This is a genomic window from Verrucosispora sp. WMMA2044, from assembly GCF_027497155.1.
In the GTDB taxonomy this organism is placed as follows: domain Bacteria; phylum Actinomycetota; class Actinomycetes; order Mycobacteriales; family Micromonosporaceae; genus Micromonospora; species Micromonospora palythoicola.
The window spans coordinates 1,145,114-1,260,456 of record NZ_CP114913.1; the positions used below are offsets into that span (position 1 = coordinate 1,145,114).

General features: G+C 73.1%; 107 protein-coding genes and 1 pseudogene (1 of these 108 cut by a window edge). 78 read left to right on the top strand and 30 right to left on the bottom strand.

Annotated features, from left to right (window positions below; translation table 11 throughout):
• A protein-coding gene (locus O3597_RS05285) for a long-chain fatty acid--CoA ligase (protein WP_281604481.1) crosses the window boundary here: on the bottom strand, positions 1–531 show its beginning. It extends 1,269 nt beyond the left edge of the window; only the first 531 of its 1,800 coding nucleotides appear in the window; the start codon lies at positions 529–531; the stop codon falls past the left edge of the window.
• A 145-nt stretch (positions 532–676) separates the two neighbouring features.
• On the opposite strand from O3597_RS05285, the gene O3597_RS05290 reads away from it, so the two are divergent.
• The 6 genes from O3597_RS05290 to O3597_RS05315 all read left to right on the top strand — a co-directional run bounded on the left by O3597_RS05290 (position 677) and on the right by O3597_RS05315 (position 5,935).
• Positions 677–1,132 (top strand): SRPBCC family protein, encoded by a 456-nt coding sequence (locus tag O3597_RS05290; RefSeq protein ID WP_164449230.1) that lies wholly within the window; start codon positions 677–679, stop codon positions 1,130–1,132.
• A 40-nt stretch (positions 1,133–1,172) separates the two neighbouring features.
• On the top strand, positions 1,173–1,877 hold the full coding sequence (locus O3597_RS05295) for a hypothetical protein (protein WP_235945047.1): 705 nt from the start codon (positions 1,173–1,175) through the stop codon (positions 1,875–1,877).
• Positions 1,878–1,946: 69 nt separating this feature from the next.
• The gene (locus tag O3597_RS05300) at positions 1,947–2,894 is read left to right on the top strand and encodes an ROK family glucokinase (protein WP_281604482.1); all 948 of its coding nucleotides are present in this window, start codon (positions 1,947–1,949) and stop codon (positions 2,892–2,894) included.
• A 23-nt stretch (positions 2,895–2,917) separates the two neighbouring features.
• Positions 2,918–3,622, top strand: coding sequence for an endonuclease/exonuclease/phosphatase family protein (locus tag O3597_RS05305; protein ID WP_164449355.1), 705 nt, complete (start codon positions 2,918–2,920; stop codon positions 3,620–3,622).
• A gap of 91 nt (positions 3,623–3,713) precedes the next feature.
• Positions 3,714–5,120 (top strand): NAD(P)-binding domain-containing protein, encoded by a 1,407-nt coding sequence (locus O3597_RS05310; protein WP_164449229.1) that lies wholly within the window; start codon positions 3,714–3,716, stop codon positions 5,118–5,120.
• On the top strand, positions 5,117–5,935 hold the full coding sequence (locus O3597_RS05315; RefSeq protein WP_281603404.1) for an alpha/beta fold hydrolase: 819 nt from the start codon (positions 5,117–5,119) through the stop codon (positions 5,933–5,935). Before O3597_RS05310 ends, O3597_RS05315 begins: the two co-directional genes overlap by 4 nt.
• Positions 5,936–5,966: 31 nt before the next feature.
• Here O3597_RS05315 and O3597_RS05320 read toward each other — a convergent pair whose 3' ends face one another.
• Complete coding sequence (locus O3597_RS05320) at positions 5,967–7,379, bottom strand: trehalose-6-phosphate synthase (RefSeq protein WP_164449228.1); 1,413 nt, start codon at positions 7,377–7,379, stop codon at positions 5,967–5,969.
• 175 nt (positions 7,380–7,554) lie between these two features.
• Positions 7,555–8,400: a DUF308 domain-containing protein gene (locus O3597_RS05325; protein WP_164449227.1), complete on the bottom strand. Its 846-nt coding sequence runs from the start codon at positions 8,398–8,400 to the stop codon at positions 7,555–7,557.
• Between the two features lie 284 nt (positions 8,401–8,684).
• Between O3597_RS05325 and O3597_RS05330 the strand changes: the two genes are divergently transcribed.
• Positions 8,685–9,395, top strand: a complete 711-nt coding sequence (locus tag O3597_RS05330) for a lysophospholipid acyltransferase family protein (RefSeq protein ID WP_164449226.1) — start codon at positions 8,685–8,687, stop codon at positions 9,393–9,395.
• A 37-nt stretch (positions 9,396–9,432) separates the two neighbouring features.
• On the opposite strand, the gene O3597_RS05335 is transcribed toward O3597_RS05330, so the two are convergent.
• Complete coding sequence (locus O3597_RS05335) at positions 9,433–13,050, bottom strand: adenylate/guanylate cyclase domain-containing protein (protein ID WP_348650356.1); 3,618 nt, start codon at positions 13,048–13,050, stop codon at positions 9,433–9,435.
• A gap of 113 nt (positions 13,051–13,163) precedes the next feature.
• Between O3597_RS05335 and O3597_RS05340 the strand changes: the two genes are divergently transcribed.
• Positions 13,164–13,373: a hypothetical protein gene (locus O3597_RS05340; RefSeq protein WP_164449225.1), complete on the top strand. Its 210-nt coding sequence runs from the start codon at positions 13,164–13,166 to the stop codon at positions 13,371–13,373.
• A gap of 80 nt (positions 13,374–13,453) precedes the next feature.
• On the opposite strand, the gene O3597_RS05345 is transcribed toward O3597_RS05340, so the two are convergent.
• A complete protein-coding gene (locus tag O3597_RS05345) occupies positions 13,454–14,146 on the bottom strand; it encodes a Crp/Fnr family transcriptional regulator (RefSeq protein WP_164449224.1) in 693 nt (230 codons plus the stop codon).
• 263 nt (positions 14,147–14,409) lie between these two features.
• On the opposite strand from O3597_RS05345, the gene O3597_RS05350 reads away from it, so the two are divergent.
• The 7 genes from O3597_RS05350 (at position 14,410) to O3597_RS05380 (ending at position 19,266) form a co-directional block, all read left to right on the top strand.
• Positions 14,410–14,907: a polyadenylate-specific 3'-exoribonuclease AS gene (locus O3597_RS05350; protein WP_164449223.1), complete on the top strand. Its 498-nt coding sequence runs from the start codon at positions 14,410–14,412 to the stop codon at positions 14,905–14,907.
• Between the two features lie 107 nt (positions 14,908–15,014).
• Positions 15,015–15,509: a pyridoxamine 5'-phosphate oxidase family protein gene (locus O3597_RS05355; protein WP_164449222.1), complete on the top strand. Its 495-nt coding sequence runs from the start codon at positions 15,015–15,017 to the stop codon at positions 15,507–15,509.
• 156 nt (positions 15,510–15,665) lie between these two features.
• Positions 15,666–16,694 (top strand): 6-phosphofructokinase, encoded by a 1,029-nt coding sequence (locus O3597_RS05360; protein WP_093401195.1) that lies wholly within the window; start codon positions 15,666–15,668, stop codon positions 16,692–16,694.
• Between the two features lie 70 nt (positions 16,695–16,764).
• Positions 16,765–17,583: a pyrroline-5-carboxylate reductase gene (gene proC, locus O3597_RS05365; protein WP_164449221.1), complete on the top strand. Its 819-nt coding sequence runs from the start codon at positions 16,765–16,767 to the stop codon at positions 17,581–17,583.
• Between the two features lie 65 nt (positions 17,584–17,648).
• On the top strand, positions 17,649–18,029 hold the full coding sequence (locus O3597_RS05370) for a DUF2203 domain-containing protein (protein WP_166459029.1): 381 nt from the start codon (positions 17,649–17,651) through the stop codon (positions 18,027–18,029).
• A gap of 191 nt (positions 18,030–18,220) precedes the next feature.
• The gene (locus tag O3597_RS05375; RefSeq protein WP_281603405.1) at positions 18,221–18,700 is read left to right on the top strand and encodes a GNAT family N-acetyltransferase; all 480 of its coding nucleotides are present in this window, start codon (positions 18,221–18,223) and stop codon (positions 18,698–18,700) included.
• The gene (locus O3597_RS05380; RefSeq protein ID WP_164449219.1) at positions 18,700–19,266 is read left to right on the top strand and encodes a GNAT family protein; all 567 of its coding nucleotides are present in this window, start codon (positions 18,700–18,702) and stop codon (positions 19,264–19,266) included. Before O3597_RS05375 ends, O3597_RS05380 begins: the two co-directional genes overlap by 1 nt.
• A 244-nt stretch (positions 19,267–19,510) precedes the next feature.
• Here O3597_RS05380 and O3597_RS05385 read toward each other — a convergent pair whose 3' ends face one another.
• On the bottom strand, positions 19,511–19,999 hold the full coding sequence (locus O3597_RS05385) for a glutathione peroxidase (RefSeq protein WP_164449218.1): 489 nt from the start codon (positions 19,997–19,999) through the stop codon (positions 19,511–19,513).
• Between the two features lie 202 nt (positions 20,000–20,201).
• Between O3597_RS05385 and O3597_RS05390 the strand changes: the two genes are divergently transcribed.
• The 4 genes from O3597_RS05390 to O3597_RS05405 all read left to right on the top strand — a co-directional run bounded on the left by O3597_RS05390 (position 20,202) and on the right by O3597_RS05405 (position 25,029).
• A complete protein-coding gene (locus O3597_RS05390; protein WP_281603406.1) occupies positions 20,202–21,830 on the top strand; it encodes a glycosyl hydrolase family 18 protein in 1,629 nt (542 codons plus the stop codon).
• A gap of 155 nt (positions 21,831–21,985) precedes the next feature.
• Positions 21,986–22,468: a hypothetical protein gene (locus O3597_RS05395; RefSeq protein ID WP_281603407.1), complete on the top strand. Its 483-nt coding sequence runs from the start codon at positions 21,986–21,988 to the stop codon at positions 22,466–22,468.
• 87 nt (positions 22,469–22,555) lie between these two features.
• Positions 22,556–23,962, top strand: coding sequence for a 3-deoxy-7-phosphoheptulonate synthase class II (locus O3597_RS05400; RefSeq protein ID WP_164449216.1), 1,407 nt, complete (start codon positions 22,556–22,558; stop codon positions 23,960–23,962).
• A 38-nt stretch (positions 23,963–24,000) separates the two neighbouring features.
• Positions 24,001–25,029 carry a GntG family PLP-dependent aldolase gene (locus O3597_RS05405; RefSeq protein WP_281603408.1) on the top strand — a complete coding sequence of 343 codons (1,029 nt, stop codon included), beginning with the start codon at positions 24,001–24,003 and terminating at the stop codon, positions 25,027–25,029.
• A 109-nt stretch (positions 25,030–25,138) separates the two neighbouring features.
• Here O3597_RS05405 and O3597_RS05410 read toward each other — a convergent pair whose 3' ends face one another.
• Positions 25,139–26,017 carry a deoxyribonuclease IV gene (locus O3597_RS05410; protein WP_281603409.1) on the bottom strand — a complete coding sequence of 293 codons (879 nt, stop codon included), beginning with the start codon at positions 26,015–26,017 and terminating at the stop codon, positions 25,139–25,141.
• Positions 26,017–28,005 (bottom strand): Stk1 family PASTA domain-containing Ser/Thr kinase, encoded by a 1,989-nt coding sequence (pknB, locus tag O3597_RS05415; protein WP_164449213.1) that lies wholly within the window; start codon positions 28,003–28,005, stop codon positions 26,017–26,019. Before pknB ends, O3597_RS05410 begins: the two co-directional genes overlap by 1 nt.
• A gap of 166 nt (positions 28,006–28,171) precedes the next feature.
• On the opposite strand from pknB, the gene O3597_RS05420 reads away from it, so the two are divergent.
• Positions 28,172–28,555: an Rv2175c family DNA-binding protein gene (locus O3597_RS05420; RefSeq protein ID WP_164449212.1), complete on the top strand. Its 384-nt coding sequence runs from the start codon at positions 28,172–28,174 to the stop codon at positions 28,553–28,555.
• Positions 28,556–28,638: 83 nt separating this feature from the next.
• On the opposite strand, the gene O3597_RS05425 is transcribed toward O3597_RS05420, so the two are convergent.
• Positions 28,639–29,721 (bottom strand): polyprenyl synthetase family protein, encoded by a 1,083-nt coding sequence (locus O3597_RS05425; protein ID WP_164449211.1) that lies wholly within the window; start codon positions 29,719–29,721, stop codon positions 28,639–28,641.
• 621 nt (positions 29,722–30,342) lie between these two features.
• Between O3597_RS05425 and metF the strand changes: the two genes are divergently transcribed.
• On the top strand, positions 30,343–31,260 hold the full coding sequence (metF, locus tag O3597_RS05430) for a methylenetetrahydrofolate reductase [NAD(P)H] (RefSeq protein WP_281603410.1): 918 nt from the start codon (positions 30,343–30,345) through the stop codon (positions 31,258–31,260).
• Between the two features lie 43 nt (positions 31,261–31,303).
• Entirely contained in the window at positions 31,304–31,993 is a 690-nt protein-coding gene (locus tag O3597_RS05435) for a CDP-alcohol phosphatidyltransferase family protein (RefSeq protein ID WP_164449209.1), read from the top strand.
• Position 31,994: 1 nt separating this feature from the next.
• Here O3597_RS05435 and crtI read toward each other — a convergent pair whose 3' ends face one another.
• From crtI to O3597_RS05465, 6 genes are all read right to left on the bottom strand, one after another.
• Positions 31,995–33,482, bottom strand: a complete 1,488-nt coding sequence (gene crtI, locus O3597_RS05440; protein ID WP_281603411.1) for a phytoene desaturase family protein — start codon at positions 33,480–33,482, stop codon at positions 31,995–31,997.
• 18 nt (positions 33,483–33,500) lie between these two features.
• Positions 33,501–34,628: a glycosyltransferase family A protein gene (locus O3597_RS05445; RefSeq protein ID WP_281603412.1), complete on the bottom strand. Its 1,128-nt coding sequence runs from the start codon at positions 34,626–34,628 to the stop codon at positions 33,501–33,503.
• Positions 34,625–35,464: a carotenoid biosynthesis protein gene (locus O3597_RS05450; protein WP_281603413.1), complete on the bottom strand. Its 840-nt coding sequence runs from the start codon at positions 35,462–35,464 to the stop codon at positions 34,625–34,627. Before O3597_RS05450 ends, O3597_RS05445 begins: the two co-directional genes overlap by 4 nt.
• A complete protein-coding gene (locus O3597_RS05455) occupies positions 35,461–36,054 on the bottom strand; it encodes a GNAT family N-acetyltransferase (RefSeq protein WP_164449206.1) in 594 nt (197 codons plus the stop codon). Before O3597_RS05455 ends, O3597_RS05450 begins: the two co-directional genes overlap by 4 nt.
• A complete protein-coding gene (locus tag O3597_RS05460) occupies positions 36,051–36,794 on the bottom strand; it encodes a monooxygenase (protein WP_281603414.1) in 744 nt (247 codons plus the stop codon). Before O3597_RS05460 ends, O3597_RS05455 begins: the two co-directional genes overlap by 4 nt.
• Positions 36,795–36,870: 76 nt before the next feature.
• Entirely contained in the window at positions 36,871–37,359 is a 489-nt protein-coding gene (locus O3597_RS05465; protein WP_164449205.1) for a YbaK/EbsC family protein, read from the bottom strand.
• A gap of 447 nt (positions 37,360–37,806) precedes the next feature.
• Here O3597_RS05465 and O3597_RS05470 point away from each other — a divergent pair, with 447 nt between their 5' ends.
• From O3597_RS05470 to O3597_RS05505, 8 genes are all read left to right on the top strand, one after another.
• Positions 37,807–38,256, top strand: a complete 450-nt coding sequence (locus O3597_RS05470) for an SAV_6107 family HEPN domain-containing protein (RefSeq protein WP_164449204.1) — start codon at positions 37,807–37,809, stop codon at positions 38,254–38,256.
• A 129-nt stretch (positions 38,257–38,385) separates the two neighbouring features.
• Positions 38,386–39,111, top strand: a complete 726-nt coding sequence (locus O3597_RS05475) for a hypothetical protein (RefSeq protein ID WP_281603415.1) — start codon at positions 38,386–38,388, stop codon at positions 39,109–39,111.
• Positions 39,104–40,900 carry a DNA polymerase Y family protein gene (locus O3597_RS05480; protein ID WP_281603416.1) on the top strand — a complete coding sequence of 599 codons (1,797 nt, stop codon included), beginning with the start codon at positions 39,104–39,106 and terminating at the stop codon, positions 40,898–40,900. The genes O3597_RS05475 and O3597_RS05480 overlap by 8 nt, the downstream gene beginning before the upstream one ends.
• Before the next feature lie 99 nt (positions 40,901–40,999).
• Positions 41,000–44,386, top strand: a complete 3,387-nt coding sequence (locus O3597_RS05485; protein ID WP_281603417.1) for an error-prone DNA polymerase — start codon at positions 41,000–41,002, stop codon at positions 44,384–44,386.
• Positions 44,387–44,421: 35 nt separating this feature from the next.
• Positions 44,422–45,186, top strand: a complete 765-nt coding sequence (locus O3597_RS05490) for a methyltransferase domain-containing protein (RefSeq protein ID WP_281604484.1) — start codon at positions 44,422–44,424, stop codon at positions 45,184–45,186.
• Entirely contained in the window at positions 45,183–46,355 is a 1,173-nt protein-coding gene (locus O3597_RS05495) for a nucleotide pyrophosphatase/phosphodiesterase family protein (RefSeq protein ID WP_164449203.1), read from the top strand. Before O3597_RS05490 ends, O3597_RS05495 begins: the two co-directional genes overlap by 4 nt.
• A gap of 38 nt (positions 46,356–46,393) precedes the next feature.
• Complete coding sequence (locus O3597_RS05500) at positions 46,394–47,653, top strand: DNA polymerase IV (RefSeq protein WP_281603418.1); 1,260 nt, start codon at positions 46,394–46,396, stop codon at positions 47,651–47,653.
• A 115-nt stretch (positions 47,654–47,768) separates the two neighbouring features.
• Positions 47,769–48,164, top strand: a complete 396-nt coding sequence (locus O3597_RS05505; protein ID WP_203996867.1) for a DUF3040 domain-containing protein — start codon at positions 47,769–47,771, stop codon at positions 48,162–48,164.
• A 179-nt stretch (positions 48,165–48,343) separates the two neighbouring features.
• On the opposite strand, the gene O3597_RS05510 is transcribed toward O3597_RS05505, so the two are convergent.
• The 3 genes from O3597_RS05510 to O3597_RS05520 are packed head-to-tail and all read right to left on the bottom strand — an operon-like array spanning position 48,344 to position 53,184.
• Positions 48,344–50,815 (bottom strand): DUF3488 and transglutaminase-like domain-containing protein, encoded by a 2,472-nt coding sequence (locus O3597_RS05510; protein ID WP_281603419.1) that lies wholly within the window; start codon positions 50,813–50,815, stop codon positions 48,344–48,346.
• 16 nt (positions 50,816–50,831) lie between these two features.
• Complete coding sequence (locus O3597_RS05515; protein ID WP_164449199.1) at positions 50,832–52,130, bottom strand: DUF58 domain-containing protein; 1,299 nt, start codon at positions 52,128–52,130, stop codon at positions 50,832–50,834.
• 1 nt (position 52,131) lies between these two features.
• Entirely contained in the window at positions 52,132–53,184 is a 1,053-nt protein-coding gene (locus O3597_RS05520) for a MoxR family ATPase (protein ID WP_164449198.1), read from the bottom strand.
• A 255-nt stretch (positions 53,185–53,439) separates the two neighbouring features.
• On the opposite strand from O3597_RS05520, the gene mbhE reads away from it, so the two are divergent.
• The 7 genes from mbhE to leuS all read left to right on the top strand — a co-directional run bounded on the left by mbhE (position 53,440) and on the right by leuS (position 62,137).
• Positions 53,440–56,193, top strand: a complete 2,754-nt coding sequence (mbhE, locus tag O3597_RS05525) for a hydrogen gas-evolving membrane-bound hydrogenase subunit E (RefSeq protein WP_281603420.1) — start codon at positions 53,440–53,442, stop codon at positions 56,191–56,193.
• Positions 56,190–56,588 (top strand): sodium:proton antiporter, encoded by a 399-nt coding sequence (locus tag O3597_RS05530; protein ID WP_281603421.1) that lies wholly within the window; start codon positions 56,190–56,192, stop codon positions 56,586–56,588. Before mbhE ends, O3597_RS05530 begins: the two co-directional genes overlap by 4 nt.
• The gene (locus tag O3597_RS05535) at positions 56,585–58,048 is read left to right on the top strand and encodes a proton-conducting transporter membrane subunit (protein WP_281603422.1); all 1,464 of its coding nucleotides are present in this window, start codon (positions 56,585–56,587) and stop codon (positions 58,046–58,048) included. The genes O3597_RS05530 and O3597_RS05535 overlap by 4 nt, the downstream gene beginning before the upstream one ends.
• Entirely contained in the window at positions 58,045–58,461 is a 417-nt protein-coding gene (locus O3597_RS05540) for a Na+/H+ antiporter subunit E (RefSeq protein WP_281603423.1), read from the top strand. The genes O3597_RS05535 and O3597_RS05540 overlap by 4 nt, the downstream gene beginning before the upstream one ends.
• Positions 58,462–58,463: 2 nt before the next feature.
• Positions 58,464–58,721, top strand: coding sequence for a monovalent cation/H+ antiporter complex subunit F (locus O3597_RS05545; protein WP_164449352.1), 258 nt, complete (start codon positions 58,464–58,466; stop codon positions 58,719–58,721).
• Positions 58,718–59,080, top strand: coding sequence for a monovalent cation/H(+) antiporter subunit G (gene mnhG, locus O3597_RS05550; protein ID WP_164449194.1), 363 nt, complete (start codon positions 58,718–58,720; stop codon positions 59,078–59,080). Before O3597_RS05545 ends, mnhG begins: the two co-directional genes overlap by 4 nt.
• A gap of 231 nt (positions 59,081–59,311) precedes the next feature.
• Positions 59,312–62,137, top strand: coding sequence for a leucine--tRNA ligase (gene leuS / locus O3597_RS05555; protein WP_281603424.1), 2,826 nt, complete (start codon positions 59,312–59,314; stop codon positions 62,135–62,137).
• A 174-nt stretch (positions 62,138–62,311) separates the two neighbouring features.
• Here the strand turns inward: leuS and O3597_RS05560 are convergent, their stop codons facing one another.
• The 3 genes from O3597_RS05560 to O3597_RS05570 are packed head-to-tail and all read right to left on the bottom strand — an operon-like array spanning position 62,312 to position 65,050.
• Entirely contained in the window at positions 62,312–63,097 is a 786-nt protein-coding gene (locus tag O3597_RS05560) for a VTT domain-containing protein (RefSeq protein ID WP_348650331.1), read from the bottom strand.
• Complete coding sequence (locus O3597_RS05565; protein WP_164449191.1) at positions 63,094–63,813, bottom strand: glutamine amidotransferase; 720 nt, start codon at positions 63,811–63,813, stop codon at positions 63,094–63,096. Before O3597_RS05565 ends, O3597_RS05560 begins: the two co-directional genes overlap by 4 nt.
• Positions 63,803–65,050, bottom strand: a complete 1,248-nt coding sequence (locus O3597_RS05570; protein WP_164449351.1) for a MurT ligase domain-containing protein — start codon at positions 65,048–65,050, stop codon at positions 63,803–63,805. Before O3597_RS05570 ends, O3597_RS05565 begins: the two co-directional genes overlap by 11 nt.
• A 355-nt stretch (positions 65,051–65,405) precedes the next feature.
• Here O3597_RS05570 and mraZ point away from each other — a divergent pair, with 355 nt between their 5' ends.
• The 24 genes from mraZ (at position 65,406) to O3597_RS05690 (ending at position 90,503) form a co-directional block, all read left to right on the top strand.
• The gene (gene mraZ / locus O3597_RS05575; protein ID WP_137781340.1) at positions 65,406–65,837 is read left to right on the top strand and encodes a division/cell wall cluster transcriptional repressor MraZ; all 432 of its coding nucleotides are present in this window, start codon (positions 65,406–65,408) and stop codon (positions 65,835–65,837) included.
• Between the two features lie 209 nt (positions 65,838–66,046).
• Positions 66,047–67,153, top strand: coding sequence for a 16S rRNA (cytosine(1402)-N(4))-methyltransferase RsmH (gene rsmH / locus O3597_RS05580; protein WP_164449350.1), 1,107 nt, complete (start codon positions 66,047–66,049; stop codon positions 67,151–67,153).
• A complete protein-coding gene (locus O3597_RS05585; RefSeq protein ID WP_281603425.1) occupies positions 67,150–67,755 on the top strand; it encodes a septum formation initiator family protein in 606 nt (201 codons plus the stop codon). The genes rsmH and O3597_RS05585 overlap by 4 nt, the downstream gene beginning before the upstream one ends.
• 3 nt (positions 67,756–67,758) lie before the next feature.
• Positions 67,759–69,993, top strand: a complete 2,235-nt coding sequence (locus O3597_RS05590) for a penicillin-binding protein 2 (RefSeq protein ID WP_281603426.1) — start codon at positions 67,759–67,761, stop codon at positions 69,991–69,993.
• A gap of 22 nt (positions 69,994–70,015) precedes the next feature.
• Positions 70,016–71,596: a UDP-N-acetylmuramoyl-L-alanyl-D-glutamate--2,6-diaminopimelate ligase gene (locus tag O3597_RS05595; protein WP_281603427.1), complete on the top strand. Its 1,581-nt coding sequence runs from the start codon at positions 70,016–70,018 to the stop codon at positions 71,594–71,596.
• Positions 71,593–73,020: a UDP-N-acetylmuramoyl-tripeptide--D-alanyl-D-alanine ligase gene (gene murF, locus O3597_RS05600; RefSeq protein ID WP_281603428.1), complete on the top strand. Its 1,428-nt coding sequence runs from the start codon at positions 71,593–71,595 to the stop codon at positions 73,018–73,020. The genes O3597_RS05595 and murF overlap by 4 nt, the downstream gene beginning before the upstream one ends.
• Positions 73,017–74,150, top strand: a complete 1,134-nt coding sequence (gene mraY, locus O3597_RS05605; RefSeq protein WP_099844714.1) for a phospho-N-acetylmuramoyl-pentapeptide-transferase — start codon at positions 73,017–73,019, stop codon at positions 74,148–74,150. Before murF ends, mraY begins: the two co-directional genes overlap by 4 nt.
• A 383-nt stretch (positions 74,151–74,533) precedes the next feature.
• Positions 74,534–75,943: a putative peptidoglycan glycosyltransferase FtsW gene (locus tag O3597_RS05610; RefSeq protein WP_281604485.1), complete on the top strand. Its 1,410-nt coding sequence runs from the start codon at positions 74,534–74,536 to the stop codon at positions 75,941–75,943.
• Positions 75,943–77,049, top strand: a complete 1,107-nt coding sequence (murG, locus tag O3597_RS05615) for an undecaprenyldiphospho-muramoylpentapeptide beta-N-acetylglucosaminyltransferase (protein WP_093401146.1) — start codon at positions 75,943–75,945, stop codon at positions 77,047–77,049. Before O3597_RS05610 ends, murG begins: the two co-directional genes overlap by 1 nt.
• Positions 77,046–78,578, top strand: coding sequence for a UDP-N-acetylmuramate--L-alanine ligase (gene murC / locus O3597_RS05620; protein WP_281603429.1), 1,533 nt, complete (start codon positions 77,046–77,048; stop codon positions 78,576–78,578). The genes murG and murC overlap by 4 nt, the downstream gene beginning before the upstream one ends.
• 32 nt (positions 78,579–78,610) lie before the next feature.
• Positions 78,611–79,390, top strand: a complete 780-nt coding sequence (locus O3597_RS05625) for an FtsQ-type POTRA domain-containing protein (RefSeq protein ID WP_281604486.1) — start codon at positions 78,611–78,613, stop codon at positions 79,388–79,390.
• A 239-nt stretch (positions 79,391–79,629) separates the two neighbouring features.
• The gene (ftsZ, locus tag O3597_RS05630) at positions 79,630–80,745 is read left to right on the top strand and encodes a cell division protein FtsZ (RefSeq protein ID WP_164449185.1); all 1,116 of its coding nucleotides are present in this window, start codon (positions 79,630–79,632) and stop codon (positions 80,743–80,745) included.
• A gap of 9 nt (positions 80,746–80,754) precedes the next feature.
• Positions 80,755–81,504 carry a YggS family pyridoxal phosphate-dependent enzyme gene (locus tag O3597_RS05635; RefSeq protein WP_164449184.1) on the top strand — a complete coding sequence of 250 codons (750 nt, stop codon included), beginning with the start codon at positions 80,755–80,757 and terminating at the stop codon, positions 81,502–81,504.
• A gap of 193 nt (positions 81,505–81,697) precedes the next feature.
• Positions 81,698–82,384, top strand: coding sequence for a cell division protein SepF (gene sepF, locus O3597_RS05640; RefSeq protein WP_164449183.1), 687 nt, complete (start codon positions 81,698–81,700; stop codon positions 82,382–82,384).
• A 29-nt stretch (positions 82,385–82,413) separates the two neighbouring features.
• Positions 82,414–82,719, top strand: a complete 306-nt coding sequence (locus O3597_RS05645) for a YggT family protein (RefSeq protein WP_093401140.1) — start codon at positions 82,414–82,416, stop codon at positions 82,717–82,719.
• Between the two features lie 44 nt (positions 82,720–82,763).
• Positions 82,764–83,567 carry a DivIVA domain-containing protein gene (locus tag O3597_RS05650; protein ID WP_099844722.1) on the top strand — a complete coding sequence of 268 codons (804 nt, stop codon included), beginning with the start codon at positions 82,764–82,766 and terminating at the stop codon, positions 83,565–83,567.
• A gap of 74 nt (positions 83,568–83,641) precedes the next feature.
• On the top strand, positions 83,642–84,214 hold the full coding sequence (locus O3597_RS05655) for a hypothetical protein (protein ID WP_164449182.1): 573 nt from the start codon (positions 83,642–83,644) through the stop codon (positions 84,212–84,214).
• A gap of 10 nt (positions 84,215–84,224) precedes the next feature.
• A complete protein-coding gene (locus tag O3597_RS05660; protein ID WP_281603430.1) occupies positions 84,225–84,530 on the top strand; it encodes a DUF167 domain-containing protein in 306 nt (101 codons plus the stop codon).
• Positions 84,531–84,761: 231 nt separating this feature from the next.
• The gene (locus O3597_RS05665; RefSeq protein ID WP_164449180.1) at positions 84,762–85,181 is read left to right on the top strand and encodes a TraR/DksA C4-type zinc finger protein; all 420 of its coding nucleotides are present in this window, start codon (positions 84,762–84,764) and stop codon (positions 85,179–85,181) included.
• 67 nt (positions 85,182–85,248) lie between these two features.
• The gene (gene lspA, locus O3597_RS05670; protein WP_281603431.1) at positions 85,249–85,929 is read left to right on the top strand and encodes a signal peptidase II; all 681 of its coding nucleotides are present in this window, start codon (positions 85,249–85,251) and stop codon (positions 85,927–85,929) included.
• On the top strand, positions 85,926–86,870 hold the full coding sequence (locus O3597_RS05675; protein ID WP_164449178.1) for an RluA family pseudouridine synthase: 945 nt from the start codon (positions 85,926–85,928) through the stop codon (positions 86,868–86,870). Before lspA ends, O3597_RS05675 begins: the two co-directional genes overlap by 4 nt.
• Before the next feature lie 41 nt (positions 86,871–86,911).
• On the top strand, positions 86,912–87,973 hold the full coding sequence (locus O3597_RS05680) for a hypothetical protein (RefSeq protein ID WP_281603432.1): 1,062 nt from the start codon (positions 86,912–86,914) through the stop codon (positions 87,971–87,973).
• A gap of 96 nt (positions 87,974–88,069) precedes the next feature.
• Positions 88,070–89,485 (top strand): AAA family ATPase, encoded by a 1,416-nt coding sequence (locus O3597_RS05685; protein WP_281603433.1) that lies wholly within the window; start codon positions 88,070–88,072, stop codon positions 89,483–89,485.
• An 82-nt stretch (positions 89,486–89,567) separates the two neighbouring features.
• Positions 89,568–90,503: a DUF2567 domain-containing protein gene (locus O3597_RS05690; protein WP_348650332.1), complete on the top strand. Its 936-nt coding sequence runs from the start codon at positions 89,568–89,570 to the stop codon at positions 90,501–90,503.
• On the opposite strand, the gene O3597_RS05695 is transcribed toward O3597_RS05690, so the two are convergent.
• A complete protein-coding gene (locus O3597_RS05695; RefSeq protein ID WP_281603434.1) occupies positions 90,415–91,110 on the bottom strand; it encodes an LON peptidase substrate-binding domain-containing protein in 696 nt (231 codons plus the stop codon). The two genes, O3597_RS05690 and O3597_RS05695, sit on opposite strands and share 89 nt — an antisense overlap.
• 107 nt (positions 91,111–91,217) lie before the next feature.
• On the opposite strand from O3597_RS05695, the gene hisD reads away from it, so the two are divergent.
• The 9 genes from hisD to hisF all read left to right on the top strand — a co-directional run bounded on the left by hisD (position 91,218) and on the right by hisF (position 98,193).
• Positions 91,218–92,588 carry a histidinol dehydrogenase gene (hisD, locus tag O3597_RS05700; protein WP_281603435.1) on the top strand — a complete coding sequence of 457 codons (1,371 nt, stop codon included), beginning with the start codon at positions 91,218–91,220 and terminating at the stop codon, positions 92,586–92,588.
• Positions 92,585–93,706 (top strand): histidinol-phosphate transaminase, encoded by a 1,122-nt coding sequence (locus tag O3597_RS05705; protein ID WP_164449175.1) that lies wholly within the window; start codon positions 92,585–92,587, stop codon positions 93,704–93,706. Before hisD ends, O3597_RS05705 begins: the two co-directional genes overlap by 4 nt.
• A complete protein-coding gene (gene hisB, locus O3597_RS05710; protein WP_269737461.1) occupies positions 93,703–94,314 on the top strand; it encodes an imidazoleglycerol-phosphate dehydratase HisB in 612 nt (203 codons plus the stop codon). The genes O3597_RS05705 and hisB overlap by 4 nt, the downstream gene beginning before the upstream one ends.
• Before the next feature lie 25 nt (positions 94,315–94,339).
• Positions 94,340–94,522: a hypothetical protein gene (locus O3597_RS05715; RefSeq protein ID WP_093401546.1), complete on the top strand. Its 183-nt coding sequence runs from the start codon at positions 94,340–94,342 to the stop codon at positions 94,520–94,522.
• Positions 94,519–95,190, top strand: coding sequence for an imidazole glycerol phosphate synthase subunit HisH (hisH, locus tag O3597_RS05720; protein WP_281603436.1), 672 nt, complete (start codon positions 94,519–94,521; stop codon positions 95,188–95,190). The genes O3597_RS05715 and hisH overlap by 4 nt, the downstream gene beginning before the upstream one ends.
• A gap of 30 nt (positions 95,191–95,220) precedes the next feature.
• Positions 95,221–95,541: a hypothetical protein gene (locus tag O3597_RS05725; RefSeq protein WP_164449172.1), complete on the top strand. Its 321-nt coding sequence runs from the start codon at positions 95,221–95,223 to the stop codon at positions 95,539–95,541.
• A 22-nt stretch (positions 95,542–95,563) separates the two neighbouring features.
• Positions 95,564–96,289, top strand: a complete 726-nt coding sequence (gene priA / locus O3597_RS05730) for a bifunctional 1-(5-phosphoribosyl)-5-((5-phosphoribosylamino)methylideneamino)imidazole-4-carboxamide isomerase/phosphoribosylanthranilate isomerase PriA (RefSeq protein WP_164449171.1) — start codon at positions 95,564–95,566, stop codon at positions 96,287–96,289.
• Positions 96,290–96,359: 70 nt separating this feature from the next.
• Positions 96,360–97,358, top strand: a complete 999-nt coding sequence (locus O3597_RS05735) for an NADP-dependent oxidoreductase (protein WP_281603437.1) — start codon at positions 96,360–96,362, stop codon at positions 97,356–97,358.
• Positions 97,359–97,425: 67 nt separating this feature from the next.
• Positions 97,426–98,193, top strand: a complete 768-nt coding sequence (hisF, locus tag O3597_RS05740) for an imidazole glycerol phosphate synthase subunit HisF (protein ID WP_164449169.1) — start codon at positions 97,426–97,428, stop codon at positions 98,191–98,193.
• 47 nt (positions 98,194–98,240) lie between these two features.
• Here the strand turns inward: hisF and O3597_RS05745 are convergent, their stop codons facing one another.
• Together O3597_RS05745 and O3597_RS05750 are read right to left on the bottom strand one after the other, a co-directional pair.
• Entirely contained in the window at positions 98,241–98,702 is a 462-nt protein-coding gene (locus tag O3597_RS05745) for a hypothetical protein (RefSeq protein WP_281603438.1), read from the bottom strand.
• Between the two features lie 143 nt (positions 98,703–98,845).
• Positions 98,846–99,499 carry a hypothetical protein gene (locus O3597_RS05750; protein WP_164449167.1) on the bottom strand — a complete coding sequence of 218 codons (654 nt, stop codon included), beginning with the start codon at positions 99,497–99,499 and terminating at the stop codon, positions 98,846–98,848.
• 58 nt (positions 99,500–99,557) lie between these two features.
• Here O3597_RS05750 and O3597_RS05755 point away from each other — a divergent pair, with 58 nt between their 5' ends.
• Positions 99,558–101,015, top strand: a complete 1,458-nt coding sequence (locus O3597_RS05755; RefSeq protein ID WP_216592994.1) for a PLP-dependent aminotransferase family protein — start codon at positions 99,558–99,560, stop codon at positions 101,013–101,015.
• 85 nt (positions 101,016–101,100) lie between these two features.
• Here the strand turns inward: O3597_RS05755 and O3597_RS05760 are convergent, their stop codons facing one another.
• The 3 genes from O3597_RS05760 to O3597_RS05770 all read right to left on the bottom strand — a co-directional run bounded on the left by O3597_RS05760 (position 101,101) and on the right by O3597_RS05770 (position 104,753).
• Positions 101,101–102,921 (bottom strand): long-chain fatty acid--CoA ligase, encoded by a 1,821-nt coding sequence (locus tag O3597_RS05760; RefSeq protein ID WP_281603439.1) that lies wholly within the window; start codon positions 102,919–102,921, stop codon positions 101,101–101,103.
• A 140-nt stretch (positions 102,922–103,061) separates the two neighbouring features.
• Entirely contained in the window at positions 103,062–104,000 is a 939-nt protein-coding gene (locus tag O3597_RS05765; RefSeq protein ID WP_164449165.1) for a terpene synthase, read from the bottom strand.
• A gap of 123 nt (positions 104,001–104,123) precedes the next feature.
• Positions 104,124–104,753, bottom strand: coding sequence for a TIGR03085 family metal-binding protein (locus O3597_RS05770; RefSeq protein WP_281603440.1), 630 nt, complete (start codon positions 104,751–104,753; stop codon positions 104,124–104,126).
• A gap of 161 nt (positions 104,754–104,914) precedes the next feature.
• Here O3597_RS05770 and O3597_RS05775 point away from each other — a divergent pair, with 161 nt between their 5' ends.
• The 3 genes from O3597_RS05775 to O3597_RS05785 all read left to right on the top strand — a co-directional run bounded on the left by O3597_RS05775 (position 104,915) and on the right by O3597_RS05785 (position 109,419).
• Positions 104,915–106,786 (top strand): ABC transporter ATP-binding protein, encoded by a 1,872-nt coding sequence (locus O3597_RS05775; protein ID WP_164449164.1) that lies wholly within the window; start codon positions 104,915–104,917, stop codon positions 106,784–106,786.
• Positions 106,787–106,844: 58 nt separating this feature from the next.
• Complete coding sequence (locus tag O3597_RS05780; RefSeq protein ID WP_281604487.1) at positions 106,845–108,629, top strand: ABC transporter ATP-binding protein; 1,785 nt, start codon at positions 106,845–106,847, stop codon at positions 108,627–108,629.
• Between the two features lie 64 nt (positions 108,630–108,693).
• The gene (locus O3597_RS05785) at positions 108,694–109,419 is read left to right on the top strand and encodes a DUF2470 domain-containing protein (RefSeq protein WP_164449163.1); all 726 of its coding nucleotides are present in this window, start codon (positions 108,694–108,696) and stop codon (positions 109,417–109,419) included.
• A gap of 1 nt (position 109,420) precedes the next feature.
• Here the strand turns inward: O3597_RS05785 and O3597_RS05790 are convergent, their stop codons facing one another.
• The 3 genes from O3597_RS05790 to O3597_RS05800 form a co-directional block, all read right to left on the bottom strand.
• Positions 109,421–110,044, bottom strand: coding sequence for a TetR family transcriptional regulator (locus tag O3597_RS05790; protein WP_164449162.1), 624 nt, complete (start codon positions 110,042–110,044; stop codon positions 109,421–109,423).
• Positions 110,045–110,117: 73 nt separating this feature from the next.
• Positions 110,118–110,873 (bottom strand): ABC transporter permease, encoded by a 756-nt coding sequence (locus O3597_RS05795; RefSeq protein ID WP_281603441.1) that lies wholly within the window; start codon positions 110,871–110,873, stop codon positions 110,118–110,120.
• Entirely contained in the window at positions 110,870–111,604 is a 735-nt protein-coding gene (locus O3597_RS05800; RefSeq protein ID WP_164449160.1) for an ABC transporter ATP-binding protein, read from the bottom strand. The genes O3597_RS05795 and O3597_RS05800 overlap by 4 nt, the downstream gene beginning before the upstream one ends.
• A gap of 123 nt (positions 111,605–111,727) precedes the next feature.
• Between O3597_RS05800 and O3597_RS05805 the strand changes: the two genes are divergently transcribed.
• From O3597_RS05805 to O3597_RS05820, 4 genes and pseudogenes are all read left to right on the top strand, one after another.
• Entirely contained in the window at positions 111,728–112,120 is a 393-nt protein-coding gene (locus O3597_RS05805; protein ID WP_281603442.1) for a MerR family transcriptional regulator, read from the top strand.
• A gap of 493 nt (positions 112,121–112,613) precedes the next feature.
• Positions 112,614–112,937: pseudogene (locus O3597_RS05810) on the top strand (phosphoribosyl-AMP cyclohydrolase); the annotation flags it as partial.
• A gap of 180 nt (positions 112,938–113,117) precedes the next feature.
• Entirely contained in the window at positions 113,118–113,546 is a 429-nt protein-coding gene (gene hisI, locus O3597_RS05815; protein ID WP_281604488.1) for a phosphoribosyl-AMP cyclohydrolase, read from the top strand.
• Between the two features lie 156 nt (positions 113,547–113,702).
• Entirely contained in the window at positions 113,703–115,265 is a 1,563-nt protein-coding gene (locus O3597_RS05820; protein ID WP_164449157.1) for an anthranilate synthase component I, read from the top strand.
• Positions 115,266–115,343 lie beyond the last annotated feature (78 nt).

The window sequence follows — 115,343 nt, forward strand, 5'->3', positions numbered from 1 at the left end:
ACGCAGGCCCGCGCGGCGGCGCTCGATCTCGGTCGGCTCCACCTCGGCGCCGGCGGCCATCAGGTCGTCCACCCCACCCAGGTCGATCTGCCACACATGGGACAGGGCGGGCAACTGGTCACGGACGCCGGCCACCAGCGTGGCGTGTGCGGTGGTCTCCACCACCACGGCCACCGCGCCGGAGTCGCCCAGGATCCAGGCGGCCTGCTCGGCGCTGGAGGTCTCGTAGATCGGCACGGTGACCGCACCGGCCGCCCAGATGGCGTAGTCGACGAGCGTCCACTCGTACCGGGTGCGGCTCATCAGCGCGACCCGGTCGCCCGGCCGCACCCCGGCGGCGACCAGCCCGCGGGCGACCGCGGCCACCTCGTCGCGGAACTGCCGGCAGGTCACGTCGGTCCACGCGCCCGCGGCGTCGCGGCGGACGAACTGCACCGCGTCGGGCGCGGCCTCGGCGTTGTCCCAGACCGGATCGGTGAGGTTGGCCGAATCGCCGACGGTGACGATCGGCGGGACGGTGAACTCGCGCACCTGCACTCCCTCGTGCTCACGGGACCGGGTCGGGGCGCCACCTGCGCGGGTGGCCTCGTCGAAACCTACCCGCCCGGTGGGCCGGGAGCACACCGCAGGTGGGCGGCGCGGCACGCGGGCGGTCACCGGACGGTAGCCTCCCACCATGGCGGACTCCTCCACCCAGTCGATCATCATCGGCGCGTCACCGGACCGGGTGGCCGCGGTCATCTGCGACTTCCCGAGCTACCCCGAGTGGACCGAGGCGGTCCGCGAGGCGGAGGTGATCGAGGAGTACGAGGACGGTTACGCCAGCCAGGTCCGTTTCGTCCTCGACGCCACGGTGATGGCCGACGAGTACGTGCTGGCGTACGCCTACGCGGAGGACCTGTCCCGCGTCGAGTGGCACCTGGTGGCCCCGTCGAAGATGCAGAAGGCGCAGCGGGGCGCGTACGACTTGGAGGCCAACGCCGATGGGAGCACCACCGTGACCTACACCCTGGAGGTGGAGCTCGCGGTCGGGATGCTCGGCATGTTCCGTCGCAAGGCCGAGAAAATGATCATGGACGCCGCGTTGAAGCAGCTCAAGCGCCGGGTAGAAGCATCCGGTGCGGCGCAGTGACGCGTCCGGCGACCCGGTCGCCGCGGTAGAGGAGCCCAGCATGGGTGCGACAGATCCGGGCACGGCCCGGCAAGAGGCGGAGCGGCTGGTCGCCACGCTGCTGGCCACCGTGCGGATGGCCGCCGCCAACCCGGCGGCGGTGCCGTTGGGCCCGCTCGGCGGGATCGTGACCGGTGTCCTCGGTCACAACGACGTCCCGGGCGCCGCGTCCGGTGGCACCGGGGGTGGTTTCGCCACCGGCGCGCCCGAATGCTGCGTCTGCCCGGTGTGTCGGGGCATCGCCGCGTTGCGCGATCCGAGCCCCGAATTCGCCGAACGACTGGCCACCGGTGCCGGGGATCTGGCCGCTGGCCTGGCCAGTTTCCTGCGCGCCTTCGGCTCGGCCGGTTCGACCGCCGAACCGGCGTCCGGCTCCGCCGCCGAGGACACCGCCACCGCCGCCGCCGACCCGTACGGCGACCACGTGTGGCGCGAGGCCACCCGGACCGGGCATGATTCTCAGCCGGCACCGGAGCGGGACGTCTGGTCCGCCGCGACCCGGGTGGAGGACGTCGCCGTCCCGACCGCCGTGCCCGTCGACGCCGCCGGGCCGGTCGCACCGGCCGGACGCCGGACGTCGACCGAGCGTCGCGTGGTGCCCGCCTCCCGGGTACCCGACGGCGAACCCGCACCGGGTGACGAGCCCGCACCGGACGGCCGTACCGTGCCCGGCGGGCGGCAGGACGCACCAGGCGACGGGGCCTGACCACGGACGACCCGCACCACCGGCGAGGGCAGGTGTGCGCGGGTGGCACAGCAGAGGGGAGTGGCAGCGGTGACGCTGACCATCGGAGTCGACGTCGGTGGCACCAAGGTGGCCGGCGGTGTCGTCGACGACACCGGCACGGTCCTCGTGCAGGCCCGACGGGACACCCCCGCCGACGACGTCGGCAAGACCCGCGACGTCATCATCGAGCTGGTCGCCGAACTGGCCGCCGGCCACGACATCCAGGCGGTCGGCATCGGCGCGGCCGGTTGGATCGACTCCAGCCGTTCCACCGTGCTCTTCGCCCCGAACCTGGCCTGGCGCGACGAGCCGCTGCGGGCGTACGTGAGCGCGGCGGTCGGGCTGCCGGTCATCGTCGAGAACGACGGCAACGTGGCGGCCTGGGCGGAGTTCCGCTACGGCGCCGCCCGCCACGCCGACGACTCGATGGTCATGTTCACCATCGGCACCGGCGTGGGCGGCGGCATCGTGCTCGGCGGTGATCTGGTCCGGGGTGCCCACGGCATCGCCGCCGAACTGGGCCACATGCTCACCGTTCCCGACGGCCACCAGTGCGGGTGCGGCCGGCTCGGCTGCATCGAGCAGTACGCCAGCGGCAGCGCCCTGGTCCGGTTCGCCCGGGCCGCCGCCCGGCAGGAGCCACACCGGGCCGCGGCCCTGCTGGAGCTGGCCGACGGGGAGGCCGAGGCGATCACCGGCCCGATGGTCACCGCCGCCGCCAAGGGCGGCGACCCCGTCTCGGCCGAGGCGTTCGCGCAGGTCGGCCGCTGGCTCGGCACCAGCCTGGCGGACATGGCGCAGATCCTCGACCCGCAGATCCTGGTCGTCGGCGGTGGCGTCATCGACGCCGGTGACCTGTTGATGGGCCCCACCCGTCGCTCGTTCACCGAAGCACTGGCGCAACGCAGCCGGCTGCCGGTGGCCGAGATCCGGCCAGCCGAGCTCGGCAACTCCGCCGGCGTCATCGGCGCCGCCGACCTGGCCCGCCGGATCTAGCGGTGTCCTCGACACCGCACCCGGTGACCGAGCACGGGGTGCCGCTGCGCGTGCTGTCGTACAACGTCCACGGCCAGCGCGACGACACCGCCGCGCTGGCCGCGGTGGTGCGCGGGGCGGCGCCGGACGTGGTCATCGTCCAGGAGGGACCGCGCCGGTTCCGGTGGCGGGAGAAGTCGGCCGCGCTGGCCGAGTCGTTCGGTCTGGTGGTCGCCGCCGGCGGGTTGCCGTCGCTGGGCAACCTGCTGTTGACCAGCCTCCGGGTACGCGTGACCGACACCCGCTGCCGGCGCTTCCCGCTCACCCCCGGCCGGCACCTGCGCGGCGCCGCGTACGCCGACTGTCGGGTGGGCACCTCGGCCCGGTTCACGGTGGCCGGGTCGCACCTGTCCACCGACCCGGCGGAGCGTCCCGGCCAGGCCGAGTTGTTCAAGCGGGACCTGGTCGCCGCACCTCATCCGGTGATCGCCGCCGCCGATCTCAACGAGGAGCCGGGCGGGCCGGCGTGGCGCGCCGTCGCCGACGGGTTGACCGACGCGGCGGTGGCGGCCGACCGGGCCGACCGGCTCACCTACTCGTGCGCGGATCCGCGCCGGCGCATCGACGCGCTGTTCGTCGACGCGCGGATCACCGTGGTCGACTACGACGTGGTGGACACCCCGCTGACCCGGCGGGCCAGCGACCACTTCCCGGTCCTGGTCGACCTGCTGCTGCCCGCCACCGCCTGACATCGGCCGTTCGCCGGGCTGGACATCCCGCTCCGTTGTGGGGAGGATTTCGCGCGACCCGGCACTCGTGCCGAGACGAAGGAGACCCCCGGTGCCCACCTCCACCGAGCCCGGCCGGCCAGATCCGGAGACGACCACGCTCGCCCGCGGCCCCGACGGCCGTCCGGTCTCCGACCGGGGCGACACCGTCTGCGTCATCGGTGCCGGTGCCAGCGGCCTGACCGCCGTGAAGAACCTCGCCGAACACGGTTTCGGGGTCGACTGCTACGAACGTGAGACCGGCGTCGGCGGCGCCTGGAACTGGCGGCACGACCGCAGCCCGGTGTACGCCAGCACCCACCTGATCTCGTCGCGGCCGTTCACCCAGTTCCCCGACTTCCCGATGCCCGACCACTGGCCGGACTACCCGCACCACGGTCAGTTGCTGTCCTACTTCGAGCGCTACGCCGACCACTTCGACCTGCGCCGGCACATCTGGTTCGGCACCGAGGTGGTGCGGGTCGAGCCGGTCGGCGACGACCGGTGGGACGTCACCACCCGCAGCACCGGCGGCTACGGTCCCGAGCGCACCTCCCGGTACGGCGCCGTGGTGATCGCCAACGGGCACAACTGGTCGCCGAAGCTGCCCCGCTACGAGGGGTTGGAGCAGTTCCGTGGCGAGGTCATGCACGCCTCGTCGTACAAGGACTCGGCGCAGTTGCGGGGCAAGCGGGTGCTGGTGGTGGGGGCCGGCAACACCGGCTGCGACATCGCCGTGGAGGCCGCCCAGCAGGCGTCACGGTGTTGGCACTCCACCCGTCGCGGCTACTGGTACGCCCCGAAGTACGTCTTCGGTCGCCCTGCCGACCAGGTCAACGACCTGCTGCTGGCGCTGCGGGTGCCGCTGCGGGTCCGGCAGTGGCTCTACCACCGGACGCTGCGACTGACCGTCGGCGACCTGACCCGCTTCGGCCTGCCGAAGCCGGACCACCGGGTGTACGAGACGCACCCGATCGCCAACAGCCTGCTCGTGTACCACGTGGGCCACGGCGCGATCACCCCGGTACCGGACATCGCGCGCTTCCACCCGCACTCGGTGGAGCTTGCCGACGGCCGGCAGATCGACCCGGAACTTGTCGTCTTCGCCACCGGCTACCTGCCCCGCTTCGAGTTCCTCGACGGCAAGCTGCTCGGCGACGACGAGGGGGTGGGCCGACCCCGGCTGTGGCTCAACGCCCTCGTACCGGACCATCCCACGCTCGCGGTGACCGGGCTGCTCCAGCCCGACTCGGGCATCTTCACCCTGGCCCACTGGCAGGCCGTGCTCTTCGCCCGGTTGCTGCGGTTGCGCGCCAGCCGTCCGGAGCGGGCCGCCGCCTTCGCGGCCCGGGTACGTGCCGGGGCGGGCGAACGCTACTCGGGACAGGTGAAGGATTCGACCCGGCACTGGTTCGAGGTCGGGCACGCCGACTACCTGCGCGCGCTGGAGCGCGCCCTACGCGAGCTGGAGAGCAAGTGACCGAGCGGGTGATGCGCGGCTGGGAGTGGGCGCGGCCGGTGCGCCCGGTCCGGCGTGAGGTGCTCAGCGCCGTCCCGGAGTTGGAGGAGGGACGACCACCGCTGCTGTTCGTGCCGGGCTTCGGCCATGGTGCCTGGGCGTACGCGGAGAACTGGCTCGGACATGTCGCCGCCCGCGGCTTCAGCGCTCACGCGATGAGCCTGCGCGGGCACGGCGGCAGCGCCCCGGCACCGGAGGCGACCCTGCGGGCGTACGCCCACGACGTGGTCCAGGTGGCGGCCGGCCTGCCGCGACGGGCGGTGCTGGTGGGGCACGGCGCCGGGGCCCTGGTGGTCGCGCACGCCATGGCCCGCTACCCGGCGAAGGCGGCGGTGCTGGTGGCGCCGGTCTTCGGCGGTTGGGCGACGCTCGGTACCGCGTTGCGCCGCAACCCGTTCGGCACCCTGCCGGCGGTCTTCGGCGCCGGGCTGCGGCTCAACCGCAGGCAGCTGTTCAGCGCAGAACTGCCCGAGGCCGACGCTCGGCGGCACGCCGCGCGGCTGGGGCGGGCGGCCCGGCGGGCCCAGTGGCAGCTGTTGACCGGCGCCGATCCGGAGCCGGCGGTGGGCGATCCGCCGGTGCTGGTACTGGGTAGCCCGGACGACCGGGTGGTGCCGGCCGCGGCGCTGACCCGTGCCGCGCGGCGGTACGGTTCGGCTCCGCTGCTCTTTCCCGGAATGGGGCACGACCTGATGCTCGACGCCCGGTGGCGGGAGCCCATCGACGCGATCCTCGACTGGCTGATCAAGGAACCGGGCCGCGACGACCTCGGCTGAGCTCGTCGCGGGCGTGACCCGACGGCCGGTATCAGCCGCCGAGGTGGGCGAGCATCGAACCACTCTGATCCAGCGTGGACAGATAGGAGCGGGCCCAGGCCCGGATGTCGTGTTCGTGCAGGTACGCGCGCATGGACCGCATCCGTTCCCGTACGTCGGCGGGGTCGGCCCGCACCGCCGCGAGCAGGCCCTGCTTGAGCCCCTCCAGGTCGTGCGGATTGACCAGGTACGCCTGCGGCAGCTCGGCGGCGGCCCCGGCGAACTCGCTGAGCAGCAGCGCGCCGGTGTCGTCGACCCGGGCGGCGACGTACTCCTTGGCGACCAGGTTCATGCCGTCGCGCAGCGGGGTCACCGCCATCACGTCGGCGACCCGGTAGAGCGCGGCCAGCTCGGCGCGGTCGAACGGCTGGGTGAGGTAGTGGATGGCGGGCTCACCGACCCGGCCGAACTCCCCGTTGATCCGCCCGACCTCCCGCTCCACCCGGTCCCGCAGGATCTGGTACTGGCTGACCCGCTCCCGGCTGGGCACCGCCACCTGCACCAGCACCGTGTCGCGGACCTTGACGTGCCCGCCGGCCAGCAGCTCGCTGTACGCCTTGAGTCGCTGCTCGATGCCCTTGGTGTAGTCCATCCGGTCGACGCTGAGGATCACCTGCTCGGGGCTGCCCAGGTCGTGGCGCAGTCGGCGAGCCCGGTCGGCCACGTCCGGGCGGTCGGCCAGCGCGGCCATCTCGACGGTGTCGATCGACACCGGGAACGCGCCGATGCGCACCACCCGGTCGTCGATCCCGATCCGTCGGTCGGTGGCCGGCAACCCCAGCACCTTCGTCACCAGCTGGGCGAAGTTGTGCGCCGCCTGGGCGCGCTGGAAGCCGACCAGGTCGGCGCCGAGCATCCCGCGCAGCAGCTCGGCCCGGCGGGGCAGCTGCATGAACAGCTCCGGCGGCGGGAAGGGCACGTGCAGGAAGAAGCCGATGCGCAGGTCGGGTCGCAGCGTGCGGAGCAGCCCCGGCACCAGTTGCAGGTGGTAGTCCTGCACCCAGACCACCGCGCCGGGCTCGGCGACCTGCGCGGTGGCCTCGGCGAACCGCTGGTTGACCCGAAGGTAGGCGTCCCACCAGCGCCGGTGGTGTTGCGGCTGCTCGACCGCGTCGTGGTAGATCGGCCAGAGGGTCGCGTTGGCGAAGCCCTCGTAGTGGTCGCGCAGGTCGTCGCCGCTGAGCGGCACGGAGTGCATCCGTACCCCGTCGATGTCGGGCAGGTCGGGCGCGGGACCGGTCCCGCCGGCCCAGCCGACCCAGGTCGCGGGGGTGTGGCGTAGCAGCGGGTGCAGCGCGCTGACCAGCCCACCGGGGCTGCGCCGCCACTCGCAGGCACCGTCGGGTGCCACGCTGTCGTCGATGGGTAGGCGGTTGGCCACCACCACGAGGGAACTCTGTCGCATCTCGGGCATTCCGATCAGCAGGGGAGTGACCGCCACGAGGGAGGAACAACCGGGCAGTCGGCGGGTGACGTGACGTACTGCGGTATTCCTACTGACAGTAAGTTACACCACTGTTACGCGCCTCGGCACGGGCGGCCGCCGTCCCGGTATCCGGACCGCTACCCTGCGCGCCGGCTCAGACGACGGCGCCGTCGTCCGGGTCACGGTCGTCGGCGTCACCGGGCCGCAGCCGCCACACCAGCGTGACGAAGCCGGCGAGAATGCCGGTGAAGCCGAGCAGGGTGACGATGCCCTGGTCGGCGGGGAGCAGATCGGGGAAGAGGAACAGCACGAAGCCGAGCAGCACGGCGAGGATGCCGGCCAGCGCGAACTTCGACACGCGGGGTAGCGGAGGTGGCGGCGGCGGCACGTACCGCTCGTCGTCGTCCGGGTCGTCGGGCAGTTCGGCGCCGAGGGTGTCCAGGCCGTCCAGCAGCGACGGGCCCTCACCGTCGCGGGGCCCACGCCCGACCGAGACTCCGGAGATGTCGGCGGCGTACGGCAGCCGGCGTACGTCGGTGGCGGTCGGGCCGGGCTCCTCGGTGCCCGGCCGGGTGGCGGTGGCCGTGCCACCCCGCCCGGCGGGGTCGTCCACGTTCTCGGCGGCCGGCCACGGGTGGTCACCGGTGTCCGGCGGGGTGTGGAAGCCGGCGACGATGCGTTCCCACTCGGCGTCGATGTCCGGCTCGCCGCCGACGCGGGCGTCGCCGGTCTCGTCGGCGAGCTGGCTCAGGTAGTCCCGGGCGGTGCTCAGGTGCGAGCGATCCACGTAGAGCCGGTCCACCGGCCGGGACGGCACGGTGGTGGTGCGGGTGACCGGGTTCAGGTCGGCCGACGGTTGCAGGTAGGCGGCGATCCCGCCGGCGGCCAGCACGTCGAGCAGGTGCTCGCCGACGCGCGGATCGACATCACCGGCGATGGCGTACTCGCTCGCGTCGAGACCGTTGTCCCGCCGTCCCCGGCGGGCCCCACCCGCTGACACCGACCATCCTCCTCATCGCGCCACCGGCGCGCCCCGCGGCCCCTCGGCGCGCCCCCGCACGCCCCGTGCCCTGAATCGTGACACGTCGAGGGTGGGTTCGGGGAGTGCCTTGTGGCGCGGCGTACGGCCGGACGCCGGCCAGGACGTCGGTCCGACACCGAACGTGACGGGCGGTTTCGAACCGAGCGTCCGTTGCCGCGGCCGGCCGGCGGTTCGTAGGCTCGTGCCACGATCACCCGGTCCGGCGCGGTCCGCGGTGACCACCACCTGCCGAAAGGACGCCGGTGCTCTACTGGCTGCTGAAGTACGTGCTGCTCGGCCCGCTGCTGCGGCTCATCTTCCGGCCGCGGGTGGAGGGTCTGCACCACGTACCGGCGACCGGTCCGGTCATCCTGGCCAGCAACCATCTCTCCTTCTCGGACTCGATCTTCACGCCGCTGATCGTGCCCCGGAAGGTCACCTTCGTGGCCAAGGCGGAGTACTTCACCGGCAAGGGAGTCAAGGGCTGGCTGACCAAGATGTTCTTCACCGGCACCGGCACCATCCCGGTGGACCGCTCCGGTGGCCGGGCCGCCCGCGCCGCGCTGGACACCCAGCTGACGGTGCTGCGCTCCGGTGGCATCGCCGGCATCTACCCGGAGGGCACCCGCTCGCCCGACGGTCGGCTCTACCGGGGCAAGACCGGGGTGGCCCGGCTGGCGCTGGAGAGCGGTGCGCCGGTGGTGCCGGTGGCGATGCTCAACCTGGACGAGATCCAGCCGCCGGGCCAGCTCATCCCAAACCTGGCCCGGGTCCGGATCCGTTTCGGACCGCCGCTGGACTTCTCCCGTTACGCCGGGCTGGCCGGTGACCGGTTCGTCGAGCGGGCGGTCACCGACGAGATCATGTACGAGTTGATGGAGCTCTCCGGCCGGGAGTACGTCGACGTCTACGCCCAGCAGCTCAAGGCCCAGCCCACCCCGACGACCGCGCCGGCCACCCCGGTCGCGGCCTGAGCCACCCGGCGGGTGGCCGGCGCGGCCCGCGCGCCGGTCAGGAGGCGAGGGTCCGGGCGGTGCCGGTGGGTGGATGGGCCAGGGCGAGCAGGCCCGGAGCGGCGTTGCGGTGTGCGAAGGCGCGCAACTCGGTCAGGGGCGCGCCGGCCGTCGCGTGGTCGCCGGCGGCCGCCAGTTCGCGTACCGCGAAGGTCAGCGCCAGCATCCGGTCGGTGACGTCGGGAATCCCGGCGTAGATCTCGGCGGCGGCGAGGTGCAGCTCGGCGGCGTGCCGGTGGTTGTCGTCGAACCCGGCCAGCGCCCCGGTCACGGTCCGCAGCGCCGCCTCCGACCAGGGCGTACGGTGGCCGACCCGGTCGAGCATGGCGCGTACCCGGGCGGCGGGCTTGCGTCCAGCCAGGCTGGCCGCCCAGCCGGCCGCCGCGATCCATTCGCCACTGGCCAGCGCCGGCACCGCCGTCCACGACCCGGCCAGCTCGTCGACGAGCGCGGCGGCCTCGTCGAGGCGACCCTGTACCGCCCGGCACAACGCGCCCATCGCGAGCATCGTCCAGTGCAGCCGGTGGAAGCCACTGCGCCGCGCGGTGTCCAGCGCGGCGGCCACGTCGTCGCGCGGCGGCACCCCGTCCGGCGACCCGTCGGCGGGCGGGCCCGGCGGCACCGGCTGGCCGCGCAGCACCAGCAGGCACGACCGCAGGCCGCGTACCTGCATGTCCCAGCCGCCGGTCGGGGTGTTCATGCAGGCGTCGGCGGCGGTGAGCAGCCGATCGAAGTCCCCCTCGAACCAGGCCCGCGTCGCCTCGCTCGAGTAGCTGGTGGTCAGGGTCTGCCCGCTGGCGGTGCGGGCCGGGGCGGCGGCCAGCAACGCGTCGGAGCGTACCCAGTCGCCCTCCTCGCAGACGGCGTAGGCGAGGTTCTGGGTGGCCCGGGGCAACGCGAGCAGCAGACCGGTCCGGCTGGACTCCACGATCGCGTACAGCTCGTCGAGCCCGGCCCGGTCGCCGGCCTGGTACCGGGCGGTGGCCGCGGTGATCCGGGCGTTGGTGCGGATCTCGGTCAGCCCGAGCCGTTCGCCGATCGCCGCGGCCGTGTCGGCCGCCGCCACCGCCGGATCACGTTCGTAGTTGAGCATGTGCAGCCGCCCCAGCTCGGCGAAGGCGTCGGCCTTCTGCGCGCTGTCCGGCAGCGGGTCGAACAGGCGTACCGCCCGGTCCAGGCAGGCCAGTGCCGCCGGGCGGTCGGCGCGCAGCCACGCCGCCTGGCCGAGCAGCGTCCAGGCCCGCGCCGCGCACGCCTCGTCGCCGTACGCGAGCAGCCGCTCGGCGAGCGCCTGCACCTGCTCCGGTCCACCGCCGGAGAGGAAGGCGTTGCCGTCGCGGTGGAACGCGATCTCGGTGCTCAACAGCTCCAGCTGCAGCCGGCCCACCGGATCGGAGTCGTCGGCCAGGCCGAGCGCCCGGGCCGCGTGGCCGGCGGCGGCGTCCAGCCCGTGCAGCGCGTACGCCCGGCGTGCCGCCCGGTGCAGCGCGGCCCGGGCCGGCGCGGCGTAGCGGTTGGTCTCCATGCCGAGCGAGCGGGCGATCTCGTGCGCCGCCCAGCGGTGGTGCGCCAGCACCTCGGCCAGGTCGGTGTCCCGACTCTGCGACAGGGTGTCCAACCAGTCGGCGGTGCGATCGTGCCGGGCCACCCGCTCGGTCCGGGGCAGCCGCTGGTAGCACACGTCCCGGACCAGGACGTGTCGGAAGCGGTACTCCGGCTGGCCGGCCATCGTGGAGGTGGTCTGCTCGTGGACGAAGTCCCGCTGCTCCAGCCGACGCAGGGCACGCTCGACGGACTCGACCGGCTGACCGACGGCGGCGGCCACCGCGCCCGGCCAGAACTGCACCCCGACCACCGCGGCGGCCAGCAGCACCGCCCGGTCCTTGGCGTCGAGCAGGTCGACCCGGTTGGCGATGACCGCGTGCACACTCTCCGGCATCGGCAGGTCCAGGTGCTTCTCCAGCGACCAGCCACGGCCGGACTGCCGCAGCGCCCCCTGCTCGATCAGCATCCGGACGTACTCGTGGGCGTAGAGCGGATTGCCGCCGGCCACCTCGACCAGCGGGGTCAGCAGGTCGGCGGAGAACGCGGCCTGGCCGAACATGTGCGCGTACAGCGCGGCGATGCCGGTGTCCCGCAACGGTGGCAGGGCGATGGTGACCGAACCGGTGATGGTCCCCGCCCAGCTCGGATCCCGGTCGACAAGTTCCGGGCGGGCGGTGCACAGCAGCAGCAGCGGCACGTCCCGGGCCGCCGCGCCGAGCAACTCCACGAAGCGCAGCATCGGGTCGTCGGCCCAGTGCAGATCCTCGAAGACCAGCACGGTGGGGCGACGGGCCGCCAGGGCCAGCAGGAACCGCCGCCACGCCGATTCCGCCTCCTCGGCCGGCAGCGGGTTACCGGCCAGCCCGACCAGCGGACGCAGCGCGTCGGTGACCCGGCCCCGCTCGGCGACGCCGACCAGCTCGCCGACGGCGGCGGTGAGTCGTTGCGCGGCGCTGGCCGCCGGATCGGTGTCGAGGATGCCCGCCTCGGCCTTGACGATGTCGGCGAGCGCGGCGAACGTGACGTTCTCGCCGAACGGTGGACACCTGCCGATGCGCCAGGTCAGCGGCTCGTCCACCAGCCGACCGGTGTGCCGGTGCAACTCGCGGACCAGCCGGCTCTTGCCGATGCCGGCTCGACCGAAGACGGTCACCACCTGGGGTCGGCGGTCGCGCAGGCTGCGGTGCAGGGCGTTGACCAGCATGCCCAGCTCGTGCTCCCGGTCGATCAGGGGGGTGGTGTCCGGTTCCCGATCGGTGGGCTGCTGACGTACCGCGGACCGGGCCAGCCACACCTCGGTCGGTGCCGACCGGCCGCGCAGGATGACCGGGGGTTGCTCGTCGTACCGGATGGTGTCCCGGGTCAGCGCGTGCGTGGCGCCGTCGACGAGCACCCCGCCCGACGGTGCCGCCGACTGCAGCCGGGAGGCGGTGTTGACCACGTCGCCGGCGACGATCGCCTGGCCACCGTCGCGGGCGGCGGCCACGTCGACGAGCGCCTCACCGGTCGCCACCCCGACCCGGAAGCGCAACCCGTCGGTGCCGGTCGGGGTGAAGCGGGTCAGCACCCGCTGCAACTCCAACCCGGCCCGCACACACCGCAACGCGTCGGTCTCGGTGGCCACCGGCGCACCGAACAGCGCCATCACCGCGTCGCCGATGTACTTCTCCACCACTCCGCCGTACTGGCCGACCACCCGGCGGGCGGCGGAGAAGAAGCCGGTCTGCATGCCCCGGACCAGCTCCGGGTCGGCCCGCTCGACGTACGGGGTGAAGTCGATCAGATCGACGAAGAGCACGCTGACCCGGCGGCGATCCTCCTGGTTCAGGGCGCCCGGTAGGTCGGTGCCGGCTCGGGGTGCGCCGCAGGAGGTGCAGAAGGCCACGTCCGGCGCGAGCGGGCGCAGGCAGTGCGGGCAGACGGCACCGAGTTCCGCGCCGCAGCCACCGCAGAAGCGGTCGCCCTCGGCGGCGGTACGTCCACAGCGGTCACACTGCGCGGCGATGACACCCTCCAGTGGCAGGCCCCCGACGCCCCGGGGCGCAGCATCGAGTATCGCCGCCGGAGGCAGTGTCGGGTACCGGGCTGTTGGCTTGTGGACACTCAGCCGGGCAGCTCACCACGCTTCGGAACGGCTAGATTCAGGCAGCCGATTCGTTGACCGCTGATCAGGGGGACAGCTCCATGGTGTACGTGATGCTGATGAGTGACTGGACCGACGGGAACGGGGTCGCCCACTCCGCCGGAGACTCGGTGGACGTGGACGCCGCCACCCTCGCGCAGCTCCAGGCGCAGGGGATCGTCGGCGAGGTGCCCGGCGGTGGCAAGGACGGTACGGACTGGGTCGGACCGGGTGACACCGAATGGGTCGGGCCGGGCAGCACCAAGCCCTGACCACAACGAGTGCGGGCGGGGCCGGGACGATCGTCCCGGCTCCGCCTCGGTCTTCGCCGCGCTCGGTGCCGGGCCGCCGCTCAGCGCTCGTTCATGCCGGCGCGGCGGCGCAGCGCGGGCACGTCGGTGACCACGATCCGCCGGCCCTCGGTGCGCAGCCAACCCCGGCTGGCGAACGAACCGATCGCCTGGTTGACGCTCTGCCGGGACCCGCCGGCCATCTCGGCGAGCTGGCTCTGGTTCAGCTCGATGGTGATCATCGGGGCCTGGCTCTCGCCGGCGAGCCGGACCAGCGTCTTGGCCACCCGGCCGGGCAGATCGAGGAAGACGTGGTCGGCGTTCTGCTCGGTCAACCGGCGGATCAACGCACCGAGGGACCGCATCACCGCGTCGAGGATGCGCGCGTTCGAGTGCACCAGCTCCATGAAGGCCGGCCGGGACAGCGCCAGCGCGGCGGTGTCCTCGATCGCCTCGGCCGAGGTCGAGCGGGTCGAGGCGTCCAGCAGGGAGACCTCGCCCAGCACGTCCGGCGGTCGCATCACGGTCAGGATCGCCCGCTCGCCGGTGGGCGCGGTCCGGAACACGGCCACCGCGCCCCGCCGCAGGATGATCAGCGACTCGCCCGGGTCGTTCTCCACGAACAGCAGCTGCCCCTTGCGGTAGGTGCGGGGTACCGCCGCGGCGACCACCCGCTGGCGCACCTCCGGCTCGAGCCCGGCGAACATGTCAACGCCGGTGAGCGCGTCGCCCGGCTCCGGCAGGCGCATCTCCACGGCCCCACCCCTCCCCGGTCAAGGACCCCAACTCGCTCACCGGGTGAGCCTGAAGGCCCTGACGAGGTGATCCGACACCCGTTCGGCGTCCGGCAGCGGTAACACATCAGATCATGACGGTCCGGTCGCGTGCTGTACACCCCTCAAATCACTTCCGTGACCGGTTCGAGCTGGGGCATGACCTCGGTGCGGGCGATGGAAGCGCTCCCGGTGTCGCCGACCCGATGGACGGGCCGCGGTGACCGTCGGCGAGGATGGTCCCGATGGCCTACCGCTACTTCTACGACTGCGAGTTCATCGAGGACGGCCGGACCGTCGAGCTTGTCTCGATCGGCGTCGTCGACGAGCACGGCCGCGAGTTCTACGCGGTCTCCACCGAGTTCGACGCGTCCCGCGCGGTGCCCTGGGTTCGTCGCAACGTCCTGGACAAGCTGCCCTCCCCGGCCGACCGGGCGTGGCGGTCCCGCGAACGCATCCGCGACGACCTGTACGAGTTCCTGGTCGAGCCGATCCGGGACCGGCCCGGCGAGGAGGTGGAACTGTGGGCCTGGTACGCGGCGTACGACCACGTGGCGTTGGCGCAGTTGTGGGGCGCGATGCCGGCGCTGCCCCGGGAGATCCCCCGGTACACCAAGGAGTTGCGGCAGTTGTGGGACGACCGGGGGCGGCCTCCGCTGCCGAACGCCGCGGCGGCCCGACACGACGCGCTGGTCGACGCCCGGCACAACCTGGCCCGGTGGCGGGCGATGACCGGTTCGTGAGATCCGGTCATTCGGTGGTTTGACCCGGGCCGTCCCGGGCACCGGGTTCGCCGAAGGGGCCGAGGCGAGGGAGTTGCCGGCGTGGGCAGGCGCAGGGGAGTACCGACGTGAGCGGCGGGGTGATCGGCGGCGGGCAGGCCCGGGCCCGGATCACCGAGCTGATCCGGGCCGCGCGGATCGGCATCATGACCACGATCTCCCTCGACGGGCGGCTGGTGGGCCGGCCGATGGTCCTGCAACGGGCGGAGTTCGACGGGCAGTTGTGGTTCTTCGCGTACGCCGGCTCGGCGACCGTCCGCCAGGTGCGGGTGAACCCGGAGGTCGAGCTGGGCCTGTACGACCCGCGGGCGCAGGTCTGGGCCTCGATCACCGGCAGTGCCCGGGACGACCACGACCAGGCCCGCGCCGAACGACTGTGGCACCCCGGACTGGCCCCCTGGTTCCCGGACGGTCCGGCCACCGCCGGTCTCACGCTGGTCGGCGTGCACCCCACGGCCGCACGGTGCTGGGACGCCAGCGGTGAGCAGGTCGAGCTGATCGGCCCGGTGGGTGCCGCGCCGACCGGTGGGTCGCCGGCCGATCGCCGGGAGGACGGCTACTGACCGGTAGTGGGGCGCGGTGTGCGGCGTACCGGGCGGCGACTACAGTTCGTAGGGACGGCCCGCCCCGGGCCGGCAACGGTGCCGAGGTCCGCGCTGACACATATCCTGGGGCTTGATCGGGCTTGACCAGATGCTCCCCAGGAGGATGAGCAGATCATGCGTATCGGCGTGCTCACCGGCGGCGGCGACTGCCCGGGTCTCAACGCGGTCATCCGGGCGGTGGTCCGTAAGGGCGTCGCCAGCTACGGCCACGAGTTCGTGGGTTTCCAGGACGGTTGGAAGGGCCCACTGGAGGGGCTGTCCCGTCCGCTCGGCATCGCGGAGGTCCGCGGCATCCTGCCCCGTGGCGGCACGATCCTCGGCTCCTCCCGGACCAACCCCTTCAAGATCGAGAACGGCGTCGAGCGGATCAAGGACAACCTGGCCGCGCAGGGCGTCGACGCGCTCATCGCCATCGGCGGTGAGGACACCCTCGGCGTCGCCACCAAGCTCCACGAGCTGGGCGTCAACGTCATCGGCGTGCCGAAGACCATCGACAATGACCTCGGCGCGACCGACTACACGTTCGGGTTCGACACCGCCGTCAACATCGCCATGGAGGCGATCGACCGCCTGCACACCACCGCCGAGAGCCACCACCGCACCCTGGTGGTCGAGGTGATGGGCCGGCACGCCGGCTGGATCGCCCTGCACGCCGGCCTGGCCGGCGGCGCCAACGTGATCCTGCTCCCCGAGCGGAACTTCGACGTCGAGCAGGTCGCCGGCTACGTCGAGAAGCGCTTCCAGCACCAGTACGCCCCGATCGTCGTGGTCGCCGAGGGCGCCCAGCCGCTGGAGGGCCAGATGGTCCTGCAGAACCAGGAGCTGGACGCGTTCGGGCACGTGCGGCTCGGTGGCATCGGCCAGTGGCTGGCCGAGCAGCTGGAAGCCAAGACCGGCAAGGAGGCCCGCACCGTCGTGCTCGGCCACATCCAGCGCGGCGGCACCCCCACCGCGTTCGACCGGGTGCTCGCCACCCGGCTGGGCCTGCAGGCCATCGACGCCGCCCACGAGGGCGACTGGGGCAAGATGGTCGCGATGCAGAGCACGAACATCGTCCGCGTCCCGCTCGCCGACGCCACCGCCGAGTTGAAGACCGTGCCGCTGGAGCGGTACGCCGAGGCCGAGGTCTTCTTCGGTAGCTGATCGTCGCTCCGGCGTCGCGGTCCGGGCCTCGGGCCCGCCGCGACGCCGGCCCACGAAGGGGGTACGCCAGGTGTCAGCCGAGGTGCACACCGTCGCGGTGATCGGTGCGGGCAAGATCGGTGAGCTGGTGCTCTCCGGGCTGCTGCGGTCCGGCTGGCCGGCGGACCGGCTGCTGGCCACCGCCCGCCGCCCGGCCCGCGCCGAGGAACTGGCCGCCCGCTACGGCGTACGGGTGGTGGACAACCTCACCGCCGTGGACGAGGCCGAGGTGCTGGCCGTCGCGGTGAAACCGCAGGACGCCGCCGCGCTGCTGGACGAGATCGGCCCCAAGGTGCCAGCCGGCAAGCTGCTGGTCTCGCTCTGCGCCGGCCTGCCGAGCAGCTTCTTCAGCCGCCGGTTGCCCGAGGGCACCCCCGTGGTACGGGTGATGACCAACACCCCGGCGCTGGTGGACCAGGCGATGACCGCGATCTCGGCCGGCGCGCACGCCACCGGTGAGCACCTGGCGCTGGCCGAGGAGATGTTCAAGCCACTGGGCGCCACGATCCGGGTACCCGAGACCCAGCAGGACGCGGTGACCGCCCTGTCCGGTTCCGGCCCGGCCTACTTCTACCTGCTGGTCGAGGCGATGACCGACGCCGGCATCCTGCTCGGCCTGCCCCGCCAGGTGGCGCACGACCTGATCGTGCAGACCGCGATCGGCTCGGCGGTGATGCTGCGCGACTCCGGCGAGCACCCGGTCAAGCTGCGCGAGGCGGTCACCTCACCCGCCGGCACCACCATCTCGGCGATCCGCGAACTGGAGAACCACGGTGTCCGCGCCGCCCTGCTGGCCGCCCTGGAAGCCGCCCGCGACCGCGCCCGCGAACTGGCCACCCAAGCCGACTGACCAACCCTCTCTGGCGTTGATCATCAGGTTGGCGGCAGTAGTTGCGCTGGACTGCCGCCAACCTCATGATCAACCGGGTGGCGCATACTGGCGCGGTGTTCACTCTCGCCCAGGCCCGGCACCTGGTGGCAACCCTGCATCCCCGGATCGAGGAACTGATCCGGGTCCGGGCAGATCTGGCCGAGTTGCAGGCCGACCTGGCCGGCCACGGGCTCAGCGCGCTCGGTGGTCGGGCAGAGGTCAAGGGCCTGGAGGCCCGGCTGTACGCGGTCCTCGACGAGATCCAGCAGCACGGCATCGAGGTCAAGAGCGTGGCACCGGTGCTGCTCGACTTCCCGGGCGAGCGCGAGGGGCGACAGGTGCTCTGGTGCTGGCTGGAGGGGGACACCGACGTGCGCTGGTACCACCGCGCCGACTGCGGCTTCGCCGGCCGCCGCCCGATCTGACCCTGCCGTCGGCCGGTACCCGCAGCACTTGCCGTCGTGCCGACCCGATCGCTGCCGGGTACCTTCCACTCCGCCATGCGGGCCTGGCCCTCCTCGTCGACGATCCTCAGGCGTGCGGAGCCTCGGCCGGTAGCGGGCGGCAGGGGAGACGCCGGTCGGGGCCGAGACGCGAGGGCGGCTAGTCTCTGCCGGTGAGTGGAGTGCGGCGGGCGAGTGTGGACGACGCCCGGGAACTGGTCCGGCTGCGGGCGGTCATGTTGGGTGCGCTGGACGGCGCGCCGCCGGAGCCCGGCGAATGGCAGCACACCGCCCTGCGTACGCTCCGGCGGCAGCTGCCGGATCCGGAGGCCGACCTCGCCGCCTACGTGGTCGACGCGCCGGGCCGACCCGGGACGCTTGCCGCCTGTGCGGTCGGGGTGGTCGACCTGCGGCTCGGCGGGCCGGCGGATCCGAGCGGCCGGTCCGGGTACGTCTTCAACGTGGCGACCGATCCGGCGTACCGTCGTCGGGGTTTCTCGCGGGTCTGCCTGGGCGCGCTACTCGACTGGTTCGCCGAGCGCGGCGTACGCACGGTGGAGCTGAAGGCCAGCCCGGAGGGCGAGCCGCTCTACCGGGAGCTGGGCTTCCGTCCCACGTCGATGGCCGCGATGCGGCGGGACGGAGGAGTCTGATGTTCGCCACAGCGTTGGGTGAGGACGCCGAACTGCGGCCGCTGAACCCGTGGCACGCCGAGGAGTTCCTGGGCAATCTGGACCGGGCCCGGGAGCACATCGCGCCGTGGGTGTCGCCGTCCTTCGTGGCCACCGACCTCGACGGGGCGCGGCACGTGCTTCAGCGTTACGCCGACCGCTGGGCCCGCGACGACGGCGGCATCTGGGGTATCTGGTCGGGCGGCACCCTGGTCGGCGGGGTGCTGCTGGTGTCGCTCAACGCGGCGTCCGGGGTGTGCGAGGCGGGCTGCTGGCTGGAACCGGCCGCCGAGGGGCGAGGGCTGGTGACCCGGGCGGTGGAACGGCTCATCGACTGGGTGCTCGTCGAGCGCGGGCTGCACCGCGTCGAGTGGCGTACCAACGCCGGCAACGTGCGCAGCATCGCGGTGGCCCGTCGGTTGGGCATGCGCCGCGACGGTGTCCTGCGGGAGACGTTGCCGGGACCGCGGGGCCGCGTCGACCTGGAGATCTGGTCGGTGCTGGCACCCGAGTGGCGGGCCCGGCGCGCCGGCACCGGGTCGCACTGAGTCGAACGGCAGCTCGCCGGCAGGTGCCGGACCGCGGCCGGGCCAGCCGGCGTCCGCGAGCGCGGCGCGCAGCACGCCCACCGTCGCCATGCTGACCCCTCCACCGCGTTGACCCATCCCGAACCTACTCCGCCCCGCACTCTCCCCGCCCTCTTCGTCGATCATGCAGTTCGGGTCGGTCCATAAGGGTGCGAAAGCCCCGAAAGAACGACCACAACTGCATGATCGACGAGGCGGCAGCTGGTTACGCGGGGAGGTTCTTGTCGATGGTGGTGCGGAGGGTGGGGTCGTCGGGGGTGACGGTGGGGGCGAAGCGGGCGGCGACGGAGCCGTCGGGCGCGACGAGGAACTTCTCGAAGTTCCAGCGGACGTCACCGGCGTGCCCGTCGGCGTCGGCGGTGTCCACCAGGGCCGCGTACAGGGGGTGACGGTCGGGGCCGTTGACGTCGACCTTCTCCGTGATCGGGAACGTCACCCCGTAGTTGACCTGGCAGAACTCGCTGATCTCCGCCGCGTTGCCCGGTTCCTGGCCGGCGAACTGGTTGCACGGCACGCCGAGCACGGTCAGCCCGCGGTCGGCGTACTCGTCCTGCAGGGCCTGAAGGCCCGCGTACTGCGGGGTGAGGCCGCAGCGGGAGGCGACGTTGACGATCAGCAGGGCGCGTCCACGGTACTGGGCGAGGTCGGCCGGGCCGCCGGCGAGTGCGCCGATCGGAATGTCGAAGACGGTCATGCCCGGAGGCTACCGCCGCGCCGGTGCTCGCGGGCGCGGCGGGTGGGGTGAGGTTACCGAGTGGTATCCGACCCTCGGCCGGCGGTGACGTCGATCTGGCCGTCCGGGGCAATCGATACATGGACATCTTGACGAAGTGGTGGCGTGTGAGTAGCGTCTCCTCATCCTTTTGGAAAGTTTCCTAACTGTTTGGAGACGCCACATGAAGAGATCGCTTCGCCGGGCCCTCTGGGTCGGCGCCGTGGTCGCGGTGACCGTCGCCACGGTCCCGATGGCCTCGGCGTTCGGCGCCGGAAGCGTGACCACCTCGTTCACCCGGGTGTCGGAATGGGGAACGGGGCACGAAACGCGGGTCACCATCACCAACGGGTCGAACGCCAGCGTCAGCACCTGGCGTATCGAGTTCGAGCTGCCCTCGGGCACCAGCATCAGCAGCTCCTGGGACGCCGACGTCACCCGCAACGGCAACCGCTATGTGGCGGTCAAGAAGAGCTGGGCCGGTGCGCTGGCCCCGGGCGCCTCCTTCAGCTGGGGTTACAACGGCACCGGCGCGTACCGGGCGCCGCTGAACTGCACGATCAACGGCGCGTCGTGCGGCGGCGGCAGCACGCCGCCGACCACCACCGCACCGCCCACCACGACCCCACCCACGACCACGCCGCCGACGACCGCCCCGCCGACCACCCCGCCCCCGACCACCACGCCGCCGAACCCGGGCGCGCAGAAGGTGGTCGGCTACTTCGCCCAGTGGGGCGTCTACGCCCGCAACTACCACGTGCGGAACATCCACACCAGCGGCTCGGCGTCGAAGCTGACCCACATCCTGTACGCCTTCGGCAACACCACCGGCGGCCGGTGCACCATCGGCGACAGCTACGCCGACTACGAGAAGGCGTACACCGCCGCGGACAGCGTGGACGGCGTCGCCGACACCTGGGACCAGCCGCTGCGCGGCAGCTTCAACCAGCTGCGCAAGCTCAAGAAGATGTACCCGCACCTCAAGGTGATCTGGTCGTTCGGTGGCTGGACCTGGTCCGGCGGCTTCACCCAGGCCGCGCAGAACCCGACCGCCTTCGCCGAGAGCTGCTACAACCTGGTCGAGGACCCGCGCTGGGCGGACGTCTTCGACGGCATCGACATCGACTGGGAGTACCCCAACGCCTGCGGTCTGACCTGTGACGCCAGCGGCCCGAACGCGTTCAAGAACGTGGCGAGCGCACTGCGTGCCCGGTTCGGCTCGAACAACCTGGTCACCGCCGCGATCACCGCCGACGGCAGCAACGGCGGCAAGATCGACGCGACCGACTACGCCGGTGCCGCCACCCACCTCAACTGGATCATGCCGATGACGTACGACTACTTCGGCGCCTTCGCCCCGCAGGGCCCCACCGCTCCGCACTCGCCGCTGTACTCGTACTCCGGCATTCCGCAGCAGGGCTTCTGGTCCGACGCGGCGATCCAGAAGCTCAAGAGCAAGGGCATCCCGGCCAACAAGCTGCTGCTCGGCATCGGCTTCTACGGCCGGGGCTGGACCGGGGTCACCCAGTCCACGCCGGGCGGCACCGCGACCGGGCCGGCGCCGGGCACCTACGAGCAGGGCATCGAGGACTACAAGGTGCTCAAGAACACCTGCCCGGCCACCGGCACCGTCGGCGGCACGGCATACGCCAAGTGCGGCAGCAACTGGTGGAGCTACGACACCCCGTCGACCATCGGCGGCAAGATGACGTACGCCAGGAACCAGGGCCTCGGTGGCGCCTTCTTCTGGGAGCTCTCCGGTGACACCACCAACGGTGAGCTGATCAGCGCCATCAAGGGCGGCCTCGGCTGAGCCGACGGTCGACGCACCACCCACACGACGGGGAGGGGCCCCGCACCGGCCCCTCCCCGTCCGGCGTGTCCGGGGTCGATCCCGATGCCCGGACGGCGGTGTGACAGACTCGCCGCTCGACCGTGTCTCGATGTCCGCCATCGAGGGAGGTGACGATGCGGGCCACGTACCGACGTGCTGCGGGCACCGCCGCGCTGCTGGCCAGCCTGCCGTTCGCACTGGTCGGCTGTGGTTTCGTCGGCGGTGAGCCCGAGGCGGAGCAACCCGGACGGGCGCCGGCCGAGGAGGCCATGCTGAAGTCCCGCGAGCGGGTCCAGGCGTACCTGGACGCGATGGCGGCCAAGGACGTGGCGGCCGGTCGTAGTCAGCTCTGCGCGGTGCTGCACGAGGCGTTCGATGGCGCCGCCACCGAGCCGAACGGCGACTTCGCCGACCACTTCGAGGTGTCGAAGTCCGAGATCACCGACATCCGGCCCGGCCCGTCCGGGCAGGAGGTCAGCACCGCGGTCACGGTGACCGTCGGCAAGAAGAAGGCCACCCGTCCGCTGCTGTTCACCGTCACCCGCGACGGGCTCGACTGGTGCATCTCGGACGAACGGCCCGGCGGGCACAGTCCCGCCCCGGCACCCACGCCCTGACCTGCGCCACCGTCGAGGGTCGTCCATCTGCCGGAACCCGGCCCCTCGCCGGTCGCCCACCCGGCTGGTCGCCGTACGCTGAATACCATGCGCCATGAGTGGCATCAGTTGAGTCATCCCGCCGTGGGCAGCCCGGTGCTGCAGACCAGCCGCCCGACCATCGACTCCGCCGAGGACGAGGCTTTCGGCCTGGACCGCTGGCGGGAGCTGCCGCGCGCCCAGACCCCACCCTGGCCGGACGCGGCCCAGGTCGCCGAGGTCTGCAAGGTGCTCGACACCGTGCCGTCGGTGGTCGCCCCGTACGAGGTCGATCAGTTGCGCCAGCGCCTGGCGCTGGTCTGTGAGGGCAAGGCGTTCCTGCTCCAGGGCGGTGACTGCGCGGAGACGTTCGCGGACAACACCGAGAGCCACCTGCTGGCCAACGCCCGCACCCTGTTGCAGATGGCGATCGTGCTGACCTACGGCGCGTCGTTGCCGGTGGTGAAGGTGGCCCGGGTGGCCGGGCAGTACACCAAGCCCCGGTCGCTGCCGACCGACGCGCGGGGCCTGCCGGCCTACCGCGGCGACATGATCAACTCGCTGGAGACCACGCCGGAGGCGCGGGTCGCCGACCCGCAGCGCATGATCAGGGCGTACGCGAACTCGGCCGCCGCCATGAACATGTTGCGGGCCTACCTGGCCGGCGGGCTGGCCGACCTGCACGCGGTGCACGACTGGAACAAGGGTTTCGTGCGCAACTCCCCGGCCGGTGAGCGGTACGAGGCGATCGCCCGGGAGATCGACCGGGCCCTGGCGTTCATCCGCGCCTGCGGGATGACCGACGACGAGGCGTTGCGTACGGTCACCCTGTACTGCTCGCACGAGGCGCTCGCGCTGGAGTACGACCGGGCGTTGACCCGGGTCTCCGGTGGCCGGCCGTACGGGCTCTCCGGGCACTTCCTGTGGATCGGTGAGCGCACCCGGCAGATCGACGGCGCGCACATCGACTTCATCTCCCGCATCGCCAACCCGATCGGGGTCAAGCTCGGCCCGACCACCACTCCGGACGAGGCGATCGAGCTCTGCGAGAAACTGAACCCGGACAACGTCCCCGGCCGGCTCACCCTGATCAGCCGGATGGGCAACCACAAGGTCCGGGACGCGCTGCCGCCGATCGTGGCCAAGGTGAGCGCCGCCGGCGCCAAGGTGGTGTGGCAGTGCGACCCGATGCACGGCAACACCCACGAGTCGTCGAACGGCTACAAGACGCGCCACTTCGACCGGATCGTCGACGAGGTGCTCGGCTACTTCGAGGTGCACCGTGGCCTGGACACCCACCCGGGCGGTCTGCACGTCGAGCTGACCGGCGAGGACGTCACCGAGTGCCTCGGCGGTGCCCAGGGCATCGCCGACCTCGACCTGCCCGACCGCTACGAGACCGCCTGCGACCCCCGCCTGAACACCCAACAGTCACTGGAGCTGGCCTTCCTCGTCGCGGAGATGCTCCGTGGCTGAGCTTGCGAGCCCCGCAGTCGGCGGCCGGAGGGACGACAGTGGCTGATCTGATCGATCTGCGGTCGGACACGGTGACCCGGCCCACCGCCGCGATGCGGCAGGCGATGGCCGGTGCCGAGGTGGGTGACGACGTCTACGGCGAGGACCGGACGGTCAACGCCCTGGAGGCCGAGGTCGCCGCGATGTTCGGGCACGAGGCGGCGTTGTTCTGCCCGAGCGGGTCGATGGCCAACCAGATCGCCCTGCAACTGCTGGTGTCGCCCGGCGCGGAGCTGCTCTGCGACGCCGACGCGCACGTGGTCACGTACGAGATGGGAGCCGCCGCCGCGTACGGTGGCGTCACCTCGCGGACCTGGCCGCCGGTGGGCGCCGAGCTCGACGCGGATGTGGTGGCCGCCATGGTGCGTCCGGACGGCTACTGGGCGGTGCCCACCCGGGCGATCGCGGTGGAGCAGACCCACAACCGCGGCGGCGGCGGGGTGATTCCCCTGGACACGCTGCGTGAGCTGCGTCGGATCGCCGACGCCGGGCAGCTGGCGCTGCACTGCGACGGTGCTCGGATCTGGCACGCCCACGTCGCCGACGGGGTGCCCCTGGCCAGCTACGGCGCGTTGTTCGACACCCTGTCGGTCTGCCTGTCCAAGGGGCTCGGCGCGCCGGTGGGTTCACTTGTCGTCGGCTCCGCCGACCGGATCGGGCGGGGCCGGGTGATCCGCAAGCGGATGGGCGGTGGGATGCGCCAGGCCGGCATCCTGGCCGCCGCCGGCCGGTACGCGCTGGCCCACCACATCGACCGGCTGGCGGACGACCACGCGAAGGCGGCTCGGCTGGCGGAGGCGATCGCCCCGTTCGGGGTGCTGGCCACCACGGTACGCACCAACATCGTTCCGCTGGACCTGACGAAGGCCCCGCTGGACGCGCCCACGCTGGCCGCCGCCGCCCGCGCCGAGGGCGTACTGATCTCGGTGCTCGGTCCCCGCACTGCCCGCCTGGTCACCCACCTGGACGTCACCGACACCCAGATCGACCAGGCCGCCACCACCCTCACCCACATCCTCCGCCGCTAACCCCGCCTCCCGCCCCTACCCGCCACCTCCGTTGATCATGAGGTTAGCGGCGATCTCGATCTCCGCTAGTGCCGCCAACCTCATGATCAACGGGGCGCGGGGGTGGGCATCAGGGGGAGGGGAGGAGGCGGCGGAGGGTGGTTATGTCGGTGGCGTGGCCCTCGTGGCGTTCGGTGGGGGTCTCGACGACGATCGGGACGCCGGCGGTGACGGGATGACGCATCAGCTCGGCGAAGGCGGGTTCGCCGATCATGCCCTTGCCGATGTTCTCGTGCCGGTCCCGGGTGGAACCGCACAGGTCCTTGGAGTCGTTCGCGTGCACCAGCCGGAGCCGGTCCGCCCCGACGGCGGTCACCAGGGCGTCCAGCGTGGCGGTCATCCCGCCCTCGACGGCCAGGTCGTGCCCGGCGGCCCAGGCGTGGCAGGTGTCGAAACAGACTCCGAGTTGCGGATGCCGATCCACCGCGTCGAGGTACGGCCCGAGCTGCTCCACCCGGCAGGCCAGTGACCGGCCACCGCCGGCGCTCGGCTCGACCAGCAGCATCGGGCCGCCCGCGTCGGCGGTCGAGTCGAGCAGCGGCAGCAGCGACTCGCGTACCTGCCGCATGGCCGCTTCGGCGTGCCCGGCGTCCACCGCACTGCCGGCGTGGAAGACCACCCCACGTGCGCCGATCGCGGCACCTCGGCGTAGCGCGTGCGCCAGGCTCTGGGCCGACCGCTCGACAGTTGCCGCGGTCGGTGAGCCGAGGTTGACCAGCAACGAGGCGTGGATGTAGACGGCGACGCCGCGTTCGGCGCAGCCGTCGCGGAACAGCGCGTCCTGCGTCGGATCGCCGGCCGGCATCGCCCAGCCCCGGGAGTTGCCGACGTAGACCTGCGCCACCTCGGAGCCGGCCGCGTCGACGTACGGCAGTGCCGCCCTGGCCAGCCCACCCGAGGTGGGCGTGTGCGAACCGATCGGCCGGTGCCCGGGATCCGGTGCCGGCATCAGAAGCACCCGATGGTGATCTGGGTACCCGGGGCGACCTGGGCGTTCTCGTTCGGGTTCTGGAACCGGGTGACGGCGTTCGGGTTGAACTGCACCGCCACCGGGAAGCCCTGGCTCTCCAGCACCTGCTTGGCCTGCTGGCAGGGCAGGTCGACGACGCGCGGCACGGTCACCAGCGGGGGCCCCTCGCTTACCTCCAGCCGGATCTGGGCACCCTTCTCCACGCCGCCACCGGCGGCCGGGCTCTGGCCGATCACCTCGTCACGCGGCTTGTCGGACTCCTTGCGCGTCGGCTCCACCAGCACCAGGCCGAGCTGCGCGATCTGGTTACGGGCGTCGTTGAGGTTCTTGCCCACCAGGTTCGGCACGGTGATCGGGGCCCGGCCCTTACTGAGGATCAGGGTGATCTCGTCGCCCGGCTTGACCTCCTCGCCCGCCTTCGGGTCGGTGGCCACCACGATGCCCTCGGGCAGGCTGTCGTCGTACCGGGCGGTGCCCTTGACCACCTCGAGTTGGGCGCTGACCAGGTCGGCCTCGGCCAGGTCGAACTCCTTGCCGACCACGTCCGGCAACTCGAAGCGTTCCGGCCCGAGCGACAGGGTGAGGGTGATGGTGCCGCCCTTGAGGATCCGGGCGGACGCGGCGGGATCCTGTCCCAGCACCCCGTCGCGGGGGATCTGGTCGTCGTACCGCGGGTCGGCGTAGACCACCTCGAAGCCGGCCTGGGTGGCCTGTGCCTCCGCCTCCGCCTTGCTCATGCTGACCAGCTGCGGCGCCGTGGTGTACCGGCCGACGCCGAACCACCAGCCGCCGAGCGCGGCCACCAACCCGAGCACCACGACCACGGCCGCCACGCCGAGACGTCCGCCGCCCTGGCCGGTCAGCCGGGCGCCGAGCCCGGCCAGTCGGGCCCACAGATCGTCGCCACCGCCCGGCGTCGCCCGGCGTCGACCACGAGCGGGTGAGCCGCCTTCCGGCAGGCGGGCCCAGGTCGGTCGCTCGGGCGGACGTACCGGCGCGACCATCATCGTCGGCTGCGACACCGCCGGGCCGTCGGTCACCGGGGCGATCCGGGCGGTGTGGCTGTTCGGACTGCCGAGCCCGTCCCGGGCCACCTGCACCTCGGCCAGCAGCGTGCCGGCGTCGCCCGGGCGGGCCGCCGGGTCACGACGGGTGGCGCGGGCGACCAGATCGTCGAGCACCCTCGGCAGGCTGGGCACCAGCGTCGACGGTGCGGGAACGTCGCGGTCGACGTGCTGCCAGGCGATGTCGATCGGCCGGTCGCCGTCGTACGGCACCCGGCCGGTGAGCATCTCGAACAACACGATGCCCGTCGAATAGACGTCGGTGCGGGCGTCGGCCCGGCCGTCGGTGACCAGTTCCGGAGCGACGTACGCCACGGTGGCCATCAGCTGGTTTCCGCTGTCGTGGTCGGTGCTCGCCTCGACGGCCCGGGCCAGCCCGAAGTCGGTCACCTTGACCACACTGTCGACGAGGTTGGCCGGACCGCCGCTGGGCGCCTCGGCGACCAGCACGTTCTCCGGTTTCACGTCGCGGTGCACCAGGCCGGCCCGGTGGGCGGCGCCGATGGCCGCGAGCATCTGCTCGGTGATGGCCAGCGCCTCGTCCGGGTTGAGTCGGCGCCGCTCGGCCAGCACCTCGCGCAGGGTACGGCCGCGGACGTACTCCATGACCAGGTACGGCCGCCCGGCGTGGGTGCCCTGGTCGTAGACCGCCACCACGTTCGGGTGGGTGAGCCGGGCGATCGTCTTCGCCTCGTCGGTGAACCGGTCGACGAAGCTGGGTCGACCCGACTGCCCGGGGGATCCCTGGGTGGAGTGAATGATCTTGACTGCGACGGTGCGTTCGAGGCGCTCGTCGGTGGCGGTGTACACGGTCGCCATGCCGCCACGGGCCACGCGACCGCGGATGCGGTAGCGCCCGTCGATCAGCGAGCCCAGCAACGTGTCGGCGACCTGTGTGTCCATCGGCAGGCAGTCTATGTGTCGGAGGGACGAAGGTTGAACCGGATGCTACCGGCAGCCACCCCCTAGCGGGTCCGACGCGCGCACAGGGTGATGGTTGCCCCAGCTCAGGGTGGTCGCCGGGAGGTCGTTGACCGGGTACGGGGGGTGGCGTGGCAGGGTGGTGCGCGTGACCGAATCCGTACCCGCCGAGGGCGGCGTGCCCCTGGCCGGTCCCGCCGACGCGGCGGGCTGGCTGACCCTGCCGGACGTCGCCGAGCGGCTCGACCTGTCGATCAGCAAGGTGCACCAGATGATCCGGGACCGGGAACTGATCGCGGTGCGCCGTGACGGTGTCCGCCAAATCCCGGCCGACCTGGTGGCGAACCGGACCGTGCTCAAACACCTGCCGGGTGTGCTCACCCTGCTGGCCGACGCCGGTTACGACGACGAGGCCGCGCTGCGCTGGCTCTACGAGCCCGACGGCACGTTGGCCGGTGGCACCCCCGCGACCGCCCTCGGTGGTGACCAGGCCCGTGAGGTCAAGCGCCGGGCTCAGGCCCTGGGCTTCTGACTCACCGGCCGCCAGGCTCCTGCGGGCTGCGGGCTGCGGGCTGCGGGCTGCGGGCTCGGGAGCGCTGAGCCACCCCGGGTGGGTCAGTCGGCGCGGCGGGTGGCGGCGATGGCCAGGTCCACCAGGGCCTGCCGGGCCTCGGTGTCCAGGTCGACGGCGGTGAGCGCGGCGAGCGCCGCGTCGGTGAGCGTGACGATGCGCTGCTCGGTACGGGCCAGCGCGCCGGTGTCGACGATCAGTTCCCGCAGCCGGGCCACCCCGGTGGCGTCCAGGTCCTCGTCGCCGAGGCCACCGAGCAGCAGCGTGCGGCCGGCGTCGTCGGCCACCTCCAGGGCCGCCGCCACCAGGTAGGTCCGCTTGCCCTCGCGCAGGTCGTCGCCGGCCGGTTTGCCGGTCTGCGCCGGGTCACCGAAGACACCCAGCACGTCGTCGCGCAGCTGAAAAGCCTCACCCAAGGGCAGGCCGTACGCCGAGTAGGCGATGCGTACGTCGGCGGGGGCGTCGGCCAGCGCCGCGCCGATCAGCAGTGGCCGTTCCACGGTGTACTTGGCCGACTTGTACCTGGCCACCTTGCCGGCCCGTTCCAGCGAGGTGTCGCCGGTGGCCTGGGTCAGCACGTCGAGGTACTGCCCGATGGTGACCTCGGTGCGCATCTCGTCGAAGTCCGGCCGGGCCCGGGCCACCGTCCGGGGGTCGAGCCCGGCGGAGTGCAGCAGTTCGTCGGACCAGACCAGGCACAGGTCGCCGAGCAGGATCGCCGCGGCGTCACCGAAGCCGTCCGGGTCGCCGCCCCAGCCGGCGTGGCGGTGCCGGGTGGCGAACCGCCGGTGCACGGCGGGCTCACCGCGTCGGGTGTCCGAGCGGTCCATCAGGTCGTCGTGGATCAGTGCGCTGGCCTGCACGAACTCGAGCGCGGCGAGGGCGGTCACCACCGGGTCGGTGTCCACCCCACCGGCACCCCGGTAGCCCCAGTAGGCGAAGGCCGGTCGCAGCCGCTTGCCGCCACCCAGCACGAACGCCTCGATCGCTTCGGCGACCGGCACCAGGGCGTCGTCGACGTCGGTCATCCAGGCGCGACGCCCGGCGAGGAAGTCCGACAGCGCCTTGTCGACCCGCTGGCGCAGGCTGGCACGGTCGACGGGAGAGACGGGAGCAGCATGGGTCACGTCCCGACGCTAGTGGGTCGAGGTGCACCGCGACGACCCACCCGTCCTCCGGCGCGTCGTGTTCGTCGCTGGTCGCGGCCCGGCCGGTCCGGGGCTGCGCCGTGCCGGGCGTGGCGATCCGCCGGGCCCGGGTGCGCCCCCCGGCACCGCGAGGATCCGGACCAGCCAGCCGCGCCAGAAGCGTCCCGGCACGCGCACCCCTCGCTCCCAGCGGGAGATCTCGTGCCGGCTGAGCGTGCACACTCCGGCGGCGGCGCAGAGTTCGGCGGCGAGCCGGGACTGGCTCCACCCTCGGGCGCGCCGTGACCGGGCCACCAGCGGGCCGAGGGCGGGCCGAGCAGGGGTGAGCGGGGGCGGGGACATTGATCCTCCGGCGGGTCGGCGGGGCGACGGCCCGACCCCACCCGATCGGGGCGGTGCCGGTACGCACTGTCTGCTGCTGACCCCCGCGCGGCCCCCGGGTGGGCTCTCGACCACACCCCGCGCAGGTCGGAAGGGTAGTCCGGCGGTGCGACATTTTCCGCGCCGGCCGCACGGGGACGCCCGCGCCCACGCGCAGCCGCCGTCTCCACCGCTGGGAAGCCGGTAGGAGTGTTCGGCCCGGCCCGCTACAGTCGGTGCGTGGCGCTCGGTCTTCCCTCCGTCCTCCCGAATTCGCAACCGGCGATCGGGGAGCTGGTCCGCGACTGCCAGCCGACCTTCTCCTTCGAGTTCATGCCCCCGAAGACGGAGCAGGGCGAGCGACAGTTGTGGCAGGCCATCCGCGAGCTGGAGCCGTTGCGCCCCTCCTTCGTCTCGATCACCTACGGTGCCGGCGGCTCCACCCGGGACACCACGGTCGCGGTCACCGAACGGATCGCCACCGAGACCACCCTGCTGCCGATGGCCCACCTGACCGCGGTCAACCACTCCGTCGCCGAGTTGCGGCACGTGATCGGCCGGCTGGCCGGCGTCGGGGTGCGCAACGTGCTGGTGGTTCGCGGCGACCCGCCAGGCGACCCCACCGGCGAATGGATCCCGCACCCCGACGGTGTGCATTACGCCGAGGATCTCGTCCGCCTGGTCCGGCACTCCGGCGACTTCAGCGTCGGCGTCGCCGCCTTCCCCTACCGGCATCCGCGCTCGCCGGACATCGACACCGACACCGACTACTTCATCCGTAAGTGCCGGGCCGGCGCGGACTTCGCGATCACCCAGATGTTCTTCGACGCCGACGAATACCTTCGGCTGCGTGACCGGGTGGCCGCCGCCGGCTGTGACACCCCGATCCTGGCCGGGGTGATGCCGGTGACCCGGATCGGCACCATCGAGCGTTCCGTGCAGCTGTCCGGGGCGCCCTTCCCGCCGGCGCTCGCCGCGCGGTTCGAGCGGGTCGCCGACGATCCGGAGGCGGTCCGCCGGCTCGGCATCGAGCAGACCAGCGAGATGTGTCGCCGGCTGCTCGACGAGGGAGTCCCGGGGATCCACTTCATCACCTTCAACCGGTCCACCGCGACCCGGGAGATCTGGCAGAACCTGCGGGTGGGCGCCGCGACGTGACACCCGGCGCGCGACACCTCGGCGCTGTCGCGACGGTTGAACCGTGGTGGGCAGACAGCTGAACTGGAACGAGTACGCCACGGCGTGGGCCCGGCTGCACGGCGGGTTCGATCCCCGGGCCGCCACTCCGGTGGTGCGTGGCTGGCTGCGCTTCTCCTACCACGTGGGGTTCCTGCTGGGCCGGCTACGGGTCGGCCCGACCGCGGTCACGGTGGTCGGGGTGCTGCTCTGCCTCTGCGTACCACTGCTCGCGGTCCGGCCCGGCGACGGGCCGTTCCTGGGGGCGCTGTTCGTGCTGCTCGCCTCGGTGGCCGACAGCGTCGACGGTGCGGTCGCCGTGGCCACCGGCCGCACCACCCGGCTCGGCTACGTCTACGACTCGCTCGCCGACCGGATCGGCGAGGCCGCGTGGCTGGTGGCGTTCTGGCTGGTCGGCGCGCCGGGAGCGTTGGTCGCCGCGGGCGGTGCGCTCTCCTGGCTGCACGAGTACGTCCGGGCCCGCGCGGTCGCCGCCGGCATGCGGGAGATCGGCGCGGTCACCGTGGGGGAACGGCCCACCCGGGTCTGCGTGGCCGTGGCGGGGCTGCTGCTGGCCGGCCTGAGCGGGCTGGTCGAGGTGGACCTGGCCGCGGGCACCATCACGATGGCGACCGCGGTGTGGGTGCTGCTCGCGGCCTTCGGGCTGGGACAGCTGCTCTCCGCCGTGCGCCGGGCACTCATCGACGCCGGCTGAGCTACCAGGCGGGGCCGATCGCGTCGGCGACGATCTGCGCGGACAGGGTCACCATCGGCAGGCCACCGCCGGGATGGCTGGAGCCGCCGACCAGCCACAGGCCCCGGGCCGGTCCCCGGTTCGCCGGCCGGAGCAGGCCACCGGCGGTGCCGTAGATGGTGCCGCCCGGTGCGCCGGTGGCGGTGGCCAGATCGGCGGGGGTACGCACGTCGCGGAACACCAGCCGGTCGCGTACGTCCACGCCGCGTTCGGCCAGCGCGTCCAGGATCCGGTCGGCGTACGCCTGGGCCAGCCCCGGCCGGCGCCAGTCGATCGCCCCCGACGCGGTGCCCTGACGGGCGGCGTTGACCAGCACGAACCACGCCTCGTGCCCGGCCGGACGGACCGCCGGATCGTTCGCCACGGTGACGAAGACCGTCGGGTCGACGGCCGGGCGGGCCCGTACCCCCCGTCCCGGGTCACCGAAGACCGCGTCGAACTCGGCGTCGTAGTCGGTGGGGAAGAAGACGTTGTGGTGGGCCAGTCCGGAGTCGCCGCGTACGCCGAGCAGCAGCACGAATCCGGCCAGGCTGCGGTCGGTGAGCCCGGCCAGCCGGCGCGCGTCGGGCAGCAGGTCACGGTAGACGTTGAGCGCGTCGACGTTGGCCACCACCACGTCGGCGGGGATCGGGGTGGTCGAACCGGCGACGCGTACCCCGTGCACCCGACCGCCCACCGCGTCGATCCGGGTGACCGTGGTGCCGGTGCGCACCACCACCCCCAGGTCCAGGCAGCGGGACAGCAGCGCGTCGGCGAGGGTGCCCAGGCCGCCGCGCAGATACCAGCCGCCGAAGGCCAGCTCCGCGTAGGGAACCGCGACCAGTGCCGCGGGTGCCCGGCGCGGGTCGGCACCGGTGTAGGTGGCGTACCGGTCCAGCAGCATCCGCAGTCGCGGGTCGGAGATCAGGGTGCGACCCAGCCCGCGCAGGCTCTGGCCGGGTCGGATCGCGGCCAGGTCGCCCAACCGCCAGGCGAGCCGGGCCAGGTCGCGGGGCGAGTCGACGCGGCGGCGCAGGATGTCGCGTTCCGAGGCCCGCCACACCCGGGCGGCGCGCCGCCACAACCGCTGCCAGTCGGCGGCGGCCCGGTCGCCGAGGGCCGCGCCGATCCGGGCGGTGAACTCGGCCGGGTCGGCGCAGGAGTCGAGCACCGGGCCGCCACCGGAAAAGACGTGCCGCACGATCGGGTCCAGCGGCACCAGGTCGAGATACTCGTCGAGTTTCGCCCCGGTCGCCTCGAACAGCTCCTGGAAGACCTCGGGCAGGGTCAGCAGGCTGGGGCCGGTGTCGAAGTGGAACGCGCCCTCGGGGGTGTCCCGGCGGTGCCGGCCGAGTTTGCCGCCCACCTCCTCGGCGCGTTCGAGAACGGTCACCTGGTGCCCGGTGACGGCCAGCCGAGCCGCGGTGGCCAACCCACCCACCCCGGCACCGATCACCACGATCCGCGCCATGCCGCGTCCTCCCGGGCCCTATCCGACCGGACGGCCACGCCAGGACAGACGTCGCCGCTTGCGCAGATGGTACGACCGCAGGGTCAGCCAACCGAGGACCGCGACCGACACGGGATGGCCCAGCGCGTCGGGCCAGGCACGGCCGCCGGTGGCCCGGGCGCTGACCACCCGCCCGGCCACCCCCGCCAGGTACGCGCCGACGGCGATCCCGGCCACCGTCGGCGCACCGGCGAGCAGCGCCGCGCCGGCCACCAGCGGTGGTGCGGTGTAGAGCGCCAGCAGCACGGTCAGCACCACGGCCGCGGCACCCGGGTGCCCGAACGAGGCCCACAGCGACTTGGTGTAGCCGTCGCGCAGCTGCGGCCAGTCCTCGTACATCCGGCAGCTGGCCAGCCGGGAACCGTCGGCGAGGGCGATCCGGCCGCCGGCCCGCTTCACCGCCCGGGCCAGCTCGATGTCCTCCAGCACCCGGTCGGCGACTGCCGCGTGCCCACCGGCCCGCAGGTAACCGGCCCGGTCCACGACCAGGAACTGTCCGCCGGCCGCGGCCAGCGACGGCCGTGGCGAACGCTCCATCGCCCGCAGCGGCAGGAAGGTCAGCCACAGCCACTGCAACAGCGGCTGCACCAGCCGGTCGGCCATCGTCCGCACCACGATCCGTGGGTACGGCGACAGCAGCGTCGCCCCGGCGGCGCGCAGTTCGGTGACCGCCACCGCCACGGCGTACGGTTCGAGCACCACGTCGGCGTCCACGAAGACCAGTGCGGTGACCGGCTCCTCGACCCGGGTGGCCAGCTGCCAGCAGGCGTGCGGCTTGCCCAGCCAGCCCGGCGGGGGGTTCACCCCGGTCAGCAGGGTGACCCGGGGGTCGTCGGCGACGACCGCGCGGACCACCTCGGCGGTGCCGTCGCCCGAGCCGTCGTCGAGCACCACGACACGCAGCCCGGGCACTCCCCGCTGGGCGAGCAGGGCACGCAGGCACGGGGTCACCCGGTCGGCCTCGTCGCGTAGCGGCAGCAGCACCGCCACCGGCTCGGTGACCTCCACCGGCCGGTCGGCCGGCCGGCGCAGCCAACGGCCGGCGTTGACCACGGTGTGCGCGGTCAGCACGGTGACGCCGAGCAACAGGACCAGCGCGACGGTCATGCCGCCACGTCGACCGGGGAGCGTGGCGAACCGGTGTCCCGGTCGTGGGTCCGTCGGGCCCGCAGCAGGGTGACGGCCAGCGGTACGGCGACCACCGCCATGCCGACCGCACCCCACACCGCCGAGGCGGGCAGGTCGAGGAAGACGGCGTGGGCGAGCACACTGGAGCCGTACGTCCACAGGTAGAGCGCGTACATCGGATGGTCGCTGGCGTCGGTGGTGGCCACGGTGGGCCCGGCGAGCGGACGCAGCGCGGTCATCATCAGCACCGCGAACAGCAGCCAGCCCAGGTAGTTGCTGATCGGGATGCCGGGCAGCCCGGGCAGGGCCGGCGTGGCGTCCCGCCACACCCAGTGCCCCTCGGCCACCATCTGCGGATCGAGGAAGAGGTCCCAGGCGGCCAACCCGACGGTGGCCAACGCGATCCGGCCCGGCCAACGCCACCGACCGGTCGACCCGCCGGTGAGCCGGGTGGCCGCCAACCAGGCCGGCCAGGCCATCCAGGTCCAGGCCAGCGGGATGATCAGCGGTACGCCGGCCAGCTTCGGGCCGAGCTGGCCGGAGTAGTCGTAGCTGCCGAACGGGAAGCCGGTGGCCACGCCGAGCGCCTCGATGGCGAACCCGCCGCCGGTGGCCACCGCGACCAGCGCCACCGCCGTCCGTGGCCCCCGGGTGGCCAGGGCGTGCCCCACCGAGAGCAGGTAGCCGAGCACGACCGTGGCCACGGTCAGCCGGGCCCGGGTGACCCCGCCGGTCAGCGGGTAGCAGATCTGCGCCAGTACCAGCAGGGCCAACAGCGTCCAGGCGTAGCCGCGGGCCGACGAGCGTGCGGTCATGAGCGGACCGGTGGTGGGGTCGGCACCGACGGCGGTGGTGTCGATCCCGGCACGGGCAGCGGCAGATCCCGCCCGAGTACCCCGAACGGGCGCTCGTCGCCGGGGAAACGGAAGTCGCGCAGCACGTCGACGAAACCGAACCGGCGGTACAGCCGCCAGGCGCGCGAGGTCTGTTCGTCGGCCTCCGGAGTGGACAGCAGGGTGGTGGCGTTCTCGGTCATGGTGAGCAGGGCGCGCAGTTGCCCGGCGCCCAGCCCGTGCCCCTGGGCCGCTGGCCGCACGTGCAGCTCGACCACCTCGAAGCAGTCGGCCAGCCAGCGCCGCCGGGTGGGCTGGTCCAGTGCCCGCCAGACCTGGTCGTGCCACCACTGACCGGCTGCGCCGACGTAGCCGTACCCGAATCCGGCCAGGTGACCGGAGCTGGTGAGGCTGGCCACGGCGCGGAAGCCGGGTCGACGTACGTGGGTGGCGATGTAGCCGCGGCGGGCCTCCAGCAGGTCGGCGCGGTAACCCATCGCCTCGCCGTAGACGGCCACCACGTCGTCCAGCCGCCGGAGGAGATCGTCCGGCGTCCACCGCACCAACCTCATGCCCGTTCACCCTTCGCCGGGTCACCGTCGTCGGTGACCCACCCCAGTACCGTCCGGTCGCCGACCACGTCCCGCACCTCGAATCGGGCGAAGAGTTCCTCCGCGTACCACCGCTGGGTCTCCGTCCGGGTGATCGCGGCCCGGTGCTCCGGGTGACGGTACGCGAACGCCACGAGATCCGCCGCGTCACGCCACACGCTCACCGTGCCCTGCCAGCCCAGCGGCGCCTCGCCGACGCCGAAGCGGGCCAGCAGCCCCGGCGCGGCGTGCAGGGCCGCGGCCACCGGCGGGACCGCCCGCCAGAACGTGAGTGCCCGGGTCGGGCGCAGCCGGGCCCGGGTCAGCGCCAGCACCGGGCCGGTGACCCGGCCGCCGGCGGGCTCACCGAACGGCCGCCGGCCGGACCATTCACCCCGACTGGTCAGTGGCCGCAGGTCGAGCCGGACGCCCGCGCGGGCGAGACCGGACCAGGCCCGCGCCACCGGCGAGTCGGCGAACCGGGCGGCCGCGGCGGGGGAGTCCCAGACCGTCAACGCCGCCCAGCGGGTCAGGTCCGCGTCGCCGGGTCCGAAGCCGGTGCCGGTCCCGGTGCCGAGCAGCTTGCCGAACCGTACGCCGGGCAGGGCCCGCAGCCGGCGCGGGTCGACCGCCATCCGGGTCAGCGCCCGGCCCACGGCGGTCGGCGCGATCCGCCACACGTGCAGGGTGACCAGCTCGGGGACGCTCTCCGGGTGCCTCACGCCGCCACCTCGCCGCGCTCGCCGCCGGCGCGAGGCACCACTGTGCTGTGCCTGATGGTTCGCTCGCTTCGCTCGTTCACGCCACGTCGGTCGGGGTCCCGCCGGTGACCCGGAGCAGTTCGGCGTACGTGGTGGGGAAGACCGCCTGCGGTACGCCGCCGGCGGCCCAGATCTCGTCGTACTTGTCCAGGGCGGTGTCGACGAGCGTGCGCAGCGGCTGCGGGTGACCCACCGGGGCGACCCCGCCGATCACCTGTCCGGTGTGTTCCTTGACGAACTGTGGGGTGGCCCGGCGCAGCCGGGTGACGGCGAGCCGGGTGGCCAGCGCGGCGGTGTCCACCCGGTGCGCGCCGGAGGTGAGCACCAGCAGCGGGGTGCCGTCGGCGTCGAAGACGAGCGAGTTGGCGATGGCGCCGACGTCGACGCCGAGCGCCTCGGCGGCGGCCGCGGCGGTGTGCACGGCGTCGGGCAGCAGGCGGACCGTGGCGGGCGCGTCGGAGCCGTTCCGGGCGTTCGCGGCGTCGAGAGCGCCCTGCACCGCCCGGACGTTCGGGTGTGACTGCATGCCGCCATTCTTCCCGGTACGCGGTGCGCCCGCGCCACCGGCCAAGTTGGGGTGCGTCGTGCGTTGCGTTTTCGTCGGGGGGAGGGTGTACTGTCAGCAGTAGTTAGAACGAGTGTTCGATTGCCTCGAACGTTCGTTCCAACCCTCTCGGGGGCGGGTGTTTCGCGGCACCGGCCTCCGACAGGTGCGGTGCCGCGGACCGCACCTGGGCCCCGGGCAGTCGCGAGTCCGGGCCCGTCAGGCAGGACCGTCGTCCGCCGCCCACCGACCCCCGGGCGGCGGACGACGGACCCGCCGGTACGCCGGCCGGGTGTGGTGTGGGGAAGCTCCGCACCCGGCCGGCCACCCACCTGGTGCGTCTTCCTCCGCACCGACCGCCGCGGGCTACCGCGTCGACGGATCCGACCCGTCGTGCACCTGCCCGCCCCGGCTCATCTGGAGGAGACCATGCCGACCAGTCCGGCTCAGGCACCGACGGTGCCCGCGAACGTGCTGCCGCACCGTACTCCCGTCCAGTTGCTCGCGGTGGCCCGGCAGGGGCTCGCCGAGGCCGCCCGGACCGGCCCCGACGGCCTCCGGTACGCCGCCGCCCATCTCGCGGCCCTGCGCGCCGCCGCGGCGGTGCTCGCCGCCCGCGCCCGTCCCGCACCCACCCGACGCCACCGGATCACCAGCGTCTGGGTCCTGCTCGCCAACGTCGCCCCCGAGCTCGACGAATGGGCCGGCTACTTCGCCCTCGGTGCCGGCAAACGGGCCGCCGCCGAGGCCGGCATACCCCGGGTGGTGACCGCCCGAGAGGCCGACGACCTGCTCCGCGCCGCCGAGGAGTTCGTGACCGTGGTGGAGGCGGCACTCGGCCTGGCGCACCAGCCGGCGATCGACGGTCTCGTCGCCTGAGCCGCGGCGTCCGGCCGCCTCGGCGGGACCCAGGGTGGCCGGACGCCGCCCCACCACACGCGCGTTCTTCTGATCCACGACAGCACCATCCACGGGCCGGATGTCCGTGGCGACGACGGGGGAGGTCCGATGGCGGGCCGCATGGTGGTCGGTTCCGCCGCGCTGGCCGGGCTGGTCCGCCCGGCCAGCGCACCCGACCCGGCGGGTGGGCACCGGGTGCTGCCCGTGCGGCCCGAGCTGACCGGGTTGCTGCCCAACCGGGGGCTGCGGCGCGGCAGCACCGTCGCGGTCGGCGGTGGACAGGCCCGACCCGGCGGCACCACCTCGTTGTTGCTCGCGCTGCTCGCCGAGGCGTCCCGCGCCGGATCCTGGTGTGCCGTGGTCGGGATGCCGACCTTCGGGGCCGGGGCGGCGGCCGAGGCCGGCATCGTCCTGGACCGGCTGGCCCTGGTGCCGCAGCCCGGTCCGGAGTGGCCCACCGTCGTCGCCGCGCTCATCGACGGGGTCGACGTGGTGGTCACCGCGGTCCCGTCCACCGTCCCCGCCTCCGTCGCCGACCGGTTGGCCGCGCGGGCCCGGCAACGCGGCAGCGTGCTGGTGCCGTACGGCCGGTGGGACGGCGCGGACGTGACGCTCCAGGTGGTCCGGGGGATCTGGCAGGGACTCGGGCCAGGGCGGGGACGGTTGCGCCGCCGGGAGGTGACCATCTCGGCTCACGGGCGGGGTGCCGCCGCCCGGCCCCGAGAGGTCAAGGTCTGGCTGCCCGGTGACGAGCTGACCCGGGTCATCCCCGGTCCGGCCACCGTCGCCCGACCGGGTGCCACGCGCCTGCGGGTGGTGGCGGGCCGTGGGTGAACCGGTCCGGACACTGCTGCTGTGGTGCCCGGACTGGCCGGTACTCGCCGCCGAGATCGTCGACGGGGTGCCCGCCACCGGGCCGGTTGCGGTGCTGCACGCCAACCGGGTGATCGCCTGTTCCGAGCAGGCCCGCGCCGAAGGGGTACGCCGAGGGCTGCGTCGGCGGGAGGCGCAGGGACGCTGCTCCGGGCTCACCGTCGTCGACCACGATCCGGGGCGGGACGCGCGGGCGTTCGAGCCGGTGGTGGCCGCGGTCGAGGAGGTGGCGGTCGGGGTCGAGGTGATCCGTCCGGGGGCCTGCGCGCTGGCCGCCCGGGGCCCGAGCCGCTATCTGGGTGGTGAGGAGGCGGCTGCTGAGCGGATCGTCGAGCACGTCGCCCTCAGTTGTGCGGTGGAGAGCCAGATCGGTGTCGCCGCCGGGATCTTCGCCGCCGGACTGGCCGCCCGCGAGGGGCGGATCGTCCCGCCCGGCGGGACATCGGAGTTTCTGGCCGGTCAGCCCGTCGAGGCGCTCGGCCGCCCCGCCCTGGCCGACCTGCTGCGCCGGCTGGGGGTGCGCACGCTGGGCGACTTCGCCGCGCTGCCCGCCGGCGACGTACTGGCCCGATTCGGGTTCGACGGGGCGCTGGCCCAGCGGCTGGCCGCCGGACGGGACGACCGACCGCTCGCGGTCCGGCGTCCGCCGGTCGATCTGACGGTCACCGCCGACCTGGACGAGCCGATCGACCGGATCGACGTGGCGGCGTTCGCGGCCCGGACGCTGGCCGAGCAACTGCACGAACGGCTCGCCGGGCACGGACTGGCCTGCACCCGCCTGGGCATCGAGGCGGTCACCGCACACGGCCAGGAACTGCACCGGGTCTGGCGGCACGACGGGCTGCTCACCGCGGCGGCGATCGCCGACCGGGTCCGCTGGCAACTGGACGGTTGGCTCTCCGGTGCCCGGCGCGGCGGTGACCGGCCGGCCCGTCCCACCGCCGGAATCATCCGACTGCGGCTGCTGCCGGACGGGGTGCTGGCCCAGGCCGGCCTGCAACCCGGGCTGTGGGGGGAGACCGGCGCGGAACGCGAGCGGGCGCACCGCGCGCTGAGTCGGGTGCAGGGCCTGCTCGGTCCCGAGGCGGTGGTCACCGCGGTGCTCGGTGGCGGGCGATCCCCGGCCGACCAGACCCGGCTGGTGCCCTGGGGTGACGAGCGCCGGCCCGCCCGCCCCGGTCCGCCGCCGCCCGTACCCGCCGAGCGCTCCTGGCCCGGTCCGGACGTCGAACCCGCCGCCTCCGGTGGGTCGGCCGGCTCCGGTGGCGGGCCGGTGGCCTCCGGCGGCGGAGCGGCCCGTCCCGGTCGGCGGCGGGTGAGTCCCGGGCCGGCCGTACCGTCCTGGCCGGGGCGACTGCCGCCACCCTCGCCGGCCGTGGTGCTGCCCGTCCCGCTCGCCGCGAGCGTGCTCGACGCCACCGGCGCGCCGGTGGTGGTGAGCGCCCGGCTGGCAGTCAGCGCGCCACCGGCCCGGCTGAGCATCGGCTCGGTGCCGTCGCCGCCCACCGACCCCACTCCCGCCCCGGGTTCCGCCACCTCCACCGCCGCTTCGGCCACCGCCCTTCGTGGTGGGACGGTCGCGTCGGCCGAGATCGTCGGTTGGGCCGGTCCGTGGCCGGTCGACGAGCGGTGGTGGGCGCCGGCCGAGGCCCGCCGCCGAGCCCGGTTCCAGGTCCGCCTCGCCGACGGCAGCGCCCTGTTGCTCGCGATCGAGTCCGGCCAGTGGCTGGTGGAGGCGATCTATGACTGACGTCGGGCCGACGGGCTTCACCAGTTGCGGCATGTGGGGGCATCCGGGCGGATCGAGGGCACGAGATACGGCGTCCTGCGCGACGGCGAGGTGGCGGCGGTGAGTTTCCACAATCCCCGGCTGCCGTGGTCGGAGCTGGAGCGGGTGCTCTCCGGGCGGTCGACCGGCGGGAAGGGCAGCGACGGCGGAAAGGGCAGCGGCGCGGAGCGGCACCTGCATGTCGTGGATCCGCTTGCGGTCGACGCCGACGGGGGTGACTCGCCGGCCTGGAGCCGGCGGCGGGAGCACTACCGGCCGCCGGAGCTGGCCCGGCCCGACGGCGTGCCGCCGTACGCCGAGCTGCACGCGCACACCAACTTCAGCTTCCTCGACGGTGCCAGCCACCCCGAGGAACTGGCCGAGGAGGCCGTCCGGTTGGGGCTCACCGCCCTCGCCGTCACCGACCACGACGGGTTCTACGGCGTGGTGCGGTTCGCCGAGGCGGCCCGCGCGCTGGGCCTGCCGACGATCTTCGGAGCGGAACTGTCCCTCGGCCTGCCCGGTCCGCAGAACGGCGTACCCGACCCGCACGGCAACCACCTGCTGCTGCTGGCCCACGGCCACGAGGGGTACGCCCGGCTGGCCGCGACCATCGCCCGCGCCCAGCTGCGGGGCGGTGAGAAGGGCCGCCCGGTCTACGGTGAGCTGGAGGAGATCGCCGCCGACCTGCGCGACCACGTGCTGGTGCTCACCGGCTGCCGCAAGGGGCACGTGCCGGCCGCCCTGCTCACCGAGGGGGTCGACGCGGCGGCCCGCGAGCTGGACCGGCTCACCGCGCTGTTCGGCGCGGAGACGGTGGCGGTGGAGCTGACCGACCACGGGCATCCGGTCGACGGCGACCGCAACGACGCCCTGGCCGAGTTGGCGACCGCCGCCGGCCTGCCCACGGTGGCCACGAACAACGTGCACTACGCGACACCGGGACGGCGGCGACTGGCCACCACCCTGGCGGCCGTGCGGGCCCGACGCAGCCTGGACGAGATCGACGGCTGGCTGCCCGCGGCGGGCACCGCCCACCTGCGGGACGGCGCCGAGATGACGGCCCGGTTCGCCGCCTACCCGGGCGCGGTGGCCCGGGCCGCCGAGTTCGGTGCCGAGCTGGCCTTCGACCTCCAGCTCGTGGCGCCGCAGCTGCCGGCGTACCCGGTGCCGTCGGGGCACACCGAGATGAGCTGGCTGCGCCACCTCACCGAGACCGGCGCCCGGGAACGCTACGGCCCGCGCGAGGCGCACCCGCAGGCGTACGCGCAACTCGACCACGAGCTGAACATGATCGAGGAGCTGGGCTTCCCCGGCTACTTCCTGGTGGTGTACGACATCGTCGACTTCTGCCGCCGGGCGGACATCTACTGTCAGGGCCGGGGTTCGGCGGCGAACTCGGCGGTCTGCTACGCGCTGCGGATCACCAACGTGGACGCGGTCCGGCACCGGCTGCTGTTCGAGCGGTTCCTGGCTCCCGAGCGCGACGGGCCGCCCGACATCGACGTGGACATCGAGTCCGACCGCCGGGAGGAGGTCATCCAGCACGTCTACGCCCGCTACGGCCGGGAGCACACCGCCCAGGTGGCCAACGTGATCTCCTACCGGCCCCGCTCGGCGGTGCGGGACGTGGCCAAGGCGTTCGGCTTCCCACCCGGCCAGCAGGACGCCTGGAGCAAGCAGATCGACCGGTGGGGCGACGTGGCCACGGTGGACGTGCCGGAGATCCCCGAGCTGGTGGTCGCGTACGCCAACGAACTCCAGACGTTCCCCCGGCACCTGGGCATCCACTCCGGCGGCATGGTGATCTGCGACCGGCCGGTGATCGAGGTCTGCCCGGTGGAGTGGGGGCGGATGCCCGGGCGCAGCGTGCTCCAGTGGGACAAGGACGACTGCGCCGCCGTCGGCCTGGTCAAGTTCGACCTGCTCGGTCTCGGCATGCTGTCGGCCCTGCACTACGGCTACGACATGATCGGGATGAGCCTGGATCTCGGCGACATGACGCTGGACGACCCCGAGGTCTACGACATGCTCTGCCGGGCCGACTCGGTCGGGGTGTTCCAGGTGGAGAGCCGCGCCCAGATGGCCACCCTGCCCCGGCTCAAGCCCCGGACGTTCTACGACCTGGTGGTCGAGGTGGCGCTGATCCGGCCCGGTCCGATCCAGGGCGGCTCGGTGCACCCGTACATCCGGCGCAAGAACGGCCAGGAGCCGGTGACCTACCCGCATCCGCTGATGCGTAACGCGCTGGAGAAGACCCTCGGCGTGCCGCTGTTCCAGGAGCAGCTGATGCAGCTCGCCATCGACCTGGCCGGCTTCGACGCGGCCGAGGCCGACCAGCTGCGCCGGGCGATGGGCGCCAAACGGTCGGTGCAGCGGATGGAGCAGATCGCCGACCGGCTCTACCAGGGCATGGCCGAGCGCGGCATCACCGGCGAACTGGCCGACGACGTCTACCGCAAGCTCACCGCGTTCGCCAGCTACGGCTTCCCGGAGAGCCACGCGATGAGCTTCGCCTACCTGGTCTACGCCAGTTCCTGGCTGAAGCGCTACCACCCCGGTCCGTTCCTGGCCGCGCTGCTCAGCGCCCAGCCGATGGGCTTCTACTCGCCGCAGACCCTGGTCGACGACGCCCGCCGGCACGGTGTGCAGGTACGCCGACCGGACGTCAACGCCAGCGACGCGAAGCCGGTGCTGGAGTCCACCCCGGACACCCGCTGGGGCAGCCGGGCGGGGGAACCGCCGCACGCCTGGGGGCTGGGCGGCCCGGCGGTCCGGCTCGGGCTGTCCAGCGTGCGTACCCTCGGCGACGGTGTGGCCGAGCGGATCGAGGCCGAGCGGGCGGCGGACGGCCCGTACCGCGACATGCCGGATCTGGCCCGGCGGGTGGGTCTGACCGCCGCCCAGTTGGAGGCGCTGGCCACCGCGGACGCCTTCGCCTGTTTCGGGCTGACCCGGCGGCAGGCGCTCTGGGCGGCCGGCGCGGCGGCCCAGGAGCGGCCCGGTCGGCTGCCCGGCACGGTCACCGGTACGGAGGCACCCGTGCTGCCCGGAATGGAGGAGGTGGACCGGCTGGTCGCCGACGTCTGGGCCACCGGTTTGTCGCCGGAGAACCACCCGGCCCGGTTCATCCGGCCGCAGCTGGACGCCGTGGGCGCGGTCCCGATCGACCGGTTGGGCCGGGTGGAACCGGGCCGGCGGATCCGGGTCGGTGGCATCGTCACCCATCGGCAGCGGCCCGCGACCGCCGGTGGGGTCACCTTTCTCAACCTGGAGGACGAGACCGGCATGCTCAACGTCACCTGCTCGCCAGGGCTGTGGCAGCGGCATCGACGGGTGGCCCGCACCAGCACGGCGTTGGTGGTGCGGGGGCGGTTACAGCGGCACGAGGGGGTGGTCAACCTGGTCGCCGACCGGCTGGACCCGATCGAGGCACCGGTCCGCCCCGCCTCCCGCGACTTCCGCTGACGGTGGGCAGGTGCCCCCTGGCGATCTGTGCCCGGCTGACTAGGCTCGACCGGGTGGAACAGACCCCAGGCCCGGCCGGGCCGCCGCTCACCCCCCGTACCGCCGTGGTCTGGTCGGTGCTGCGCGCCGAGCTGGACCGCCGGCCGGCCGCCGAGCTGACCGTGCTGGACGTGGGGGGTGGCACCGGCGGCTTCGCGGTGCCGCTGGCCCGGGCCGGGCACCGGGTGACAGTGGTCGACGCCAGTCCCGACGCGCTCGCCGCGCTCAGCCGCCGGGCCGCCGAGGCGGGGGTGGCCGGGTGGGTGCGCGCGGTGCAGGGTGACGCCGACGCGTTGGCCGGGCTGATCGAGCCGGCCAGCGTCGACCTGGTGCTCTGCCACGCCGTGCTGGAGGTCGTCGACGACCCGGCACCTGTGGTGTCCGCGCTGGCCGGCGTGCTCCGACCGGGCGGTGCGGCGAGCGTGCTGGTCGCCGGGCGGGCCGCCGCGGTGCTCGGCCGGGCGATGAACGGGCACCTCGACGTGGCCGCGACCCTGGCCGCCGACCCGGTCGGCTCCGCCGGCGAGCGGGACACCCTGCGCCGCCGCTTCGACGTCGAGGGCGCCGCCGCGCTGCTGACCGCCGCTGGTCTCACCGTCGAGGAGATCCACGGCGTACGCGTCCTGGCCGACCTGCTGCCCGCGGCCGTGGCGGACGGTCAGGCCGCTGCCCTGGTCGAGTTGGAGCGGACGCTCGCCGCGCGACCACCCTGGCGGGACGTCGCGGCCCAGCTGCACCTGTTCGCCCGCCGTCCGGCATGACCGGCGTGATCGGCCGGGCCCGCCCGCTGGAGGTCGTCGCGCCGGGGTACGGCGGCGGCAGCCTCGCCGACGTGCTGCCCAGCGCGCTGGCCGTGCTCGGTGTCCCCGGCGTCGCGGACCCGCTCGGCCTCGCCGCCGAACTGTCCGGGGTGCGCCGGATCGCGGTGCTGCTGGTCGACGGCCTCGGCTGGTACCAGATCCCGACCGCCGCGCCGTACGCGCCGACGCTGACCGGGCTGACCGCCGCCTCCGGTCGACCGCTCACCTCCGGTTTCCCCTCCACCACCCCGACCAGCCTGGTCACCCTGGGCACCGGCGTGGCGCCCGGCGCGCACGGGGTGCTCGGCTTCACCGTGTGCCTTCCGGGCACCGAGCGGGTCCTCAACCACATCGAGTGGCGCGACGGCGATCCCGACCCGCTGCGCTGGCAGCCGGTTCCCACCCAGCTGGAACGGGCCCGGGCGGCGGGTGTGGCGGTGACCGTGGTGAGCCGGCCGGAGTTCGGTGGCACCGGTCTGACCCTGGCCGCCAACCGGGGTGGTGACTACCGGGGCGCGGCCGGTGTCGACGCGGTGGCCGCCACCACGCTGGCGGCGCTGACCGCCGGGCCCGGTCCGACTCTCGTCTCCGCCTACCATCCGGACGTCGACCGGCACGGTCATCTCAGCGGCGTCGACTCGTTGCCGTGGCGGGTGGCGGTGACCGAGATGGACGGATTGCTGGCCCGGCTGGTGGACGGGTTGCCGCCCGACGCCGCGCTGCTGGTCACCGCCGACCACGGTCAGCTCGACATTCCCGCCGGGGATCGGTTCGACCTGGACACCAATCCCCGGTTGACCGCCGGGGTGCGGGTGGTCGCCGGCGAACCCCGGGTGCGTTACCTGCATGTCGCACCGGGAGCCACCGCCGACGTGGTGGCCGCCTGGTCGGCCGTGCTCGGCACCGCCGCCCGGGTGCTCACCCGTGAGGAGGCGGTGGCCAGCGGCCGGTTCGGGCCGGTGGCCGCCGGCCACCTGGACCGGATCGGCGACGTCGTGGTGGTCTGCAACGACACGTACGCCGTGCTGGCCAGTCGGTCGGAGCCGCCGATGGTGTCCCGGTTGGTGGCCTTCCACGGTGCGGACACCGCGGCCGAGATGACCATTCCGCTGCTGGTGGTGCGGGGCTGACCGGCCGGAATGTCAGCCCGGCGGGCTAACCTGCGCGGGTGGGCCGCAGCCAGTCGCTACCCCGGGGCGGCGATCCCCGGTTCGGGCCCGGCGCCGACGACGCCGGGTGCCCGATCCTGCACGTCGACATGGACGCCTTCTACGCCTCGGTGGAGGTCCGGCACCGACCGGAGCTGCGCGGCCGGGCCGTCGTGGTCGGTGGGGTCGGTCCGCGCGGCGTGGTCAGTTCGGCCAGCTACGAGGCCCGGCGGTACGGCGTTCGCAGCGCGATGCCCACGATGCGGGCCCGGGCCCTCTGCCCGCACGCGGTCTTCCTTCCCCCCGACTTCGCCCGCTACGCGGCGGCCTCGCGGGCGGTCATGCAGATCTTCCGGGACGTCACGCCGCTGGTCGAGCCGCTCTCGCTGGACGAGGCGTTCCTCGACGTCGCCGGTGCCCGGCGACTGTTCGGCCGGCCGGCGGAGATCGCCCGCCGCATCCGGGAGCGGGTCGCCACCGAGCAGGGGCTGACCTGCTCGGTCGGGGTCGCGCCGAGCAAGTTCGTGGCCAAGCTCGGCTCGACCCGGGCGAAGCCCGACGGTCTGCTCGTGGTGCCGGCCGACCGGGTGCTCGAGTTCCTCCACCCGCTGCCGGTCGGCGCGTTGTGGGGGGTGGGGGAGCGTTCCGAGCAGGCACTGCTGCGGCTCGGTCTGCGTACCATCGGCGATCTCGCGCAGGCGCCGCCGGGCATGCTGCGGACCGCGCTCGGCGAGGCGGCCGCCGCGCACCTGCACGAGCTGTCCTGGGGCCGTGACCCACGCCGGGTCAGCCCGGAGCAGGCGGAGAAGTCGATCGGCGCGGAGGTCACCTTCGACGTGGACGTCGACGACCCGGCCGAGATCCGCCGGACTCTGCTGGCCCTGGCGGAGAAGGTCGGTGCCCGGTTGCGGGCCGGCGGGCAGGTGGGGCGGACGGTGTCGCTCAAGGTGCGCACCGCCGACTTCCGCACCGTGAGCCGGGCCCGCACCCTGGACGTGCCCACCGACGTGGCCCGGGAGATGTTCGACACGTCGTGGGCGCTCTACACCGCGTTGAACCCGGGTGAGCGGATCCGCCTGCTCGGTGTCCGGGCGGAGGGATTGACGGCGGCGGACCAGACGCCGCAGCAGCTCGCCCTCGGGCAGCCGGAGCGAGGCTGGCGGGAGGCGGAGGTCGCCGCCGACGCGGCGGCCGCCCGTTTCGGGCGGTCCGTCATAGGACCGGCCAGTCTTCTCACCGGGCGCGATCCCCGACGAAATGAAAATCCGACCCGACCGTAGGTCGTCCCGCTTTCCGACGCGCGAGGGCCCTCGTAGACTTGCGGGTAAGCAGCCGGTTGGCTGCCACGGTCTGTCGGTCCGACCGGACCGACCAACGTGACCGGGGAGGAGTGCCGTGCCGCTCTCGGAGCACGAGCAGCGGCTGTTCGAGCAGATCGAGCGGTCGCTTGCCGAGGACCCCAAGTTCGCCTCGGCCGTGCGCGCCAGCGATCCGCGCTTCCACGCGCGGCGTCGCCTGCTCGTCGCTGCCGGCGTGATCATCGCTGGCCTGGCGTTGCTGGTCTATGGCGCGGTGATCAAGACTCCGCCGCTGGCAGTGGCGGGATTCGTAGTCATGCTGGCCTCGGCCGCGTTCGCGGTGCAGTCGCATCGTCGGGCGCAGTCACCCGACCTGCACGTCGTCGGGGGCACGGCGAGTCGTCGCCGGTCCCGAGGCCGTGCCGGCCGGAAGTCGGGTTTCCTCGACCGGATGGAGGACCGGTGGCGGCAGCGCCCGGAGGGGCACCGCTGACCCCGTTCCGCCGCTGACGAGGAAGCACGTCACCCCGGGCTGGGCTGCCCGGGGTGAGTGGCGCGCAAACGGCCAGGGTGCCGTGCGAGGCTCCGTGTCGCCCGCCTGCCGGCGGCGCGTTGCCGGCGACCACCGATGGTGTCGCCGGCAACGGGATCAGCGCCCCCGCACGGTTGGCGTCAGCGCCCCGCGCGGCTGGCGATCAATCGGCGCGGACTGAACCGCAGCAGCCTCCGGCGCACCTGCCCGGCCGAGTTGACCAGTCGGGACGAGTTGTCCGCGACGGCGGTGCGCCACCGGGACAACACCGACGGCGGCAGCACGGTCGCCACCAGGCGGGTCCGCCGATCGGCCTGCCCGGCGAGTGCGCCGCGCACCGTCCGCAGGGCTGCCGGCAGCGGTTCGCCGGTCAACGGGTCCCGCGCGTAGCGGGCCCGCTCCTCCGCCCGCCCGAGCAGGCGTACCGCCGACCCGGCGTCGTCCTGCGTGGCCAGCCGCTCCCGGGCCAGCCGCTCGGCCGTGGCGCGTGGGGTTTCCGTCCGGTCCACCCCGATCCGGTAGTCGACAAGCGTGTCGATTAGTTCGTCCCAGGCGGCGTGCGCGTCGGCCCGCGCCCGGTCCGGATCGGTGGCGACCACCATGACCGGTTGACCGGTCGCGGACGGGGCCGCGTCCGGCGCGTCGACCGTCCGCACCACCGGTGCCGGCCGGCCCCGACGGCGACGCAGGGCGAGCCGGCGCAATGCGGGCACGGCGAGCAACACCAGCAGCGTCAGGACGCTGGCGGCGACCAGCCACGGCCAGCGGGACCGCTGCTCGGCAGGGGTGTCCGAGCCGGCCGCCGCGCCCGGGTCCTCGCCCTCCTCGAACTGGTTCGGTCCCTGCTCCGCGTCGGCCGACGGGTCCGTCTCGTCGGGGGTGTCCGACGTGCCGCCCTGCGGCGTGCTCTCCTCCGGGGCGTCCACGTCCGGCGCCCAGGCCGAGCGGGTCGAGCCCGGCACACCGTAGGCCGGGGTGGCGTCGAAGGGCACCCAGCCGATCTGGTCGAAGTAGACCTCGGTCCAGGCGTGCAGGTTGCGGTTGGTCAGGGTGAGCGTGTCGTCGCTGCGCCGGCTGCCGTTGGTGAACCCGAAGGCGACCCGGGCGGGAATCCCCGCGTCGCGGACCATCCAGGCCAACGCCGCGGCGTACTGCTGGCAGTAGCCGACCTTGTTCTGCAGGAAGTCGAGGATCGCCTGGCCGCTGGTGCCCTGCTCGGTGCTGAGCCGGTAGCTGAAGCCGTTGTCCTCGGAGAAGTAGTCGTAGATGGCCCGCACCTTGTCGTACTCGGTGCTGGCCCCCCGGGTCAGGTCCTCCACCAGGGTGCGGACCTCCGGCACGTCCGGCGTCACGGTCTGCTGCCGGCGCAGCGGCAGGTCCGCCGGCAGCGGCTGGGCCCGCCGCAGCGCCTGCGGGCTGTACGACGAGCGTACGTAGTCGAAGGAGTACTCCTTGCCTCGGGAGTTCTCCCGGTTGGAGAAGACGACCTGCAGGTTCGGGTCGTAGAACCAGCTGTTGCCCAACTCGGCGAAGCTGACCGGCTCGGCGTAGACCGGCAGCAGCGGCATGTTCAGTTCCCGGCTGACCTGCACGGTGGCCCGTTGCCGGGTGCGTTGCACGCCCGGCACCGAGCGCCCCGAGGGATCGGGTAGGTCGCCGTTGACCCGCCTGCCGTTGGGGCCGCGCACCCGGAAGCCGTCGGTACGCAGGTCGTCGGCGACCCCGAAGCGCAGGTAGAAGGGCTCCTCCTCGGTGGTGGTGACGGTCACCAGGTCGGTCACCTGGGACTGGTTGAGCTGCCCACTGAGCGCGGCGAAGAGATCGACCCGACCGGGTGAGCCGCCGAACCCTGGACCGATGCCGGAGCCGGCGCCGGAGTTGAGGGTGGTCATCAGCCCGGCGGTCATCCCGGGCACGGCCAACGGCACCAGCACGGCCAGCGCGAGGCCCACCACCGCCAGGCGGCGGCCGGCGGCGGCCAGCGGCGACGACTCCCAGACGTCGACGTCCCGGCCGTCGCCGGTGAACCGGCGGCCGAACCGGCGGACCCGGTCCACGTTGTCGGTGACCAGCAGCCACAGGAAACCGGCGGCGCCGATCGCGAACGGCACCGGCGGAACGCTGTCCACGTAGACCGCCACCGGCACCGAGTAGATGGCAAGCATCGGCAGGCCGGCCAGGGCGGGGCGGCGCAGCCCGACGCAGAGCACGTCAACCAGCACCGCCACCCCGCCGATGCCGAGCACGGTGACGAACAGCAGCGGGTCGGTGTCCGGGACCTTCACGCCGTGGGAGCGCATGTCCTCGACCGAGTTGCCGAGCAGCTCGGCGAAGTGCCCGAAGGTGGCCGGGGTGGGCAGCACCGCCAGCAACTCGCTGCCGCTGGGGAACAGCCAGGTCAGGGCGAGGGTGAGGCCGCCGACCATGGCCAGGATCTGCACCCACAGCGGAGTCCGGCCGAGCCGGGCCAGCGCCGCCGCGGCCGCCACCGCGGCCACCGCGATGACCGCCTGGACCAGCCATGTCCAGCGCTCGAAGATGGCCGACAGCGGCGCCGCCGCGAGCAGCGTCGCGCCGGCGGCGACCAATCCCAGGTTCCGATGGGCGATCATGAGGGGGACCTTCCGTTCATCGCACGCCACCGGCCACGGTCTCGGCCATCGCCGCGCGCAGCGCGAACCCCTGCGAGCCCCGCCCGGCCTGTGGCCAGAGCGCCGGCAACCGGCCGCCGTGGTCGACGCCGATCACCCGCCAGCCGGAATGCAGCAGCGCCAGTGCCGCGGTGTCGTGCGCCTGATCGGCCTCCGCCCGCGCGGGCGTCGGCAGGTTCAGCCAGGCGGAGCTGTCCAGCAGGAAACAGACACAGGTGGCGCCGTTGGCCCGCAGCCCGGCCAGCAGTTCCGCCTCGGCGGTGCTCAGCGACCCGAACAGGCCGATGATCAGCCCGCCGTCGGCGCGTTGCCGGACGTGCTGCACCAGGGTGGTGATCTCGACCCGCTGGTCGAGTCTGACCTCGGCGAGCTGGTCGAGCAGCAGGCCGTCGCCGGCGCCCTCGGTGGCGTCGACGTCCGCGCCCGAGCCGGTCACCAGGCGAAGCTTGTAGCCGGCCTGGCGCAGATGCACCGCGATGCTGGCGGCGGCGGAGACCGCCCACTCGAAGCTGGCCGTCGGCCCGTCGCCCCGGTGGCCGTACGCGCGGGTGTCCAGCAGCACCGTGGCCCGGCTCTCCCAGGGCTGCTCCTCCCGTCGCACCATCAGCTCGCCGGTGCGCGCGGTCGACTTCCAGTGCACCCGGCGCAGGTCGTCGCCGCGCCGGTACTCCCGGGTGGCCGCGTCGTCCTCGCCGTGCACCGCCACCGAGCGGGCCCGGCTCTCACCGCTGCCGGCGTACTCACCGGGCAGCCGCACCGACGGCAACGGAACCACCTGCGGGACGACCGTGAGCCGGTCGGTGCCGGGGAAGGCGCGGGTGAGTTCGCAGAGGCCGAAGGGGTCGGTCATCCGGACCACGAGCGGCCCCACCTCGTACCGGCCCCGCACGTCGGCACGCACCGTGTACGCCACGGAACTGGCCTGGTGCGCGCCGAGCCGTTCCAGCACCACCCGGGGCCGGCTGCCCAGGGCGTACGGGAGCCGGTCCTCCAGCAGCAGGGTGCCGGTGGGTAGCCGGGACATGTTCTGCAGGCGCAGCACCACCCGGGCGGTCGCGCCGACCGGCACCCGGTGTGGCTCCAGCGACCGGTGACAGGCGAGTTTGTAGCGGCTGCGACCGACGTAGAGCGCGGCGAGCAGCGGCAGGACGGCCAGCAGCACGGCCACCCGCAGCAGGTCCTTCTCGCCGAGGATGCCGGCGGAGACGGCCGCCGCCACCGCCGCGGCCAGGAAGGAGCGGCCGCGGGTGGTCAGCCCGCGCAGCCCGACACGCACGTCACGGCCTCCGCGGCTCGAAGGGGGCCCGGCCGTTACCGCTCGGTGGCCGGGTGTCGTAGGGCGAGCGCTTGCGGTCGTGCGGCAGCGGCAACCGGTGCACCAGGTCGGCGACGATCGCGTCGGTGGTACGCCGGGCGAGCTGGGCGTCGGCCGTGGGGATGATCCGGTGTGCCAGCACCGGCACGGCGAGCACCTGGAGATCGTCGGGCAGGACGTAGTCACGCCCGTCGAGGGCGGCCACCGCGCGGGCGGTGCGCAGCAGTTGCAGGGTGCACCGGGGAGAGGCGCCCAGGCGCAGGTCGGGTGACTCGCGGGTGGCGGTGACCAGGTCGACCGCGTACTGCTTGACCGCGTCGGCGACGTGCACCTGCCGGACGTGACCGATCAGCCGGCGTACGGTGTCGGCGTCGGAAACCGGCCGCAGCCCGGACAGCGGGTCCAGCGCCCCGTGCCCGTCGAGCATGGCCAGCTCGGCGGTCGGGTCCGGGTATCCCATGGCGATGCGGGCGGTGAACCGGTCGCGCTGCGCCTCCGGCAGCGGGTAGGTGCCCTCCATCTCGATCGGGTTCTGGGTGGCGATCACCATGAACGGCGTCTGCAACTGGTACGTCACGCCGTCGACGGTGACCTGCCGTTCCTCCATGCACTCCAGCAGCGCGGACTGGGTCTTCGGCGAGGCCCGGTTGATCTCGTCGCCGACCACCAGGTTGGCGAAGACGGCACCCGGGCGGAACTCGAAGTCGTGGGTCTCCTGGTTGTAGACGCTGACCCCGGTGACGTCGCTGGGCAGCAGGTCCGGTGTGAACTGGATGCGGCGCACCGAGCAGTCGATCGACCGGGCCAGGGCCTTGGCCAGCTTGGTCTTGCCGACGCCGGGCACGTCCTCGATGAGCAGGTGACCCTCGGCGAGCAGGACGGCCAGCGCCAGCCGCACGGTCGCGGTCTTGCCCTCGATGACCTGTTCGATGTTGGTAACGATCGCGTCACTGGCGGCGCGGAACTCGTCGTACGGCAGCAGACCGCCAACGTCGTCCCAGGTCTGTTGTGTCACGGGCCTCCTCCTCGTCGCCGTCACGGCAGCTCTCTACAAGAGCACCTGGCCCCGCCGTTTCGTTCGCGACGTACGAGCCTCATGTGCCGCGGCAATCTCACTGGCCTCTCAGGCTAACCATGTTTGTCGTCAACGCCGACCGCCGCAGGTGTTTGAGCGCTTACGCAGTGATTTGTCATTTACGCAGCGCATGTCGTCGGTTATGCCGGGTAAGCGGCGTCGAATCCGCCTGCCCGGACGGGAGGACATGACGAGGTGATCCTCGCCGCCGCGCTCGCCTGGCAGGTCGGCCTGGCGGCCTGCGTACCGCTGCTGGTGCGGCGCTTCGACCGCAACGCCGGGTATCCGCTGGCCGCCGGCTACCTCGCCGGGGCGGCACTGTTGCTCAGCCGGTTGCCGGTGATCCTCGACGACCGGGAGGTCGCCGTGGCGTGGCGGTGGCTGCCCGGACTGGAGGTCCACGCCGCGCTGCGGATGGACGCACTGGGGTTGGTCTTCGCGTTGCTGGCCCTGGGTGTGGGCGCGCTCATCATGGCCTACTGCCCCCGCTACCTCGACGGCACCGAGGTGGAGCAGGAGCGGGTGTACGTCACGATGACCCTCTTCGCCGCCGCGATGCTGGGCCTGGTCCTCGCCGACGACCTGCTGGTGCTCTTCGTCTTCTGGGAACTCACCTCGATCCTCTCCTTCGTCCTGATCGGGCAGGGCGGCCGGCCGGCGGCGACCGGGCCCGCCGTGCGGGCGTTGCTGGTCACCGTCGCCGGCGGTCTGGCGCTGCTGGCCGCGATCGTGCTGCTGGCGGTGCACCTCGGCACCACCAGCCTGGACACCGTCGTGGCCGAGCCGGAGCGGCTGAACGGCGGACCGGCCTGGGTGGTGGCGACGCTGGTGATCGTCGCGGCGTTCACCAAGTCCGCGCAGCTGCCGTTCCATTTCTGGCTACCCGGCGCGATGGTGGCGATCACGCCGGTGAGCGCGTACCTGCACGCGGCGACGATGGTGAAGGCCGGTATCTACCTGCTGATGCGCTTCTCGGCGGTGTTCGCCGGCTCCTGGACGTGGAACGGCACACTGATCGCCGTCGGGCTGCTCACCGCGATCCTCGGCGCGCTGCTCGCGCTGCGTCAGTACGACCTGAAGGCGCTGCTGGCGTACTCGACGGTCAGTCAGCTCGGCCTGCTGGTCGGGGTGATCGGCGTCGGTACCCCGGCCGCCGACGCGGCGGCGATCCTCTACACCGTCGCCCACGCGCTGTTCAAGGCGACCCTGTTCATGCTGGTCGGCATCATCGACCATCAGGCGGGCAGCCGTGACGTGCGGGAGCTGGGCGGACTGCACCGGGTGATGCCCGCGACGGTCTGGCTCACCGTGCTGGCGGCGATGTCGATGGCCGGCCTGCCGCCGACCATCGGCTTCGTCGGCAAGGAGGCGATCTTCGAGGCCCTCGGCGGGGCCTACGGCGGACGATGGCTGGGCTGGTGCGCCGCCGGGCTCGGGGTGCTCGCCTCGGTGCTCACCTTCGCGTACGCGGCCCGTCTGGTGCACGGGATGGTGGAGGGACCGACCCGGCAACGCCAACTGCGCGAGCCGTCCTGGGCGTTTCTCGCCCCGGCTGCGGTGGCCGCGCTGGTGGCGACCGCGCTCGGCCCCACGGTGGCCGTGCTGAGCCCGCTCGTGGAGCGGGCCGCGACCGACGCGCGTCCGGAGGGTACGCCGCCCTACCTGGCGTTCTGGCACGGCTTCACCCCGGCGTTGGGGCTGAGCGTGCTCACCGTGCTGCTGGGCGTGTTGATGTTCCTCGGCCGGGTCCGGGTGGACCGGTGGCTTCGGGCCGTACCCACCGCACCGCCGTTCGCCGCGTTGTTCGAGCGGGCCCGACAGGCGGTGCTGCACGCGGGCTCGATCGTCGCCCGGGGCGCGCACGCGCCGGGCCCGGCGCCCTACCTGGCCCGGCCGCTGCTGGCGGCGGTGATCCTGGCCGCGGTCGCCGCGGTGGCGCTGCCCGACGTCCCGGCCGGCCTCGGCGGTGACCCGGCCCGCCCCGGTGACTGGCTGCTGCTGGGGCTGCTCGTGACGGCCCTCGCCGGGTTGCTGGTGGTGCGCTCCGCGCTGGCGGCGATCGGACTCACCGGGGTGGTGGGGCTGCTGCTGTCGACGTGGTTCCTGACCCTCGGCGCACCGGACGTGGCGTTGACCCTGATGCTGGTGGAGGTGCTGACCGCGGTGGTCGTCATGCTGGCGCTGCGGCAGCAGCCGCGCCGGCTCGCCCCCGTCGGTCGACGCTTGTCGGTTTCCGGCGCGGCCCTGCTCGCGGTCGTCACGGGTGGCGCGGCAGCCGCGGGCACGGCGGTGCTGACCGGGCGCGACCGGCTGTCCGAACCCGGCCGGTGGTACCTCGACCGGGCGGAGGAACTGACCGGCGGCGCCAACGTCGTGAACACCATCCTGGTGGATTTCCGGGCCCTGGACACCCTCGGTGAGGCGGTGGTGCTCGCGGTGGTGGCACTCGGGCTGGTCCGGCTCGCCGCCGGTCGGCCGGTCGAGCCGGCCAGGACCGAGCCCGCCGGCGAGGACCTGGTGCTCGGTCTCGCCTACCGGGTGCTCGCGCCGGTGATGCTGACCGCCTCGGCGGTGCTGTTCCTCCGTGGACACGAGGAGACCGGCGGCGGCTTCATCGGGGCGCTGCTGGCGGGTACCGCCGTCGGGCTCGGTCAGTTGGCGCACCCCGGCGGGGCGCCGCTGCTGGGCCGCCTCAGGTCGGCTCCGCTGGTGGCGACCGGGCTGCTGACCGCGACGGTCGCCGCGCTGGTGCCGCTCGCCGCAGGTCGGTCGCTGCTCGCGCCGCTCGCCCTGAGCACACCGGATCCGTTGCCGTCGCTGTCCACGTCGCTGCTGTTCGACCTCGGGATCTACCTGATGGTCCTGGCGCTGGTGGTGGCCGCGGTGCGGCGCCTCGGGGTGCCGCCGGCCCAGCCGGCCGACCTGCCGGAGACCGGAGGTGCCCGGTGAGCGCCGCGTTCGTGGTCGGCGTCCTGGTGGCCGCCGGAGTGTTCCTGCTGCTGCGGCCGGGTCTGCTGCGCGTGGTACTGGGCTTCGTGCTGCTCGGCCACGCCGTCAACGTGGTGCTGCTATCCGCCGGCGGACTCGGCCGGCGGACCGCGGCGCTGGAGGAGGTGGGCCCGGACACCGCCGACCCGCTGCCGCAGGCGTTCGTGCTGACCGCCATCGTGATCACCTTCGGGATCACCATCCATCTGCTCGGCCTGCTGCGACGCGGCGCCGGCGGGCCGGCCAGCGGTGCGGATCCCATGGACGACGACAACGACGACGACGGCGACGCCGAGTCCGACGGCGACGGCACCGGTGGAGCGGGCAGGCCCGGCACCACGGGGCGGCGGCGGTGAGTGCTCTTCTCCTGATCCCGGTGGTCGGACCGCTGCTGGCCGCCGGGGCGCTGCTCGCCCTGCCGAACCGCCCCGGCACGCATCGGGTCGGCGCCTTCGCCACCATGACGGTGGTGCTGGTGGCCGGCCTGGTCCTGCTGGTGCGGACCAGTGGGGGCGCGCTGGCCGTGCTGCGCGTCGGTGGCTGGCCCGGACCGATCGCCATCGGCCTGGCGGCGGACGCGCTCAGCGCCCTGCTGGTCACGGTGACGGCGCTGGTGGTGCTCGGCTGCCTCGTCGCCGCCGTCGGCTCCGGAGACGACCGTCGTCCGTACTTCCTGCCGTTGGTGCTGGTGCTCACCGCCGGGGCCGGCGGCGCGTTCCTCACCACCGACCTGTTCAACCTCTTCGTGCTGATCGAGGTCATGCTGGTGCCGTCGTACGTGCTGTTGAGCCTGGCCGGCGGGGTCGGGCGCGGCGGCGCGGGACGGGTGTACGTCGCCACCAACCTGCTCGGCTCCACCCTGCTGCTGGCCGGGGTGGCTCTGGTCTACGGCACCACGGGAGTGGTCGGGCTGGGTGAGCTGGCCGGCGCGGCACGCGACGAACCGACGGTCGCGGTCGCCTGCGGTGTGGTGCTGCTCGCCCTCGGCGTCAAGAGCGCACTGGTGCCGCTGCACGACTGGCTGCCGCGCACCTATCCGGTGGCCTCGCCGGTGGTGGTGGCGCTCTTCTCCGGGCTGCTGACCAAGGTCGGTCTCTACGCGGTGATCCGGATCTACGCGGTGGTCTACGGCGGTGATCCCGGATACCGCTGGCTGCTCGGCGCGGTGGCGCTGCTGTCGATGGTGGTCGGCGTGCTCGGTGCCGTGGGCGAGAACTCGATGCGGCGGATCCTGACCTTCCACATGGTCAGCCAGCTCGGCTACGTCCTGCTCGGCGTGGCCCTGTTCACCGCCGTCGGCCTGGCCGCGGCGGTCTACTACCTGGCCCAGTACATCCTGGTGAAGGCGGCGTTGTTCCTGTGCGCGGCGGCGGTACGTGCCGGCCGGGGTACCGACCGGCTCGACGGCTCCGGCGGTCTGGCCGGGCAACGTCCCGCGCTCGCCCTGGCCTTCGCCGGGGCGGCGCTGTCGCTGGCCGGCCTGCCGCCGTTCTCCGGGTTCCTGGCGAAGTTCCTGCTGCTGCGGGCCACCGCGGAGTCCGGTGCCTGGCTGGCCATGGTGGTCGCGGTGCTGGTCAGCCTGGTCACCCTGCTGTCCATGCTGAAGATCTGGAGCGCGCTGTTCACCGGCGATCCGCCGGCCTCGTCGACCGTGGCCCGGCGGATCGGACCGACGCTTGTCGGCCCGCCGCTGGCACTGGCCGGTCTCTCCCTGGCGGCCGGGTTGGCGGCCGCACCGCTGCTGGTCCTCGCCGACACGGCGGCGGCCGGGCTGCGCGACCCGGCGGGCTACGTACGGGCGGTGACCGGCCGATGAGCAGCCACACGATGACGATTCCCCGCCGCACGGCGGTGCGGGTCCGACGCGTCCTGCGGTTCGCCGGCTACTTCGCCGTCCGGCTGGTCCAGGCGAACCTCGCGGTGGCCTGGGAGATCCTCACGCCGGGTTCCCGGCTGGCGCCCGCGGTGGTGCGGGTGCCGCTGCGGGCGGCCACCGACACGGAGGTGGCGGCGGTGGCGCTGGCGGTGAGCCTGACCCCGGGCACGCTGACCCTGAGCGTGCAGGGTGCACCCACCGCCGCACTGTGGGTGCACGGCATGTACGCCGCCGACCCGGTGGCGTTCCGGCGGGCGGTGACCGACCTGGAGTGGCGGCTGCTGGCCGCGCTGCGCCCGGCCGCCCACCCGGACGGTCCCGACGCCGGTCGTACGGAGGTGGTCCGGCGGTGACGATGATTCTGCTCGACGCGGTGCTCGTGGTCCTCGCCGGCTCGATGACGGTGGTGATCGTCCGGCTGGTGGTCGGTCCGACCGACGCCGACCGGGCGGCCGCACTGGATCTCGGCTTCTTCGTCTTCCTGGCGGCCCTGGCGGTGCTCGCCGCCCGGCTGCACGCCCCCGACCTGCTCGACCTGGTGCTGACCGGCACCCTCGTGAGCTTCCTCGCGACGGTGGCGATGGCCCGGCTGGTGCACCGGAGGCAGCGATGATCCGGATCTCGGTGGCCTCGGCGCTGCTGCTGCTCGGCACCGCGCTGATCGCGATCAGCGCGGTCGGCCTGATCCGCCTGCCGGACGTCTACCACCGGATGAACTCCGTGGCCAAGGCGGCCAGCCTCGGGGTGAGCTGCGTGCTGCTCGGCGTGCTGCTGCTGATACCCGGCTGGCGTACCGCGGTGGTGGTCCTGGCCGCCGTCGGGCTGCAACTGTTCACCGCACCGATCGGCGGCTACGCGCTGGCGCGGGCCGCCTACCGGTCCGGGGCCCCGCTGGCACCGGTCACCCGCTACGACGAACTCGGCGGCCGGGCCGGCGAGGGTGGCGACGAGCAGCCCCGCGACCCGGTCTGAGGGGTGGTCGACGGCGGCCACCCGCCACGCGCGGTACACTGCCGGACATGGCCGGAGTCTTCCTGCTTCTTATCGGGCCGTGCTGATGCGCTGAACGCGCGACAGCACGGCGGCCCCTCCTGCGTGAGGGGCTTTTTCGTGCCCGCCGCCGGCCCGCGACGGGCCGCCGAGGCAGATCCGAGACCAGCCAGCACTCCGACAGACTCCGCCGAGCGACGCGAGGAGAAGGCCATGACCGAGGCAGACGTCCCACCGTTCCGGTACACCGCGGCACTGGCCGACGAGATCGAACGCCGCTGGCAGGACCGTTGGGAACGGGAGGGTGCCTTCCACGCGCCGAACCCGTCCGGCCCGCTGGCCGACCCGGGCCACCCGCGCTCCGGTGCCGAGAAGCTGTACGTGCTGGACATGTTCCCGTACCCGTCCGGAGCCGGACTGCACGTCGGGCACCCGCTGGGCTACATCGGCACCGACTGCTTCGCCCGCTACCAGCGGATGGCCGGCCGCAACGTGCTGCACGCGATGGGCTTCGACGCGTTCGGGCTGCCGGCCGAGCAGTACGCGGTGCAGACCGGCACCCACCCGCGGACCACCACCGTGGCCAACATCGACCGGTACCGGGCGCAGCTGCGCCGGCTGGGACTGGCCCACGACCAGCGGCGTTCGGTGGCCACCATCGACACCGACTTCTACCGCTGGACCCAGTGGATCTTCCTGCAGATCTTCAACTCCTGGTACGACCGGGAAGCCGGCCGGGCCCGGCCGATCAGTGAGCTGATCGCCGAGTTCGCCGGGGGCGTGCGGCGGACCCCGGACGGCCGGCCGTGGGCCGAGCTGTCGGCCGCCGAGCGGCGCGCCATCGTCGACGACCACCGCCTGGCGTACGTGTCGCAGGCGCCGGTCAACTGGTGCCCGGGGCTGGGCACGGTGCTGGCCAACGAGGAGGTCACCGCCGACGGCCGCTCCGAGCGGGGCAACTTCCCGGTCTTCAAGCGCAACCTGAAGCAGTGGATGATGCGGATCACCGCGTACGGTGACCGGCTGCTGGACGACCTGGACAAGCTGGACTGGCCCGAGCCGATCAAGCTGATGCAGCGCAACTGGATCGGCCGGTCGCAGGGTGCGCACATCGACTTCCCGACTCCGGCGGCGGCGATCCGGGTGTTCACGACCCGGCCCGACACCGTCTTCGGTGCCACCTACATGGTGCTGGCCCCGGAGCACGAGCTGGTCGACACGCTGGTGCCGGCGGCCTGGCCGGCGGACACCCGGGACGCGTGGACCGGCGGGCACGACAGCCCGCGGGAGGCCGTCGAGGCGTACCGCAAGGCGGCGGCGGCCAAGACCGACGTGGAGCGGCAGGCCGAGACGAAGGAGAAGACCGGCGTCTTCACCGGTGCGTACGCCACGAACCCGGTCACGGGTGGGCAGATCCCGATCTTCATCGCCGACTACGTGCTGGCCGGCTACGGCACCGGCGCGATCATGGCGGTGCCGGCCCAGGACGAGCGGGACTGGGAGTTCGCCGAGGTCTTCGAGCTGCCGATCGTGCGTACCGTGCAGCCGTCGGAGGGCTTCGACGGCAAGGCGTACACCGGGGACGGGCCGGCGATCAACAGCGCCGCGCCCGAGCGCGGCCTGGACCTGAACGGCCTGGGCGTGGCCGACGCCAAGGCCCGGATCATCGCCTGGCTGGAGGAGACCGGCAACGGCCAGGGCGCGGTGACCTACCGGCTGCGGGACTGGCTGTTCAGCCGGCAGCGCTACTGGGGCGAACCGTTCCCGATCGTCTACGACGCCGACGGCGCGGCCGTGGCGCTGCCGGAGGAGATGCTGCCGGTCGAGCTGCCCGAGGTCGACGACTTCTCCCCGCGCACCTTCGACCCGGAGGACGCGAACAGCAACCCCGAGACGCCGCTGTCGCGCCGCCGGGACTGGGTCGAGGTCGAGCTGGACCTGGGTGACGGCCCGAAGCGCTACACCCGGGAGACGAACGTGATGCCGCAGTGGGCCGGCTCCTGCTGGTACGAGCTGCGCTACCTGGATCCGACCAACGGCGACCGGTTCGTCGACGCGGACAACGAGCGGTACTGGATGGGCCCGCGTGGCGAGGGCGACTGCGGCGGCGTGGACCTGTACGTGGGCGGCGCCGAACACGCCGTGCTGCACCTGCTGTACGCCCGGTTCTGGCACAAGGTGCTGTACGACCTGGGCCACGTGTCGTCGTTCGAGCCGTTCCGCAAGCTGTTCAACCAGGGCTACATCCAGGCGTACGCCTACACCGACGCCCGGGGCGCGTACGTGCCGGCGGAGGAGGTCGCCGAGCGCGACGGCGGCTTCTTCCTGGGCGACGTCCAGGTCAACCGCGAGTACGGCAAGATGGGCAAGTCCCTGAAGAACGTGGTCACCCCGGACGAGATGTGTGCCGCCTACGGCGCAGACACGTTCCGGGTGTACGAGATGTCGATGGGCCCGCTGGAGGTGTCCCGCCCGTGGGAGACCCGGGCGGTGGTCGGCTCGTACCGGTTCCTGCAACGGGTCTGGCGGGCCATCGTCGACGAGCGCACCGGCGAGTCCCGGGTCACCGACGACCCGGCCGACGAGCAGACCCGGCGGCTGCTGCACAAGGTGATCGACGGTGTCCGGGGCGACATGGAGCAGATCCGGTTCAACACCGCGATCGCCAAGCTGATCGAGCTGACCAACGGGGTGACCCGGCTGGCGGGTACCCCCCGCGAGGTGGCCGAGCCGCTGGTGCTGATGGTCGCGCCGTTCGCTCCGCACGTCGCCGAGGAGCTGTGGCAGCGGCTGGGCCACGCCACCTCGCTGACGTACGCGGACTTCCCGGTCGCCGACCCGGCGCTGCTGGTCGCCGAGACGGTCACCTACCCGGTGCAGATCAACGGCAAGGTCCGGGCCCGCATCGAGGTCCCCGCCGACGCAGGCGAGACCGACGTCCGGCAGGCCGCCCTGGCCGCCGTCGCCGGCGTGCTGGCCGACAAGGAGCCCCGCAAGGTAATCGTCATCCCCACCCGCATGGTCTCCATCGTCCTGTAGCCGCGCCCTTTCTCGTTGATCATGAGGTTGGCGGCAGGCTGAAGATCAACTACTGCCATCAACCTCATGATCAACCTATCGCCGCCTACGAGGCCGGCCTGGTCACCCCACCCCGCTGGCCCCCACCGGTTTGTCGCCAGGGGAAGAAATGGGCTGGTTGGGTGGGGAGTTTGGTCAGGGGAGGGGGCGGCGGAGGCGGCGTTCGGCGCGCCACCAGCGGGCGAGCAGCACGGCGCTGGCGATGAACCCCAGGGAGGCCGGGGCGGCGGCGAACCAGCTGATCCCGCCAGGGCTGGTCACGGCGGCGCCGACCGCCGCGTAGCCGAACGCGGTCGGCGCGGAGGCGATCACGCTGCCGACGAGGAACGGCAGCACCCGCGCGCCGGTGGTGCCGTAGCCGTAGCTGACCAGGCCGAATCCGGAGATCGGCAGCAGCCGTACGGTGACCACGCCGAGCACGCTCTGCCGGGTGAACCAGCGGTCGAGGCGGGCCAGCCGACCCCGGACGCGTTCGGCGACGAATTCCCGACCCAGCACCCGACCCACGGCGAAGCCGATCGCCGCCGCCAGCAGTGCGGCGCCGAGCGCGTACGCGGCACCTTCCAGGGCACCGAAGATCGCGCCTGAGGCGAGCGTGATGAAGGTGCGGGGGACCAGCGCCACCAGCAGCAGTGCCCCGCCGAGCACGCCGGCCACCGGAGCGAGCCGTCCCATCCGGTCGGCCAGGTCCGGCAGCGCGGTCGGTTCGGGGTGCGGCACCAGCAGCAGTGCCACCGCGAAGGCGGTGAGCAGGAGCAGCAGCAGCGCGAACCGGGTGGCCGACGGCGTCGCGGCGACCAGCAGGCGGCGCCACCCGGCGGGCGGTGGGCCGACCGGTGGGGTGTCGGGCTGCGGCGGGCCGGCTGCGAGGTCGCCCGACCGGCTCGCCCGCAGCAGTCGCCTCCGCAGCTTGCGGATCATGCCCGGGCGGTGGCCACCGCGGTCCGGCGTTCGGCCCGCAGCCGGTCGGCCCAGGTGTCGTCGAGCGGGGGCAGGTGCTGCGCGCCGGTCGCCCAGCGCAGCAGCAGGTCGGCCAGGGCCGGGTTGCGGGCCAGCGCCGGGCCGTGGGAGTACGTGCCGAGCAGCTTGCCCCGCCAGGCTCCCTCGGTGGCGCCGTCGTTGCCGACCCCGGCGGTGACCCGGGCCAACGGTGAGACGCCGGGGCCCAGGTGGGTACGGCCACCGTGGTTCTCGAACCCGGTCAGCGGCGGCAGGCCGAGGCGGGCGTCGATGTCGCCGGCCAGTTCGCCGACGGCCCGGCTGGGGCCCCGGTCCGAGGAGAGGTCGAGCAGTTCCAGGCCCTGGTACTGGGTGCCCTTGGCGAAGAACGAGGTGCCCAGCAACTGGTAGCCGGCGCAGACGCCGAAGACCACCGAACCCTGGGCCACCGCCCGGTGCAGGCCACCGTCGGCTAGCAGTCGTTGCGCGCCGAGCGCCTGCGGGCCGTCCTCCCCGCCCCCGATGAGGTAGATGTCGGCCGTGGTGGGCAGCCGCTCGTCGGAGCGGACCTCCAGCACCTCGACCGGGAATCCGCGCTGCTGGGCCCGGCGGGCCAGGATCAGGGCGTTGCCCCGGTCGCCGTACGTCGACAGCAGGTCCGGGTAGATCCAGACGATGCGCAGGGTCTCAGTTGACACGATCCAACTCCGCTCGGATGTCCTGGAACGCGGTGTAGTTCGCGATGACCTCCAGCCGACCCGGCGGTACCGCTCGGACGGCCTCGTCGAAGGTGCGTACGTACTGGAAGGGCACGTCGTTGACCTCCAGCCGTACGGCCAGGTCGTACGCCCGGTCGCCGGTGATGAGCACCAGCCGGCCGCGTAGCGGTGCGAAGTCGACGTCGAAGAGCCAGGAGGTGTCCAGCCCGTCGGGGTCCCGGGCGTTTATGGACAGCAGCGTCGGCGCCTCGTCGGCCATGTCGAACGCCTCCAGCCAACTGGCCGGGTTCTTGGCCAGCAGCAGCCGCACGGTGCGACCGTCCCGGACGACCTGGGCGTAGCGTCCGGCCACCGAGGTCACGTCGCCGAGGCGGGGGACCGCGTCGAAGGGGCGTACGCCGAACTCGGCGGCGACCGCCAGCGCGGTCGCCGCGTTGCCGATGTTGACCTTGCCGGGAAGCTGGAGTTTGACCTTGTACCAGGCGCCGGTCGGGTCGACGACGCCCTCCTCGTCCACGGTCCACTGCGGCTCCGGCCGGCGTAGCGCGCAGCCGGTGCACCACCACTGCTCGCCGGAACGCTGGATGGTGGAGCCGCATTCGGGGCAAACCCAGGAGTCGTCGTGCCAGCGCTGCCCGGCGGAGAACCAGGTGACGTGCGGCGGGGTGATCCGCTGGTCGTGGGAGGCCGGCGGGGTGGCGGCCCAGACCACCATCGGGTCGTCGGCGTTGGCGACCACGCGGATGTCCGGGTGCCGGGCCAGCGCCGCGCGCCAGAGCTGCGCCATCATGGCGACCTCCTTGGCCCGGTCCAGCTGGTCGCGGGAGAGGTTGAGCAGCGCCACCACGTGCGGGTCGGTCGCCTCGATCACCTGGGCGAGGTAGTGCTCGTCGACCTCCAGCACGGCGTACGGCGTGCTGCCGGCCTTGGCCAGCGCGGAGGTGTGCCCGGTGGGCATGTTGGCGCCGAACGAGTTGGTGGCGACCCGGCCGAGCACCCCGACGGCCGCGGCGGCGAGCCGGGTGGTGGTGGTCTTGCCGTTGGTGCCGGAGATCAGCGCGATGGCCCGTCCGGCGGAGAGGTGGGCGAGCAGTTCGGGGTCGATCTTCAGGCCGAGCCAACCACCGATCACCGAGCCGTCGCCCCGGCCCGCCGCCCGGGACAACGCCGCGGCGGTCCGTGACACGGAGCTGGCCACCTTCGCCCGCAGGGGCATCTTCGCGTCCGTCACGCGAGCGAGGTTACCGGACCAGCGGACCCGCGAGATCGGCACCGACGGCGATCCGTTCGGCTCGGCGCGGCCGGCGCCCGGTCGGATGACCCTCGGCCGGACGGAGTCGATCTATGTCGGAAAGCGGACCCGCCCGGGGGCGCCGCGCGGCCCTCCACTCCGCTCCACCCCGGCTGACGTGCGGTTTTGTGGCGACGCGCGACGCGCCACGCGGTCGAATCTGGTTGCGAGTGGAGGGAAGTGGAGTAGAGTGGGGCGCATTGGTGGGGCCGGGAGGGGCCCACCGGCCCGGGGGGTCAGCGGCGCGCGAACGCCGCTCAAGGGCGAGGGGGTTGGGCCGATGTTTCTCGGCACCCACACTCCGCGCCTGGACGACAAAGGCCGGTTGATCCTTCCGGCGAAGTTCCGGGATGAGCTGGCGGGGGGTGTCGTGATCACCAAAGGGCAGGAGCGCTGCCTCTACGTCTTCCCGACGCCGGAGTTCCAGCGGATCGCGGAGCAGTTGCGCGCGCAGCCGATGACGCACAAGGCGGCCCGGGCCTACAGCCGGGTGTTCTTCGCCAGCGCGCACGACGAGGTGCCGGACAAGCAGGGCCGGGTGACCATCCCGGCGCACCTGCGTACCTACGCGGGGCTCGACCGGGACCTGGTGGTCATCGGTGCGAGCACCCGGGTGGAGATCTGGGACAAGGTCGCCTGGGAGACCTACCTCGCCGAGAGCGAAGACGACTTCGCCGACATCGAGGAAGGGGTGCTGCCCGGCGGTCTGTAGGGCGTGGCGACGCCCGGCGTACTGCGAGATCTCCAGCCGCTTTCGAGTTCCTGGCATCCCTTCCCCGGTGCCAGGCGCACGATCCGACCCTCCGGGCCGCGGCCCGACGGGCGGGCGGAGAGCGGATGGGGATCTGGCGGTACGACGGCACGGCGTCGTCCGACGAACAGGGCGCGGATACACAACCGGTTCAACCAGTGGGGGTCGACATGGGGGAGCTACGCGGCACGCACGTGCCGGTGCTGCTCGAGCGGTGTCTCGAGCTGCTGGCCCCCGCACTGGGCCGGGGTGGGCGCACCGTGCACGTCGACGCGACGTTGGGTCTCGCCGGCCACGCCGAGGCGGTGCTGCAGGCCCATCCGGAGACGGTGCTGGTGGGCCTGGACCGGGACACCGAGGCGCTGGCCCACGCCAGGGTCCGGTTGGCCCGGTTCGCCGACCGCGTCCATCTGGAGCACGCCGTCTACGACGAGTTGCCCGAGGTGCTCGACCGGCTGGGATATCCGTCCGTGGACGGGGTCCTGTTCGATCTCGGTGTCTCCTCGTTGCAGCTCGACGCGCCCGACCGCGGGTTCGCGTACGCGCAGGACGCGCCGTTGGACATGCGGATGGACCAGACCCGGGGGGTGACCGCCGAGGAGGTGGTCAACACCTACCCGCACCCGGACCTGGCCCGGGTGCTGCGGGTCTACGGCGAGGAGAAATTCGCCGGGCGGATCGCCTCGGCGATCATCCGGGAGCGGGAACGCGGCCGGATCACCTCGTCGGCGCGGCTGGCCGAGCTGGTCCGGGAGTCGATTCCGGCACCAGCCCGGCGAACCGGGGGACACCCGGCAAAGAGAACGTTTCAGGCTTTACGGATCGAGGTAAACAGAGAACTGGCAGCGCTGGAGACGGCGCTGCCGGCCGCTCTGGACCGGCTCGCCGTCGGCGGTCGCCTGGTGGTCCTGTCCTACCACTCGCTGGAGGACAGGCTCACCAAGCAGGCGCTCGCCGATCGGGTCCGCAGCACGGGCCCGATCGACCTCCCGGTCGAACTGCCCGGGTCAGAGCCGACGTTCCGGCTGCTCAGCCGGGGCGCGGAACTGCCTGGGGAGGTGGAGGTCACCGCGAATCCGCGGGCCGCTTCGGTGCGCCTGCGGGCCGCGGAGCGGATCGACCCGCAGGCACGGCAACGGGGGCGTACCGACCGCGAACGGTACCGCCGCCGGGTCAAGGCGATGCACCAACCGGGGACGGCGTCGACCACGGAATCCGGTCCGGATCCGCGGCGGGCGCCGGGGGACACCACGGACGAAGAGGGGGAGGGGACATGAACGTAGACAAGCGTCGGGACATCGCCGGCGCCGGGCAGCGCGCACCGCGGTCGGGGGGCCGGATCGCGGCGGAGCGGACCCGGGGAGCGGGCGACGGTGCTCGGCGGACGGACCGGGTGAACCGGTCGGCGGAGACTCGCGCCCGGGGGGCGCGCGAGTTCCCGACCCAGGGCAGCGCGGCGCTGCGTCCGGTGGAGCGGGTCGCCGTCGCGGCCGAGCGGTCGGAGTCGCCGCAGCTGCGGGTCGCCCCGCCGCCGCCGGTGCGGGTGCCGCGGGCACCGTTCGCCGCGCTGGTGGTGGTGCTGGTCGTCGGCGGGGTGCTGGGCATCCTGGCGGTCAACACGAAGATCAACGAGAACGCCTTCCGGCTCGACGAGCTGCAGCAGCAGCAGGCCAAGCTCGATGTGGAGCAGCAGCAGCTGAAGAAGCAGATCGCCGAGTCCGAGTCGCCGGGCAACCTCGCCGCGCAGGCCCGCAAGCTGGGGCTTGTCGAGTCGGGTGAGCCGGCGTACATCCGGCTGCCGGACGGCAAGGTGATCGGGGTGCCGCAGCCGGCCGGTGGCAAGCTCTCCATCGCCAGCCAGCAGGGCGGGCAGGGGTAGGCCGTGCCACCGAGGTCCGAGGAACCGCGCCGGGACGCCGAAGGCTCCCGGCGCGGTTCGTCGCGTGGCGGCGGGCAGCGGAGTTCACCGCCCCGCCCGGCCGGTGAGCGGGACGTGACGCCGGGTCTGGGCGGCATCTCCGACGCCCGCGCCTACACGCCGCGGGGCCGCTCCGTCCGCGAGGGTGGCGCGGCCGCCGGCACCGGACGCGCCGAGCAGCGGCGTACCCCGCGCAGCAGCCGGTCGCAGGATCCGTTCCGGCCGGCGCTACAGGTCCTCGACGGTGGTCGGGTCACCGCCGGCCGGGCCGCCGGCCGACCGGGTGGCGCGGCCCGCCGTGACGGTGGCGCGGCCCGTGCCACCGTGACCCGTACCGTCACCGACCGCACCCCGCGCGACGAGCCCCCGGCCACCGCCCCCCGACGACGGGTGACCAATCGGGACCCGCGTCGCGGGGACCGCACGCCGCCGCGCCGACCGTCGCGCCAGCGACCCCGACCGCCCCGGCTGGCCGACCCGGGGCGCCGGCTGCGCCTGGGTACCGCGTTGACCCTGGCCCTCTTCGTCGCCGTCGGCGTGCGGCTGGTCGTGCTCCAGACCGTCGACACCCCGGCGTACGCCGACGGCGGGCTCGCCGACCGCATCACCACCGTGCCGCTGCCCGCGCCGCGGGGCGCCATCTACGACCGTTCCGGCGAGGCCGCCCTGGCGCACAGCGTCGAGGCTCGGTACGTCTACGCCGACCCGACCCGGGTGGAGGACATCGCGGCGACCGCGCGGGCGCTCTCCCCGCTGCTGGGCATTCCGGCCTCCGAACTGGCCGAGAAGATGAAGCCCCGCAAGCGGATCAACGGCGTCGACTCGCAGTTCGAGTACCTCGCCCGGGGGGTGGACATCGGCCGCGCCAAGGAGATCATGGCGCTCAAGCTGCCCGGCATCGGCACGGACCGCGACGAGCGGCGCGAGGTGCCCGGCGGGGATCTCGCCGCCAACCTGATCGGCTTCACCAGCCCGGACATGGTCGGGTTGGAGGGCCTGGAGGCGCGCTTCGACGACCTGCTGCACGGCGAGGACGGCCAGCGGGTCTTCGAGGTCGGCCTCGGCGACCTGGCCGCCCCCATCCCCGGCGGCTACAGCAGCACCACGAAGGCCAAGCCGGGCAGTTCGCTGGTGCTCACCATCGACCGTGACCTGCAGTACATGGTGCAGCGCATCCTCAGCGAGCGGATGCAGCAGGTGCAGGGCAGCACCGGCGCCGCCGTGGTGTTGGACGCGCGCACCGGCGAGGTGCTGGCGCAGGCCAGCCACCCCACCTACAACGCGGCGAAGCCCTTCCCGAGCGAGCCGACCGACCGGGAGGACGCCGCCACCAGCTTCATCGTCGACCCGGGCTCGGTGCACAAGCCGATCACGTTCGGCGCCGCCCTGCAGGAAGGCGTCATCACCCGGGACACCTCGTTCCCGGTGGCCAACGCCATCCGCAAGGGCGACACCTGGTTCCGCGACACCCACCAGGCGAACGGGCGACGGATGAGCGTGGCCGGCATGATGGCGTACTCCTCGAACGTCGGCACCATCCAGATCGCCGACAAACTCGGCCCGGACCGCCTGCTCGACTACCAGCGACGCTTCGGCCTGGGCAAGCCGACCGAGGTCGGGATGCCCGGCGAGGCGAGCGGGCGGCTGCTCCTCGTGCAGGAGTGGAGCGGGTCGTCGCACGGCTCGGTGCCGATCGGGCACAGCGTGGACGCCACCCCGTTGCAGATGGCCGCCGCCTACGCGGCGATCGCCAACGACGGCACCTACATCCAGCCCCACCTGCTGAAGGAGACGATCGCCCCGAACGGGAAACGGACCCCCGGGCCGGAGCCGGAGACCCGGCAGGTGCTCAGCTCGGACAATGCCGCCGCCCTGCGTACGATCATGGAGGCGGTCACCACGGTCGACGACGCCACCGGCCTGGCCGCCGCGGTCCCCGGCTACCGGGTCGCCGGTAAGACGGGCACCGGCTGGCGGTTGGTGGACGGCAAGAAGCAGCCCGGCGAGGTCGCCTCGTTCATCGGGATGGCCCCGGCGGAGAACCCGCGCTACGTCATCGCGGTCTTCGTGCACAGCCCCAGCGGTGGTGGCGGTCAGATCTCGGCACCGGCCTTCCGCGACATGATGACCTTCACCCTGCGCCACCACCGGGTACCGCCGTCGACCGAACCGGCGCCGACGTTCACCGTCTTCCCGTAGCCACGACCTGCGGTTCGACTCCATGAGACGGAGATTCAGGCGCGCCGTGCGGTCGGGAGCGGGCGACCGGGTAGGGTCTGACGCCGTGCGCGGCAATCCTCGTCCCCGTTCCGTGACCGGAATCCGGCTCGGTGACCTGGCCGCCCGGCTCGCCGTGGCGTCCCCGACCAGTGCCGACCCGATGGTGACCGGGGTGACCCACGCCAGCGGCGAGGTCCGCCCCGGCGATCTGTACGCGGCCCTGCCCGGCGCCCGACGGCACGGCGCGGAGTTCGCCGCCGACGCGGCGAACGCCGGCGCGGTCGCGATGCTCACCGATCCGGCCGGCGTCGAGCGGGCCGCCGACAGCGGGTTGCCGGCCCTGGTGGTGGCCGACCCCCGCGCGGCGCTCGGCACGCTCGCCTCGGCCGTCTACGGCGATCCCACGGCCGGGCTGACCGTGATCGGCGTGACCGGCACCGCCGGAAAGACCTCCACCGCGTACCTGATCGAGTCGGGGCTGCGCGCCGCCGGCCATGTCACCGGCCTGATCGGCACCGTGGAGACCCGCCTCGGTGACCTGGTGATCGACAGCGTGCGGACCACGCCCGAGGCCACCGACCTGCACGCCATGCTGGCCGCCGCCGCCGAGCGCGGGGTGACCGCCGTGGTCATGGAGGTCTCCAGCCACGCCCTGGCGATGGGCCGGGTCGGCGGGGTGCGGTTCACCGTCGGCGGCTGGACCAACTTCGGCTCCGACCACCTGGACTTCCACGCCGACGCCGAGGACTACTTCGCCGCCAAGGCCCGACTGTTCGACGGCCGGTGTGCCGTCGAGGTGCTCAACCACGACGACCCGGCGCTCAAGGCGCTGTTCAAGCCGGCCACGGTCAGCTTCTCCGCGCTCGGGGACCGGGCCGCCAGCTGGTGGGCCGACGAGCAGACCGGCGAGGGGTACGCGCAGCGGTTCACCGCACACGGTCCGGACGGACTGGCGCTGCCCGCCCGGGTGGCGCTGCCCGGCCGGCACAACGTGTCCAACGCCCTGCTGGCCATCGCCAGCCTGGTGGCCGCCGGGGTCGACCCGGCGACGGCCGCCGAGGGCGTGGCCGCCTGCGGCGGCGTGCCGGGGCGGCTGGAGTCGGTGGGCGTGGCCGGTGGGGTGCGCGGGGTGGTCGACTACGCGCACAAGACCGACGCCGTGGTGGCCGCGCTGGCCGCGCTGCGGGAACTCAGCACCGGCCGGCTGATCTGCGTCATCGGGGCCGGCGGCGACCGGGACCGGGGAAAACGGCCGGCGATGGGTGCCGCCGCCGCGGCCGGTGCCGACCTGGTGGTGGTGACCGACGACAACCCCCGCACCGAGGATCCGGCGGCCATTCGTGCCGAGGTGCTGGCCGGTGCGCACCGGGCCGCTGCGCCGGCCCAGGTCACCGAGGTCGGCGGTCGCCGCGCGGCGATCGACGAGGCGGTGCGGCTGGCGGCACCGGGTGACGTGGTGGCCCTGCTCGGCAAGGGTCACGAGCGGGGCCAGGAGATCGCCGGTGAGGTGTACCCGTTCGACGACCGGACCGAACTCGCCGACGCGCTGCGGAGCCGCTTCGGGGATCTGGAGGGGCAGTGATCACGCTCAGCCTGGCCGAGGTGGCCTCGGCGGTCGACGGACGGCTGGTCGCCGCCGATCCCGCCGCGCAGGTCACCGGCAGCGTGGAGTTCGACTCCCGCAAGGTCACCTCCGGTGGGCTCTTCGTCGCCTTCGACGGCGAGAAGGTGGACGGCCACGACTTCGCCGCCGCGGCGGTGGCCTCCGGTGCGGTGGCGGTCATGGGTACCCGTGAGGTGCCCGGCGTGCCGATGATCGTCGTGGCCGACCCGTTGACCGCGATGGGCCGGCTGGCCCGCGCGGTGGTGGATCGGCTGCCCGGGCTCACCGTGATCGGGCTGACCGGTTCCTCCGGCAAGACCACCACCAAGGACCTGATCGCCCAGTTGACCGCCCGGCTCGGCGAGACGGTGGCGCCGCCCGGGTCGTTCAACAACGAGCTGGGACACCCTTACACGGCGTTGCAGGCCAGCCCGACCACCCGCTACCTGGTGATGGAGAAGGGCGCCCGGGGTATCGGCCACGTGCGGTACCTGTGCGAGGTCGCGCCGCCGCGTATCTCCGTGGTGCTCAACGTCGGGGTGTCACACATCGGCGAGTTCGGTTCGCAGGAGAACATCGCGCTGGCCAAGGGCGAACTGGTCGAGGCGCTGCCGGCCGACGGCCTGGCGGTGCTCAACGCCGACGATCCGCTCGTCGACGCGATGGCCGCCCGGACGACGGCCCGGGTGGTCCGTTACGGCGAGTCGGCGCACGCCGACGTGCGGGCCGTGGACGTGACGCTGGACGAGCGGGGACGGGCCGCGTACACCCTGGTCACGCCGGAGGGCACGGCGCCGGTGCGACTCGGGCTGACCGGCCGGCACCAGGTCTGGAACAGCCTGGCCGCCGCGGCCGTGGCGCGGGAGCTGGGCATGCCGCTGGCCGAGCTGGCCATCGCGCTGGGCGCGCTCGGGCTGGTCTCCACCCGTCGGATGGACGTCTTCGAGCGCACCGACGGGGTCACCGTGATCGACGACTCCTACAACGCCAACCCGGCGTCGACGGCGGTGGCGCTGCGGGCGCTGGACGGCCTCGGCGCGGGACGGCGTACCGTCGCGGTGCTCGGCTACATGGCCGAGTTGGGTGAATTCGAGGCGCAGGGACACGCCGAGGTGGGCCGACTCGCGGCCGAGCTGGGTGTGGACCGGTTGCTCGTGGTCGGCGAGGCGGCGGCGCCGATCCACCACGGGGCGACATCGGTAGGTGACTGGGGAGGAGAGTCGGTGCTGCTCACCGATCAGGCGGCGGCCGTCGAGGTGCTGCGCAGCGAGCTACGACCGGGCGACGTCGTCCTGGTCAAGGGCTCCCGGTACCGGACCTGGGAGGTGGCCGACGCGCTGCGCGTCGACGCCGCCGGGGACGGCGACGGTACCTCGGCGTCGGCCGGAGGTGGCGCCGCGTGAGAGCGGTCATCGTGGCCATCGGGGTGGCCTTCCTCGTCTCGCTGTTCTGCACCCCGATCGCGATCCGGGTCTTCACCCGGCTCAAGGCCGGCCAGCCCATCCGGGCCGAGGGCCCGCAGATGCACCAGGGCAAGAAGGGCACGCCGACGATGGGCGGCGTGGTGTTCATCCTGGCCACCGTCATCGCGTACGTGGCCGGTCACCTCGCCCTGACCACGCTGCCCGACGCGCAGATCGCCCAGGTCGAGCCGACCATCACGGCGCTGGTGCTGCTGGGGCTGATGGTCTTCTGCGGTGCGGTCGGCTTCATCGACGACTTCCTGAAGGTGCGCAAGCGGCACAGCGGCGGCCTGAGCGCCCGGGGCAAGCTGCTCGGGCAGATCCTGGTCGGCGCGGTGTTCGGGGTGGTCGCGCTCTGGTTCCCGTCCACCATGACCGACGCCTCCGGCGCGGTGACCAACACCGAGACCGTCGGCAGCACCACGCTCAGCTTCATCCGGGACATCCCGGCGCTGGACGTCACCAAGATCGGTGCGGTGATCATCTTCATCTTCGTGGTGATGGCGGCGACGAACGGCGTCAACCTCACCGACGGACTCGACGGGCTGGCCACCGGGGCCTCGGTGATGGTGCTCGGCGCGTACGCGGTGATCGCCTTCTGGCAGTACCGCCACTGGTGCGCCGACCCGGCGTACACCGCGAATCCGGACAACTACTGCTACACGGTCCGGGACCCGCTGGAGATCGCGCTGATCGCCGGGGCGGCGGCCGGGGCCTGCGTCGGCTTCCTGTGGTGGAACACCTCGCCGGCCCGGATCTTCATGGGCGACACCGGAGCGCTCGGTCTCGGCGGCCTGATCGCCGGCATGGCGATGTCGACCCGGACCATCCTGCTCCTGCTGATCATCGGTGGCCTGTTCGTGATCATCACGATGTCGGTGGTGATCCAGATCATCTCCTTCAAGACCACCGGCAAGCGCGTGTTCCGGATGTCGCCGTTGCAGCACCACTTCGAGTTGGCCGGCTGGAGCGAGGTCAACATCGTGGTCCGCTTCTGGATCATCGCCGGCATCGGCGTCGCCATCGCCCTCGGCCTCTTCTACAGCGACTTCCTGGCCAACATGGGCTGACCCACGCCAGCCTGAACGTGTTGATCAAGAAGTTCGGGTCGGAGATCCGCCGGATTCCGACCCAAACTTCTTGATCAACGCTATGGGGGAAGTGTTGGCGGGACTGCGGAGGGTGGTCGGCGCAAGTGCGACACGCCGACCGGGGCGTACCGCCCCGGTCGGGTGCCGGTAGCGGCGATGATGGCGCTGTGGGGGAGGCGCTAGGAGACGACGTGGCAGTGGGGCGGAGCCCGGCCGGCAGCCCGGCGCGTCCGGAGGTGTCGGTGACCGCGGCTACCGGACGGGTCGGCAGCCCCGGCGGGGCTGGTGCGGCGCGGGCCGGCGGCACGGTGACGGGCGGCGACGCCGAGAGGCCGTGGCGTGGGCTGGACGCGGTGGGATCGTTGGCCGCGCTGCGGGGCCTGTTGTCCCGGCCGCTGGCCTCCTACCACCTGCTGCTGGCCAGCGCCGGGTTGCTGCTGCTGATCGGGCTGACCATGGTCTTCTCGGCCACCAGCGTTCGGGACTACGCCCAGGACGGCAACGCCTCGGCGTCGCTGACCAAGCAGGCGATCTTCGCGGTGATCGGCATCGTGGCGTTCTGGGCCTGCCAGCGCCTGCCGGCGCGCACCTACCGGGCCCTGGGCCGGCCGACCCTGGCGGTCGCGGTGGGGCTGCTGATCCTGCTGAACCTGCTGGTGGCGTACGGACGGCTGACCGACGGCGACGCGAAGATCGGCCCGCTGGAGGCCGAGCTGCTCTGGCTGTACATCGGCGGGATCAGCCTGCAACCCTCGGAGCTGGCGAAGTTCGCGCTGGTGCTCTGGGGCGCGCACGTGCTCGCTCGCAAGGGCGCGGCGCTGGGCTGGTGGCGGGAGTTGGCCACCCCGCTGTTCCCGGTGGTGGGGCTGCTCTTCGTGCTGGTCGGCTACAACGACCTGGGCAGCATGCTCTGCCTGCTCGCCCTGGTGGTGGGGCTGCTCTGGGCCGCCGGGGTGCGGCTGCGGGTCTTCGCCGCGCTCAGCGCGATCGGGCTGCTCGGCATCGGCCTGCTGGTCGCGGTGGCCTCCATCGGCGCCGGTTCCGGTGTGCGCGGCGAGGAGAACTACCGGCTGGCCCGGCTCACCATGTTCTTCAGCCCGCCACCGCTGGACGCCTGCAAGGACGACTTCTGCTATCAGATGGTCCAGGCCCGGTACGCCATCGCCAACGGGGGTTGGTTCGGCACCGGGCTGGGTCAGGGGCGGACCAAGTGGGCCTGGCTGCCGGCCGCGGAGAACGACTTCATCTTCGCGGTGATCGCCGAGGAGTTGGGCGTGGTCGGCTGCGCCGTGATCGTCACCCTGTTCGCCGTGCTCGGCTACACCGGTCTGCGCATCGCCCGCCGGGTCGACGACCCGTTCCGGCGACTGGCCGCCGCCGGCGCCACCGCCTGGCTCGTCGGGCAGGCGTTCATCAACATCGGCGGCGTGATCGGGCTGCTGCCGCTGACCGGCGTACCGCTGCCCTTCATCTCCGACGGCGGCAGCGCCCTGGTGGTGACCCTCGCGGCGGTCGGCATGCTGGCCTCGTTCGCCCGGGCGGAACCGGATGCGGCCCGGGCCCTGCATGCCCGTCCGCCGGCCCGGTGGGTCCGACTAGTGTGGGCACCGTTGCCGCCACTTCCCGGCCGGCGGCGCCGCGCGGCGCCGCCGGCGGCCGCCCGGGGCTCCGTGCCCCAGGCGCGCAAGCGGCGCACGGACGATCAGGCCACACCGCGTGGCACCCGGGCTGCCCGGGGTCGCGGCGGGTCGGCGAGCGAGAGGAGACGTTGATGGGTCCGCTGCGTTCGGTGGTGCTCGCAGGAGGTGGCACCGGGGGGCACATCTACCCGTTGCTCGCCTTCGCCGACTGCCTGCGGCGGCACGACCCCGGCGTCCGGATAACCTGCCTCGGCACACCGAAGGGCCTGGAGAACGAGCTGATTCCGCCGGCCGGGTACGATCTGCGGAACATCCCCGCCTACCAGCTGCCCCGCTCGATCAACATGAACCTGGTCCGTACCCCGGGCCGGATGTGGACCGCGGCCCGCGCGGCGGGCAAGGTCATCGACGAGGTACGCGCCGACGTGGTGGTCGGCTTCGGTGGGTACGTCTCGGTCCCGGCCTACCTGGCCGCCTGGCGGCGGGAGCTGCCCATCGTGATCCACGAGGTGAACGTGCCCCCGGGGGTGGCCAACCGGCTGGGGATGAAGTTCACCAAGCACGTCGCCGTCGGCTTCCCGCACCAGCCGGCGCAGGCGGAGTCGCTGCGCGACGCCCGGGTGGTCGGCGTGCCGCTGCGGCGCAGCATCGCCGGGCTGGACCGGGCGGCGATGCGCAACGCCGCGCGGGCCCACTTCGGGCTCCGTCCGGACCTGCCGGTGCTCTTCGTCGCCGGTGGCTCGCAGGGCGCCCGGTCGATCAACCTGGCGGTCTCCGGGGCGGCCAAGGAACTGGCCCGCAACGGCGTCCAGGTGCTGCACGTGATCGGTGCCCGCAACGAGCCGGTGTCGGTCCCGACCGACCTGCCGGTGCCGTACGTGACGCTGCCGTACCTGTCCGACATGGACGCCGGTTACGCGGCGGCGGACCTGATGCTCGGCCGGGGTGGGGCGATGACCTGCGCCGAGGTCGCCGCGATCGGGCTGCCCACCATCTACGTGCCCTATCCGCACAGCAACCAGGAGCAGAAGCGCAACGCGTTGCCGGTGGTCGAGGCCGGTGGCGGCCTGCTCGTCGACGACGCCGAGGTGACGCCGGACTGGCTCGAACGAACGGTGATCCCGCTGATCCGCGACCCCCAGCGGCTGCACGCGATGGGTACCGCCGCGGCGGCCTACGGGCGGCGCGACGGCGACGAGGCACTGCTCAACTTCGTCTACGAGGCGGTAACCCGATGACCACGTTCAGCCCGGCGGGCACGCTGACCGCCGAGGATCTCGGGCACATCCACCTGATCGGCGTAGGTGGCGTGGGGATGAGCGGGCTGGCCCGGCTCTTCCTGACCCGGGGCCTGCCGGTCTCCGGCAGCGAACTGCGGGAGTGGCCGTCGTTGGCCGGCCTGCGGGCGCTCGGCGGGACGATCCACATGACCCACGAGACGGCCAATCTCGACGGCGTGGACACGGTCGTATACTCCTCGGCGATCCCCGCGGACCACCTGGAGATGGTCGAGGCGCGCCGGCGCGGGCTGCGGGTGCTGCACCGCTCGGAGGCCCTCGCGGCCGCGATGACCGGCCGCCGCACGGTGGCCGTCGCCGGCACCCACGGCAAGACCACCACCACCTCGATGGTCACCATGGTGCTCCAGCAGGCCGGGGTCGATCCCTCCTTCGTGATCGGCGGGGAGATCTCGGAGGTGGGGTCGGGGGCGCACCACGGCACCGGCGAGTACTTCGTGGTGGAGGCCGACGAGAGCGACCGCTCCTTTCTCATCTACCGTCCGTTCGTCTCGATCGTGACGAACGTCGAGGCGGACCATCTGAACACCTACGGCGATCTGGCCAACCTGGAAGCCGCCTTCGCCGAGTTCGCCCGGCTCACCGACCCGGACGGCTTCGTCATCACCTGCGCCGACGACGCGGGTGGTCGGCGGCTGGCGGCGACGCTGCGCGCCGAGGGGCGTCGGGTGTACACCTACGGGGAGGCCGAGGACGCCGACCTGCGACTGACCGAGATGGCCTCCTCGGCGCGGGGGGTGCGCTACCTCGCCCACATCGACGGTCGTCCGCTCGGCGAGTTCCGGTTGCCGGTGCCGGGCCGGCACATGGGGCTCAACAGTGCCTCGGCGGTGCTGGCCGCGTACCTGCTGGAGTTGCCGTTGCCGGCGGCGGAGGCCGCGCTGGCGGCCTTCCCGGGGGTGCGCCGCCGCTTCGAGCGCAAGGGTGACGTCAACGGGGTGCTGGTCTACGACGAGTACGCCTACCACCCGACCTCGATGACGCTGGCGCTGCGGACGTTGCGCGAGGTGGCCGGCGACGGTCGGCTGATCGTCGTCTTCCAGCCCTACCGGCTCTACCGCACCCGGCAGCTGCAGGCGGAGATCGCCGAGGCGCTGGCGATCGCCGACGAACTGGTGCTGCTGGAGGTCTTCGGGCCGGGCGAGGAGCGTGGTCCCGGCGAGGGTTCGGCGGCGCTTGTCGAGGCGGTGTCGCTACCGGCGGAGCGGAAGGTCTTCGTCGACACCTGGGAGTCGGCGCCGGCCGAGGTGGCCCGGCGCGCCCGACCCGGTGACGTGGTGGTGACGATGGGTGCCCCGCCGATCTCACTGATGGGTGACGAGCTGCTCGCCGCGTTGGCCGCGCGTACCGTCGGTGCGTCGGCGCTCACCGGCACCGTCGCCGGTGGGGTGGCCGGCGGGTCGACGAGCATCGGGGGAAGCGTGCCCGGAGCCGTCGGTGTGGACGGCGCGGCGCCCGTCGCGGAATGAGTCCCGGCCCGGCCCGTGGTCGCGGCACCGGTGTGGACGGTGGCGCGGGGCGTCGTCCGGTGCGCAGGTGGCAGCTGGTACGCGCGGGCAGTGATGCGGTACCCGCCTCCACCCGGCGGTTCATGGCCCGGGCCCGGCAGCGCCGGATGCGCGCGGCGCTGCCCTGGGCGGTGGCCGGTGGCGTGGTCGCGGTGGCCGGGCTGGTGGCGTGGGCGCTGCTGGGCACCGGCCTGTTCGGGGTACGCGAGGTGCGGGTGGAGGGCGCCGAGCTGGTGACGGCGGTGCAGGTGCGGGACGCGGCGGGGGTGCCGGACGGTGCCCCGCTGGCGCGGGTGGACCTGGCCGCGTTGGCGGGCCGGATCGGTGCGCTGCCGCCGGTGGAGCGGGTCACCGTCACCCGGGACTGGCCGGACGCGTTGGTGGTACGGCTGACCGAGCGCACGGGGGTGGCGGTGGTGCCGCGCGGTGAGCGGTTCGCGGTGGTCGACGCCGCCGGGGTGGTGTTCCGGACGGTTCCGCAGCGTCCGGACGGCCTGCCAGTGGTACGGGTGGCCGCGCCCGGTCCGGACGACCCGGACACCCGGGCCGGGCTCGACGTGCTCGGTGTGCTCACTCCGGAGCTGCTCGACCAGCTGGTCGAGATCAGGGTCGAGGGGTTGGCCCGGATCAGTCTGCGGCTGCACGACGATCGCACGGTGTTCTGGGGTGACGCGACCCGTGGCGCGGACAAGGCGCGGGTGGCCACCGCGCTGCTCGACCAGGACGCGGCCCGGATCGACGTGAGCGCGCCGGACGTGGTCACCTTCCGGTGAGTCACCGGTCAGTGGTGAGCAGTCTCGCTACACCGGCGACACGCCGGAGAGGTCCTTGGCTCATCGCTCGGCTGCGCTTACGTTGCCCGGAAGGGGATCAGTGGTTGACATAACTCTCACCCTCTAGTAGAGGGTGAGGGTTTACCTCTCGACCTCGGTGGTGGTAGCTGCGTCGACCGTCGGTCCGGCCAGGCCGTAGCCGGTCGGGGAGTAGCCAATCTCGAAGGGAAGGACCGGAGATGACACCTCCGCACAACTACCTGGCGGTCATCAAGGTCGTCGGCATCGGGGGTGGCGGCGTCAACGCCGTCAACCGGATGATCGAGGTTGGGCTCAAGGGCGTCGAGTTCATCGCGATCAACACGGACGCGCAGGCGCTGCTGATGAGCGACGCCGACGTCAAGCTCGACGTCGGCCGCGAACTGACCCGGGGGCTGGGCGCCGGCGCCAACCCGGACGTCGGCAAGAACGCCGCCGAGGACCATCGCGACGAGATCGAGGAGGTCCTCAAGGGAGCCGACATGGTCTTCGTCACCTGCGGTGAGGGCGGTGGCACCGGCACCGGTGGCGCGCCCGTGGTGGCGAACATCGCCCGCAAGCTCGGTGCGCTGACCATCGGTGTGGTCACCCGCCCCTTCTCCTTCGAGGGCAAGCGCCGTCAGGTGCAGGCCGAGGCCGGCATCGACGAGCTGCGTAACCAGTGTGACACCTTGATCGTCATTCCGAACGACCGGCTGCTGGCGCTGGGCGACCGCAACATCAGCATGATGGACGCGTTCCGCACGGCCGACCAGGTGCTGCTCTCCGGTGTTCAGGGCATCACCGACCTGATCACCACGCCGGGTCTGATCAACCTGGACTTCGCCGACGTCAAGAGCGTGATGAGCGGCGCGGGCAGCGCGCTGATGGGCATCGGTAGCGCCCGGGGCGAGAACCGCGCGGTCGAGGCCGCCGAGGCCGCCATCTCCAGCCCGTTGCTGGAGCAGAGCATGGACGGCGCGCGTGGCGTGCTGCTCTCCATCGCCGGTGGTTCCGATCTCGGTCTGTTCGAGATCAACGACGCGGCCCAGCTGGTCACCGACGCGGCGCACCCGGACGCGAACATCATCTTCGGCGCGGTCATCGACGACGCGCTCGGCGACGAGGTGCGGGTCACCGTGATCGCGGCGGGCTTCGACGGGGGCACTCCGGCGTACAAGGCGGCCGAGGCACCCCGTAAGTCGAACCAGAACCAGTCCGCCCCGCCGAGCACGCCGATCGTGCCGTCGCCGACGCCTCCGGCCACGCCGCAGTCGCCGCGCCGGGTGCTCTTCGACGACGTGGACGTGCCCGACTTCCTGAAGAACGGGTCCTGAACAGCGCCGATGACCGACAGTCAAGCCCCGGCGAGAGCCGACCGGCGCGCGGAACTCGCCGCCGGGCTCGCCCGCGTACGCTCCCGCATCGCCGACGCCTGCACGGCCGCGGGCCGCGACCGGGCCGAGGTGACCATGATCGCGGTGACCAAGACCTACCCCGCGGCCGATGTGGTGACGTTGGTCGGCCTCGGCGTGACCGACGTGGGGGAGAACCGCGACCAGGAGGCGGCGGGCAAGGCGGCGCAGGTCGCCGCCGCCGGACTCACCCCGCGTTGGCATTTCGTCGGCCGGTTGCAGCGCAACAAGGTCAAGTCGGTGCTGCGGTACGCGGACGTGGTCCAGTCCGTCGACAGCGTCCGGTTGGCATCCGCGTTGGACACCGGCGTCACCGCCATCGGCCGGGATCGGCCGCTGGACGTGTTGGTGCAGGTGAGCATCGACGGTGACGCGGCGCGGGGTGGTGCCGTGCCGGACTCGGCCGATCCCGATGTCGGCCTCGGTGCGGTCACCGAGGCGGTCGCCGCCGCCGGTGGGCTCCGGCTGGCCGGCCTGATGGCGGTGGCACCGCTGGGCTGGGAGCCGGAGCGGGCGTTCGCCCGGCTGGCGACGGTGGCGGCGCTGGTGCGGGCGGACCATCCGCAGGCGACGGAGCTGTCCGCCGGCATGAGTGGCGACCTGGAAGCGGCGATCGGACACGGCGCGACACATGTCCGCGTCGGCAGCGCGTTGCTCGGAATGCGTCCCACGCTGCGGTAGCCTGGCCGCGAGGGAAGCAAATTACATCAGTGTTGTTTGTAGGAACGGCCTTCCCGGCGACGGGGGGCGTGACGTGCAACGCGAATTGCGCGTCGGGGGATTGCCGTTCCGGTCCGGTGGGCAGGGATGGTCCACTCGCGACAGGCGACACGGCGGGGGCGTGTGCCGCACGGCGGACGGGAAGGGCGCGGGGATGGGTGCACTGCGCAAGGCGGGGGTCTGGCTCGGACTGGTCGAAGAGGACGACGAGCGGGCCTACGACGACGGTGGCTACGACAAGGGTGGCTACCGGGAGTCGCGCTACCGGCAGAGCCGGTACACCGAGGAGTTCGCCGACGAGGAGGACGAGCCGGAGGAGCCGCCGGCGCCTCGGCCACGGCTGGGTGAGCGTGGTCGGCTGAGCGAGCGGTCGGCCCGGCTGGGTGAGGCCGAGCGGCTGGAGTCCGAGCGTCCGGAGCGCACCGAGCGGTCCAGCGTCAGGTCGATCACCCGGTCCACCGGCGAGCCGTCCGGCGCGCTGACGTACCACACCCGGGACAACCTCGCCCTCGCGCCACAGGTGCAGCCGCGTGAGCGTGCGCTGGTGCCGGAGGAGGAGCAGCGTTACCAGATCACCACGCTGCACCCGACCACGTACCGCGAGGCGCGCACCATCGGCGAACACTTCCGCGACGGCGTGCCGGTGATCATCAACCTCACCGAGATGGATGAGGCGGATGCCCGCCGTCTGGTGGACTTCGCCGCCGGGCTGGCGTTCGGGCTGCGCGGTACGATCGAGCGCGTGACCAACCGGGTGTTCCTGCTCTCACCGGCCAATGTCCAGGTCACCGCGGAGGACAAGGCCAAGATCGCTGAGGGCGGGTTCTTCAGCCTGAGTTGACCCGCCCGACCCGAGGGACGTCGCCTGCCGTGTTGTCGATCTTGTTACAGGTGCTCTACCTGACCACGTATGTCTTCCTGATCGTTCTTCTGGCCCGTTTCGTACTGAGCGCGGTGTTGCAGTACGGCCGTCGCTGGCAGCCCGGTCGAGGAGCGTCAGCCGGACTGGAATCCGTGTGGAGCGTCACTGATCCCCCACTCCGGGCGTTGAGGCGTGTGATCCCTCCGCTGCGAATTGGTACCGTGAGCATCGACCTGGCCTCCCTTGTGCTCCTGGTTATCCTGTTCGTGCTGATGAGGTTTGTGTTAGAGCCGGCGATCATCAGGACCGCCTGATGACCGACGCGCTATCGCGGCCGCAACTGACCCGAGGAGTTTCGATGCCGCTGACCCCGGCCGACGTCCACAACGTCGCCTTCAAGAAGCCGCCGATCGGCAAGCGGGGCTACGACGAGGAGGAGGTCGACGCCTTCCTGGACGAGGTCGAGCGCGAACTCGCCCGTCTGATCGAGGAGAACAACGAACTGCGCGCCCAGGTGGAGCGCGGCGGGCGGGGCGGTGCCCCGGCCGGCCCCGGTGGCGATGCCCGCCTGGCGGCCGAGCTGAACGACGTCAAGGCTCAGCTCGACCGGGTGCAGCGCGACAAGGCCGCCGCCGAGCAGGCCGCCCGCGCCATGCAGGCGGAGCTGGAGCAGGTCCGCTCCGTTGGTGTCGGTGGCGCCGCGGCCGGCCCGGACGGCGAGCAGCAGGCGCTGCGGGTGCTCATGATGGCCCAGCGCACCGCCGACGACCACGTCTCCGACGCTCGCCGCGAGGCCGACCAGCTGCTCTCCGAGGCCCGTTCCAAGGCCGAGGAGGTCACCCGCGAGGCCCGTGCCAAGGCCGACGCGCTGGAGCGCGACGCCCGGCAGCGGCACCAGGAGGCCATGGGCGGCCTGGACGCCAAGCGCACCGCGTTGCAGAAGCACATCGAGGAGCTCAAGCAGTTCGAGCGGGAGTACCGCACCCGGCTCAAGGCGTACCTGGAGAGCCAGCTGCGTGACCTCGACGGTCGTGGTCAGGGCCTGGAGGCCGAGATGACCCGCGGTGAGGGTGCCCGGGCCGCCGGCAACGGGCTGGCTGCGGCCGGTCTCGCCGGGTCGTACGGCGGGGGTCGCTCCGGCGCGCTCGAGGCCGGTCGCTGAACCGGGTCGGTGACCGCCGCCGGCGCGGCGATCACCTGCCCCGCCTCATCGGTACGACACGGCGAGGGTGAGCCATGATAGTGATCAGTCTCGCGCTCATCCTCATCGCGGTGGTGCTGCTGGTCTTCGGCCTGGCCGGTGGCTCCAGCCTGCTGCTCGTCGTCTCGATCGGGGCCAGCCTGCTGGCCGCCGTGGCACTCGTCGCCGGCGCCCGCCAGGCGGCCGGCCGGGCCACGGTTCCCAACGGCACCCCGGCTGGCCAGGCGCGTCGCGAGGGCGACCGCCGGGAGCCGAGCATTCCGACCCAACAGACCTCGGCAGACGTGGACACCGGCGATGCCGGGTGGCGGCAACCACCCGGCTCGCCGGTGACCGAGCCACGTGAGCGGTTGCGCGTCGCCGACGGGTACGACGACGAGCCCGCGGCCGAGGAGACCACAGCCGCGCAGGCGGCCCGCATCGCCCGCCTGGTGGACGAGGTGCGGGTCGTCGACGGTCGTCCGCGGTACCACCTCGCCGAGTGCCCACACCTGGTCGGCCGGGAGCACGAGCCGCTGCCCGTCGCGGAGGCGGTCGAGCTCGGCTTCACCCCCTGCGCCCACTGCACACCGGACGCGGTGTTGCTGGCGGATTCCGAACGCCGCTGAGCCGGGTCCGATGGACGACGCGCTCACCATCGCCGTACGAGTGAAGCCGGGCGCCTCCCGGGCCCGGGTGGGCGGCCGCTTCGACGGCCCGCACGGGCCCGCTCTGGTGATCGCGGTGCTTCCCCCGGCGGCTGACGGCCGGGCCACCGAGGCGGCCCGTCGCGCGTTGGCCGCCGCGCTCGGCATCCGGCCAGCCGCCGTGTCGCTGCGCACCGGCGCGGCGAGCAGAGACAAACTCTTCCTGGTCACACCGACCGGACCGGATCTGGTCGACCGACTGAGCCGGCTGCGCGACGGCCCGGAACCGGCCGGGTGAGTGGCGGTCATCTGCTAGCGTTCCCTTTGCCCCGAAATGGCAGTTGCCGGGGCGGATCGGGCGTTGCGGTGCGGCACGTTGTCGGACGCCTTTACGTTCCGTATCCTTGCCAACCTCCGGAGTGCGCGGCCCCGTCGCCGCGCGCCCGTTTTGTACCTGGGGCGGCCGATGCTGGCGGCCCCTGTCGAGGCGTCGCGGACCAACCGCGGCTCCGTGGCCGAGGGAGCGACGATGGCCAAGCCAGCCGACACCAGGACCGCAGGCCGCAAGCCGGCGGCGAAGTCCACCCGCAGCGCCGCGGAGACCGAGAAGATCCGGGCCGCGTTGGCGGCTCGGCACGAGGAACTGCGTGCCGAGTACGATCAGACGCTGAGCGAGATCACCGAGCTGCAGCGCGACCGCCTCACCGACTCGGCCGGGGACGACCAGGCCGACACCGGGACCAAGACGTTCGAGCGGGAGCAGGAGATCTCCCTCGCCAACAGCATCCTGGAACGGATCACGCAGGTCGAGCGCGCTCTCGAGCGCCTCGACGAGGGTGGCTACGGCTGGTGCGAGCGATGCGGCAACCCCATCCCGGTGGAGCGGCTGGCCGCCTTCCCGTCCGCCACCCTCTGCGTGACCTGCAAGCAGCTGGAGGAGCGGCGCTGACGGCACGCTCCCCGGCGTCCGCCCGCGGCGGTGCGACCGCACCGCCGCGAAAGCCGATGGGGAGCAGATGAGCGCAGCACCGCAAGCGGGATCCGGCATCGACGGGTCGGGTAGAGCCACGAGATCGCGGCGCCGGTCCGTCACGATCCTGCTCTCGCTCGCGGTGTTCGCGGTGGCCGTCGACCTGCTGACCAAGCACCTGTCCCTGCAGGAGCTCGCCGACCGCGAGCCGGTGCGGCTGCTGGGCGGGGCTCTCTACCTGTCGCTGACCCGCAACAGCGGGGCCGCGTGGAGTCTCGGCAAGGACTACACCTTCATCTTCCCGATCATCGCGATCGGGGTGCTGGCCTGGATCGGGTGGATGGCGCGGACGGTGCGCTCGGTTCCCTGGGCGGTCGCGCTGGGTCTGGTGGTCGGCGGCGTCGTCGGCAATCTGATCGACCGGATCTTCCGGGCTCCGGGCTGGTTCGTCGGACACGTGGTCGACATGTTCAGCGTCTTCGACCCGTACGGCCGGGTGTTCCCGATCTTCAACGTCGCCGACAGCGCCCTGGTCTGCGGTGTGCTGCTCGCCGTCGGGCTGGAGTTCACCGGACGCCAGCGGGACGGCACCCGGGCGCCGGCCGCCGACCGACCTGGTGGCACCGATCGGGCGGACGCACCGACGGGCGAGGAGACCACCGCCCGGCAGCCCGCCGGGGCCGGGGACCCGGGCGACACCGACGGCGGACGGCAGGAGCGGGCGTGACGGCCACCTACGCCGCCGGTGGCGACCAGCGGAGCCTGCCGGTCCCCGACGGACTCGACGGGATGCGACTGGACCAGGTCGTCGCCCGGCTGTTCGGGCTGTCCCGCACCGCCGCCGCCGCGCTCGTCGACGCCGGAGAGGCACTCGTGGACGGCGCGGTACGTCCCAACTCGCACAAGGTGCGGGCGGGTTCCTGGCTGGAGGTGACGCTGCCCGCGCCGGCCACCGCACCGGTGGTGGTGCCCCAGGCGGTGCCCGGCCTGCGGGTGGTGTACGCCGACGACGACATCGTGGTGGTGGACAAGCCGGTCGGCGTGGCCGCACACCCCAGCCCCGGGTGGACCGGCCCGACCGTGATCGGCGGGCTCGCCGCCATCGGGCACACGATCGCCACCAGCGGTGCCGCCGAGCGTCAGGGCGTCGTGCACCGCCTCGACGTCGGCACCACCGGCGTCATGGTGGTGGCCAAGAGCGAGCAGGCGTACAGCGTGCTGAAACGCGCCTTCAAGTATCGCGAGGTGGAGAAGCGCTACCACGCGGTGGTGCAGGGGCACCTGGACCCGTTGCGCGGCACCATCGACGCACCGATCGACCGGCATCCGCACCACGACTACCGCTGGGCGGTGGTCTCCGGCGGCAAACCGAGCATCACCCACTACGACACCATCGAGGCGTTCCCGTCCGCGAGCCTGGTCGACGTGCGGCTGGAGACCGGCCGGACCCACCAGATCCGGGTGCACTTCTCGACGCTGCGGCATCCGTGCGTGGGTGACCTCACGTACGGAGCCGATCCGACACTCGCCGCCCGGCTCGGACTGGACCGGCAGTGGTTGCACGCCAGAGAGTTGAGCTTCGAGCACCCCCGTACGGGGGACGAGGTTCGCTTCGTCAGCGACTACCCTGACGATCTGGGACGCGCGTTGGAACTCCTCCGCGACTGACGCGTCCCGCCCGTTCCGACCGACTGACGAGGGGACCGCCCGTGCGCGCCGGCGATCTGCTGCGGAAGTTGGACCAGCGACTGCTGCCCCGCCTCGCCGCCACGGTGACCCGGCTGGGTAACGGCCCGGGCCAGACTCCGCTGCTCGGGTGGGTGGCGATGCTGTCGTGCACCGCGGTGCTGGCCACGGCCGTGCTGGCCACCGGCGGTCCGCCGGTGCCGGACCGCACGGTCGGCGAAGTGACCCGGGTGGGCGTGGTCGAGGGCGACTCGATCCCCCGTTACGAGGCGACCGCGGCGGCCGACCTGGCCGCGTTGGCCGGCTCGCTCGGTGACGGCACGTACGCCCTGGTCTCGCTCAGCGAGTACCTCACCCCGGAGCGGCTCGCCGCGGTGGTCGGTGACGTGGGCATCGCGGTGGTGTTCGGACGCGTGCCGCTGCCGCAGCGGCAGACCGAGATCGTCCGCATCCCGGCCCAGCGGGTGCCGGAGGACGTGACCGCCGGCATGATCAAGCTCGCCGAGCGCAAGGAGCGGGAGGCGGCCGACTACCGCGCCCGGGCCACCGCGCTGGGCGGTGGGGGACCGGAGGAACGCGAACTGCGCGGCCTGTACCTCAGCGGTGCCCAGGTCGCGGCGGCGGAGGCGGCCGCGTTCCGGGCCGGGTGCGCCTGCCTCTACGCCCTGGTGGTACGCGCCGAGCCGGCGAAGCTGCGGGGTGTGGCGGCCCGGTCCGGGGTGCGGGTGGTGGATCCCGCGCCCGAGGTCCGGCGGTTGGAGCGGACGGTGTTCACTCCACCGCTGCCCGAGCAGCGGGACGTCGTGCGGCCACCGGTCGACCGGACGGCCACACCGGAACCGACCGCGAGCGCCACCCCGGTCGCCACCCCCACCGGGGTCGCCGCCACCACCACCGGCGGCCCGCCCGCGCCGGTGCCGACCGCGGCCGAGCCGACGGTGGCGGACCGCTCGCCGGCACCGCCACGGGTGACGGATTCGTCACCGTCGCCGTCGCCGCCCTCGCCGGCACCCAGGGCGTCGACATGGACGCCGTCCACCTCGGCAGACACCGCCGACACGGATGATTTGGAGCGGACACCGTGACGGTTGTCGACAGATCCGGGTGCCGCCCGGTGTGGCCTCAATAGGCTTTCGTTCGTAGCCTGTCAGACGGAGACCGAAGCGCTGGGGAGGCGATCCGTGGAGGGCAGCGAGACCGGTTGGGGACGGCCCGCCGAACCGGCACCGCGGTGGCGGGCGCTGCTCGACCGAGCCCGCCTCGGCGGTCGCAGCGCGGAGCCGCCGGCCGAGCGGCGGGGGGAGGAGCCGGCACCGTCGCCTGAGCCGTTGCCGCGGCGGGGGCCGGGCAGCGGCTACGCGGGCCGGGTACCGGCCGTCGGGCAGCCGGCGGACCGGTCGTACGGCGAGGAGCCGGCCTACCGCGCCGAACCGGCCTACCGGGTCGACCCGGCGCTTCCCGCCCAGCCGTACCGGGGGCAGCCGGGGCCGCCGCCGTACCCGGCGGTGCCGGAGCCGCGTCGGCCGGAGCCGGTCGAGTCCCGGTACACCCTGTTGGACAACGGCTACCGGCACGCCGGGCCACCGGTGGAGTCCCGGTACGCCCTGCTGGACAACGGTGGCTACCAGCCGCACTCGGCGCCGCCGGCCGTGGCGCCGCCGAGCCCGCCGCCGCAGGCGGCACCGGTGCCGGCGGTGGCACCAGTGACCCCGCCGCCGGCCGTGGCACCACCGGCAACGGTGGCCGGCCGTCCCGGGCGGATCGAATGGCGGGCGCAGAGCGCCGGCAGCGACCTCGAACGGGCCGCCGCCGTGCTCCGTCGCGACCTGGGCACGCCCCGGGTGATCGCCTTCGCCAACCCGAAGGGCGGGGTGCACAAGACCACCGCCACCGTGCTGGCCGCGGCCACCGTCGGCAGCGTACGCGGCCGTGGTGTGCTGGCCTGGGACGACAACGAGCTACGCGGCACCCTCGGCCTGCGCGCCGGCAGCGCCCGGCATGCCCGCACCATCCGACACCTGGTCGCCGACCTCGTCCAGATCGAGATCCGGGAGGGCGCCGAGCTGCTGGAGATCCTCGACGACTACCTGCGGCACGCCTCCGACGGGTCGTACGACGTGCTCGCCGGTGAGGAAAGTCCCCGGTTCGCCCAACGACTGGACCAGTTCACCGTCAAGCGGGTGCTGGAGCTGCTGCGTCGCACCCACGACGTGATCTGTGTGGACACCGGCAACAACGTGGAGAGCCCGAACTGGCGCACCGTCATGCAGGCGGCCGATCAGCTGGTGGTCACCACGGTGCCCCGCGAGGACGCGGCGTTCAGCGCCGACTGGATGCTCGACCTGCTGCACGAGGAGGGGATGGGCGAGCTGGCCGACAACGCCGTCACGCTGATCTCCTGCCCCACCCCGGGCCGGTTGCCGTTGCAGAACGACCTGGAGAAGCACTTCGCCACCCGGACCCGGACGGTGACCGTGGTGCCGTACGACCCGGCGCTGGAGACCGGCTCGTCGATCGAGTACCACCAGCTTCAGGGCGAGACCCGGCAGGCCTGGCTACGGGCGGCCTCGGCGATGCTGGAGCCGTTCGGCCGCTGACCGGTGCGTGCCGGGCGGCTGACGGCGAGCCGCTGCCGCGACACGGTGTACGACCGACGACGGTAGCTGCGAGGATCATCGGGTGAGCCCGAGCACCCCCGCCGCCGAACCGCCCGCACGGCCGCCAACCGCCTTCCCGCCGTCGCCGACCGAGCCGACGACCAGCCGGCCGGCGACGGACGCCGTCGGGCCGCCCACCGAGTCGGACACCGGGCCGACGGACACTGGGCCGACGGCCACCGAGTCGACCGGCGGGCGGGCGGCCGGGCTCGGCCGCGTGGTGGCGGTCGGAGCGGCGACGGTGCTGGCGCTGGGCCTGCTCGGGGCCCCGCTGGGATGGGTCTGGGCGGCGATCGCGCCGACCACCCCGGTCGTCAGGAGCGGCGACGGCGCGGTCTACGGCCAGGCGCAGCCGGAGCAGCCGATCGCCGCCGACGGGTGGTTCAGCCTGCTCGGGTTGGCCTTCGGGGTGCTCACCGCGCTGGCCGTGTGGTTCCTGCTGCGCAAGAACCGGGGACCGGTCGGGCTGGTCGTCGCGGCGGCCGGTGCGCTCGCCGCCGCGTTGGTCGCCTGGCAGGTGGGGCGTCGGGTCGGCCTGGCCGGCTACCAGCGGCTGCTGGACACCGCCCCGGAGGGCACCCGGTTCAGCAAGCCGGCCGACCTGCGGGCCGGCGGGATCGAGCTGTTCCTCGGGGTGTTGCCGCTGCCCTACGGCAACGTGCTGCTGCCGGCGTTCGCCGCCGCGGTGACGTACACCCTGCTCGCCGGCTGGTCGCGGTGGCCGTCGCTGCGGCCGGAGCCGGAGCCGGACGTGACCTGGCTCACCGCGCCCGCGCCGATGCCCGCAGGGCCGGCGGGGGACGCTGGTTCCGGGCCGGCGGGACCGGGAGAAGACGCCGGTTCCGGGCCGGCGGGGCGCGAGGGCGAGGTCAGTTCGGGGCCGGCGGCGGCGAGGCCAGTTCCGCCAGCGGCACCGGAACCGCCCGCACCTGGCGAAGCAGCGCCGCCTCGCGGTTGAGCAGGTGCAGCTCGGCGCGCAGCCGGGCCGCCGTGTCGTCGATGGCGAGCAGCCGCTGGCGGTCCGTCACCGTCAACGCCGCGGTGGCGGCGACCAGGTGGGACAGCACCGTCGGATCCTCGGGTAGCTGCTCGGTCAGCTCACCGGCCTCGGCCCGGATCAGGCCCAGGTACTGCCGGAAGACGGCGATCACCCGGGCCGCCAGCAGGTCGGCGGTCTCGTCCGGGCCGTCCGGCTCGGGCAACCACCGCACCTCGGCGGTCAGGTACGGCGCGGAGCTCCGGTCGACCTCGCCCACCCGGAACCGTCGCCGCCCCACGGTGACGATGTCGAAGCCCCCGTCCTCCAACTCGGTGACCTGCCGTAGCTCGGCCGTGCAGCCCACCTCGTGCAGGGTGACGTCGCCGGACATCTCCTGACCGGGACCGGAGGCGACCTCCCAGCCGCTGCGGATGGCCACCACCCCGAACTCGCGCGGTGCCCCGTCGGGCAGCGCGACCAGGTGCCGGACCAGCGCGCGGTAGCGCTCCTCGAAGATGTGCAGCGGCAGTACCAGCCCTGGAAAGAGCACCGTGGCGAGCGGGAACACCGGTAGCCGTTCGGTCACGTGATCAAGCGTAGCCCGATCCGCGGGCGGTGGCGTGTCCCGGCTCACCGTCCCGGACAGCGGGCGGCGCCGGTCGGCCCGGCGGACGGCCGCCTAGACTCGCAGGCGTGTTGAACCGGATCGACCTGCGCGGTGGCGCGCGTGACCCGCGCCACCTGCTGCCTCGCGCCCAGCTCGACGTCTCCGTGGCGGTCGAGCGCATCCGCCCGATCGTCGCGGCGGTGCGCGAGCATGGCTACTCGGCGGTCCGCGAGGCCAGCGAGCGGTTCGACGGGATAGCCCCGGAGGTGCTGCGGGTGCCGGCGGAGGCCATCGCGGCGGCGGAGGGCACGCTGGACGGCCAGGTCCGGGCGGCGCTGCTGGAGTCGATCGCCCGGGCCCGGCGGGTGCACGCCGATCAGCGACGGGTCGACCACACCACCCAGGTCGTGCCGGGTGGCACGGTCACCGAGCGGTGGCTCCCGGTCGACCGGGTCGGCCTCTACGTTCCCGGTGGGCTGGCGATGTACCCGTCGACCGTGGTGATGAACGTGGTGCCCGCCCAGGCGGCCGGTGTCCGGTCGCTGGTGGTGGCCAGCCCGCCGCAGCGGGACAACGGTGGTCTGCCCGACCCCCGGGTGCTCGCCGCCTGCGCGCTGCTCGGCGTCGACGAGGTGTACGCCGTCGGTGGGGCCCAGGCCGTGGCGATGCTGGCGTACGGCTGCGCCGTCGACGCCGCAGGCAGCGCGCACTGCGCCCCGGTGGACATGATCACCGGACCGGGAAACATCTGGGTCACCGCCGCGAAGCGGCTGCTGCGCGGGGTGGTCGGCATCGACGCGGAGGCCGGGCCGACCGAGATCGCGATCCTGGCCGACGACACCGCCGACCCGGTGCACGTCGCCGCCGATCTGATCAGCCAGGCCGAGCACGACCCCCTCGCGGCAAGTGTGCTGGTCACCCCGTCGGTCACACTGGCCGACGCGGTGGACCGGGAGCTGGCCCGACTGGTGCCGGCGACCAAGCACGCCGAGCGGGTCGGCACCGCGTTGGGCGGCGAGCAGAGCGGCGTGGTGCTCGTCGACGACCTGGCGGCGGGGCTGCGGGTGGTCGACGCGTACGCGGCGGAACACCTGGAGATCCAGACCGTCGACGCCCGCCAGTGGGCGATGCGGGTACGCAACGCCGGGGCGATCTTCGTGGGCGCGTACTCGCCGGTGTCGTTGGGCGACTACTGCGCCGGCTCCAACCACGTGCTGCCCACCGGGGGCTGCGCCCGGCACTCGTCCGGGCTGTCGGTGCAGTCGTTCCTGCGCGGCGTGCACGTGGTGGAGTACACCGAGCAGGCGCTGCGGGAGGTCGCCGGGCACGTGGTGACGCTGGCGAACGTGGAGGACCTGCCGGCGCACGGCCAGGCGGTCACCGCCCGGTTCCCCGACGCCGCCGGGAGCCCGCGGAGCGAGTCGGCCACGTCGGCGCAGACCGGGGCCACCGCATGACCGGACTGGACGACCTGCCGATCCGTGACGACCTGCGGGGACGGTCGCCGTACGGTGCACCGCAGCTCGACGTGCCGGTGCGGCTGAACACCAACGAGAACTCCCACCCGGTGCCGGAGGCGGTGGCCGAGGCGATCGGCAAGGCCCTCACCGCGGAGCTGCGCGATCTCAACCGTTACCCCGACCGGGACGCGCTGGCGTTGCGGGCCGACCTGGCCGGGTACCTCGGCCACGGGCTCACCGCCGACGGGGTGTGGGCGGCCAACGGCTCCAACGAGGTCCAGCAGCAGCTGCTCCAGGCGTTCGGTGGGCCGGGGCGCAGCGCGCTCGGTTTCACCCCGGCGTACTCGATGCATCCGCTGTTGGCGCTCGGCACGGGCACCCGGTGGGTGCCGGCCCGCCGGGGGGTCGACTTCGCGTTGACCGCCGACGAGGCGGTCGCGCAGGTCCGCGAGCACCGGCCGGACGTGGTCTTCCTCTGCTCGCCGAACAATCCCACCGGCACCGCGCTCGACCCGACGGTGATCCGCGCGGTGCTCGACGTCGCCCCGGGGATGGTGGTGGTCGACGAGGCGTACGCGGAGTTCGCCCGGCCGGGCACGGTCAGCGCCCTCGCGGTGCTGCCCGGTCACCCACGGCTGGTGGTCACCCGGACGATGAGCAAGGCGTTCGGCTTCGCCGGTGGCCGGCTGGGCTACCTGGCCGCCGATCCGGCGGTGGTGGCGGCGGTGCAGCTGGTCCGGCTGCCGTACCACCTCTCCGCGCTCACCCAGGCCGCCGCGCGGGCCGCCTTGGCTCACCGCGACGCCCTGCTCGCCACGGTCGCCGAGATATCCGAGCAACGTGACCGCATCGTCGCCGAGCTGCGCCGTCGTGGCCTGCGGGTCGCCGACAGCGACGCCAACTTCGTGTTGTACGAGGTCGGCGGTGACCAGTCGGTGGCCTGGCGAGCGCTGCTGGCGCGCGGCGTGCTCGTGCGTGACGTGGGGCTGCCCGGTTGGCTGCGGGTCACCGCCGGTACCCGGGCCGAGACCGACGCCTTCCTCGCCGCCGTGCACGATATCCAGCGCGAGGGGCTGATCGCCCCGCCGCCGCTACCGACGAAAGGCACATCATGAGCCGGACCGCCCGGGTGGAGCGGATCACCAAGGAGACCAAGGTCCTGGTCGAGATCGACCTCGACGGCACCGGAGTGGCCGAGATCAGCACCGGGGTCGGTTTCTACGACCACATGCTGCACCAGATCGCCCGGCACGGTGGCTTCGACCTGACCGTGCGCACCGTGGGTGACCTGGAGATCGACGCGCACCACACGATGGAGGACACCGCGCTTGCCCTCGGTGCCGCCTTCGACCAGGCGCTCGGCGACAAGGCGGGCATCCGGCGCTACGGCTCGGCCACCGTGCCGATGGACGAGGTGCTGGTCCGGGCGGCCGTCGACCTCTCCGGCCGGCCGTACGTGGTGCACGACGAGCCGCCCCTGGCGCCGTACATCGGCCCGGTGTACCCGACCAGCATGACCCGGCACATCTGGGAATCCTTCGGTCAGGCGGCCCGGATCACGCTGCACGTGGACGTGTTGCGGGCGGCCCGCCCCGGCGGGCACCCGGACGCCCACCACGTGGTCGAGGCGCAGTTCAAGGCGGTGTCCCGGGCGCTGCGGGAGGCCACCGCGGTGGACCCCACGGCGGGCGGGGCGATTCCCAGCACCAAGGGGGCGTTGTGAGCGGCCCGGGTGCGGTGCGACGGAGGTGTCGCCGGTGAGCGGCATCCTGCCCACGTTGCTGCTGATCCTGGCCGGGGTGCTGGTCGGTGGGGCGCTGTCCCTGCACCGGCAGGGGGCGCCGCGCGGCGCGGTGGTCGTCACCGCGCTGCTGGCGGTGCTGGCCACCGCCGCGGGTGTGCTCTGGCTGCTGCCGGGGGACGGGTCATGACCAGCCGGCCCGACGGCGGGGCGGTCCCGCGTGGACGGCGTCGGATCGTGGTGCTCGACTACGGCTCGGGCAATCTGCGTTCCGCCGAGCGGGCGCTGGCCGCTGCCGGCGCCGACGTCCTGGTCACCGGCGACCTCGCCGCCGCCGCCGACGCCGACGGCCTGGTGGTGCCCGGGGTCGGTGCCTTCGCCGCGTGCGTGGCCGGCATCGAGGCGATCGGTGCCGGGCCGGTGATCGCCGGGCGGGTCGCCGCCGGCCGCCCGGTGCTGGGCATCTGCGTGGGCATGCAGATCCTCTTCGAGTCCGGCGACGAACACGGGGTGGTGACCAAGGGACTGGGCCTGCTGCCGGGCACGGTCACCCGGCTCGCCGCCGCCCGGCTGCCGCACATGGGCTGGAACACCGTGCAGGCGCCGGTCGGCTCGGTGCTCTTCGCCGGCCTGCCCGCCGACAGCCGGTTCTACTTCGTCCACTCGTACGCCGTCGCCGACCCGGCCGCGCTGACCGCGTCCGGGGCCCGGGTGACCACGGCCCACCACGACTGTGACTTCGTCGCGGCGGTGGAACGCGGTGCGCTGTCGGCCGCCCAGTTCCACCCCGAGAAGTCCGCCGACACCGGTGCCGCGTTGCTGCGCAACTGGCTGGCCACCGTGCCCGCCGGTGACTGAGCCGGCCGGTGGCGCCCGCCGGGGCCCACGGTGAGCCGGGAACGGGCCCAGCGGCGGGCGGCCCGGGAGGCGGAGGCGGCCCGGCAGCGGGTGCTGCGGGAACGCGCCGCCGCCCGCCGGGCGCGCCGTCGGGCGCTGGTCCGCCGGGTGGTGCCGACGGTGCGTCGTGGCCGCACCGGTCGGCTGCCCCGATACTCCCAGGGCGAGCGGGCGGCCATCGTGGCGCTCACCCTGGCCGCGATCACCCTGATCTGGGTGTTCGTGCCCGACCTGGCGCTGCGGGTCGGGCTGATCCTGCTGCTGCTGCTCGTCCTGCCGGTGATCGTGGTGATCGCCCTGGACCGCCGTTGACCATGCGAGAGGGACCCGACACATGAGCCTCACCCTGTTGCCCGCCGTGGACGTCGCCGACGGCCAGGCCGTCCGGCTCGTGCAGGGCGCCGCGGGCAGCGAGACCACCTACGGCGACCCGCTGGAGGCCGCGCTGGCGTGGCAGCGAGACGGTGCCGAGTGGATCCACCTGGTCGATCTCGACGCCGCGTTCGGCCGGGGCAGCAACGCCGACCTGCTCGCCGAGGTGGTGCGCCGCCTCGACGTACGGGTGGAACTGTCCGGTGGCATCCGGGACGACGCCTCGCTGCGCGCCGCGCTGGCCACCGGTGCCGAGCGGGTGAACATCGGCACCGCCGCGCTGGAGGACCCGCAGTGGTGTGACCGGGTCTGCGCGGAGTACGGCGACCGGGTCGCGATCGGGCTGGACGTGCGCGGCCGGACCCTGGCGGCCCGGGGCTGGACCCGGGACGGCGGCGACCTGTACGAGGTGCTGGAGCGGCTCGACAAGGCCGGTGCCTCCCGTTACGTGGTCACCGACATCACCAAGGACGGCACCATGCGCGGACCGAACCTGGACCTGCTGCGCGAGGTGTGCGCCCGTACCGACGCCCCGGTGATCGCCTCCGGCGGCGTCTCCACCCTGGATGACCTGCGGGCCCTGGCCACCCTGGAGTCGGTCGGCGTGGAGGGGGTCATCGCCGGCAAGGCGCTCTACGCGGAGGCGTTCACCGTGGCGGAGGCCCTGGCGGTCCTCGCGAACCCGTGATCCGGCTGCGGCCCGGCCGCGCCGCCGCCCGACCGTGCCGTCGCCCGACCCGCAGAGGAAGGACGCTCCCGTGCCCACCAACCGTGAGATCCAGTTGGCCGCCCGCCCGCAGGGCTGGCCCACCGAGGACAATTTCCGGCTCGTCACCGCCGAGGTGCCCACGCCCGGTCCGGGGCAGTTGCTGGTGCGCAACCGGTACATGTCGGTGGACCCGTACATGCGCGGGCGGATGAACGACGTGCGGTCCTACGTACCGCCGTTCGCCCTGGACGCGCCGCTCGACGGCGGGGCGGTCGGTGAGGTGGTGGACGGTTCCGCCGACGGTTTCGCCCCGGGCGACACGGTGCTGCACGGCCTCGGCTGGCGGGACTACGCGCTGGTCGAGGCGAAGACCGCCCGCAAGGTCGACCCGGATCTGGCACCGGTGACCGCCTACCTCGGTGTGCTCGGGATGACCGGGCTGACCGCGTACGCCGGGCTGCTGGAGGTGGCCGCGATGCGTCCGGGTGAGACGGTCTTCGTCTCCGGGGCGGCCGGTGCGGTCGGCAGCATGGTCGGCCAGGTCGCCCGGCTCCGCGGCGCGGGCCGGGTGGTCGGCAGCGCCGGGTCGGCGGCCAAGGTCGAGCGGCTGCGGGCGCTCGGCTTCGACGCCGCGTTCGACTACCACGACGGCCCGGTACGCGACCTGCTGCGGGCCGCCGCTCCCGACGGGGTCGACGTCTACTTCGACAACGTCGGCGGCGAGCACCTGGAGGCGGCCATCTCGTCGATGAACGTGCACGGCCGGGCGGCGATCTGCGGCATGATCGCGCAGTACAACGACACCGAGGCACCGGCCGCCCCGCGCAACCTGGCCCAGGTCATCGGCAAGCGGCTGACCCTGCGCGGTTTCCTGGTCAATGATCACGGCCACCTGCGGGAGCAGTTCGTGCGAGAGGTCTCCGGGTGGCTGCGCGAGGGCGCACTCGCCTACGACGAGACGATCGTCGACGGCCTGGAGAACGCCCCGGCGGCCTTCCTCGGCCTGCTGCGGGGGGAGAACCTCGGCAAGATGCTGGTGCGGCTGTGACCGGCGGCGCGGACCGTCGGGTCGAGCGGGGTGCCGGGCGTCGTCCGGGCGGCGATAGGCTCGTCGCATGACGGTGGCGGTACGGGTGATCCCCTGTCTCGACGTGGACGCGGGACGGGTGGTCAAGGGCGTCAACTTCGTCGACCTGCGGGACGCGGGTGACCCCGTCGAGCTGGCCGCCGCGTACGACCGTGCGGGTGCCGACGAGTTGACCTTCCTCGACGTCACCGCCTCGTCCAGCGACCGGGGCACCATGCTCGACGTGGTCCGCCGTACGGCCGAGTCGGTCTTCATTCCGCTTACCGTCGGTGGTGGCGTGCGGACGGTCGCGGACGTGGACACCCTGCTGCGCGCGGGAGCCGACAAGATCGGCGTGAACACGGCGGCGATCGCGCGTCCGGAACTGCTCGCGGAGATCGCGGAACGGTTCGGTCGGCAGGTGCTGGTGCTCTCGCTCGACGTTCGGCGGGCACCGGCGGGCAGCACCGAGAGCGGGTTCGAGGTGACCACCCACGGCGGGCGGCGCGGCACCGGGCTGGACGCCGTGCAGTGGGCGCGGCGCGGCGCCGAGCTGGGCGCGGGCGAGATCCTGCTCAACTCGATGGACGCCGACGGCACCAAGGCCGGCTTCGACCTGGAACTCATCGGCGCGGTGCGCCGGGTCGTCGACGTCCCGGTGGTGGCCAGCGGGGGCGCCGGTGCGGCGGCCCACTTCCCGCCGGCCATCGGCGCCGGCGCCGACGCGGTGCTGGCCGCCAGCGTGTTCCACTTCGGGGAGTTGACCGTGGCGGAGGTCAAGGACGTGCTGCGCGGCGCCGGCCACCCGGTGCGCTGACGCCGCTGGGCACCACCGGCGGCAGGTCGCGCCCGGGCGTACGGCGGTCAGCCGCGGCCGGAGTGTCCCTCGGGAGAGCGTCGGGGCATCGGGATCGAGCGCACCAGATATTCCTGTACGGCGGCGGCGTGCTCCTGCTCGTCGAGGTGCCAGTCCGCGGTGCCGGGCGCGTGCCGGCGGCTGAGCACCCCCTGCACGGTGTCGACGGTGGTGGCCAGCCCGGCGCTGGGCCGGGAGCGCCACAGGTGTTCGCCGTCGGGAGTGATCCGGAACCAGCCGTCGGAGACGTCGACCAGCCCGGCACCGAGCAACCGGCGGATCGCCTCCTCGATGTCGTGCCGTTCGGGAATGCTCTGGTCGAGATGGTCGGCCGTGGAGAGCACGTCGGCGAGGCGTACTCCCTCGGGGCGGCGGGTGGTCGTGGACCGTCGGTGGCGTCCGGCGCCGCTGGCGATCACCAGCGAGACGAAGATCCATGCGTCGGTACGACGCCAGGCGTTGTCCCCCATGCGGAGATTCTGCCGGGCGACCCGGCTTCAGGAAAACACCGACCGCCGCACTGCGACCGTGAGTGGCATCATGATTGCCGACAGTCGATGCGGCTGGACGGAACCGACTCGATCCGGTATGGGTCCGTGGCGCTGGGTGGTCGTCAGGTGGCCGGGGCCGGCTCGATCCGTTCCACCGTCGGTGGTTTCGGCTCGGCGACGTCGAACAGGGGCAGGAACAATTGGGCCAGTGGCCCGATGGTCAGCGCGTAGGCGATGGTGCCGATGCCGACCGTACCGCCGAGCACGGCGCCCACGGCCAGCACGCCGACCTCGATGATGGTGCGGACCAGGCGTAGCGACCGGCCGGGGCGGCGGGCGACCAGGCCGGTCATCAACCCGTCCCGGGGGCCGGGTCCGAGGCGGGCGCCGAGGTAGAGCGCGGTGGCCGCGCCGTTGCCGACGATCCCGGCGACCAGCAGGACGATCCGCAGCGCGAGTGGCCCCCCGGGGGGCAGCAGGGCCAGGGTCGCGTCGACCGCCAGGCCGATCACCACCACGTTGGCGACGGTGCCGAGACCGGGACGCTGGCGCAGCGGGATCCAGGCCAGCAGCACCAGCGCGCCCACCGCGATGACCACGGTGCCCATGCTCAGGCCGGTCAGTCGGGACAGCCCCTGGTGGAAGACGTCCCACGGGTTCAGGCCGAGCCCGGAGCGGATCATCAGCGCCATGCTGAAGCCGTAGAGGACGAGCCCGACGAACAGGTGCGTCAGCCGTCGTGCCGGCCGGTGTCGGAGGTTGCCAATCATTGCCACGCATGCCACTCTAGGTGCCAATTGGCGGCGCGATAGAGCCAATCTCGGGGGAGTGGCCATGGTGAGTCAGGTGCGTGGGGTCCAATTGGCCCGGCTGCTCGGGCAGTGGCACGCACTGCCCGGTCGGCGGCGCAGCCCCGACTATGCCGCGCTGGCCGGTGCGGTACGCGGCCTGCTCGCCGACGGTCGGCTCCCCCTCGGCGTGCGCCTGCCCGCCGAACGGGACCTGGCCGAGGCGCTGCGGGTCAGCCGTACCACCGTCACGGCCGCGTACCGCGAATTGCGCGACAGCGGACACCTGGCCAGCCGGCGGGGTGCCGGAAGCTGGACGATGCTGCCGGGGACGCACCGGGTCGCGCCGAACGGACTGTGGATCCCACTGGACGACCGGGACATGCTCGACCTCGGTGTGGCGGCGTTGTCCGCCCCGCCCGAACTGCTGCCGGCGGCCCGGGCGGCGGCCGAGGATCTGCCCCGCTACCTCAACGGCGCCGGGTACCACCCGATCGGGATCATCGAGCTGCGGGAGGCGGTCGCCCAGCGGTACACCGAACGGGGGCTGCCCACTTCGCCGGACCAGATCATGGTCACCAACGGCACGCAGCACGCCCTGGACCTGGTGCTGCGGTTGGCGCTCGCGCCGGGCGGCGGGGTCCTGGTCGAGTCGCCGAGCTACCCGAACGCCCTGGCGGCCCTGTCCGCCCGGCGGGCCCGGATCACCACGCACGGCCTGGCCGCCGACGCCGACGGCTGGGACGCGGACCTGCTGCTGGGTACGTTGCGGCAGGTTCGACCCCGCGTCGGGTACCTGATTCCCGACTTCCAGAACCCGACCGGGCACCTGATGCCGGCCGAGCTGCGGGAACGGCTGGTGGCCACCGCGCACGCGGTCGGCACCGACCTGGTGATCGACGAGTCGTTCGTGGACCTGCCGCTGGACGGGACCGACCTGCCACCGCCGACGGCGAGCTTCGACCGGCACTCCCGGGTGGTGAGCGTCGGTGGCATGAGCAAGCCGTTCTGGGGCGGGCTGCGGATCGGCTGGATCCGGACCTCGGCGCCGCAGGTGCAGCGGCTGGCCGCGGCGCGGGTGGGTGTCGACATGTCCAGCCCCGTGCTGGACCAGTTGGTCGCGGTGCACCTGCTGGAGGTCGCGCCGGCCATCGTGGCCGCCCGGCGGGCACAGCTGGCCGTGCAGCGTGACGCGTTGCTCGGCGCGCTGGCCAGCCGGCTGCCGGAGTGGCGGGTCACCGTGCCGCGCGGCGGGGTGACGCTCTGGGCCGAGTTGGACGGGCCGATCTCCAGCGCCCTGGCGCGGGCCGCCGAGGAGGTCGGCGTACGCCTGGCACCCGGCCCCCGCTTCGGCCTCGACGGGACGCTGGAGCGCTTCCTGCGGCTGCCGTTCACCCTGCCGGCCACCGACCTGGTCGAGGCGGTCGGGCGGATCGCGGCGGTCCGTTACGACCTGGACCGGGCGGGGCAGACCCGCTGGCCGGAGCCGAGCGTCATCGCCTGAACCGCCGTCGCCGCTGGTGTGGCGCGACACGGATCGGCCCCGCACCCCGGGGAGGGACGAGTGCGGGGCCGACGCGGTGGGGTCGTCAGATCTCGGCGACGGTGCCGGCGTACATCTTGTCGATCTCGTCGGAGAAGTTGCTCTCCACGCCCCGACGCTTGATCTTCAGCGACGGGGTGATCTCGCCGTCCTCGATGGTCAGGTCGCGCGGCAGGATGGTGACCTTCTTGATGGTCTCCCAGCGGTTCAGCTTCTGGTTGAGCTGGGCGACGTACTCCTCCACCATGGCCTGGGCCTCGGGGGATGCCACGATCTCGGCGTACGGGCGACCTTCCAGCGGGGTGCCGGCCGCCCAGCCGGTGATGGCGTCCGGGTCCAGCGTCACCAGCATGGTGCAGTAGTTGCGCGCCTGACCGATCACCACGGCCTGCGAGGTGTACGGGCAGGTGGCCTTGAACATGCCCTCGATGTGCGACGGCGCGACGTACTTGCCGCCGGAGGTCTTGACCAGGTCCTTCTTGCGGTCGGTGATGCGCAGGTAACCGTCGTCGTCGAGGCTGCCGATGTCGCCGGTACGGAAGAAGCCGTCCTCGGTGAAGGCGGCGGCGGTCTCCTCGGGCAGGTTGTGGTAGCCCCGCATCACCGGTCGGCCCTTGATCAGGATCTCGCCGTCGGTGTCGATGCGGCACTCGAGGTCGCCCATGGCCTTGCCGACGGTGCCGATCCGCAACCCGTCGGGCGGGTTGACGAAGTTGCCGGCGCTGGTCTCGGTCAGCCCGTAGCCCTCGGAGATCGGCAGGTTCGCCGCGGCGAAGAAGGTGGCGATCTCCGGGCTGAGCGGGGCGGCACCGGAGACCAGCACCCGGATCCGGCCACCGAGACGGGCCTGGAGCTTGCTGAAGACCAGCTTCTCCGCCAGCGTGTACTTGAGCTTCAGCCCACCCGGCACCGGCTTGCCGGCCTGCTCCAGGGCGATCTTCTCCTTGCCGACGCCGACCGCCCACGCGAAGATCTTGGCCTTCGCCCCACCGGCGCCCTGCGCGGTCGTGACCGATTTGTTGTAGACCTTCTCGAAGACCCGGGGCGCGCCGCACATCAGCGTCGGGCGGACCACCGAGAGCAGCTCGACGAGCTTGTCGACCCGACCGTCCACGTACGTGGGCAGGCCGACGTGCGTGGCGCCGCAGAGCAGCGTCTTGCCGAACGAGTGGGACAGCGGCAGCCAGAGATACTGCAGGTCGTCCTCGCGGAGCAGCCCGACCGCCTCCTGCGCCACACCCTCCCAGCACCAGCCGCCGTGCAGCAGCTCGACACCCTTGGGTCGGCCGGTGGTGCCGGAGGTGTAGATCAGGGTGGCCAGGTGATCCGGGCCGATGCCGGCGACCAGGCGCTCGATCAGCTCCGGGTCCTCGGCGAGCCGCTGGGCCCCCTGCTCCTCCAGTTGCGCCAGGGTCAGCTGGGGCACGGCCGCGGACGGGTCGGGGGCGCCGTCGAACAGGACCACGTGGGTCAGCGCGGGTAGCTGCGCTCCGGCGATCTTGGCCGCCTGGTCCGTGTTCTCCGCGAACAGCACGCTGGAGCCGGAGTCGGAGATGATGTAGGTGGCGTCCTCGGGCTCGGTGGTCGGGTAGACCGTGGTCGTGGCGCCGCTGGCGCACATGATGCCGAAGTCGGCGATCACCCACTCGATCCGGGTGTTCGCCAGGATCGCGACCCGGTCCTCCTGACCGACGCCCAGGCCGTGCAGGCCGGCGGCGACCGCCTTTGCCCGCTGAAAGACCTGTGCCCAGGTCAGCCAGACCGGTCCGTCCGGGCCGGGGTGGGCAAAGGCGTGGCGGTCGGGGGACGCCGCCACGCGCTTGAGGAACATGTCAGGAATTGAGCTGTACGGTACATCGAGAGCCATCGCTGTAGCCGCCTTCGGGGGTGGAGGCGTGACGATCGTCACGGTCGGTGTTCGTTACCGAAGGGTATTGCCTGTCACCGGGCATCGGCTAGCCCTGACGATCATCCACCAGTCCGTTCCCGGCAGATGGAAACCTCGTCTCACGCGTAGCGCGCCGCCGCCCGTGACCAGTCGTAGGTGGCCCGGATCCAGTTCCGCCGGCTGTCCAGCGCCGGGCGCACCGCGTCGCCGTGGTTGGCCAACAGGTCGGTCTCGGCCGCCAGGTACGCGCCGAGTCGCTCGTTGAACCGGTCGGCGGCGGCCCGTAGCGCCGCCGACTCGTCGCCGGTCTCCCTGGTCAACACCGTGATCAGGTTGTGCGCGTCCGGCCCGCCGTGGTGCTCCTTGGCGTAGGAGAAGACGTCGTTGCACCAGCAGATCAGGTCGGCGGCGAGCATCTCCAGGGTGGCCCAGCCGGGGTCGGCCCGGCGGACGGCCGGTGGAAAGCCGTCCAGCGCCAGGTCGGTCAGGGTGAGGCTGGGATACACGGCGCCGGTGTGTCGGCGCATCTGGACGTACTCGTCGACCGGCGGAACCCGCTCGTGTTCCCGGTTCGCCGCCTCCCACAGCAGCGCGAGCAGGTACTCGCGCATGCCGGCGACGAACCGCAGCAGCACGGCCGGGCGCCGGTGGCCGCGTACCCGTTGGCACAGGTCGGTCAGCCCGAGGGCCAGCGTCCCGGCTGCTCCGGGCGGCGTCGGGCCCGGCGCGCCCTGGCGGTCCAGCACGTCCAGCAGCGCGGCCACCGTCGGCGCGAGCCGGGTGGGCTCGGCGCCGAGTCCGTCCTCGTCGCAGGCGTCGTCCATCACGAACAGCCAGGAGATCAAATCGGTCAGCAGGCGCAGGCGCTCCGGCGGGGCCTGCGGGCAGGCTCGCCCGGCGAGCCCGGCGGCATCCGCCCGGTGCAGCCGCTGGCCGTTACTGATCAGGCCCAGTTGCTGCGCCCAGTTCGCGCTCTCCCGGGCCACGCGCTCTGTCTCGCCGTGCCGGACTCCGATGAACGGAGGCTCTCGCAGGGCCGAGACCACAAAGCTTCGCATCGCGCTCCCTGTCGCCACCCCCCCACGAGGCGGCGCGCGTCAGCGTACGGGAGCACCGATGGTGGTCGGTCGATGCGTCGAGTAACGTTTCGGAAATTGCCGTGACCGGTTCCGCACAGAGGGTTAGAAGCCCAGGCTGGCGGCGCGGAGTCGATCGGTCAGGGCCGGTGGCCCGTCGAGCTGCACCCGCGCCGCACGCTGCCGGCCGGACAGGAACAGGGCCAGCTCACCGGGCGTGCCGACCAGCCGCAGCGGTTCGCCGCCCCGGCCGGTGGCCACCTCGCCGTGGCCGGGGGCCTGCACCAGCATCTGGGCGGGGAAGCGGCGCAGGGCCAGCCGGCCGAGCGCCGACAGCCGTCGCCACAACGCCCGCTCCAACCCCACCGGCAGTTCGCGCGGCTGCCAGCCCGCCCGCGCCCGGCGGACGTCCTCGTGGTGGATGAAGAACTCCAACGTGTTCGTCAGTTCGTCGGTGAGCGGGTTGCTCACCGGGCTCCACAGCGGTGGGTGCCGCACCTGGCCGAGCAACTCGGTCCAGTCGAGCGCGGCGACCCGGCGTCGCACCCGTTCGGCGTAGCCGCCGAGTGGGGGAACGATGATTCCCGCCGCGGCGTCCGGCCGACGTTCCCGGACCACCAGGTGCGCGGCGAGGTCACGGGTCGTCCAGCCCTCGTTGAGGGTCGGGGCGTCCGGGCCCAGGGTGGACATCAGCTCGGTGAGCGCCTCGCGCTCCGATCGGGCGTACCGCGGCATGACAGTGATCGTAGGCCGACGTAACCGGGGTCGCGTGTCGAGCGGTTGCGCTGTCGAACCGGTCCGCGGGGTGACGTCGGACATATCGCCTCGGGTCGGCGTACCCGACGCGCAGCGGTAAGGATGAGAGATGATTGTGGCGGCTTACGGCGGGGGAGAATGTGGCGAGTGGGACTAGTCGGGACGTGCTCGGTCGCGGGCTGAGCGTCCTCGGGCGGGCGATCCGGGAACAACCGAGGATCTTCGCGGTCGCGGTGTCCGGCAGCGTGCTGTTCGGCCTGATGGTGGTCGCCAGCGCGTTCGTGGTCGGCGCGGTCGTCGGTGACGTGGTGGTGCCGGCCGCGCAGACCGGTTCGGTGGCGGTGGGCGCGCTGGCGCTGGCCGCCGCGGCGCTGCTCGGGCTGAGCGTGCTGCGGGTGGTCGGCATCTTCGGCCGCCGACTCGGCGCCGGCTACATGCAGTTCCGCCTCCAGGCCGCCTACCGTCGCCGGGTCACCCGCCGGTACCTGGAACTGCCGCTGTCCTGGCACCACCGCAACGCGACCGGCACGTTGCTGTCCAACGCCAACTCCGACGTCGAGGCCGCCTGGCAGCCGATCGCACCGCTGCCCTTCGCGGTGGGCACGCTCGTGATGCTCGTTGGTGCGGTGACGTCGCTGTTCGCCGTCGACTGGGCACTGGCGCTGGTCGGGCTGGCCGTCTTTCCGGCCCTGTTCGCGCTCAACGTGGCGTACTCCCGTCGGATGGCCCCGCGCCAGGCGCGGGCACAACGGCTGCGCGCCGAGGTCAGCGGTATCGCCCACGAGAGCTTCGACGGCGCCCTGGTGGTCAAGACGATGGGTCGCGAGGCCCAGGAGACCGCCCGGTTCGCGGCCCGTGCCGGCCAGCTGCGCGACGCGCTGATCTCGGTCGGCCGGCTGCGGGGCGTCTTCGACCCGATGCTGGAGACGCTGCCCAGTCTCGGCACCCTCGCGGTGCTGGTGGTCGGGGCGTACCGGCTGCGGCAGGGCGCCATCGAGGTGTCCGAGCTGGTCAGCGTGGCCTTCCTGTTCACCGTGCTGGCCTTTCCGGTGCGGGCCATCGGCTGGGTGCTCGCCGAACTGCCGCGCAGCGTCGCCGGCTGGGACCGGATCCGCCGGGTGCTCGACGCCACCGGCGAGATGCCCTACGGCGACACCCGTCCGGACCCGGCCGTGGCGACGCCGGCCACGCTCACCTTCACCGACGTCGGCTTCGCCTACGAACCGGCGGAGGCGCACCTGCCCGGCGCCGAGGTGTTGGGCGAGGTCTCCTTCACGGTGCCGGCCGGCAAGACCGTCGCCCTGGTCGGGCCGACCGGCGCCGGCAAGTCCACCGTCACCGCGCTGGCGGTCCGGCTGGTCGATCCCCGGTCGGGCACGGTGAGCATCGACGGGGTGGACGTCCGGGATTTGGCCGCGGACGTGCTCGCCGGTACCGCCGCGCTGGTCGCCCAGGTGCCGTTCGTCTTCGACGACACCGTACGGGCCAACGTGTCGCTGGACCGGCCCGGCGTGGACGACGAGGCCGTCTGGGCCGCGCTGCGGCTGGCCGAGGCCGACGGGTTCGTCGCCGCCCTGCCCGACGGCCTGGACACGATGGTCGGCGAGCGGGGCACCTCGCTCTCCGGCGGCCAGCGGCAGCGGCTCACCCTCGCCCGGGCGTTGGCGGGGCGTCCCCGCCTGCTGGTGCTCGACGACGCGACGAGCGCGGTCGACCCTCGGGTGGAGGCCGCCATCCTGGCCGGGCTGCGCTCCTCGGCCGGCGGTGGCCCGGGCGCGTCGATTCTGGTGGTGGCCTACCGGCGGGCGACCATCGCCCTCGCCGACGAGGTCATCTATCTGGAGCACGGGCGGGTGGTGGCGCGGGGCACCCACAGCACGCTGCTGGCCACCGTGCCGGGTTACGCCGATCTCGTCACCGCCTACGAGCAGGCCGAGGTCGACCACCAGGATCGGCAGCACACGTACGACGAGGTCACCCCGATGACCTCCGGACTGGAGGTGGACCGGTGAGCGCGAGGAGTGAGCTTGCGAGCCCCGCAGTCGCGAACGAAAGGCGGAACCGGTGAGTGTGGGCTCGGTACGGGGCGGCGAGGCACCGGAGCAGGCCGAGTCGACGTGGCGGACGCTGCGGCGGGGGCTGGCGCTCTCCCCGGAGTTGCGGGTCGGGCTGGCCGGCACCCTCGGTCTGGCCCTCGTGTACATGGTCGGCCGGGTGGCCGTGCCGGTGGCGGTGCAGCAGGGCATCGACCGGGGTATCGCCGGTGGGTTGAACCTGGACGCGCTGTTCGTGGTGGTGTCGGTCACCGCCGCGGTGCTGGTGGTGACCACGACCTGTGGCTACCTGATGATGCGCCGACTGTTCACGGTCAGCGAGACGGCCCTGGCGGGGGTGCGGGTACGCGCCTTCCGGCACGTGCACGACCTGTCGATGCTGCACCAGCAGTCGGAGCGACGCGGTTCGCTGGTGTCCCGGGTCACCAGCGACGTCGACCAGATCACCCAGTTCCTCCAGTGGGGTGGGGTGATCCTGCTGGTCAACCTGGGCCAGTTGGCGGTCACCACGGCCGTGATGCTGGCGTACTCGTGGCAGTTGACGCTTGTGGTGTTCGCCGCCTTCGGGCCGGCGGTGCTGGTGATCCGGCTGCTCCAACGCCGCCTCGCCGCGGCGTACGGGGTGGTCCGGCAGCGTACCGGTGCCCTGCTGGGGGCGGTCGGGGAGAGCGTGGTCGGCGCGCCGGTGATCCGGGCGTACGGCATCGCGGGGCGCACCGCCCGGCGGCTGGACGAGGCGATCGACGGTCAGCGGCGGGCCCAGCAGAAGGCGATCCGGATCAGCATTCTCGGCAGCTCGGTCGGCGAGCTGGCCGCCGGGCTGGCGTTGGCCGGCGTGGTGGTGCTCGGGGTGTTCCTCGGTGCCGACCGGACGCTGAGCATCGGTGAGATCACCGCGTTCCTGTTCCTGGTGACGCTCTTCATCCAGCCCGTGCAGATCGCCACCGAGGTGCTCAACGAGGCGCAGAACGCGATCGCCGGCTGGCGTCGGGTGCTCGACGTGCTGGACGTCGCCCCGGACGTGGCGGATCCCGGACCGCAGGGGCGGGAACTGCCCACCGGGCCGCTGGACATCCGCTTTGCCGCCGTGCGCTTCGCCTATCCGGGTGGTCCGACGGTGCTGCACGACATCAGCCTGGAGATCCCGGCGAAGAGTCGGGTGGCGGTGGTTGGTGAGACCGGCAGCGGCAAGACCACCTTCGCCAAGCTGGTCACCCGGCTGATGGACCCGTCGGCGGGGGCGGTGCTGCTGTCGGGGGTGCCGCTCACCGACGTGCGTTTCGACTCGCTGCGCTCCCGGGTGGTGATGGTGCCGCAGGACGGGTTCCTGTTCGACGCCACGGTGGCCGACAACGTCCGCTTCGCCCGTCCGGAGCTGACCGACGAGCAGCTCGCCGCCGCCTTCACCGAGCTGGGTCTGGCCGACTGGCTGGACGGGCTGCCCGCCGGGTTGGCGACCGGGGTGGGCGAGCGTGGCGAGGCGTTGAGCGTGGGGGAGCGCCAGTTGGTGGCGTTGGCCCGGGCGTACGTGGCCGATCCGGACCTGCTGGTGCTGGACGAGGCGACAAGTGCGGTGGACCCGGCCACCGAGGTGCGGTTGCAGCGGACGTTGGACGCGGTGACCCGGGGCCGGACCACCCTGGCGATCGCCCACCGGCTGTCGACCGCGCAGAACGCCGACGAGGTGATCGTGGTGGACCGGGGGCGGATCGTGCAGCGTGGCTCGCACGACGAGCTGATCCGCGACCCGGATTCGGTGTACGGACTGCTCTACGCCTCGTGGCTTGAGCAGACCCGGTAGACGCCGTCGAGCCGATGCCATACCCTCCGAGTTAGGTAAGCCTAACCTCAAAGGAGGTCGTGTCATGCGGCCCAGCCCCGCCGAGATCGTCCGGACCCTGGTCGCGGGTCGGTTGCCCGGCCTTGTCCACCTGGCCTGCCGGCCCGGCCTGCACCACGCGCGCCACGCCACCGACCCCGAGGGGCGGGTGCTGCTGCTGGTGCCGGTGGTGAGCGATCTGGCGGCGGCGTTGGGCGCCGAGGACCGGGCGGTCGCGGTGGTGCTCGACGTGCTCGACCTGCCGCCCGCCGCCGGGGCGCCGTCACTGGGCCGGGCCCTGGTCTCCGGTTGGGCGCGTCGGTTGGCCGGTGACGAGGCACGGGCCGCCGCGGTGGACTTCGCCACGGTGGAACCCACCGGCGACCTGCTCGATGTCGGCACCCGGTTCCGGCTGTTCCGCTTCGAGGTGGCCGAGGCCCGTTGGCACCGGGCCGGCGAGTTGCGCCGCGTCGACCCGCAGGCGTACGCGGAGGCCGAGCCGGACCCGCTGCACCCGGTCGAGGCGGAGCTGCTCGCCGACCTGGGCGAGGACCACGCCGCGCGGCTGACCGGCTACCTGTGCCGGCAGCTCGGCCTGGCCGCCGGTCGGACCGACCACGCGCCACGGGTCGAGCGGATCGACAGGTACGGGATGCTGGTGACCTTCGGCCGGCCGGGCGCCCGGCGACGGGCCCGGCTCGCCTTCGGTCGCCGGCTGGCCGACCGGGCCGAGTTGACCCGACTGCTGCACCCGGTGCTCCGCGCGGGCTGAGCTACCGCCCCGACGGTGCCGAGTGGGGCACACCGTCGAGAGCGCCGGTGAGATAGCGGTGCACGGTCGGGCCGACCGTGGCGATCAGGGTCTCCGGCGCGGCGGAGGCGACCGGTTCCAGCCGGATCACGTAGCGCATCAGCGCCAGCCCGACGAGTTGACTGGCCACCAGCGACCCGCGCAGCGGCACCTCGGCCGGGTCGACGTCGAGATGATCGAGAACGCGGCGCAGCACCTGGGTGGTGAGGAACTCGCGCAGCAGCCGGGCGGTCCACTCGCTGCTGACCGCGGAGCGCAGCAGGGCCACCCCGGCGGCACCGGCCGGCGAGTCCCACACCGTGACGAACATGCGGACCAGCCGCTCGCCGAGGGCGGCACGGTCGCCGGCGAGCACCTTCGGCAGCAGTTCCCCGGGGTTGACCGGAAAGCGCATGGCGGCCAGGAAGAGCTGTTCCTTGGTGCCGAAGTAGTGGTGCACCAGAGCCGGGTCGACCCCGGCCGAGGCGGCGATGGCCCGGATGGTGCTGGCGTCGTAGCCGCGTTCGGCGAACGCGGCCCGGGCCGCGTCGAGGATCGTGTCCCGGGTGCCGGGTCTGCCGGGTCGCCGTCCGCTGCGCCGTACCATCGCCCTCCCTCGCTCCTGTCGGTGGTGCCGCCCCGGCGGACGCGGTGCGCGCGCCGGGGCGGCACCACGGGGGTCAGCCGCTGCGCCGACGCAGGGTGGCCGCGGCCAGCACCAACGCCAGCACCGCCGCGGCGGCGACGATCGCCACGTCGCGCCACATCGTGCCGGTCGGTTCGGCGTGCGTGCCGACTTCCTGCAGGGCCTCGACGGCGTACGACAGGGGCAGCACGTCGCTGACCGCCTGCAACCAGCCGGCCATCTCGTCGCGGGGCACGAACAGCCCGCAGAGCAGCAGTTGTGGTGCGACCACGACCGGCATGAACTGTACGGCCTGGAACTCGGTGCGGGCGAAGGCGCTGCAGAGCAGGCCGAGCGCGACGGCGAGCACCGCGTTCAGCGCGGCGATCATGATGACCAGGGCGCTGCTGCCGGCGGTCTGCAGGCCGAAGACCCAGTACGCGACGGCCGAGGCGATGCCGGCCTGCACCGCGCCGGCCAGCCCGAAGGCGATGCCGTACCCGAAGAGCAGGTCGGTCTTGGCCAGTGGGGTGGTGAGCAGTCGTTCCAGCGTGCCGGTGGTGCGCTCGCGCAGCATCGCGATGCTGGTCACCAGGAACATGATGATGAACGGGAAGAAGCCGAGCATCACCAGGGCGATCCGGTCGAAGGTCGACGGTTGACCGGGCGGCGCGGGCTGGTCGGCGTACATGTAGTAGACCAGGGTGAGCAGGACGGTCGGCACGGCCACCAGCAGCGCGACGGTGCGTCTGTCGTGGCGCAGCTGCCGCAGGATGCGCCCGACGGTGGCGGCCAGGATGCGCGGGTTCATCGTGCCTCCCCGGACGGGTCGGGCTCGGCGGCTCTGATCAGCCGCAGGAAGGCCTCGTCGAGATCGTCCACTCCGGCGGCGGCCCGGACGGCCGCCGGCGTGTCGTCGGCGATGAGCCGGCCGTCGCGGATGAGCAGCAACCGGTCGCACCGGGCGGCCTCGTCCATCACGTGGCTCGACACCAGCAGGGTCGTCCCGGTCGCGGCCAGGGCGTGAAAACGGGCCCAGAGGTCGGCCCGCAGCACCGGATCCTGGCCGACGGTGGGCTCGTCCAGCACGATCAGTTCGGGCTCGCCGACAAGTGCGCAGGCCAGCGACGCCCGGCTGCGCTGGCCTCCGGAGAGGGTGCCCACCAGTTGGCCGGCCGCCGAGGCCAGCCCGACGTCGGCCACCGCTCGGTCGGCCTCGGCCCGGTCGCGACCGTGCAGGGTCGCGAAGTAGCGGGCGTTCTCCCGCACCGTCAGGTCCGCGTAGACGCTCGGCGCCTGGGTCAGGTAGCCGACCCGGTGGCGTAGCGGCGGCGAGCCGGCCGGGGCCCCGAGCACCGTCACCGTGCCGGCGGCGATCACCTGCACTCCGACGACCGCACGCAGCAACGTGGTCTTGCCGCTGCCGCTCGGCCCGAGCAGGCCGGTGACCGAACCACGCGGCACCGTGGCGTCGATGCCGTGCAGCACCCGCCGTCCGCCCCGGTCCACGACCAGGCCCCGGACGGCGATCGCGTCAGCCATCGCCCACCTCCTTAATTCATCGTCCGTTGAAATCAACGGTAGATGAAATACCGCCGCTTCGGCAAGGCGCGGCCACGGGGTACGGGGTCGCGCCGGACCGGCCGGTGCTGCGACCCTCGAACGATGGACATCGGTACCCGGGAGCCGACCTTCACCGTCAGCGAGGCGGCCCAGCGGGTCGGCCTGACCACCCACACGTTGCGTTGGTACGAGCAGGAGGGGCTGGTGGCACCGGTGGGCCGGGACTCCACCGGCCGGCGTCGCTACACCACCGAGGACGTCAACTGGTTGCTGCTGCTGACCAGGCTGCGCCGCACCGGCATGCCGGTGCGCGACATGCGTCGCTACGTCGAGCTGGCTCGACAGGGCGACGGCACGCTCGGTGCCCGGCGGGCACTGTTCGAGGAGCATCGGGTGCGGGTGCTGCACCGGATGGCCGAGCTGGAGGGGGACCTCAAGGTGCTCGACTTCAAGATCGACCACTACCGGCGGGCGGAGCTTGGCGAGCTCGACTGACTGCGGCGCCGATCGGGGCGAAAGGCTTGTCGGGTGGCAAAACCCGTAGCACGGTCAGCCGGCATCAGATCGGACGCCAGGTCCGTCAGCGGGCATTGCACCCCGATCGGACGTGCGGCACGATGGCGCGGTGGATCACGCTCCGTCACCGGACAGTGGGTTCTTCGACGACTGGGCCGCCCGGCTGCGGGCCAGCGCCGACCGGCCCGTGGTGGGCATCCTGCTGCGCGGCAGCCACGCGCGGCGGGCCGCCACCGCGCACAGCGACGTCGACGTCGACGTGCTGCTCGGTGGCGCTCCGTACGCGGCCCGGCGGGCCTACCTCGCGGAGCACTCCGGCCGGCTGACCCACGTGTCGGTCGCGGCCCGGGACATCCACTCGTGGGTGACCCGGCTCGGTGAGCCGGCCGACTGGGCGTTCGGCCTGCCGGTGACGGCACCCACCCGGCTGCTGTGGGCCGACTCGTACTGGCGGCACCGCATCGACCTGCCGGTGCTCTGCCAGCCGGCCGACGAGCCACGGCTGGAGGAACTGATCGCCATGCTGGGCAAGGTGGCCGCGGCCCGGGACGCCGAGGACGCGCTCGGTGCCCGGCTGGCCGCCGCCGACCTGGCCCGGCTCTGTCCGTCGGTGTTGCGGCTGGCGAACCCGTCGGTACGGGTGGTCTCCCGCCGGTCGGCCTTCGCCGCCGCGCTCGATCTGCCGGTGGCGCCCGCCGGCTACCGGGAGGACATGCTGCGCTGCCTCGGCCTGCTTCCCGGCTCGACCGGACAGTTGTGGGCGGCGGCGGCCCGCCTGGTGACCGGCACTTTGCCACTGATCCGCCCGTACGCCGCCGAGGTGGCCGGTGCGGCCGGTCCGGACCTTGCCGACGCCCTGCTGGACGGGCGGCTGGACCGTTACGTGGCCCAGTTGGGCCGGCCCGGCGGTCGCACGCCGTCCGCCAGCCGGGAGCCGGCTGGGGTACCCGCGCCGCGTGCGGGACAATGGGTCACTGTGCCCGTTCCTGACGCGCCGGTGACCGGCGCCCACCCTGACCTGCCGAAGTCGCCGGGCGGTTCGCGGCGACCGTCTCGGCTCGACCCGGCGATCGCCGGCCGCCTGCGGCGTACTCCCGACGGTCTGGTGGCCGCCGTGGTCCGCCAGCACGACAGCGGTGAGGTGCTGATGATGGCCTGGATGGACGACGAGGCGCTGCACCGCACGCTGACCACGGGGCGGGCCACCTACTGGTCGCGCAGCCGGCGTGAGTACTGGGTCAAGGGCGCCACCTCCGGCCACCACCAGTACGTCCGCTCGGTGGCACTCGACTGCGACGGCGACGCGGTGCTGGTGAGCGTCGACCAGGTCGGTGCCGCCTGCCACACCGGGCAGCGCACCTGCTTCTCCGACGAACTCCCGGTCACCGGCGAGGTGGCACCATGAGCGAGCGGAGCGAGCGAATCGTCAGGCTCAGCGCGGTGGTGCCTCATGGCGGCACGGAGCGAAGCGGAGTGCCGGCATGAGCGAGCGGAGCGAGCGAATCGTCAGGCTCAGCGCGGTGGTGCCTCATGGCGGCACGGAGCGAAGCGGAGTGCCGGCATGAGCGAGCGGAGCGATGGTCGGGTGAGCCCGGACGCGGCCACCTTCACCGAGCTGGCCGCCCGGTGGCGGGTGGTGCCGGTCACCCGCCGACTGCTCGCCGACGCGGAGACCCCGGTCGGCGTCTACCGCAAGCTCGCCGGTGGCCCGGGTACGTTCCTGCTGGAGTCCGCCGAGCAGGGCGTCGGCTCGTCCGGCCTGGCCTGGGCCCGGTACTCCTTCGTCGGGGTGCGCAGCAGCGCCACTCTTGTCGAGCGGGACGGTGCCGCGGCCTGGCTCGGCGTGCCGCCGGTCGGGTTGCCGACCACCGGGGATCCGGTCGAGGTGCTGCGTGCGACGGTGGCGGCGCTCGCCGGCCCCCCCGGCGCGCCGGGTGACGGGACGCCGCCGTTGACCGGCGGGATGGTCGGCTATCTCGGCTACGACCTGATCCGCCGCTTCGAGCGGTTGCCCGCGCTCACCGAGGACGACCTGCGCCTGCCCGAGCTGGGCATGATGCTCGCCACCGACCTGGTGGTGCTCGACCACTTCGACGGTTCGGCGATCCTGGTCGCCAACGCGATCCTGCCGCCGCTCGACGAGCCGGGCCGCGACGAGCGGGTCACCGCCGCCTACCATCACGCGGTGGGCCGGCTGGACGCGATGACCACCGCGCTGTCGCGGCCCATCCCGCCGATGGTCGCCACGGTCGCCCGACCGCCGGCCGGCGAGGTGCGCAGCCGTACCCCGGACGGCGGGTACCCGAAGGCGGTGGAGGCGGCGAAGGAGGCGATCCGGGCCGGTGAGTGCTTCCAGATCGTGCTCGCGCAGCGGTTCGAGCGGGAGACCGACGCCGACCCGCTGGACGTCTACCGGGTGCTGCGCACCACGAATCCCAGCCCTTACATGTACCTGCTGCGCTTCGACGACTTCGACATCGTCGGGTCGTCACCGGAGGCGCACCTGAAGGTGACCGGTGAGGTGGACGGCGAGCGGCGGGCGCTGCTGCATCCGATCGCCGGCACCCGTCCGCGCGGCGCGACCCCGGAGGCCGACGCCCGGCTCGCCGCCGAGCTGCTCGCCGATCCCAAGGAGCGTGCCGAGCACGTGATGCTCGTCGACCTGGGACGCAACGATCTGGGCCGGGTGTGCCGTCCCGGCACCGTCGAGGTGCCGGAGTTCGCCACCATCGAGCGGTACAGCCACGTGATGCACATCGTCTCCACGGTGGTCGGCACGCTGCGGGCGGACCGCACCGCCTTCGACGCGCTCGCCGCGACCTTTCCGGCGGGCACGCTCTCCGGCGCCCCAAAGGTGCGCGCCATGGAGATCATCGAGGAGTTGGAACCGGTCCGCCGGGGCCTCTACGGCGGCACGGTCGGCTACTTCGGGTTCGCCGGCGATCTCGACATGGCCATCGCGATCCGGACCGCGCTGATCCGGGCGGGCCGGGCGTACGTGCAGGCCGGTGCCGGTGTGGTGGCCGACTCCGACCCGGCCGCCGAGGACCAGGAGACCCGGAACAAGGCCGCCGCGGTGCTGGCGGCCATCGCCGCCGCGGAAACCCTCCGGCCGGCCCGGTGAGCGCGAGGAATGTAGCGCAGCGGAGTCCCGCAGTCGCGAACGGAAGGCTGGCCCGGTGAGCGCGAGGAACGTAGCGCA

Coding starts and splice junctions, on each gene's coding strand:
- O3597_RS05465 (WP_164449205.1), bottom strand. CDS start 37,359: ATGCAGTCACACCCGAACGTCCGGGCGGTGCAGGGCGCTCTCGACGCC.
- O3597_RS05785 (WP_164449163.1), top strand. CDS start 108,694: ATGCGGCCCAGCCCCGCCGAGATCGTCCGGACCCTGGTCGCGGGTCGG.
- rsmH (WP_164449350.1), top strand. CDS start 66,047: ATGGGGGAGCTACGCGGCACGCACGTGCCGGTGCTGCTCGAGCGGTGT.
- O3597_RS05340 (WP_164449225.1), top strand. CDS start 13,164: ATGGTGTACGTGATGCTGATGAGTGACTGGACCGACGGGAACGGGGTC.
- O3597_RS05410 (WP_281603409.1), bottom strand. CDS start 26,017: ATGCCGGCACCGGATCCCGGGCACCGGCCGATCGGTTCGCACACGCCC.
- pknB (WP_164449213.1), bottom strand. CDS start 28,005: ATGGACACACAGGTCGCCGACACGTTGCTGGGCTCGCTGATCGACGGG.
- O3597_RS05350 (WP_164449223.1), top strand. CDS start 14,410: ATGGCCTACCGCTACTTCTACGACTGCGAGTTCATCGAGGACGGCCGG.
- O3597_RS05585 (WP_281603425.1), top strand. CDS start 67,150: ATGAACGTAGACAAGCGTCGGGACATCGCCGGCGCCGGGCAGCGCGCA.
- O3597_RS05380 (WP_164449219.1), top strand. CDS start 18,700: ATGTTCGCCACAGCGTTGGGTGAGGACGCCGAACTGCGGCCGCTGAAC.
- ftsZ (WP_164449185.1), top strand. CDS start 79,630: ATGACACCTCCGCACAACTACCTGGCGGTCATCAAGGTCGTCGGCATC.
- O3597_RS05805 (WP_281603442.1), top strand. CDS start 111,728: ATGGACATCGGTACCCGGGAGCCGACCTTCACCGTCAGCGAGGCGGCC.
- O3597_RS05800 (WP_164449160.1), bottom strand. CDS start 111,604: ATGGCTGACGCGATCGCCGTCCGGGGCCTGGTCGTGGACCGGGGCGGA.
- crtI (WP_281603411.1), bottom strand. CDS start 33,482: ATGGCGCGGATCGTGGTGATCGGTGCCGGGGTGGGTGGGTTGGCCACC.
- O3597_RS05745 (WP_281603438.1), bottom strand. CDS start 98,702: ATGGGGGACAACGCCTGGCGTCGTACCGACGCATGGATCTTCGTCTCG.
- O3597_RS05760 (WP_281603439.1), bottom strand. CDS start 102,921: ATGGCTCTCGATGTACCGTACAGCTCAATTCCTGACATGTTCCTCAAG.
- O3597_RS05455 (WP_164449206.1), bottom strand. CDS start 36,054: ATGAGGTTGGTGCGGTGGACGCCGGACGATCTCCTCCGGCGGCTGGAC.
- hisH (WP_281603436.1), top strand. CDS start 94,519: ATGACCAGCCGGCCCGACGGCGGGGCGGTCCCGCGTGGACGGCGTCGG.
- hisB (WP_269737461.1), top strand. CDS start 93,703: ATGAGCCGGACCGCCCGGGTGGAGCGGATCACCAAGGAGACCAAGGTC.
- O3597_RS05395 (WP_281603407.1), top strand. CDS start 21,986: ATGCGGGCCACGTACCGACGTGCTGCGGGCACCGCCGCGCTGCTGGCC.
- O3597_RS05560 (WP_348650331.1), bottom strand. CDS start 63,097: ATGATCCGCAAGCTGCGGAGGCGACTGCTGCGGGCGAGCCGGTCGGGC.
- lspA (WP_281603431.1), top strand. CDS start 85,249: ATGAGCGCAGCACCGCAAGCGGGATCCGGCATCGACGGGTCGGGTAGA.
- mraZ (WP_137781340.1), top strand. CDS start 65,406: ATGTTTCTCGGCACCCACACTCCGCGCCTGGACGACAAAGGCCGGTTG.
- O3597_RS05570 (WP_164449351.1), bottom strand. CDS start 65,050: ATGCCCCTGCGGGCGAAGGTGGCCAGCTCCGTGTCACGGACCGCCGCG.
- O3597_RS05655 (WP_164449182.1), top strand. CDS start 83,642: ATGATAGTGATCAGTCTCGCGCTCATCCTCATCGCGGTGGTGCTGCTG.
- O3597_RS05495 (WP_164449203.1), top strand. CDS start 45,183: ATGACCGGCGTGATCGGCCGGGCCCGCCCGCTGGAGGTCGTCGCGCCG.
- O3597_RS05820 (WP_164449157.1), top strand. CDS start 113,703: ATGAGCGAGCGGAGCGATGGTCGGGTGAGCCCGGACGCGGCCACCTTC.
- O3597_RS05445 (WP_281603412.1), bottom strand. CDS start 34,628: ATGACCGTCGCGCTGGTCCTGTTGCTCGGCGTCACCGTGCTGACCGCG.
- O3597_RS05635 (WP_164449184.1), top strand. CDS start 80,755: ATGACCGACAGTCAAGCCCCGGCGAGAGCCGACCGGCGCGCGGAACTC.
- O3597_RS05595 (WP_281603427.1), top strand. CDS start 70,016: ATGAGACGGAGATTCAGGCGCGCCGTGCGGTCGGGAGCGGGCGACCGG.
- O3597_RS05475 (WP_281603415.1), top strand. CDS start 38,386: ATGGCGGGCCGCATGGTGGTCGGTTCCGCCGCGCTGGCCGGGCTGGTC.
- O3597_RS05795 (WP_281603441.1), bottom strand. CDS start 110,873: ATGAACCCGCGCATCCTGGCCGCCACCGTCGGGCGCATCCTGCGGCAG.
- O3597_RS05390 (WP_281603406.1), top strand. CDS start 20,202: ATGAAGAGATCGCTTCGCCGGGCCCTCTGGGTCGGCGCCGTGGTCGCG.
- O3597_RS05400 (WP_164449216.1), top strand. CDS start 22,556: ATGCGCCATGAGTGGCATCAGTTGAGTCATCCCGCCGTGGGCAGCCCG.
- sepF (WP_164449183.1), top strand. CDS start 81,698: ATGGGTGCACTGCGCAAGGCGGGGGTCTGGCTCGGACTGGTCGAAGAG.
- O3597_RS05790 (WP_164449162.1), bottom strand. CDS start 110,044: ATGGTACGGCGCAGCGGACGGCGACCCGGCAGACCCGGCACCCGGGAC.
- O3597_RS05295 (WP_235945047.1), top strand. CDS start 1,173: ATGGGTGCGACAGATCCGGGCACGGCCCGGCAAGAGGCGGAGCGGCTG.
- O3597_RS05360 (WP_093401195.1), top strand. CDS start 15,666: ATGCGTATCGGCGTGCTCACCGGCGGCGGCGACTGCCCGGGTCTCAAC.
- O3597_RS05320 (WP_164449228.1), bottom strand. CDS start 7,379: ATGCGACAGAGTTCCCTCGTGGTGGTGGCCAACCGCCTACCCATCGAC.
- O3597_RS05545 (WP_164449352.1), top strand. CDS start 58,464: ATGATTCTGCTCGACGCGGTGCTCGTGGTCCTCGCCGGCTCGATGACG.
- murC (WP_281603429.1), top strand. CDS start 77,046: ATGACCACGTTCAGCCCGGCGGGCACGCTGACCGCCGAGGATCTCGGG.
- hisF (WP_164449169.1), top strand. CDS start 97,426: ATGACGGTGGCGGTACGGGTGATCCCCTGTCTCGACGTGGACGCGGGA.
- O3597_RS05540 (WP_281603423.1), top strand. CDS start 58,045: ATGAGCAGCCACACGATGACGATTCCCCGCCGCACGGCGGTGCGGGTC.
- priA (WP_164449171.1), top strand. CDS start 95,564: ATGAGCCTCACCCTGTTGCCCGCCGTGGACGTCGCCGACGGCCAGGCC.
- O3597_RS05385 (WP_164449218.1), bottom strand. CDS start 19,999: ATGACCGTCTTCGACATTCCGATCGGCGCACTCGCCGGCGGCCCGGCC.
- O3597_RS05665 (WP_164449180.1), top strand. CDS start 84,762: ATGGCCAAGCCAGCCGACACCAGGACCGCAGGCCGCAAGCCGGCGGCG.
- O3597_RS05470 (WP_164449204.1), top strand. CDS start 37,807: ATGCCGACCAGTCCGGCTCAGGCACCGACGGTGCCCGCGAACGTGCTG.
- O3597_RS05765 (WP_164449165.1), bottom strand. CDS start 104,000: ATGCGAAGCTTTGTGGTCTCGGCCCTGCGAGAGCCTCCGTTCATCGGA.
- O3597_RS05370 (WP_166459029.1), top strand. CDS start 17,649: ATGATCAACCGGGTGGCGCATACTGGCGCGGTGTTCACTCTCGCCCAG.
- O3597_RS05450 (WP_281603413.1), bottom strand. CDS start 35,464: ATGACCGCACGCTCGTCGGCCCGCGGCTACGCCTGGACGCTGTTGGCC.
- mnhG (WP_164449194.1), top strand. CDS start 58,718: ATGATCCGGATCTCGGTGGCCTCGGCGCTGCTGCTGCTCGGCACCGCG.
- O3597_RS05660 (WP_281603430.1), top strand. CDS start 84,225: ATGGACGACGCGCTCACCATCGCCGTACGAGTGAAGCCGGGCGCCTCC.
- O3597_RS05510 (WP_281603419.1), bottom strand. CDS start 50,815: ATGATCGCCCATCGGAACCTGGGATTGGTCGCCGCCGGCGCGACGCTG.
- O3597_RS05770 (WP_281603440.1), bottom strand. CDS start 104,753: ATGCCGCGGTACGCCCGATCGGAGCGCGAGGCGCTCACCGAGCTGATG.
- O3597_RS05650 (WP_099844722.1), top strand. CDS start 82,764: ATGCCGCTGACCCCGGCCGACGTCCACAACGTCGCCTTCAAGAAGCCG.
- O3597_RS05705 (WP_164449175.1), top strand. CDS start 92,585: ATGACCGGACTGGACGACCTGCCGATCCGTGACGACCTGCGGGGACGG.
- O3597_RS05290 (WP_164449230.1), top strand. CDS start 677: ATGGCGGACTCCTCCACCCAGTCGATCATCATCGGCGCGTCACCGGAC.
- murG (WP_093401146.1), top strand. CDS start 75,943: ATGGGTCCGCTGCGTTCGGTGGTGCTCGCAGGAGGTGGCACCGGGGGG.
- O3597_RS05755 (WP_216592994.1), top strand. CDS start 99,558: ATGGTGAGTCAGGTGCGTGGGGTCCAATTGGCCCGGCTGCTCGGGCAG.
- leuS (WP_281603424.1), top strand. CDS start 59,312: ATGACCGAGGCAGACGTCCCACCGTTCCGGTACACCGCGGCACTGGCC.